98 protein-coding genes (1 of these 98 only partly in view) are annotated in these 113416 nt (G+C 67.5%); 44 read left to right on the top strand and 54 right to left on the bottom strand.

What is annotated here, in order from left to right:
• Positions 1-75 precede the first annotated feature (75 nt).
• Positions 76-933 carry an aldo/keto reductase gene (locus tag ACFRJ8_RS16850; protein ID WP_377987296.1) on the bottom strand — a complete coding sequence of 286 codons (858 nt, stop codon included), beginning with the start codon at positions 931-933 and terminating at the stop codon, positions 76-78.
• A gap of 132 nt (positions 934-1065) precedes the next feature.
• Here ACFRJ8_RS16850 and ACFRJ8_RS16845 point away from each other — a divergent pair, with 132 nt between their 5' ends.
• Positions 1066-1989, top strand: coding sequence for a helix-turn-helix transcriptional regulator (locus tag ACFRJ8_RS16845; RefSeq protein ID WP_377987295.1), 924 nt, complete (start codon positions 1066-1068; stop codon positions 1987-1989).
• Positions 1990-2042: 53 nt separating this feature from the next.
• Here the strand turns inward: ACFRJ8_RS16845 and ACFRJ8_RS16840 are convergent, their stop codons facing one another.
• Positions 2043-3293 carry an MFS transporter gene (locus ACFRJ8_RS16840; RefSeq protein WP_377987294.1) on the bottom strand — a complete coding sequence of 417 codons (1251 nt, stop codon included), beginning with the start codon at positions 3291-3293 and terminating at the stop codon, positions 2043-2045.
• 74 nt (positions 3294-3367) lie between these two features.
• Between ACFRJ8_RS16840 and ACFRJ8_RS16835 the strand changes: the two genes are divergently transcribed.
• Entirely contained in the window at positions 3368-3910 is a 543-nt protein-coding gene (locus ACFRJ8_RS16835) for an ArsR/SmtB family transcription factor (RefSeq protein ID WP_377987293.1), read from the top strand.
• Positions 3911-3940: 30 nt separating this feature from the next.
• Here the strand turns inward: ACFRJ8_RS16835 and ACFRJ8_RS16830 are convergent, their stop codons facing one another.
• From ACFRJ8_RS16830 to ACFRJ8_RS16745, 18 genes are all read right to left on the bottom strand, one after another.
• Positions 3941-5263: a nicotinate phosphoribosyltransferase gene (locus ACFRJ8_RS16830; protein ID WP_377987292.1), complete on the bottom strand. Its 1323-nt coding sequence runs from the start codon at positions 5261-5263 to the stop codon at positions 3941-3943.
• Between the two features lie 164 nt (positions 5264-5427).
• Positions 5428-6174: a DsbA family oxidoreductase gene (locus ACFRJ8_RS16825; protein WP_377987343.1), complete on the bottom strand. Its 747-nt coding sequence runs from the start codon at positions 6172-6174 to the stop codon at positions 5428-5430.
• Between the two features lie 89 nt (positions 6175-6263).
• Entirely contained in the window at positions 6264-6800 is a 537-nt protein-coding gene (locus ACFRJ8_RS16820) for a GNAT family N-acetyltransferase (protein WP_377987291.1), read from the bottom strand.
• Positions 6801-6924: 124 nt separating this feature from the next.
• Positions 6925-7728, bottom strand: coding sequence for a sugar phosphate isomerase/epimerase family protein (locus ACFRJ8_RS16815; RefSeq protein WP_377987290.1), 804 nt, complete (start codon positions 7726-7728; stop codon positions 6925-6927).
• A 141-nt stretch (positions 7729-7869) separates the two neighbouring features.
• A complete protein-coding gene (locus tag ACFRJ8_RS16810; protein ID WP_377987289.1) occupies positions 7870-9090 on the bottom strand; it encodes a substrate-binding domain-containing protein in 1221 nt (406 codons plus the stop codon).
• A complete protein-coding gene (locus tag ACFRJ8_RS16805; protein WP_377987288.1) occupies positions 9090-10211 on the bottom strand; it encodes an ABC transporter permease in 1122 nt (373 codons plus the stop codon). The genes ACFRJ8_RS16810 and ACFRJ8_RS16805 overlap by 1 nt, the downstream gene beginning before the upstream one ends.
• On the bottom strand, positions 10208-11245 hold the full coding sequence (locus ACFRJ8_RS16800; protein ID WP_377987287.1) for an ABC transporter permease: 1038 nt from the start codon (positions 11243-11245) through the stop codon (positions 10208-10210). Before ACFRJ8_RS16800 ends, ACFRJ8_RS16805 begins: the two co-directional genes overlap by 4 nt.
• Positions 11242-12822 (bottom strand): sugar ABC transporter ATP-binding protein, encoded by a 1581-nt coding sequence (locus ACFRJ8_RS16795; protein WP_377987286.1) that lies wholly within the window; start codon positions 12820-12822, stop codon positions 11242-11244. Before ACFRJ8_RS16795 ends, ACFRJ8_RS16800 begins: the two co-directional genes overlap by 4 nt.
• A 69-nt stretch (positions 12823-12891) precedes the next feature.
• Positions 12892-13788: a TolB family protein gene (locus tag ACFRJ8_RS16790; protein WP_377987285.1), complete on the bottom strand. Its 897-nt coding sequence runs from the start codon at positions 13786-13788 to the stop codon at positions 12892-12894.
• Between the two features lie 17 nt (positions 13789-13805).
• Positions 13806-14801: a sugar phosphate isomerase/epimerase family protein gene (locus ACFRJ8_RS16785; protein ID WP_377987284.1), complete on the bottom strand. Its 996-nt coding sequence runs from the start codon at positions 14799-14801 to the stop codon at positions 13806-13808.
• A gap of 1 nt (position 14802) precedes the next feature.
• Entirely contained in the window at positions 14803-15996 is a 1194-nt protein-coding gene (locus ACFRJ8_RS16780; RefSeq protein WP_377987283.1) for a Gfo/Idh/MocA family protein, read from the bottom strand.
• A 9-nt stretch (positions 15997-16005) separates the two neighbouring features.
• Positions 16006-17148 carry a Gfo/Idh/MocA family protein gene (locus ACFRJ8_RS16775; protein WP_377987282.1) on the bottom strand — a complete coding sequence of 381 codons (1143 nt, stop codon included), beginning with the start codon at positions 17146-17148 and terminating at the stop codon, positions 16006-16008.
• Entirely contained in the window at positions 17145-17900 is a 756-nt protein-coding gene (locus ACFRJ8_RS16770) for a sugar phosphate isomerase/epimerase family protein (protein WP_377987281.1), read from the bottom strand. Before ACFRJ8_RS16770 ends, ACFRJ8_RS16775 begins: the two co-directional genes overlap by 4 nt.
• Before the next feature lie 72 nt (positions 17901-17972).
• Positions 17973-18866, bottom strand: a complete 894-nt coding sequence (locus ACFRJ8_RS16765; protein WP_377987280.1) for a carbohydrate ABC transporter permease — start codon at positions 18864-18866, stop codon at positions 17973-17975.
• Positions 18866-19825, bottom strand: coding sequence for a carbohydrate ABC transporter permease (locus ACFRJ8_RS16760; RefSeq protein WP_377987279.1), 960 nt, complete (start codon positions 19823-19825; stop codon positions 18866-18868). The genes ACFRJ8_RS16765 and ACFRJ8_RS16760 overlap by 1 nt, the downstream gene beginning before the upstream one ends.
• Before the next feature lie 12 nt (positions 19826-19837).
• The gene (locus ACFRJ8_RS16755; RefSeq protein WP_377987278.1) at positions 19838-21160 is read right to left on the bottom strand and encodes an ABC transporter substrate-binding protein; all 1323 of its coding nucleotides are present in this window, start codon (positions 21158-21160) and stop codon (positions 19838-19840) included.
• 123 nt (positions 21161-21283) lie between these two features.
• Positions 21284-22087, bottom strand: coding sequence for a hypothetical protein (locus ACFRJ8_RS16750; RefSeq protein ID WP_377987277.1), 804 nt, complete (start codon positions 22085-22087; stop codon positions 21284-21286).
• Entirely contained in the window at positions 22084-23184 is a 1101-nt protein-coding gene (locus ACFRJ8_RS16745) for a Gfo/Idh/MocA family protein (RefSeq protein WP_377987276.1), read from the bottom strand. Before ACFRJ8_RS16745 ends, ACFRJ8_RS16750 begins: the two co-directional genes overlap by 4 nt.
• Positions 23185-23363: 179 nt before the next feature.
• Between ACFRJ8_RS16745 and ACFRJ8_RS16740 the strand changes: the two genes are divergently transcribed.
• From ACFRJ8_RS16740 to ACFRJ8_RS16730, 3 genes are all read left to right on the top strand, one after another.
• Positions 23364-24575: an ROK family transcriptional regulator gene (locus ACFRJ8_RS16740; protein ID WP_377987275.1), complete on the top strand. Its 1212-nt coding sequence runs from the start codon at positions 23364-23366 to the stop codon at positions 24573-24575.
• A gap of 122 nt (positions 24576-24697) precedes the next feature.
• Complete coding sequence (locus ACFRJ8_RS16735) at positions 24698-25885, top strand: CynX/NimT family MFS transporter (protein WP_377987274.1); 1188 nt, start codon at positions 24698-24700, stop codon at positions 25883-25885.
• A gap of 187 nt (positions 25886-26072) precedes the next feature.
• Entirely contained in the window at positions 26073-26696 is a 624-nt protein-coding gene (locus ACFRJ8_RS16730; RefSeq protein ID WP_377987273.1) for a dihydrofolate reductase family protein, read from the top strand.
• 189 nt (positions 26697-26885) lie between these two features.
• On the opposite strand, the gene aceB is transcribed toward ACFRJ8_RS16730, so the two are convergent.
• Both aceB and aceA read right to left on the bottom strand, forming a co-directional pair.
• Complete coding sequence (gene aceB / locus ACFRJ8_RS16725; protein ID WP_377987272.1) at positions 26886-28550, bottom strand: malate synthase A; 1665 nt, start codon at positions 28548-28550, stop codon at positions 26886-26888.
• Between the two features lie 104 nt (positions 28551-28654).
• Entirely contained in the window at positions 28655-29998 is a 1344-nt protein-coding gene (gene aceA / locus ACFRJ8_RS16720) for an isocitrate lyase (RefSeq protein WP_377987271.1), read from the bottom strand.
• Positions 29999-30154: 156 nt separating this feature from the next.
• On the opposite strand from aceA, the gene ACFRJ8_RS16715 reads away from it, so the two are divergent.
• On the top strand, positions 30155-31666 hold the full coding sequence (locus ACFRJ8_RS16715; protein WP_377987270.1) for a helix-turn-helix domain-containing protein: 1512 nt from the start codon (positions 30155-30157) through the stop codon (positions 31664-31666).
• 139 nt (positions 31667-31805) lie between these two features.
• Here the strand turns inward: ACFRJ8_RS16715 and ACFRJ8_RS16710 are convergent, their stop codons facing one another.
• Positions 31806-32258, bottom strand: a complete 453-nt coding sequence (locus tag ACFRJ8_RS16710) for a hypothetical protein (protein ID WP_377987269.1) — start codon at positions 32256-32258, stop codon at positions 31806-31808.
• A gap of 221 nt (positions 32259-32479) precedes the next feature.
• On the opposite strand from ACFRJ8_RS16710, the gene ACFRJ8_RS16705 reads away from it, so the two are divergent.
• From ACFRJ8_RS16705 to ACFRJ8_RS16695, 3 genes are all read left to right on the top strand, one after another.
• Entirely contained in the window at positions 32480-34228 is a 1749-nt protein-coding gene (locus tag ACFRJ8_RS16705; protein ID WP_377987268.1) for a pyruvate dehydrogenase, read from the top strand.
• Positions 34229-34428: 200 nt separating this feature from the next.
• The gene (locus ACFRJ8_RS16700; protein WP_377987267.1) at positions 34429-34962 is read left to right on the top strand and encodes a serpin family protein; all 534 of its coding nucleotides are present in this window, start codon (positions 34429-34431) and stop codon (positions 34960-34962) included.
• On the top strand, positions 34896-35696 hold the full coding sequence (locus ACFRJ8_RS16695; RefSeq protein ID WP_377987266.1) for a serpin family protein: 801 nt from the start codon (positions 34896-34898) through the stop codon (positions 35694-35696). Before ACFRJ8_RS16700 ends, ACFRJ8_RS16695 begins: the two co-directional genes overlap by 67 nt.
• 115 nt (positions 35697-35811) lie before the next feature.
• Here ACFRJ8_RS16695 and ACFRJ8_RS16690 read toward each other — a convergent pair whose 3' ends face one another.
• Positions 35812-36696: a hydroxymethylpyrimidine/phosphomethylpyrimidine kinase gene (locus tag ACFRJ8_RS16690; RefSeq protein WP_377987265.1), complete on the bottom strand. Its 885-nt coding sequence runs from the start codon at positions 36694-36696 to the stop codon at positions 35812-35814.
• A 157-nt stretch (positions 36697-36853) separates the two neighbouring features.
• On the opposite strand from ACFRJ8_RS16690, the gene ACFRJ8_RS16685 reads away from it, so the two are divergent.
• Together ACFRJ8_RS16685 and ACFRJ8_RS16680 are read left to right on the top strand one after the other, a co-directional pair.
• Positions 36854-38269, top strand: coding sequence for an MFS transporter (locus tag ACFRJ8_RS16685; protein WP_377987264.1), 1416 nt, complete (start codon positions 36854-36856; stop codon positions 38267-38269).
• Between the two features lie 399 nt (positions 38270-38668).
• Positions 38669-39364: a queuosine precursor transporter gene (locus ACFRJ8_RS16680; protein ID WP_377987263.1), complete on the top strand. Its 696-nt coding sequence runs from the start codon at positions 38669-38671 to the stop codon at positions 39362-39364.
• 140 nt (positions 39365-39504) lie between these two features.
• On the opposite strand, the gene ACFRJ8_RS16675 is transcribed toward ACFRJ8_RS16680, so the two are convergent.
• A complete protein-coding gene (locus ACFRJ8_RS16675) occupies positions 39505-40443 on the bottom strand; it encodes a hypothetical protein (RefSeq protein WP_377987262.1) in 939 nt (312 codons plus the stop codon).
• A 246-nt stretch (positions 40444-40689) separates the two neighbouring features.
• Complete coding sequence (locus tag ACFRJ8_RS16670; RefSeq protein WP_377987261.1) at positions 40690-41703, bottom strand: LacI family DNA-binding transcriptional regulator; 1014 nt, start codon at positions 41701-41703, stop codon at positions 40690-40692.
• A 154-nt stretch (positions 41704-41857) separates the two neighbouring features.
• On the opposite strand from ACFRJ8_RS16670, the gene ACFRJ8_RS16665 reads away from it, so the two are divergent.
• Both ACFRJ8_RS16665 and ACFRJ8_RS16660 read left to right on the top strand, forming a co-directional pair.
• Entirely contained in the window at positions 41858-43036 is a 1179-nt protein-coding gene (locus tag ACFRJ8_RS16665; RefSeq protein WP_377987260.1) for a Gfo/Idh/MocA family protein, read from the top strand.
• A complete protein-coding gene (locus ACFRJ8_RS16660) occupies positions 43033-44052 on the top strand; it encodes a sugar phosphate isomerase/epimerase family protein (RefSeq protein ID WP_377987259.1) in 1020 nt (339 codons plus the stop codon). Before ACFRJ8_RS16665 ends, ACFRJ8_RS16660 begins: the two co-directional genes overlap by 4 nt.
• A 135-nt stretch (positions 44053-44187) precedes the next feature.
• Here ACFRJ8_RS16660 and tgt read toward each other — a convergent pair whose 3' ends face one another.
• From tgt to ACFRJ8_RS16620, 8 genes are all read right to left on the bottom strand, one after another.
• The gene (gene tgt / locus ACFRJ8_RS16655; protein ID WP_377987258.1) at positions 44188-45486 is read right to left on the bottom strand and encodes a tRNA guanosine(34) transglycosylase Tgt; all 1299 of its coding nucleotides are present in this window, start codon (positions 45484-45486) and stop codon (positions 44188-44190) included.
• A gap of 33 nt (positions 45487-45519) precedes the next feature.
• Complete coding sequence (locus tag ACFRJ8_RS16650; protein WP_377987257.1) at positions 45520-46245, bottom strand: SRPBCC domain-containing protein; 726 nt, start codon at positions 46243-46245, stop codon at positions 45520-45522.
• A 47-nt stretch (positions 46246-46292) separates the two neighbouring features.
• Positions 46293-47399 carry a DUF6707 family protein gene (locus ACFRJ8_RS16645; RefSeq protein ID WP_377987256.1) on the bottom strand — a complete coding sequence of 369 codons (1107 nt, stop codon included), beginning with the start codon at positions 47397-47399 and terminating at the stop codon, positions 46293-46295.
• Between the two features lie 120 nt (positions 47400-47519).
• Positions 47520-48059: an NUDIX hydrolase family protein gene (locus ACFRJ8_RS16640; protein WP_277526612.1), complete on the bottom strand. Its 540-nt coding sequence runs from the start codon at positions 48057-48059 to the stop codon at positions 47520-47522.
• A gap of 43 nt (positions 48060-48102) precedes the next feature.
• Positions 48103-48744 (bottom strand): RraA family protein, encoded by a 642-nt coding sequence (locus tag ACFRJ8_RS16635; RefSeq protein ID WP_377987255.1) that lies wholly within the window; start codon positions 48742-48744, stop codon positions 48103-48105.
• Positions 48741-49196, bottom strand: coding sequence for a RidA family protein (locus ACFRJ8_RS16630; protein ID WP_377987254.1), 456 nt, complete (start codon positions 49194-49196; stop codon positions 48741-48743). The genes ACFRJ8_RS16635 and ACFRJ8_RS16630 overlap by 4 nt, the downstream gene beginning before the upstream one ends.
• Positions 49193-50593 (bottom strand): MFS transporter, encoded by a 1401-nt coding sequence (locus ACFRJ8_RS16625; RefSeq protein ID WP_377987253.1) that lies wholly within the window; start codon positions 50591-50593, stop codon positions 49193-49195. The genes ACFRJ8_RS16630 and ACFRJ8_RS16625 overlap by 4 nt, the downstream gene beginning before the upstream one ends.
• A 133-nt stretch (positions 50594-50726) precedes the next feature.
• Positions 50727-51908 carry a PucR family transcriptional regulator gene (locus ACFRJ8_RS16620; protein WP_377987252.1) on the bottom strand — a complete coding sequence of 394 codons (1182 nt, stop codon included), beginning with the start codon at positions 51906-51908 and terminating at the stop codon, positions 50727-50729.
• Positions 51909-52111: 203 nt separating this feature from the next.
• Here ACFRJ8_RS16620 and ACFRJ8_RS16615 point away from each other — a divergent pair, with 203 nt between their 5' ends.
• The 6 genes from ACFRJ8_RS16615 to ACFRJ8_RS16590 all read left to right on the top strand — a co-directional run bounded on the left by ACFRJ8_RS16615 (position 52112) and on the right by ACFRJ8_RS16590 (position 60656).
• Complete coding sequence (locus ACFRJ8_RS16615) at positions 52112-53443, top strand: MFS transporter (RefSeq protein ID WP_377987251.1); 1332 nt, start codon at positions 52112-52114, stop codon at positions 53441-53443.
• The gene (locus ACFRJ8_RS16610; protein WP_377987250.1) at positions 53440-55065 is read left to right on the top strand and encodes a thiamine pyrophosphate-dependent enzyme; all 1626 of its coding nucleotides are present in this window, start codon (positions 53440-53442) and stop codon (positions 55063-55065) included. The genes ACFRJ8_RS16615 and ACFRJ8_RS16610 overlap by 4 nt, the downstream gene beginning before the upstream one ends.
• Positions 55066-55077: 12 nt before the next feature.
• Positions 55078-56508, top strand: coding sequence for a gamma-aminobutyraldehyde dehydrogenase (locus ACFRJ8_RS16605; protein WP_377987249.1), 1431 nt, complete (start codon positions 55078-55080; stop codon positions 56506-56508).
• A gap of 19 nt (positions 56509-56527) precedes the next feature.
• Positions 56528-58276 carry an amidohydrolase gene (locus tag ACFRJ8_RS16600; RefSeq protein ID WP_377987248.1) on the top strand — a complete coding sequence of 583 codons (1749 nt, stop codon included), beginning with the start codon at positions 56528-56530 and terminating at the stop codon, positions 58274-58276.
• Between the two features lie 9 nt (positions 58277-58285).
• On the top strand, positions 58286-59548 hold the full coding sequence (locus ACFRJ8_RS16595) for a M20 family metallo-hydrolase (RefSeq protein ID WP_377987247.1): 1263 nt from the start codon (positions 58286-58288) through the stop codon (positions 59546-59548).
• A gap of 367 nt (positions 59549-59915) precedes the next feature.
• Positions 59916-60656, top strand: a complete 741-nt coding sequence (locus ACFRJ8_RS16590; RefSeq protein ID WP_377987246.1) for a hypothetical protein — start codon at positions 59916-59918, stop codon at positions 60654-60656.
• Between the two features lie 92 nt (positions 60657-60748).
• On the opposite strand, the gene ACFRJ8_RS16585 is transcribed toward ACFRJ8_RS16590, so the two are convergent.
• Positions 60749-61021 (bottom strand): DNA gyrase subunit A, encoded by a 273-nt coding sequence (locus tag ACFRJ8_RS16585; protein ID WP_377987245.1) that lies wholly within the window; start codon positions 61019-61021, stop codon positions 60749-60751.
• Positions 61022-61239: 218 nt separating this feature from the next.
• Between ACFRJ8_RS16585 and ACFRJ8_RS16580 the strand changes: the two genes are divergently transcribed.
• The gene (locus ACFRJ8_RS16580; protein WP_377987244.1) at positions 61240-61803 is read left to right on the top strand and encodes a dihydrofolate reductase family protein; all 564 of its coding nucleotides are present in this window, start codon (positions 61240-61242) and stop codon (positions 61801-61803) included.
• A 100-nt stretch (positions 61804-61903) separates the two neighbouring features.
• A complete protein-coding gene (locus ACFRJ8_RS16575) occupies positions 61904-62185 on the top strand; it encodes a DNA gyrase subunit A (RefSeq protein ID WP_377987243.1) in 282 nt (93 codons plus the stop codon).
• Positions 62186-62235: 50 nt separating this feature from the next.
• On the opposite strand, the gene ACFRJ8_RS16570 is transcribed toward ACFRJ8_RS16575, so the two are convergent.
• The gene (locus ACFRJ8_RS16570) at positions 62236-63003 is read right to left on the bottom strand and encodes a VOC family protein (RefSeq protein WP_377987242.1); all 768 of its coding nucleotides are present in this window, start codon (positions 63001-63003) and stop codon (positions 62236-62238) included.
• Positions 63004-63094: 91 nt separating this feature from the next.
• Here ACFRJ8_RS16570 and ACFRJ8_RS16565 point away from each other — a divergent pair, with 91 nt between their 5' ends.
• Together ACFRJ8_RS16565 and ACFRJ8_RS16560 are read left to right on the top strand one after the other, a co-directional pair.
• On the top strand, positions 63095-63694 hold the full coding sequence (locus ACFRJ8_RS16565) for a YdeI family protein (protein WP_377987241.1): 600 nt from the start codon (positions 63095-63097) through the stop codon (positions 63692-63694).
• Positions 63695-63769: 75 nt separating this feature from the next.
• Entirely contained in the window at positions 63770-64645 is an 876-nt protein-coding gene (locus ACFRJ8_RS16560) for a phosphatase PAP2 family protein (protein WP_377987240.1), read from the top strand.
• Here the strand turns inward: ACFRJ8_RS16560 and ACFRJ8_RS16555 are convergent.
• From ACFRJ8_RS16555 to ACFRJ8_RS16535, 5 genes are all read right to left on the bottom strand, one after another.
• Entirely contained in the window at positions 64598-66556 is a 1959-nt protein-coding gene (locus tag ACFRJ8_RS16555) for a glycogen debranching N-terminal domain-containing protein (protein ID WP_377987239.1), read from the bottom strand. The genes ACFRJ8_RS16560 and ACFRJ8_RS16555 overlap by 48 nt on opposite strands.
• Positions 66557-66582: 26 nt before the next feature.
• The gene (locus ACFRJ8_RS16550) at positions 66583-67773 is read right to left on the bottom strand and encodes an ABC transporter ATP-binding protein (protein WP_377987238.1); all 1191 of its coding nucleotides are present in this window, start codon (positions 67771-67773) and stop codon (positions 66583-66585) included.
• Positions 67770-69362 carry an ABC transporter permease gene (locus ACFRJ8_RS16545; RefSeq protein WP_377987237.1) on the bottom strand — a complete coding sequence of 531 codons (1593 nt, stop codon included), beginning with the start codon at positions 69360-69362 and terminating at the stop codon, positions 67770-67772. The genes ACFRJ8_RS16550 and ACFRJ8_RS16545 overlap by 4 nt, the downstream gene beginning before the upstream one ends.
• A 5-nt stretch (positions 69363-69367) precedes the next feature.
• Positions 69368-70423, bottom strand: coding sequence for an iron ABC transporter substrate-binding protein (locus ACFRJ8_RS16540; protein ID WP_377987236.1), 1056 nt, complete (start codon positions 70421-70423; stop codon positions 69368-69370).
• A 174-nt stretch (positions 70424-70597) separates the two neighbouring features.
• Positions 70598-71794, bottom strand: a complete 1197-nt coding sequence (locus tag ACFRJ8_RS16535) for a glycoside hydrolase family 76 protein (RefSeq protein ID WP_377987235.1) — start codon at positions 71792-71794, stop codon at positions 70598-70600.
• A gap of 193 nt (positions 71795-71987) precedes the next feature.
• Between ACFRJ8_RS16535 and ACFRJ8_RS16530 the strand changes: the two genes are divergently transcribed.
• Positions 71988-72833, top strand: coding sequence for an SDR family NAD(P)-dependent oxidoreductase (locus ACFRJ8_RS16530; RefSeq protein ID WP_377987234.1), 846 nt, complete (start codon positions 71988-71990; stop codon positions 72831-72833).
• 80 nt (positions 72834-72913) lie between these two features.
• A complete protein-coding gene (locus ACFRJ8_RS16525) occupies positions 72914-74125 on the top strand; it encodes an acyl-CoA dehydrogenase family protein (RefSeq protein ID WP_377987342.1) in 1212 nt (403 codons plus the stop codon).
• 24 nt (positions 74126-74149) lie between these two features.
• On the opposite strand, the gene ACFRJ8_RS16520 is transcribed toward ACFRJ8_RS16525, so the two are convergent.
• Both ACFRJ8_RS16520 and ACFRJ8_RS16515 read right to left on the bottom strand, forming a co-directional pair.
• Complete coding sequence (locus tag ACFRJ8_RS16520; protein WP_377987233.1) at positions 74150-75010, bottom strand: DUF1684 domain-containing protein; 861 nt, start codon at positions 75008-75010, stop codon at positions 74150-74152.
• A 30-nt stretch (positions 75011-75040) separates the two neighbouring features.
• On the bottom strand, positions 75041-75664 hold the full coding sequence (locus tag ACFRJ8_RS16515; RefSeq protein ID WP_377987232.1) for a TetR/AcrR family transcriptional regulator: 624 nt from the start codon (positions 75662-75664) through the stop codon (positions 75041-75043).
• 236 nt (positions 75665-75900) lie between these two features.
• Between ACFRJ8_RS16515 and ACFRJ8_RS16510 the strand changes: the two genes are divergently transcribed.
• The 3 genes from ACFRJ8_RS16510 (at position 75901) to ACFRJ8_RS16500 (ending at position 80053) form a co-directional block, all read left to right on the top strand.
• The gene (locus tag ACFRJ8_RS16510) at positions 75901-76581 is read left to right on the top strand and encodes an NADPH-dependent F420 reductase (RefSeq protein WP_377987231.1); all 681 of its coding nucleotides are present in this window, start codon (positions 75901-75903) and stop codon (positions 76579-76581) included.
• A 230-nt stretch (positions 76582-76811) separates the two neighbouring features.
• On the top strand, positions 76812-79625 hold the full coding sequence (ppc, locus tag ACFRJ8_RS16505) for a phosphoenolpyruvate carboxylase (RefSeq protein ID WP_377987230.1): 2814 nt from the start codon (positions 76812-76814) through the stop codon (positions 79623-79625).
• Between the two features lie 122 nt (positions 79626-79747).
• Positions 79748-80053: a hypothetical protein gene (locus ACFRJ8_RS16500; RefSeq protein ID WP_377987229.1), complete on the top strand. Its 306-nt coding sequence runs from the start codon at positions 79748-79750 to the stop codon at positions 80051-80053.
• 12 nt (positions 80054-80065) lie between these two features.
• On the opposite strand, the gene ACFRJ8_RS16495 is transcribed toward ACFRJ8_RS16500, so the two are convergent.
• Complete coding sequence (locus ACFRJ8_RS16495; RefSeq protein ID WP_377987228.1) at positions 80066-80701, bottom strand: DedA family protein; 636 nt, start codon at positions 80699-80701, stop codon at positions 80066-80068.
• A 27-nt stretch (positions 80702-80728) separates the two neighbouring features.
• Entirely contained in the window at positions 80729-81721 is a 993-nt protein-coding gene (locus ACFRJ8_RS16490) for an RluA family pseudouridine synthase (RefSeq protein ID WP_377987341.1), read from the bottom strand.
• Positions 81722-81991: 270 nt separating this feature from the next.
• On the opposite strand from ACFRJ8_RS16490, the gene ACFRJ8_RS16485 reads away from it, so the two are divergent.
• Both ACFRJ8_RS16485 and ACFRJ8_RS16480 read left to right on the top strand, forming a co-directional pair.
• Positions 81992-82702: a helix-turn-helix domain-containing protein gene (locus ACFRJ8_RS16485; RefSeq protein WP_377987227.1), complete on the top strand. Its 711-nt coding sequence runs from the start codon at positions 81992-81994 to the stop codon at positions 82700-82702.
• Positions 82695-83387 (top strand): SRPBCC domain-containing protein, encoded by a 693-nt coding sequence (locus ACFRJ8_RS16480; RefSeq protein WP_377987226.1) that lies wholly within the window; start codon positions 82695-82697, stop codon positions 83385-83387. The genes ACFRJ8_RS16485 and ACFRJ8_RS16480 overlap by 8 nt, the downstream gene beginning before the upstream one ends.
• Positions 83388-84408: 1021 nt before the next feature.
• On the opposite strand, the gene ACFRJ8_RS16475 is transcribed toward ACFRJ8_RS16480, so the two are convergent.
• Positions 84409-85983, bottom strand: coding sequence for a PLP-dependent aminotransferase family protein (locus ACFRJ8_RS16475; protein WP_377987225.1), 1575 nt, complete (start codon positions 85981-85983; stop codon positions 84409-84411).
• A gap of 61 nt (positions 85984-86044) precedes the next feature.
• Between ACFRJ8_RS16475 and ACFRJ8_RS16470 the strand changes: the two genes are divergently transcribed.
• Positions 86045-86707: a YitT family protein gene (locus ACFRJ8_RS16470; protein ID WP_377987224.1), complete on the top strand. Its 663-nt coding sequence runs from the start codon at positions 86045-86047 to the stop codon at positions 86705-86707.
• 15 nt (positions 86708-86722) lie between these two features.
• On the opposite strand, the gene ACFRJ8_RS16465 is transcribed toward ACFRJ8_RS16470, so the two are convergent.
• The 7 genes from ACFRJ8_RS16465 to ACFRJ8_RS16435 form a co-directional block, all read right to left on the bottom strand.
• Positions 86723-87601 (bottom strand): Fpg/Nei family DNA glycosylase, encoded by an 879-nt coding sequence (locus ACFRJ8_RS16465; protein ID WP_377987223.1) that lies wholly within the window; start codon positions 87599-87601, stop codon positions 86723-86725.
• A complete protein-coding gene (locus tag ACFRJ8_RS16460) occupies positions 87594-92795 on the bottom strand; it encodes a DEAD/DEAH box helicase (protein ID WP_377987222.1) in 5202 nt (1733 codons plus the stop codon). The genes ACFRJ8_RS16465 and ACFRJ8_RS16460 overlap by 8 nt, the downstream gene beginning before the upstream one ends.
• A gap of 129 nt (positions 92796-92924) precedes the next feature.
• Positions 92925-93557 (bottom strand): DUF4232 domain-containing protein, encoded by a 633-nt coding sequence (locus ACFRJ8_RS16455; RefSeq protein ID WP_377987221.1) that lies wholly within the window; start codon positions 93555-93557, stop codon positions 92925-92927.
• Positions 93558-93702: 145 nt separating this feature from the next.
• Complete coding sequence (locus tag ACFRJ8_RS16450; RefSeq protein WP_377987220.1) at positions 93703-93849, bottom strand: hypothetical protein; 147 nt, start codon at positions 93847-93849, stop codon at positions 93703-93705.
• The gene (locus ACFRJ8_RS16445) at positions 93836-94081 is read right to left on the bottom strand and encodes a hypothetical protein (protein WP_377987219.1); all 246 of its coding nucleotides are present in this window, start codon (positions 94079-94081) and stop codon (positions 93836-93838) included. Before ACFRJ8_RS16445 ends, ACFRJ8_RS16450 begins: the two co-directional genes overlap by 14 nt.
• 120 nt (positions 94082-94201) lie before the next feature.
• The gene (locus tag ACFRJ8_RS16440; protein ID WP_377987218.1) at positions 94202-94804 is read right to left on the bottom strand and encodes an SRPBCC family protein; all 603 of its coding nucleotides are present in this window, start codon (positions 94802-94804) and stop codon (positions 94202-94204) included.
• Positions 94805-94815: 11 nt separating this feature from the next.
• A complete protein-coding gene (locus ACFRJ8_RS16435; protein ID WP_377987217.1) occupies positions 94816-95841 on the bottom strand; it encodes a LacI family DNA-binding transcriptional regulator in 1026 nt (341 codons plus the stop codon).
• Between the two features lie 285 nt (positions 95842-96126).
• Here ACFRJ8_RS16435 and ACFRJ8_RS16430 point away from each other — a divergent pair, with 285 nt between their 5' ends.
• The 13 genes from ACFRJ8_RS16430 (at position 96127) to ACFRJ8_RS16370 (ending at position 113059) form a co-directional block, all read left to right on the top strand.
• Positions 96127-97671, top strand: a complete 1545-nt coding sequence (locus ACFRJ8_RS16430) for a sugar ABC transporter ATP-binding protein (protein WP_377987216.1) — start codon at positions 96127-96129, stop codon at positions 97669-97671.
• Positions 97668-98714 (top strand): ABC transporter permease, encoded by a 1047-nt coding sequence (locus ACFRJ8_RS16425; RefSeq protein WP_377987215.1) that lies wholly within the window; start codon positions 97668-97670, stop codon positions 98712-98714. Before ACFRJ8_RS16430 ends, ACFRJ8_RS16425 begins: the two co-directional genes overlap by 4 nt.
• Positions 98707-99789, top strand: coding sequence for an ABC transporter permease (locus ACFRJ8_RS16420; RefSeq protein ID WP_377987214.1), 1083 nt, complete (start codon positions 98707-98709; stop codon positions 99787-99789). The genes ACFRJ8_RS16425 and ACFRJ8_RS16420 overlap by 8 nt, the downstream gene beginning before the upstream one ends.
• Before the next feature lie 79 nt (positions 99790-99868).
• Positions 99869-100936: a rhamnose ABC transporter substrate-binding protein gene (gene rhaS, locus ACFRJ8_RS16415; RefSeq protein WP_377987213.1), complete on the top strand. Its 1068-nt coding sequence runs from the start codon at positions 99869-99871 to the stop codon at positions 100934-100936.
• A 190-nt stretch (positions 100937-101126) separates the two neighbouring features.
• Positions 101127-102575: an arabinose isomerase gene (locus ACFRJ8_RS16410; RefSeq protein WP_377987212.1), complete on the top strand. Its 1449-nt coding sequence runs from the start codon at positions 101127-101129 to the stop codon at positions 102573-102575.
• Positions 102572-102955, top strand: a complete 384-nt coding sequence (locus tag ACFRJ8_RS16405; RefSeq protein WP_377987211.1) for an L-rhamnose mutarotase — start codon at positions 102572-102574, stop codon at positions 102953-102955. The genes ACFRJ8_RS16410 and ACFRJ8_RS16405 overlap by 4 nt, the downstream gene beginning before the upstream one ends.
• Positions 102952-104118 carry an L-rhamnose isomerase gene (rhaI, locus tag ACFRJ8_RS16400; RefSeq protein ID WP_377987210.1) on the top strand — a complete coding sequence of 389 codons (1167 nt, stop codon included), beginning with the start codon at positions 102952-102954 and terminating at the stop codon, positions 104116-104118. Before ACFRJ8_RS16405 ends, rhaI begins: the two co-directional genes overlap by 4 nt.
• 6 nt (positions 104119-104124) lie before the next feature.
• Complete coding sequence (locus ACFRJ8_RS16395; protein ID WP_377987209.1) at positions 104125-106176, top strand: bifunctional aldolase/short-chain dehydrogenase; 2052 nt, start codon at positions 104125-104127, stop codon at positions 106174-106176.
• A gap of 2 nt (positions 106177-106178) precedes the next feature.
• Positions 106179-107684 (top strand): rhamnulokinase family protein, encoded by a 1506-nt coding sequence (locus ACFRJ8_RS16390; protein WP_377987340.1) that lies wholly within the window; start codon positions 106179-106181, stop codon positions 107682-107684.
• On the top strand, positions 107681-108484 hold the full coding sequence (locus tag ACFRJ8_RS16385; RefSeq protein ID WP_377987208.1) for a (Fe-S)-binding protein: 804 nt from the start codon (positions 107681-107683) through the stop codon (positions 108482-108484). The genes ACFRJ8_RS16390 and ACFRJ8_RS16385 overlap by 4 nt, the downstream gene beginning before the upstream one ends.
• Positions 108481-110046, top strand: coding sequence for a LutB/LldF family L-lactate oxidation iron-sulfur protein (locus tag ACFRJ8_RS16380; protein ID WP_377987207.1), 1566 nt, complete (start codon positions 108481-108483; stop codon positions 110044-110046). Before ACFRJ8_RS16385 ends, ACFRJ8_RS16380 begins: the two co-directional genes overlap by 4 nt.
• The gene (locus ACFRJ8_RS16375; protein WP_377987206.1) at positions 110043-110684 is read left to right on the top strand and encodes a lactate utilization protein C; all 642 of its coding nucleotides are present in this window, start codon (positions 110043-110045) and stop codon (positions 110682-110684) included. Before ACFRJ8_RS16380 ends, ACFRJ8_RS16375 begins: the two co-directional genes overlap by 4 nt.
• A gap of 1790 nt (positions 110685-112474) precedes the next feature.
• Positions 112475-113059: a dihydrofolate reductase family protein gene (locus ACFRJ8_RS16370; protein WP_377987205.1), complete on the top strand. Its 585-nt coding sequence runs from the start codon at positions 112475-112477 to the stop codon at positions 113057-113059.
• A 173-nt stretch (positions 113060-113232) separates the two neighbouring features.
• On the opposite strand, the gene ACFRJ8_RS16365 is transcribed toward ACFRJ8_RS16370, so the two are convergent.
• On the bottom strand, positions 113233-113416 hold the 3' portion of the coding sequence (locus ACFRJ8_RS16365; RefSeq protein ID WP_377987204.1) for a hypothetical protein. Its footprint extends 44 nt past the window's final position; 184 of the gene's 228 nt are visible here — the last part of the coding sequence; the start codon falls outside the window, past its right edge; the stop codon is at positions 113233-113235.

The raw sequence follows: 113416 nt of genomic DNA, 5'->3' as shown, positions 1-113416 counted from the left end.
CGGCCGAACGCAGGACGGAGCGCCGGCTTATGGTCTCTGGGCTCGGGATCATCTGTCGGTCACCTGGACGGCAGGCTAGCCGATCCTGCGTCCGCCCAGCCAACCCACCATGGCGGGATCACGGTGGTCGAAGAAGAGGCTGGCGCCGGTATCCAGTGTGGCGATCTTGCCCAGTTGCTCCTCGGTGAGCTCGAAGTTGAAGACGTCGAGGTTCTGGGCCATCCGCTCCGGACGCACGGACTTGGGGATGACGACGACCTCGCGCTGGATGAGCCAGCGGAGCACCACCTGGGCGACGGATTTGCCGTGTGCCTCGGCGATGGCGCTGAGGACCGGATTGGTGAAGATGTTGTTCTTTCCCTCGGCGAATGGCCCCCAGGACTCGAGCTGGACGCCGCGTTCGCGCATCAGTGCCTGGTCGGCGGCGCGCTGGTGGAAGGGGTGGGTCTCAATCTGGTTGACGGCAGGGACGATCTCGTTGTGGTCGATCAGGTCGACAAGCCGGTCCGGGTGGAAATTCGACACACCGATCGCACGGACCAGGCCTTCCTTGTGGAGGTCCTGCATGGCCCGCCATTCACTGTAGTAGTCCCCGAGCGGCTGGTGGATCAGGTACAGGTCGAGGTAGTCCAGTCCCAGCCGGCTGAGTGAGTTTTCGAAGGCGAGCCTGGTGTCGTCCTGGACGCTGCCGGCCGGGGCGTGCTGGATCCACAGCTTGGTGGTGACGAAGAGCTCCTCGCGGGCGATTCCGCTCGCCTTGATTGCAGCGCCGACGGCCGCCTCGTTGCCGTAGGAGGCCGCCGTGTCCAGGTGCCGGTAACCGGCAGCGAGGGCTGCTTCGACGGCGGCCTGGGTTTCTGCGTCGGGGATCTGGAAGACGCCGAAGCCGAGGAGCGGCATCTGGACGCCGTTGTTGAGGGTGACGGTATTCATGGGATTCCTTGCAGGATGGGGAAACTGGACTGATTCCAGAAAACCAGCCAATTCTGCCGCGCGGGAGTGCCTGCTGTGCGGTGTACTGGCAGTTCCTGTTAGGCCGGGGCGGGCCGCCGTAGCGTAGAGGCCATGGAGAACAGTCAGGACGTCCGCGAGTTCCTCATGAGCCGGCGGTCGCGCATCACACCCGCCAAGGCCGGGCTGCCCGCCTACGGCGGGACAAGGAGAGTGGCCGGCCTCAAACGCGAGGAAGTGGCCATGCTGACCGGCGTCAGCACCGAATACTATGCCCGGCTCGAACGCGGAAACCTGCGGGGAGTCTCCGAGAGTGTCCTCGAATCCCTCGCCGCGGCCCTCCAGCTCGATGAGGCTGAACGGGCCCACCTGCTCGACCTCGCCAAGGCCGCCGCGCCATCGCGGGCATTAGAAAAGCGCCGGGTGCGGGCGGAACTGCGCCCCAGCGTTCATCGGATCCTGGCCGGGATGACAGGCACGCCCGCCTACGTCCGCAATTCACGCATGGACATCGTGGCCGCCAACAGCCTCTGCTTCGCCCTCTACGGGGGCATCCTCAGCCCCGACACCCTGCCCCTGAACCTCGCCCGGTTCATGTTCCTCGACCCACGAGCCCGGGACTTCTTTCTCGAATGGAACACCCTGGCAGATGACCTCGCCGCCGCCCTCCGCACCGAAGCAGGCCGCAACCCTCGCGACCGGGCCCTGAACAGCCTCATTGGTGATCTCGCCACCGGAAGCACGGAATTCTCGACCCGCTGGGCACGGCACAACGTCCGCTTCCACCGCTCAGCTACCAAGACACTGCACAACCCGCTGGTGGGCGACATCGAACTTACGGGCGATTCACTCGAACTCCCCGGCGAGGGACTGACCCTCATCGCCTACACCGCGGAACCGGGAAGCCATGCCCAGCAACAACTCGACTTCCTCACCAGCTGGAGTGCAACCGGAAAAAGCCCGGCCGAAGCGGCTCCAGCCAGCGCGCACACCTCAACCACCCAGCCACCCGAAGGCGAGTCGCGGGGCCGGCCATGAGCGCCACATGACGCTGCGAAAACGCCGATCGTTAGATCCCACGCCGTAGCAACTTAGGATTCGACGTCGGCCGCGGCAATGGCCTTGTCCGTGAGGATGGGCATCATCCCGAGTAGCGCGAGGGTCAGCATCCCCATGATGCCGAACATGACCTGCAGTCCCAGCCATTGGGCCAGCAGGCCGCCCGCTGCTGCGCCGAGCGGCATGGTGCCCCAAGCCAGCAGCCGGTAGGCGCTGTTGATTCTGCCCAGCAAGCGGTTGGGAGTAATGCGCTGCCGCAGGGATACGGTGATGACGTTCCACAGCACGATCAGAATGCCGCCAACAAAGAGGATTGGGCCAAGAACATAGGGGTTGTCGGTCAGGGCGGGCGCACCTACGAACAGCGTGACCCCGAAGACCGTGAGCGTCAGCGACTTCGACCGCCCCAGCCTGGCCTCCACCCATTCGGAGATGAACGAGCCGACGAAGGCGCCGAGAGCCGAAGTGGTCAAGAGCAGGCCGAACCCCACTTCGGACAGTTCCATTTCCGATGCCGGACCCACGGCAAACAGCACCAAGACCGCGAAGGCCGCGCTGGATGCGAAGTTGAACACCCCGGTCATCACCGCGAGCGTGCGAAGGATCTTCTGGTTCCAGAGGAACCGCAAACCCTCACCAATGTCGAATCGCAGTGTCGTCTTCTGCTCCCGCTCTATGCGAAAAGCCCCCGGGATCAGGAGCAGGCCACCGACGGCGGCAAGCCACAGGGCCGCTGGCACTGCAAGGCCCGCAACGACGCCGATAGCCACCAGCAGCCCGCCCAGCGGTGGGCCAATGAACTGGTTGGCGGTGAGCTCGACGGCGTAGAGCCGGCCGTTGGCGCGCGAGAGCTGATCCCTGTGCACCACCTGGGGAATGATCGACTGCGCGGAGGTGTCATAGAGCGTTTCGGCCACACCCACCATCAATGCCACTACGTACAGAGCCCAAATGGAGCCGAAATCCAGCAGGATGACGGCAACCAGCGCAGCGGGCAGCAGCGCACGGCTGAGGTTGGCCCACAACATGAGCTTGCGCCGATCCAGCCGGTCGGCCAGCGCTCCGGCAGTCAGGGCGAAGAGAAGCCAGGGAAGCGTCGCGGCGACGGTCAGCCCGGCAATCAGCGTGGGTGACTGGGTGAGCTGAATGGCCAGCAGCGGCAGCGCGATCTTGAAGACGCCGTCCGCGAGGTTGGACAGCCCGGATGAGGTCCATAGCTTCCAGTAGGACGCACCCAGGGGCGCGCGGCCCCGTTCCTTCACCTGCAAAGCGGGAACAGTCATACGTGAACCATTCCCTATTGATTGAGAAAATTCAAGGTGGTTGAGTCCAGTAAATCAGTTTGTAGGATGGGAACATGACGGACGCAGAGCAGACAAGCGCGAACAAGAAAAAACCTGTCGCGAGCGCCCGGGAAATTAAGGCGCTGGCCCATCCGCTGCGCTTGAGGATCCTGCGCCTATGCGGGCTCCACGAACTGACCAACAAGCAACTCGCCGACCGTCTGGACCAGGATCCGGGGACGATGCTCTATCACGTGCGGCAATTGCTTTCCACCGGCTTCCTTGAGCCTGCGGAGGTCCGCACGGGGCCCAGTGGTGCGCTGGAGAAGCCGTACCGTTCCACGGGCCGGTCTTGGAATCTGGACACAGCTCTGCGTGAAGCTGGTCCGGACGGTCCGCTGGCACCGATCGAGGCGTTTCGGGAAGAGCTGACGGAAGCAGGGCCGGATGCGCTTGCCAGCCTCTCACGCTTCGTTCTGCACCTCTCCGAGGAAGACGCTGAGGACCTCATTACGCGCATCGAAGCTGTGCTGAACGAATACACCGACAGCGATCGGCAGCGATCGGACCAGCCCGCATACGGCGGCATCTTTGTCCTGCACCGCTCGCCAGACTAGGCCGCAGCGAGGAGCCGCTTGGCCGCAGCCCTATTCGTAGATGGTGGGGAGGGCCGGCTCGCCGGGCTGCAGCCTGTCCACCACCCGGGGCAGTTCTGCCATGGAGGCCGTGTGCCGTTCCCGTGCCCGCGCCACCGCCTCCGGTCCGGTCCAGCCGGGAAGGATCTCTCCGTCCTTCATGAACTGCTGCAGGAGGGGGCGTCCGTTGGTGCCGGCGCCCGGCGGGTGGCCGACGCCGAGGACCTCGTGCGTGGCGGTGCCGCGGTCATTGAGGCGGCGCACGGCGAACTTGCGCCCGCCCATGTTGATCTTGTCCTTCGAGGTCTTCGCCACGGCAGTCAGCTCACCGGAGCCCCCGGCCCGGCTCACCAGCTTGTAGACCATCCCGGCCGTGGGCGCCCCGGATCCGGTCACCAGCGACGTGCCGATGCCATAGGAATCGGCCGGGGCAGACCGGAGCGCTGCGACCGAGAATTCATCCAGGTCCGAGGTCACCACGATCCTGGTGTGCGTATTGCCGAGGCTGTCCAGGAGTTCGCGGACCCAGCGCGCCTGGGCCACGAGGTCTCCGGAGTCCAGCCGGATCGCCCCGAGTTTGTCTCCGGCGAGGTCGACGGCGGCGCGGACCGCCGCTTCGACGTCGTACGTGTCCACGAGCAGCGTGGTGCCGGGTCCCAGCGAGGCCAGTTGCGCCGCGAAGGCCTCGCGCTCGGAGTCGTGGAGTAGGGTGAAAGAGTGGGCCGCGGTGCCGATGGTCCGGAGGCCATAACGCCGCCCGGCAGCCAGGTTGGACGTGCCGGAAAAGCCGGCGATCACGGCCGCGCGGGCCGCAGCGGCGGCAGCTTCCTCGTGGGTGCGGCGGGAGCCCATCTCAATGCAGGGCCTGCCGCCGGCGGCACTGATCATCCGGGACGCGGCCGCGGCGATGGCGCTGTCATGGTTCAGCACTGACAGGACGTAGGTTTCCAGGACACAGGCCTCGGCGAACGTCGATTCGACGATTAGGACGGGGGAGTGCGGGAAATACGCTTCACCCTCCGGATAGCCCCAGATGTCGCCGGAGAACTGGAAGGCGGCCAGCTGGTCCAGCGTGTCCTCATGGACCACGCCGGTGCTGCCCAGAAAATCGAGGTCGTCCTGCTCGAAGCGGAAATCCGCGATCCCCTCAAGGAGCCGGCCGGTGCCGGCTACTATGCCGTACCGACGCCCGGCCGGCAGCCCCCGGGCGAAGGCCTGGAAGACGGACCGGCGCTGTGCGGCCCCGGAGTGCAGAGCCGCCTGGAACATGGTCAGCTCATAGTGGTCGGTAAACAGGGAGGTCCGGCGTCCGTCCGGGCCGGCCGAAGTATCCATGCTCCACTCTAGGCCGGGCGTGGCCGCCTGGCCCCACGGGCTGCGTGGCCGCCAGGGCGGCGAGTTCGCCGGAATGCTTCGTGGTCGCGGGAAACTTCCGGCGAATTCGGACGATTGCGGCGAACTCGACGACGGCGGGCCGAGTTCGGGCTCAGACGGTGGGCTCAGACGGCGCAGCCGTCGGGCCCGCAGGCCCCGGAATCCGCGGGACCGGAATCCGCGCCGGGGGCCCCCGCGGCGGCTCCGGCATCGGCGGCGCCCACCATGACCAGCGGGTGGCTGTCCTGCCACGCCTGCTCGAGGGCCGCGCTGAAGGTCTCCGCGGGCTGGGCGCCCGAGAGCCCGAACTTCCGGTCAATCACGAAGAACGGGACGCCGCTGAGGCCCAGCGCGCGGGCCTCGGAGATGTCGTTGCGGACGGCGTCGGCGTAGGCGTCCGTGCTGAACAGTTCCGCCAGTTCGCCGGCGTCGAGCCCGAGGTCCAGACCCAGGGCGGTCAGGTACTCCTGGCTGCCGATGTCCTGACCGTGCTCGAAGTGGTCGCTGAGCAGGCGTTCCTTCGCGGCGTCCTGCTGGCCGTGGGCGGCGGCGAGGTGGATCAGCCGGTGGGCCGTGAAGCTGTTGGCCACCACGACGGCGTCGAACCGGTAGTTCAGCCCCTCACCCTTGGCCTGCGCCGCGACGTGCTCGAACATCTGCGTTACCTGCGACGGGGCCAGGCCCTTGCGGGTGCTCAGGTAGTCCAGTTCGGTGCCGTCGTAGTGCTCCGGGAGCGTGGGGTCCAGCTGGTAGCTGCGCCACTGCACCTCTACGGAATCGCGGTGCGGGAAGGCCGCGAGGGCGGTTTCGAATCGGCGTTTGCCGATGTAGCACCAGGGGCACGCGACGTCGGACCAGATCTCAATCTTCATGCCGGCAACAACCCCGGCGGCGCCGGGTCCATTCCCTTTGCGGCCTGTCGGCTTCGTCACGGTGTTACGGACCCAGCGTGCCTGAGTGCTCACAGCGCGACCGGGCGCTCCATCACGAAGTCGTGCTCCACGGTGTTGCCCAGCTGGAAGGACTTGGTGCCGACCTTGCGGAAGCCGGACTTTTCGTAAAACCGGATGGCCCGGGCATTCTGGCTGTTCACGCCGAGCCAGAGCCCGCGGGCGCCGGCCGCCGCGGCCGCCCCGATGCTGGCGTGCATCAGTTCGGCCGAGGCGCCGAGCCCGTGGTGCTCCGGGTGGACGTAACACTTGCTGAGCTCGGTGCACGGCAGTTCGCTCAGGACCGCGGCCACCTCCGGGTCCCGGGTGGGGCGGGCCACCAGCAGGCTGTAGCCGCGGAGGTCGCCGTCGGCGTCGATCACCAGCACCGTTACCGCTGGATCGGCCAGGTATGCCCGGAAATTGGCCTCGCTCAGGGTATTGGCCACGTGCGCCGCGATGTCCTCCGGCCGGGATTCCGGCGGGCACGCCAGCGGAAAGGTGATGGCCGCGAGTGCGGCCAGCCTCCCGGCGTCGTCCGCGATTGCTGTCCGAATCTGGTGCGTCATGGTGAATCTCCTGGCAAGGGCTGAAATTCTTCGCCGGCTGAGGCCGTCAAACCACGCCTCCCGCCGGCGCTAGCTGTCCAGAAGAGATTCTAGTGAGTGGTGGTCCCTATGCCCTGCAGGGCGCTCACAGGCCGCGCAGGAAAGCCAGGCCACTCTTGGCCAACTCGTCCTGGCTCGGTGCCAGCGGGCGCCAGATCGACGCAGCGACAGCAATGGCGGCGTTGTCGACCGTGAAACTTTCAATGTTGAGGGGCCCCGTGTAACCCACTTCATTCAGCACTTGCAAGAAGCCTTTCCAGTCGGTCTGGTCCCCACCGGGGGCGCCGCGGTCGTTCCCGCAGACTTGCACGTGCACCAGGTGTTCGCCGGCGGCCCGGACCGCCGCGGCTACCGAACGCTCCTCGATGTGAAGGTGGTAACTGTCCAGCGCGAGGCCGACGCCTTTCCCGAGCAGCGGCCCGAAAGCCTCAAGCGCCTGGTCCACCGTGTTTATCAGCGACGTTTCATACCTGTTCAGGGGCTCGATCCCCAGCACCACACCCGCCTCCTGGGCCAGGGCCGCGACCGGCTGGAGGTTTAGGCGCAGCTCCGCGTAGGCGTCCCGCCGCTGCTCCGGAGACATACGCCAGACCCGGCCGGTCTGGGCGTAGAAGGGTCCGCAGACAGTGGGGGAGCCGATGCTGCTGGCCATGGTGATGCAGGCTGCCAGGTAGGCTTGCGTTCTTTCCACGGAACCCGGATCCGTTGCCACCAGGTCCCGGCCCGGTGCCATTGCCCCCACCACAAACGGTTTAAGCCCGCTTGCCGCGAGGGAATCCAGCACCGCTTCGGGCGTGAAGTCGCCGTCGTTTTCCAGCGGGAGTTCGACGGCGTCAAACCCCAAAGCGGCGATTTTCGCCAGCAGTGCGGGCAGGTTGTTGTCCGTCAAGGGCGATTCCCACACCCAGGTACTGATTCCGGTCAGGCGCCTCACGCTGCCACCGTCCATCTGTCTTGTCCTGCCGCCGGTAGACGGCGGTCCCGCGGGAAGTTTCCGCGGGACCGCCGGGCCGCGTCAGGGCGAAATGTGTCAGGGCATCTGCCGTTTCTGCCAGACCTCCGGGTAGCCGGGCAGGTCCTCGCCGCCGAACTTGGCGTAGTGCCCGCTCGGCATGCCCTGGTTTCGCTGCAGCCACGTGTCCAGCTCGTCTGCCAGGATGGGCTTCTGCGGCAGAACCCATTCGGTCGGGATCTGCTCGCCCTTGAAGATCTTTTCCAAGGCCAGCAGCGGCGTCCGCCACTGGAAGTTGGAATAGACCGGGGCCATGGCAGTAATACCGGTTTGCTTCCACTTGGTCAGGAAGCTCATCTCATCCTCGCCGGTCATTACGGGCAGGGGCTTGCCGGCATCCTCGAAGGCCTCGAGGGCAGCCACCGCACCGTCTCCGGCGTCCATCCAAACTCCCTTGACGTCACCCGTGGCCAATTCATCGGAGATGATGTTCTTGATCTTGGTGGGGTCGGCGCCCGTGAAGTAGTCCTTGGCTTGGATTCCCTTTTCCGCGAAGATCTTCTTGGCGGCGGCCCAGCGGTGCTCCAGCACGTCCACTCCCGGGAGGATGCGAAGGGCCACCACCTTGTCCCCCGACTTAAGCTTGTCGCTCAGGAAAGTGGCGGTATCGATGCCCCAAGCAAATCCGCCGATCGGGTGGATGAACGTGGTGGCGCACTTCGTCTCCACACCGCGGTCAAACACCACCACGGGCTTGCCGGTCTGGCAGGCACGTTCGACAGCCTGGGTGAGGGCCGCGGTGGAATTGGGCGAAATGACGAACGCATCGCATTTTCCCTCAGCGATGAAATAATCGATGTCAGCAATTTGGGTGTTGTCGTTGTCCTTGGCATCCCGGGTTTCCATTGCGGAGATGACCCCGGAGCTCTGGAGCGCCTTGAGCTGCTGGTTCATGGTGATCCAGCCGGTCTGCCGCCACGGGTTGGAGATGGAGGCGTTTGCGAAGCAGACCTTTTTCGGTCCCTTGGCGGCGTATTTGGACGTGTCCGACATTGGGCCCGCAATGTACTGCAGGTAGGGCTGCTCCGGGCTCCCTTCAAAGGTTGCTGAGCGCTGCTTGTTCTGTGTGTCGTAGAGCGCCTGGTCGAACCAGTCTTTGCTTGCCGGGCTGCTTGTCGTCTGGGAGCCGGTGCCGGCTCCCGTCGTTTGGGTGACGGACGGCTCGGTGGTACATGCGGTCAGGGCCACCAGCGGCAGTGCTGCTGCGAGGGCGATCGTTCGGACAGAGTTATTGCGCATCAGATTCTTCCTCCTCCTTGTTCGGATTGTTCGGTGCCCTCGGCAGGCGTGGTTGTTGCGGCCAACTGGTGTTGTTCGTCATGGGCAGAAGCAGTGGCTCCCTTGCGTTTGCGCTGCCATGACTTGGATGCTGCGGCCACAGCAATGATGATGATGGCTCCCTGCACCGTGTCCCGCCAGGTTGCCTGGACTCCCATGAAGTTCAGGAGGGTGAACAGCGACTCCAGGGCGAACGCCCCGGCGGCGGCGGACAGCACCCATCCCCGCCCGCCTCCCAGCACAACGCCCCCGAGGACGACGGCGGTGATTGCCGTGAACTCGTAACCGCGGCCCACCGACGGGTGCACGCCCGCGTAACCCACGAGCAGAATGCCGGCCAGGGTGGCCGACAGCGACGACATCATGAAGGCCCGCGTCCGCACCCACCAGACGCGTGAGCCGGCCAATGCGGCTGCCGCAGGATTGTCCCCGACCGCGATAAGCATCCGGCCGAAGGGCCGGCGCATCAGTACGACCGCCGTGATCGCCACGGCGGTCAGGATAAGGACCGGGTAGGGAATGATGCCCAGAACCGGGACGTTTTGGATGCCGCCGCGCCCGATCTGCCGGAAGCTGTCTGCAGGGTTCCCTTGGGCCGCGCCGCCGGTCCAGTAGAGCACCAGCCCGAGCAGGGCCAGCATCATGCCCAGCGTGACAATGAAACTCGGGACCTGCAGCAGGGTGGTGATCAGTCCGTTCACCAGTCCGATGACGGCGCCCAGCACCAGCATCAGGACCAGGACAGGGATCACCTTGGCATCGTCCTGCCTGATCAGGTTGCCGGCGACGATGACCTGCATGGTCACGACGGATCCCATCGACAGATCGAATTCGCCGCCGACAATCACGAAGTACTGGCCGATGGCGGCGATTGCGATCGGAGCAGTCCTGCCGATGAACCGGATGAAGGAGCCAGGCTCTCCGAAGGACGGGTTCAACACGATGATGGCCGCCAAGAGGACGATCAGAAGGATGAAAATGGCTCCGCCGGGGGTACGCAGGGCGCGCACAAGCCGCTCGGAACGGCTGGCACGGTTCTGCTTGAGAATCGCGCTGTGCCCGGAGTCCAGCGCGGTACTCATGACCCCTCCGCGGCCATTGGCTGTGCGGCGGATGTTTCAGCGGAACCCTTCGCGGCGAACCGTTCCGGTCTGCTGACAATCCGGCGCTTGGCATAGACGGCGACAGCGACCACGATGACTACGCCCCTGACCACGTCCTTCAGGAACGGGTTGACCTGCATGACGGACATGATGTTGTCCAACATGGCGAAAATCAGAACGCCGCCGAGGGTTCCGGTGATGGTCCCCTTGCCGCCGGACAGCAGCGTGCCGCCGAGCACGACTGCGGCGATGGAGAGCAGATCGTAGCCGCCCTGGGAACCGACAGTAGGGCTGCCCACGCCCAGCCTGCTGGCTAGGAGCAGCCCTGCCATCCCCGCCAGCACTGAGCAGATGATGTGCGCCGTGATGACCGGCACGTCAACGCGGATTCCGGACGTGCGGGCCACGGCAATGTCACCTCCGACGGCGTACAGATGGTGCCCCACGCGTGTGCGGTGCAGGAGCAGCATGGCGAGGCCGGCGCAGGCCAGCATGATGATCGTGGAGATCGGAACCGGGCCGAGCCCAGTGGCTCCGACGAGGCGGAAGGCCAGCGGGGTCTCGCCGAAGCTGCCCTTGAAATTGGTGGCGAGGTAGCCGCTGATGATCAGCCCCACACCAAGCGTGGCGATGAATCCGTGCACGTTCAGGCGGGCAACGATGAGCCCGATGGCGAGCCCGATGACTGCAGCCGTCCCTAGGGTAAGCAGGACCCCGGACAAGACGTTGTCTGGGTTGTTGGCCATCACGCCGGCCGCGATGAGGCTGGCCAGGCTGGTGACATACGGAACTGAGAGATCCAGGCTGCCAGCCAGGATGACCAGTGTCTGGCCGATCGCGATGAAGCCCAGCACGCTGGTTCCGGTCAGGATGCTCGAGATATTTCCCGGGCTGAAGAAACTCCGCCCGACGGAGTTCACCAGCAACGCACCCAGGATGAGTGTCACCAGCGCCACCAGGTAGACGATCTGGGTGGAGGACAGTCTCTGGAAGAAGCCAGCTCGGCGTTTCATGCCTCTCCTTCAGGTGCGGTCCTGGCGCCGGTTCCCAGTTGGAGGATGGCTTCTTCCGACGTTCCGGCCGGCAGTTCACCGACGAGCCGTCCATCGCGCATCACAAGGATCCGGTCCGACATGCCGATGACTTCCGGGAGTTCGCTGGACACCATCAAGATGGCCTTGCCCTCCGCCGCGAGCTGGCGCATCAACCGATAGACCGCCACTTTGGCACCCACATCGATGCCACGGGTGGGTTCATCCAGCAGGACGAGCCGGGGCCGGATAGCCAGCCACTTGGCGAGGACCACTTTTTGCTGGTTACCGCCCGACAGGTACTGCACCTCCTGGTCCAGGTCGCGGGCTATGACCTCAAGGGACGAAAAAACGCCCGGAATTTCCGTCCTGACAGCTCCTGTGCGGCGCGGGAAAACCGACCGGATGACACTGAGTGCGTTATCCAGGATGGACTGGTTCAGGGTCAAGCCCTCCGCCTTGCGGTCCTCTGTGATCAGGGCCATCCGGGCCCCCACGGCTTGGCGCGGCGACTTAGGCCGCAGCTGCGCGCCGGCCATCTTCATCGTCCCGCGGGTGAAGGGTGCGGCGCCAAAGATGCCATGAAGCATTTCCGTGCGGCCGGACCCTTGAAGCCCTGCAAGGCCCACAATCTCACCCGGCCGAATGCTGAGGCTTATCCCGTCTAGCTGGCCGTTTCCGGCGCCCTGCAGCTCGAGGAGGGGCTTCTCCCCAACGCCGCCAACGTCCACGTCCTCCCGGGGGAGCTTGTCCGGGAAGAACGCCGAGATGGGACGGCCCACCATCAGCCGGACCAGCTGGGCGTCGTCGAGTTCGGATGTGGGCAGTGTACTGACCACCTTGCCGTCCTTTAGGACGGTGATGACGTCGCAGAGGTCGAACACTTCGCGCAGGCGGTGGGAGACATAGAGGATGGCCGTTCCACGTTCACTGAGGCGTGCCACGATCTGGTAGAGAAGATCAACTTCCGCCCCGGCCAGGGCCGCGGTGGGCTCGTCCATGGAGATGATCCGAGCATCGTAGCTGACGGCCTTCGCGATCTCCACGATCTGCTGCTCAGCCACCGACAGACTTCGCACCTGCCTGGTGGGCCGGATGGCGGTGATCCCCAGGGAATCGAGTAGCTCCGTTGTCTGGGAATTCATCAGCGCCGTGTTCACCAGCAGTCCGCGGCGCGGCTCCCGGCCCAGATAGATGTTCTCCGCCACCGTCCGGTCCGGCAGGAGGTTGAACTCCTGGAATACGGACGACAGTCCGGCTTCGTAGGCCTTGGTGGGGTGGCTGAAGCTAACCTCCCGGCCGTCCAGAAGCACGGTTCCGGCGTCGGGCTGGTACACCCCGGCCAGCACCTTCATCAGGGTGGACTTTCCGGCGCCGTTTTCCCCCACGAGGCCGTGCACCTGGCCCCGGTGAAGGCTTAGATGGGCATCCTCCAGTACGGGTACGCCGAAAAAACTCTTGGTCAGTCCGCGAACCTCCAGGATGGGAGGTGGTACGGGGGAGCCGGCAGGGAGCGCCTCGGAAGCAGACACGGCATCAGTTTCGCTGTGGTTCTCCATCGAGGCGTCCTCCAAGAGCTAACTGTTACAGGGCCGATTCTGATCCGTCAAGGAATTGGCAAGTGCTCACTATTGCGGCTTTTCCATCGGGTAGGCGACGTAGGCAAACCGTGCCGAGTCCGGTGACCAGCTGTTGACGTTGAGCGTTCCCTGGCCGCCATACAGGGGCCAGGTGTGCAGCGGCGCGGTCCAGTCCTGTACGGTGACGGCGACGATTTCGACCGCCAGATCGGCCGGATGGCCAACAGTTCCGGGCGGAAACCTCAGGTAGGTGGCAAGGGCGCCGTCGGCGGAGATGTGCGGGAACCAGTCGACCGTTTCGCTCGCGACGAGGCGCTCAATCCCGCTTCCGTCCACCCGGACGCGGGCGATCTGCGCGTGACCCGGCCGGCTGCTGAAGCTCTCGGTGTTGAGGTAGATCCATTCGCCGTCGGGCGAATATTCGGGTCCGTCGCAATGCCCTTGCCCGACGTCGATGGTCGCCGAAGGTCCGCCGCCGGCGGGCAGCGTGAGGAGGCGGCCCGGCGTCGTGAAATCACCGGCCTCGATGCCAACGTAGGCGAGGCGCTCGCCGTCAGGGCTCACGCCATGGAGGAAGTGGAAGAACCCGTCCTCTGCCGTGATCCGGGTGGCCGGGCCGCCCGCAAGGTCGGCGCGGTAGATGTGGCCGTCGTTGGCCGAGAGGTAGATCAGGCCGCCCGGACCGAGCACGTGATCATTGTTCAGATCCGGGATGTCGGAGACGGGCACCTCGCCGAGCGAGCCCGTGCCGAGGTCCAGCCGCCACAGTACACCTGCCCCGTTGAGGACGAGCCCGGCATTGTCCGGTGTCCAGTTGGGCGCCTCGAGGAGGACCTGGTCCGTGGCGTAGACCAGGTCCCGCGCGCCGGTTGCCGCGGACGCGATCCAGACCTCGCAGCGCTGGCCAGGCTGCAGCTGGCGCGGCGCGATGGTGTTTCCCGCCATGGCTGGGGACGTCCCGGCTACTGGTTGAAGGCAGCGTCGAAGGAGGTGTTCGACGCCGGGAAGTCGAACTTCTTGAGCGCGGCGAGGGCCTCGGGGGCGCCGTGAAGCCGGTCCATGCCGGCGTCCTCCCACTCGACCGAGATGGGCCCGTCGTAGCCGATCGCGGCCAGGGCGCGGAAGGACGATTCCCACGGCACGTCCCCGCGACCGGCGGAGACGAAGTCCCAGCCGCGGCGCGGGTCGCCCCAGGGCAGGTGCGAGCCCATGACGGTGTTGCGGCCGGTGGGCCGAAGCTTGGTGTCCTTGCAGTCCACGTGGTAAATCCGGTCCTTGAAGTCCCAGATGAAGGAGACCGGGTCGATGCCCTGCCACATGAAGTGGGACGGGTCCCAGTTCAGGCCGAACGCCTCCCGGTGCCCGATCGCCTCAAGGGTCCGGACGGTGGTCCAGTAGTCATAGGCGATCTCGGAGGGATGGACCTCGTGCGCGAAGCGGACCCCGCATTCGTCGAAGACATCCAGGATGGGGTTCCAGCGGTCGGCGAAGTCCTGGTAGCCGGCCTCGATCACCTTTTCCGGGACGGGCGGGAACATTGCGACGTACTGCCAGATGGAGGAGCCGGTGAACCCGACGACGGTGTCGACGCCGAGGGCTTTGGCGAGCCGTGCGGTGTGCTGCATTTCCTCGGCGGCGCGTTGGCGGACGCCTTCGGCGTCGCCGTCGCCCCAGACCTTGGGCCCGACGATCGCCTCGTGCCGGAAGTCGATCGGGTCATCACACACGGCTTGGCCCTTGAGGTGGTTGGAGATGGCCCAGACCTTGAGGTTGTATTTCTCCAGCACGGCCAGCTTGGACTCGACGTAGCCGGGCTCGTCCCAGCGCCACGCGTCCAGGTGGTCGCCGGAAACGGCGATTTCCAGGCCGTCGTAGCCCCAGCCGGAGGCCAGGCGCGCGACTTCCTCGAACGGCAGGTCGGCCCATTGGCCGGTGAACAGGGTGAAAGAGTGGGGCACGTCAGGCTCCTTCGGTAATCGTCTGGGTGGTCCGGACGGACGGGGTGAGCGGGATGAGCGAACTTTTGGCCGCGGCGCTTTCCTCCACGGCGGCCAGGATCCGCTGGACGGCCAAACCGTCCTCGAACGACGGCGACGGCTGGGTTCCGTTGCCGACCGCCAGGAGGAAATCGCGGATCTCGTGCGTGAACGTGTGTTCCCAGCCGATGACGTGGCCCTGCGGCCACCATGCTTCAAGATACGGGTGCTCGGGTTCGTTGACGAGGATGCGGCGGAAACCCTGTTCGCGGACAGGCAGTGTCGCGTCCAGGAAGCCGAGCTCGTTCAGATCCTCCAGATCGAAGAGCAGGGCACCCTTGTCGCCGTAGATCTCCAGCTTGAGCGAATTCTTCTGGCCGGTGGCCACCCGGGAAACCTCCACCGAGGCGATAGCCCCGGAGGCGAGGGTCAGCGTGGCCCAGGCGGCGTCGTCGACCGTCACCTGTTCTGGACCGTTGGGGCCGGGCCGGCTGGGCGTGAAGGTATGCAGCCGTCCGGCGACCTCGGTGACCTGCTGGCCCAGGAGGAACAGCACCTGGTCAATGGCATGGCTGGCGATGTCGCCCAGCGCACCGGACCCGGCGGTGTCCTTGTTCAGCCGCCAGGTCATGGGCGAGTCGGGGTCCACGAGCCAGTCCTGCAGGTAGGCCGCGCGGACGTGCCGGATGCTGCCGAGGCGGCCCTCCGCGATCAGCTCCCGGGCCAGCGCCAGGGCCGGGACCCGGCGGTAGTTGAAGCCGATCATGGACTGCACCCCGTTGTCCTGGGCGCTGCGGGCCGCCGCCGCCATGGCCTCGGCCTCGGCCAGGGTGTTGGCCAGCGGCTTCTCGACGAGGACATGCTTGCCCGCGGCCAGCGAGGCGATGGCGATTTCGGCGTGCATGAACCCCGGCGCGCAGATGTCAACGATGTGGATGTCATCGCGGGCAATCACCGCGCGCCAGTCTGTGGCCGATTCGGCCCAGCCGTACTTGGCGGCCGCCTCGGCGACCCCCTCCGGGTCGCGTCCGACCAGGACGCGCCGTTCGAAGGCCGGGACGTCGAAGTAGCTGGCAACGTTCCGCCACGCATTCGAGTGGGCCTTGCCCATGAACGCGTACCCGATCATGGCCACGCCCAAAGGGGGAGGGCCGGGGCTGGTTTCCTGGGAGTTCATTGCTGGTTCCTAGAGTGTGGAAGCGGTGGGGTCCCAGTCCTCGGGGAGGGCTGCGGAGGCGGGGGCGGAGCTTTCGACGTCGATGAAGGTGCCCGAGTCGATCGATTCCGAGATCGAGACCATGGTGTCCAGGACGTGGTACGCGAGGTTGCCTGTGGCGCGGTGCGGGACGCCGGCGCGGATGGAGCGTGCCATGTCCAGCACGCCCATGCCGCGGCCCTGGCTGGGACCGGTGGCCGGGATCGTGGTCCATTCCTCGTCGCCGGCACGCCAGAGCCTGACGTCCCCGTCGAAGTAGTTCGGATCCGGCAGCGAGATGGTGGCCTCGGTCCCGGTGATCTCCACGAAACCCATCCGCAGCCGCGGGGACTCGAACGAAAAGACGCTGTGGGAGGACGCGCCGGACTCGAACTGGGCCATGGCGGAGACATGGGTGGGGACGTCGACCGTGAATTCCTCGCCGGCCTTGGGCCCGGAGCCGATGACGCGGACCTGTTTGGCCTTGGACCCGACGGCGGCCACCTTGCGGATGGAGCCGAATGTCTGCACCAAGGCGGTGAGGTAGTAGGGGCCCATGTCGAACAGGGGCCCGGCGCCGTACTGGAACAGGAACGCCGGGTTCGGGTGCCAGGATTCCGGCCCGGGGGTCTGGAACGTGGTCATGGCCGTCAGCGGCGTGCCGATGTCGCCGCGTTCGATCAGCCGCCGCGCGGTCTGCAGCCCGGCCCCCAGGATCGTGTCCGGGGCGCAGCCGAGCCGCAGCCCCGCGGCGTCCGCCGTTTTCAGCAGGCCCAGACCGGACTCGCGGTCCAGCGAGAACGGCTTTTCGGTCCAGACGTGTTTGCCGGCGTTGACGGCGGCCGTGGCGACTTCGACGTGTGCCGCCGGGATGGTCAGGTTCACGATGATCTCGACGTCGGGGTGGTTCAGTGCCGCGTCCACGCCGCCAGACTCGGCGATCCCGTATTCTTTGGCGCGCGCCGCGGCGGCGTCCTCAAAGAGGTCCGCAATGACGTGGACCTTGAGGTCGGGGAAGACCGTCAGGTTGTCCAGGTACTGCTTGCTGATGTTGCCGGCGCCGATGACCGCGACGCCCACCGGGCCGCGGCGGGTGGACTGGTTCGCTGATGCACGGTTCGGTGCGGCGCTCATGCGTTCACGCCCTGCGCGCTGGCCGAACCGCTCTGCAGGTACTCGAGGCTCTGGGCGATGCCCTCGAAGATGTCGCCGGAGTAGTCGTCGAATTCCACGACGCCGACCTCGAGGGACTGTGCCGCGTTGATGACATCCCAGACCGCGATCTTGCCCTGGCCGGCCGGCTGCTGCGCCTTGGTATCCGTGGAGACGGGGCCGTCCTTGATGTGGATGAACTTGACCCGGTCGCCGAGGCGCTGCAGCAGCTGGACCGGGTCCTGGCCGCCGACGGCGGCCCAGTAGGTGTCCACTTCCAGGACGAGTTCCGGGTCGAGGAGCCCGGCGAAGTACTCCAGGGCGGTCTGGCCCTCGATGTTGGACTCCAGCTCCCAGGCGTGGTTGTGGTAGCCGACCCGGATGCCGTACCCGGCGCCCTTCCTGGCGGCGGCGTTGAGCTTCGCTGCGGTGGCCTGGATGTCCTCGGAGGACTGCCAGTGCTCGGCCGGGAGGTAGGGATCGATCACCGTGCTGATGCCCAGTTCCTTGGCCGCGGCGAAGATCTCATCCTGGTCCTGGCTGAGCAGCGGGGCGTGGCCGGACGGGGCGGTCAGACCGTTCTCCTTCAGGGCCGCGCCGAGCTCGGCGGCCGTTGCCACGAAGTTGTAGGGCTCAACCTGGGTGAACCCGAGTTCGGCGACCTTCCTGATGGTGCCGGGCAGGTCTTCGGCGATGGCGTTGCGGAGGGTGTACAGCTGGATTGAATAAGACACGGGATTCCTTTGCGGGTATTCGGTTTCGAAGGTGTGGGGTCGGGCCTAGCGGCCGGCGAGATGGGGACAGGCCTAGCGGCCGGCGAGGGATCCGCCGATGCCGCCGACGCTGAAGTATTTGTTCAGGGTGGCGAAGACAACGATGGGCGGGAGCATCATGACCACGGCCAGGGCCATGACGGATGTCCAGTCAGTCGCGTTCTGCTGGAAAAAGGATTGGACGCCCATGGGAAGAGTGAAAATCTCGTTGGAGCGAAGGAAAACGATGGCCACCAGGTAGTCGTTCCAGGCCAGTAGGAAGGCGAAGATCGCCGTGGAGAGGATGCCAGGCAGGCTGTTGCGGAGGACCACCTTGGTGAAGGACCCGAACACCGAGCAGCCGTCGATCCAGGAGGCTTCCTCGAGGCTGATCGGGATGGAGTCGAAGTAGGCGGCCATCATCCAGGTGGCCACGGTCATTGTGGAACCGACGTAGATGATGGTGATGCCCAGGAGGTTGTCGACCAGGCCCATGCCGGCGAAGAGGATGAACAGTGGGACCACGGAAGTGATGATGGGCAGTGACTGCATGACAAACAACAGCAGGGAGTAGCCCGAGACCGCCTTGCTGCGGCCACGGGAGAGGACGTACCCGGCGGGGGCGGCGACGGCCACCGCGACAGCGACAGTGGCGAGGGTTGTGATGAGGCTGTTCTGCAGCCAGGTGGCAGCGAGGGTTCCGGAGAACACGTTGGCGAGGTTCTCGAAGGTCGGGCCCGTGGCGGTGCTGGTGGGTCCCGGGGTGAAGGCCAGGACCACGGTGACCATGATCGGGACCAGGACGATCGCGGTGATCGCCAGGATCGCAACGAACCTCCACCATTGGCCGCGGTGGCCGGCTTCGGAAAGGACGCGGCCGTTCTTGGCGGGACCGGCGGGGCGGAGGGCAGGGCCGGGCTCGGGACGGGCGTGGACTGCTGCGCTCATTATTCGACGCTCGACTTTCGGATCTGGCGGTACAGGAGGACGGAGATGACCACCAAAGTCATGGTCATGATGAAGGCGATCGCCACGCCGGGACCGGTGGCGAAGTCCTGGAAGACCGTGCGGTAGGCCAGGACCACCAGGGAGGTAGTGGCACTGACCGGCCCGCCGCCGGTCAGCAGGTAGATGGTGGGGAAATCGTTGACACAGAAGATGGTCATAAGTATCCAGCTGATGTACGTGGAGCGGGCGATCAGCGGGAGGGTGATCTGGCTGAACTGCTGCCAGCGGGTGGCGCCGTCCATGCTCGCCGCCTCGTAAACCGTGGTGTCCACCGAGGCCAGGGCGGCCGAAATCATCATCATCATGAAAGGGAAACTGACCCAGACCTTGAACACCATCACGGTGATGGCCGCCAGGTTGGGATCCGCGAGGAACAGCGGCGTTCCCAGGCCCAGGTTCCGGAACATGCTCGGGATGAGGCTATCCGGGGTGGCGACCAACCAGTTCCACGCTGTGGAGGAGACCACGATCGGGACGACCCAAGGCAGGAGCAGCAGGACCTTGAAGGTGCCGCCCGCCGGGATCTTCGTCCGGAGCAGGAGGGCCAGGCCCAGGCCTACCAGCCAGGAGCCGAAGACGCCCACGATGGTGAACCACAGAGTGAACTGTGCCGCTTTCCAGAACGCCGGTGAAGACAGGACGGTGGCGAAGTTCTCCCCACCAACGAAGTTGCCGGTCTCGATCAGGGAACCGTCGTGCGTGGCCTGCACACCGGCGTGGATGAGGGGGTAGCCGTGGATGAGGACGAGAAGGACGACTGAGGGCAGTAGGAGCCAGAAGAACGTCCGGCTGGTCTGCGCGCTGAGCTTGCTCTTGCGGTTGACGTGGCCGCCGGACCCGCCGGGCGCAACACCCTGGCGTGCCCGGCTCAGACCGGTCTGGGCTGTGGTCAATGCCATGGAAAGGTCCGCTTACTTCTTGATGACTGATTCGAGGCCGGACTGGAAGGCCTGCAGGGCGGACTTGGCGTCAGACTGGCCGGTCAGGATGGTCTGGGTGAACTGGTTGAGGGCCTGGCCACCATCGAGGGCTGCGAGGTTGGCGTTAAGGGTGTTGCCCTGGGACGCGAAGGTCTTGGCGATGGGCTGCCAGTCCTTGACGATCTTGACGTTGTTGGGGTCATCTGCAAACTCCGGGATTTCCGTGATCGACTTGAAGACCGGCAGGGCAGACATCAGCTTCTGGCGCCACAGTTCCTTGATCTGGCCGAGGTAGTGGACCAGGAACGCCTCGGATGCTTCCTGCGACGGGGTGTTTGTGTACATCATGATGTTGTTCGGGAAGACGATGGTGGCCTTGTCCCCGTGCGGGCCCGTGATGGGGTCCGCGACCAGCAAGTCTCCGGAGGTGTCGCCGACTCGCTTCGGAACATTGACCTGGAACAGTCCAAACCCTGCTTTCTTGTCCTTCCATTGCGCCGACATGTTGTCGGTGGTGTAGCTGACGGCCGCGGGATCGACGATTCCGTTGGACACCAATTCGAGGATGAATTCGATGGCTTCCACGTTGCGGTCGTTCATCAGGTCCAGCTCGCCGTCTTTGGTGAAGACGCCGCCGCCGTTATTGACCATCATCATGATCATGGAGTGGTTGCCATAGTTGTTGCCAGCGCCCGCCCCGGTAGTAAAGCCGAAGGCGCCGATCTTCTTGAGTGCCTTGCCGGCTTCCAGGAGGGAAGGCCAGTCTGTGGGGAGGCCGACGCCGGCCTTCTCGAACAGCGACTTGCGGTACCAGAACACACGCATGTCCAGCTGCCACGGGACGGCCACGTAGCCCTTGTCGGACTTGAACGGCTCCAGGACGCCGGGCAGGAAGTCGTCGTACATGCCGTTCTTCTTCAGTTCCTCCACTGCCTTGTCCGCGTAAGCGATCTGGCCTTGTTGCGCGAACTGGAAGGCCTGGAAGCCGCCGCCGGTGGACACCGCAGGGCCGGTCTTGGAGGCGATGGCCGAGGAGTACGTCTGATAGAAGTTGTTCCACTGGATGATCTGGTAGCTGGCCTTGCTGCCGGATCCGGAGAAACTTTCTGCGAGCTTCTTGGCGGCGTCGTTGTAGGCAGGGGTTGCCCATGGCATGTCCCAGAATTTGATGGTCCCGCCCGCACTGCCACCGCCCTGGGACGCCGAGCCGCCGCCGCACGCGGCGAGGAGCGGTGCGCTGGCCGCGGCTGCGGCGAAGCCCAGGAATCCCCGGCGGGAGAAAGCGGTGGAGGTAACAGAGGACTTGATCGTCACGATAATTTCCTTTCGTGACCGGTCCGCGGCGTCGCGGGCGGTCTTCTCGACAGTGAGTTAATGCGGAAGGTGTTGCAGGCGGTGCAGTTAGTGCCGTTAGTGCAGTGGTTGAAGTAGTGCGGGTTAGTCGCGGAGCTGCCTGACGAGTGCGGTCAGGGTGGCGAACCGTTCCAGATCGACCTCGGGGACGCCGGAGTCGAGGGCGGCGCGGAGCCGCCTCCAGCTGTGCCGGTGGGCCGATTCGTAGATGGTGGGGAATGTGGTGGCTCCGGCGGAGGTGACGGACCGGACCTCTGCCGGCCAGCCTGCCGAGGCATCCGGCAGGGTGATGTCCGCCCGCCCGGACGACGTCAGGACGGAAACGGTGGCCGTGGCAGGGACCGCGGATGTGGTGATCCCCTGCAGGGCCGCCGGTGCGCCGCCCGGGAGGATGCCGATCACCGTATAGCCGTTGGCGCTGCGCTGGATGACCCGCAGGCCGACCAGTTCGACGCCGCAGGCCAGGACCGCCGCAAGATGCCGCGTGAGCAGCACCTCTGTGTCTGTCCCGGGGGCGCCCCACGCCACGGAGTCCAGCAACACGGCGTCGGCCAGTGCGCCCGCGATGGCGTTCCAGGCCGCGGACTCCGCGAGGGCGGGGTTTCCGGCCCAGCCGTGGTCAAGGACCACCGCAGTGCCCGCCTCGGCTGCCGCCGCGGCCAGTGCCGCGGGGTCTTCGGCCACGGGATCAACGACGACGACGCCCCGGGCACCCGCTCGGACGGCTTTGGTTGCCCGGGCAGTCCAGCCGGCAGCGCCGGCGAGTGCGACGACGTCGGGCTGGCTGCCTGCGGGGGCGAAGGAAACTGGGAGGGAAGCGACGACGGCGCCGACGGCGCCGGCCCGTTCAGCGTCCGGGCCGGCCTGGACCAAAAGCGGGGTTGTCATGCGCGGGCCTCCTCGAAAGCGGCGGCGCCGGCATCGACGCGGGCGGCGGCGGCGTCGGCGATCGCGAGGGCGAATTCCAGATCGTGGATGAGTGTCTCGGGGTGCGGGGCTTCTCCGATGCCGCGGGCGAGCTCGGCGAGTTTGCGCCATTCCCCCTCGTAACCGTTGTGGCCGAAGGGCCCGAGCACCGTGGTGCCCGCAGCGGTCCGGATCCGGGCCGTCGCCGATCCCGCGTGGACGTAAGACGGGGTGAAGTCGATGAACAGCGAGGCGTCGTGGCCGATGGCCTCGAAGGTCCAAGACGGCTCCCAGGTTCCGTTCATGGCGGCGCGGAGTTCGATTGCCACGTTTCCCGCCCGCAGGGAGATGACATAGCCGAACGGCAGGACGGTCTGGGCGTGCAGGACCTCGACAGACCGGAAGTCCGGGGCAAATCTGCGGACCAGGGGAAGGTCGTGGATGGCCAGGCCCATGATGCCGCCGGTCAGTTTGGCTTTCACGGCGCTCGCGCCGTTGGTATCGGCGCTCGCGCCGTTCGCGGCGGCCGGCGGGGGAGTGCGGCCCACGATCTCGGTCGCAAAGTCCTCGAACCGGGGGTTGGGCGGCAGCACGATCGAGGACCGGATGGTGTGGACCTGGGCCGGCAGGCCGCCCCAGGCCGATTCCGCGGCCAGCCAGCCGGGGTCGAACGTGTGCATGGCGCCGACCACGATCGGCACGCCGGTTTCGGCGGACACGGCGGCGATGGCCGCGGCCTCCTCGCCGTTCATCGCGAAGGGCTTTTCGCACAGGATGGCCTTCTTGCCGGCGCGGCAGGCGGCGATCACCTGGACGGCGTGGAACTGATGCGGGCTGCAGATGGCGACGATCTCGACCGCCGGATCGGCCAGCAGCTCTTCCATGCTGGTACTGAAGCGTGCCCCGACCCGTGCGGCCACGGATTCCGCTACCGCCGGGTCGACGTCCATGATGTGGCGGACTTCCAGGATGTCCCGCAGCCTTGCGAGCGACGGCAGGTGGATCGCCTGCGTGACGGGGCCCGCCCCCAGGATTCCCACCCCTAGCGGCGCCGGTGCCGCATGTTCTTGGCTCGACAAGTTCCATACCCCTTCGTAGTACCTGCACTGGCCGTCGGCAGCGAGGCTGCTTGGGCTGGTGATCTGGCTCACAGCCAAAGCTAGAGATACTTTTGTCGAACGTCAAGCAAAAGTTGAAAACTACGTGACAGTCTTTTCTCGGCGTGACATGCAGAAGATCTTCGTGCTATCACTTACTCATGAGCACGCCCTCCGGTACCGAGCCCGCAGCCTCCGAGGCCGGCGGCAGCCTGTCCCGCGCCGGCGACCTCTTCCAGCTCCTGCGCGACGGCAAGGCCCGTACCCGCGCGGAACTGGCCCTGACCACCGGGCTGGCCCGTTCCACTGTCGCTTCCCGCATCGACGCGCTGATGGTCTCGGGGCTTGTCGGCCCCGCCGGGGAGGCGACTTCCAGCGGCGGCAGACCGCCGTCGCGCTTTGCCTTCAACCCGGCCGCCCGCGTAGTGCTGGCGGTGGATGTCGGGGCCACGCACGTGATCATCGCCGTCACGGACCTCAGCGGGACGGTGCTTGCCGAGCGCCGGCTGGCGCAGGACGTCGCCGACGGCCCGGTGCCTGTCTTGGACCGTGTGATCGAGGAAGGGCTGCGGCTGCTCGGCGAGGCCGGCCGGGGCGCCGCGGATCTGGCCGGCGCCGGGATCGGGCTCCCGGGGCCGGTGGAACACGCCACCGGCATGCCGGTGAAGCCGCCGATCATGCCCGGCTGGGACGGGTTCGACGTCGTCCGCCACGTCCAGAGGTCCCTCCCGGTTCCGGTCCTGGTGGATAACGATGTGAACATCATGGCTCTCGGCGAGCGGACGGCGCACTGGCCCGAGGACGAAAACTTCCTGTTCATCAAGGTGGCCACCGGCATCGGGGCGGGCATCATCAGCAGCGGCCAGCTCCAGCGCGGGGCGAACGGAACCGCCGGCGACCTTGGACACGTAAGGGTTCCGCGCGGCGACGACGTGCTGTGCCGGTGCGGCAACTACGGGTGCCTCGAGGCCCTGGCCTCCGGGCCCGCCGTCGCCAAGGCGCTGACGCAGCAGGGGCTGCCGGCGCACGACGGCGGCGATGTGCTGCGCCTCGTCGCGGTGGGAAACCTGCAGGCCATCCAGGCCCTGCGCCAGGCCGGCAGGGACCTCGGCGACGTCCTGTCCACGGTCGTGAACCTGCTGAACCCCTCGGTGATTGTGATCGGCGGAAGCCTCGGCCAGGCCGGGGAACACCTCATGGCCGGGGTCCGCGAGGTGGTCTATCGGCGCTCGCTGCCCCTGGCCACGACGCATCTGCGGATCGGACTGTCCCGGGCCGGGGACCAGGCCGCGATCCTCGGCGCCAGCCAGATGGTCACGCAACACGTGCTCTCACCCGCCGTCATTGAGGCGACCCTGCAGGCCACGGGCTAGGGGTGTCCGGGGAAGCGGCACCTCCGGAAACGTCACAGACCGCGGGTGCGGCAGGGGCACGTGATAGCAATGGGACTGATGAAATCACATTTCTGCCCGTCCGCCGGGCAACGGCCCACCCCATGAGCGACCTGGCCCGGGCGCCGCGCGGCTGGCTCCTCATGCTCGCGATCGGGCTCATCGCGCTGAATATGCGCGGCCCGTTGGTGGCCGTGGCCCCGGTGATCGCGCAGCTGGAGGACGATCTCGGCTTCACCCCGGTGGAATTGGGATTCCTGACCGGAATCCCGGTGCTGTGCTTTGCCCTGGCCGCGCCGCTGGCCTCGCTGGCCGGGCGCAAGTTGGGTCCTGAGTTCGCCATCACCCTGACCCTGCTCGGGGTGCTCTTCGGCGTCGTGGTTCGCTCGGCCGGCGGCGGCGCCCTGGTCATGCTGGGGACCGTGATCCTCGGAGTCGCCATCACCATCGGCAACATCGTGGTCCCGCTGATCATCCGGCGTGACTTCACCCCCGCCCGGCAGGGCGCGGCGATGGGCACGTATACCGCGGCCCTGAATATCGGCTCGTTCCTGACCTCCATGGTGTCGGCCCCGCTGGCTGAGCTGCTGGGCTGGCGGCCCGCGATTGCCGCGAGCGGCCTCTTCGCGGTGGCGGCCGCCGCCGTCTGGGTGATCGCCGTCGGCCGGCGGGCCTTCATTCCTGCCGCCGTCCCTGCCTCGGACCCGGGGCGGCCGGCCGGAAAGCTCTCGTCCCGGTGGATCACGGCAGCCCTGACCTTCGGGTTCGCCGGGCAGGCGTTCTCCTACTACGGGGTGACCGCCTGGCTGCCGAGCCTGCTGGCGGACGAGCTCGGCATGGCACCCGCGGCCGCCGGGGCAGGGTCCTCGCTCTTCCAGATCCTGGCCATTGTGGGCGGACTGGGCGTGCCGCTGGCGGCCCGTTTCGCCAGCACGACAGCGGTGGGCCTCACCCTGGGACTGCTGTGGCTCACGGTGCCCTTGGGTCTGCTGCTCGCGCCGGAACTGTGGTGGCTGTGGTCTTCCTTCGGCGGTATTGCCCAGGGCGGCGGAATCACGCTGATCTTCCTGGCCATTATCCGGCTGGCACGGGACCAGGCCTCGGCAGCCCGGATGTCCGCCGTCGTCCAGGGTACGGGGTACTCCTTCGGTGCCGTGGCGCCAACCCTCCTGGGCTACGTCCACGGGGTTACCGGTGCCTGGACGGGACCGCTGCTGATGATCTTGTGCTCCGTGACCGCGTTCATCCTGGGTACTGCGCTGTCCCTGCGCAAGGTGCCGAAGCCGCACTAGGGCTCGTCTCCCAACCTTCGCCCAGTGTCCGGGGCGGGCCGATGTTGTGGCTCGGCCGAGGGGCCGTCGGTTGCGCGGTAAGCCCGTGTCGGCCGCTGAAAACGGTTGCGTCGCAGAGGGCTCCTGTGTCAGCGTCGAAGTGATCCCGTCGCCGGGGCGACGACGGGCGACAGAGAAGGAGCACGGCATGGGACTGATCCATATCGACCTGTTCACCACGCTCGACGGCGTCGCGCAGGCGCCCGGCGGGCCGGACGAGGATGCCGACAGCGGTTTCGCGTTTGGCGGCTGGCAGGCGCCTCTCTTCGACGAGGTCGTCGGCGAGCAGATCGACTCCGGGATGGCGGGGATGGACGCGCTGCTGCTTGGGCGCCGGACCTACGACATTTTCGCCGCGTACTGGCCGAACGCGGAAGGGGAGATCGCGCGGCTGTTCAACCGCCTCCCGAAGTACGTGGCCTCGCGCCAGACGCCGACTCTCGAGTGGGCCGACTCCACCCTGCTCGGTCCTGATGTCGTCGCCGCCGTGCGTGAACTGCGCGACCGGCACGCGAACATCCACGTCATCGGCAGTCTCGACTTCGTGCAGACTCTGTTCGCCGAGCGGCTCTTCGACCGGCTCACGCTCTGGGTGTATCCGATCCTTCTCGGCGGTGGAAAGAAGGTCTTCGCCGACGGGGTGGTTCCGACGAACCTCAGACTCATCGAGCCGGTGGTCGCCTCACCGAAGGGTGCGGTGATGCAGCGCTACGCGCTCGCCGATGGCACGCCTGGCGTCGGCGATATGTCTGCCGTCGATCAGGAGGGCTGAAGCTGTGTCAGCTAGGGCCCATGTCCGCGAGGAACATGGGCCCTAGCTGTCAACTCGACGCCGTTGTCGAGCTGCAGATGTGTTCCGTTGCTGGGCTGCCACCCGGATTTCGGGCTGCCTGTTGCGAGGGGCGGGCACCCCAGCAAACGGAATTCTTTGCGGACCCGGTCCGCCCGGGCCGTGGAGCTCCTACGCCGAAATCAGCGCGGCCTTCCCGCGGCTGGGGTCGGCGCCGTCGCGCGCTTCATGCAGGAAGCGGTCGTAGGCCGGCAGCGTCAGGAACGCCGGGAACTCGCTGGACAGGGTGACTTCCTCGAAGATGTCCCGCGCGTCGGCGAATCGGTCCCCCTCGAAGCGCTCCAGCTTGGCGAATTCTTCGTCCAGCATGTCCTCCACCCACTCCCGGGTGATCACGTCGCCGTGGTCCGTGATGGCCCGGGAGAAGATCCACTGCCACAGCTGCGAGCGGGAGATCTCCGCGGTGGCGGCGTCCTCCATCAGGTTGTGGATGGCCACAGCGCCGTTGCCGCGCAGCCAGGACTCGATGTAGCGGATGCCCACTTCGATGTTGTTCCGGATGCCCTGTTCGGTGATGGTTCCGGTGGTCGCGGAGATGTCCAGGAGGGCCCGGTCGTCCGCGGCGACGTCTTCGCGGAGGCGCTCGAGCTGGTTCGGATTCTCGCCCAGGACGCCGTCGAACACCTCGCGGCACACCGGCACGAGGTCCGGGTGCGCCACCCACGAGCCGTCGAAGCCGTCGCCGGCCTCACGGGTCTTGTCCGCGCGGACCTTCTCAAAGGCGATCGCGTTGGCAGCCTGGTCCTTGCGGTTGGGGACGGCCGCGGCCATGCCGCCGATCGCCATGGCACCGCGTTTGTGGCAGGCTCGGACCAGCTGTTCGGTGTAGGCCCGCATGAAGGGCTGGGTCATGGTGACCTGGCCGCGGTCCGGCAGCACGAAGCGGGGGCCGCGGGTGCGGAAGTTCTTGATCAGGGAGAAGATGTAGTCCCAGCGGCCGGCGTTCAGGCCCGCGGCGTGGTCCCGCAGTTCGTAGAGGATCTCCTCCATCTCGAACGCCGCGGTGATGGTCTCGATCAGCACGGTGGCGCGGATGGTGCCCTGCGGAATGCCCAGGAGGTCCTGCGCCAGGATGAAGATGTCGTTCCAGAGCCGGGCCTCGAGGTGGCTCTCGATCTTGGGCAGGTAGAAGTAGGGCCCCTTGCCCTGCGCGATCAGGCGGCGGGCGTTCTGGAAGAAGTACAGCCCGAAGTCCACGATCCCGCCGGCGACCGGTTCGCCGTCGATGAGCATGTGCTTTTCCGGCAGGTGCCAGCCGCGGGGGCGGACCACGACTGTGGGCAGCTCCCCGGCCGGGCGCAGCCTGTACTCCTTGCCCTCGGGCGACGTGAAATCGATACGGCGTTCCAGCGCGTCCGTGAGGTTCAGTTGGCCCTGGATCACGTTGCGCCAGGACGGGGTGGAGGAGTCCTCCATGTCCGCGAGCCATACCTTGGCGCCGGAGTTCAGCGCGTTGATGGTCATCTTCTTATCCACCGGCCCGGTGATCTCCACGCGGCGGTCCTCCAGGCCCGGAGCCGGGGGAGCCACGCGCCAGTTCGGGTCGTTGCGGACGTCTTCGGTTTCGCGCAGGAACCGCGGGTCCTGGCCCTTGGCGATCTGGTGGCGGCGTTCCTGCCGGGCCTGCAGCAGCTCCCGCCGGCGCCCGGCCGTGGCCCGGTGCAGCTTGGCCACAAAGGCCAGGGCGTCCGGGGTAAGAAGCTCGCTCTGCCGGCAAATCGGCTGCGCGGTCAGCGTGATCCCGTTGATGGTGAAGTTGTCAGTGAAGCTGTTCATGGGAGTTGCTCCTTGAAAGTCCGCAGTTGCCCTATCACTTTTGGTTCCTAAAAGCGGTCAATGAAGACCAAAAGTGATAGAGCAACCGGCGGGAAGGCTGGGGATTAGTGGAACTGGCCTTCTTCGGTGGATCCCACCAGGGCCAGGGTGGATGCGTTCGGGTTGAGCGCGGTGGCGATGTCGTCGAAGTAGCCGGTGCCGACTTCGCGCTGGTGCTTGGTTGCGGTGTAGCCGCGGGACTCGGAGGCGAATTCCTTCTCCTGCAGCTCGACGTAGGCGCTCATGCCTTCCCGGGCGTAGCCGTGGGCGAGGTCGAACATCGAGTAGTTCAGGGCGTGGAAGCCGGCCAGGGTGATGAACTGGAAGGTGAAGCCCATGGCGCCGAGTTCGCGCTGGAACTTCGCGATCGTGGCGTCGTCGAGGTGCTTGCGCCAGTTGAACGACGGCGAGCAGTTGTAGGAGAGCATCTGGTCCGGGAAGTCGGCCTTGACGGACTCGGCGAACTTGCGGGCAAGCTCCAGGTCCGGGGTGCCCGTCTCCATCCAGATGAGGTCGGAGTACGGGGCGTAGGCCTTGGCGCGGGCGATGCAGGGTTCGATCCCGTTACGGACCTTGTAGAACCCTTCCGGGGTGCGGACCGGCTGTCCGCCTTCGCGGAGGATGAATTCCTGGTCACGCTCGTCGACGTCGGAGGTGATCAGTGTTGCCGCCTCGGCGTCCGTGCGGGCAATGATGACCGACGGCGTGCCGGCGACGTCGGCGGCCAGGCGGGCCGCGTTCAGCGTCCGGACGTGCTGCTGGGTGGGGATCAGGACCTTGCCGCCGAGGTGTCCGCACTTCTTTTCCGAGGCGAGCTGGTCTTCCCAGTGCACGCCCGCGGCGCCGGCCTGGATCATCGACTTCATGAGCTCGTAGGCGTTCAGCGGGCCGCCGAAGCCGGCCTCGGCGTCGGCCACGATCGGGACCAGCCAGTCCTCGACCGTCTGGATGCCCTCGGAGAACTCGATCTGGTCTGCGCGGAGCAGGGCGTTGTTGATGCGCCGGACCACCGTAGGAACCGAGTTGGCGGGGTAGAGCGACTGGTCCGGGTAGGTGTGGCCGGAGTTGTTGGCGTCAGCGGCGACCTGCCAGCCGGAGAGGTAGATGGCGCGGAGCCCGGCCTTGACCTGCTGTACGGCCTGGTTGCCGGTCAGCGCGCCAAGGGCGTTGGTGTACTTGCCTTCCTTGTGCTCCTCGGTGAGCTGCTTCCACAGCTTTTCGGAGCCGCGGCGGGCCAGCGTGTGTTCTTCGGAGACGCGGCCCCGGAGGCGGACGACGTCGGACGCTGAGTAATCCCGAGTGACACCTTCCCAGCGCGGGTTGGCGGCCCACTCGAGCTCCAGTGCGGCGGCCTGCTGTGTTTTGTCCTGGCCGGACGGCTGCTGGGTGGGCTCAAATGCTGCAGTCATCTTTGTCTCCTTGGTGGGGCCCGGGACTGGTGGTTCCGCGAGCGGTGTCTGCGTCGCTGCAGATCCTGGCCGGTGGTTCCCGGGGTGGTGATCTTTCCGTGAGACCTACTTTTCTGCACTTTCCAAGGGCTTTCTAGGTCAAAGCTCTGGAAAGAAATGCACTTCTTCGCATATTCTCAAGAAATGCATCCCGCCAGCTGGAACCGCCAAGCTTCGTCCCTGCCGTCCCCCGCCGCGCCGGAGGTGGACGTCATCAGCATGGGCCGCCGCGTCCGCCATTTGCGCAAGGCCGCCCGGCTCACCCTCGATGACCTGAGCGCCGCCGTCGGGACCGCGCCCAGCCAGCTGAGCCTGATCGAAAACGGCAAGCGCGAACCCAAGCTGGGCCTGCTCCAGCAGCTCGCCGCGGCCCTCGGGGTCAGCATTGATGAGCTCCTCGGCGCCGAGCCGCCCAACCGCCGCGCGGCGCTGGAAATCGAACTGGAGCGCTACCAGCGCAGCCCCATCTACGAGTCCCTCAACCTGCCAAAAATCCGCATCAGCTCGCGGCTTCCCATGGATGTGCTGGAGTCCATGGTGGGCCTGCAGCACGAGCTCGAACGCCGGCTCAACGAGCAGGTGGCGACGCCGGAAGAGGCCCGCCGCGCCAACGGCGAGCTGCGGGCCATGATGCGGGAGCGGAACAACTACTTCCCGGAGTATGAGGCGGAGGCGCAGAAGGTCCTGGCTTCAGTGGGCCACACCAGCGGCCCGCTGTCCCACCACGTCATTGCGGACATCGCCGGGCACCTCGGTTTCAGCCTCCACCACGTGGGTGATCTGCCGCACTCCACCCGGTCCGTGACGGATCTTAAGAACCGCAGAATTTACCTGACGCAGAACGCCCGCACCGATCACGACCCCCGTTCGGTGCTCTTGCAGGCGCTGGGCCACTACGTCCTGGGCCACCAGACGCCGTCGAACTACGGCGACTTCCTCATGCAGCGCGTGGCCACGAACTACTTCGCCGCCGCGCTCCTGTTGCCCGAGCAGGCGACCGTGGAATTCCTGCAGCGGGCCAAGCAGGCGAAGGAAATCGCCGTGGAGGACATCCGCGATGCCTTCGCCGTGTCCTACGAGACGGCCGCCCACCGGTTCACCAACCTCGCCACCCAGCACCTGGATATCCGCACCCACTTCCAGAAGACGCACAAGAGCGGCATCATCTACAAGGCCTACGAAAACGACGGCGTGACGTTCCCGCAGGACCACACCGGCGCCATCGAGGGCCAGCCGTCATGCAAGAACTGGACCTCCCGCGTGGTCTTTGACGTTCCGGACAAGTTCAGCGCCTACAACCAGTACACCGACACCCCGGCCGGGACCTACTGGTGCACGGCCCGGACGGAACGCTCCGCCAACGGGGAGTTCTCGCTCTCCGTGGGTGTCCCGTATGCGCAGGTGAAGTGGTTCCGCGGCCGCGACACCACGGAACGGTCCAAGTCCACCTGCCCGGACGAAAGCTGCTGCCGCCGCCCGCCGGCGTCGCTGACCGCCGAATGGGCCGGCAACGCCTGGCCCTCGGCCCGGGCCCACTCCCACCTGCTCGCCGCCATGCCGCCGGGCGCTTTCCCGGGCGTGGACGAGACCGAGGTCTACACCTTCCTGCAGGCGCACTCGGGGAACTGACCTCCGGAACCCTGCAGGCTCCCTCGATGTCCTGCGCGTACTCCCACGACGCGCCGGCAGTTTTCGTCGGGGTCCCGTTGCGCTCATGCATTGTTGCGTGAGGCCTGACGGCTGTTGCTGGCTCGCTTGCGCGGCTGCTCTACGGCAAAACGTTTTCATTGAGTACTCCGCGGTACAGGACCCGGTGCAAAATCAGGTGGTTCTCGTCATCGCCGGACCAGCGGCCCGTGTGCCTCAGAAAATGCAGGTATTCAAAAAGGGAGGCACAGAAAAAGGATGCAAAGTCGGCATCGCGCTCATTGAGCACCTCGACCAAATCAGCTATAAGTCCGGGGTCCATTGCGGTCACTGGGGCGCCGCCAGAGATTTCGGTGTAGATCGGGAAGAACGCGGTCAGTTGCTCCAGGACGGGAAGTTCCGGCAAGATCCCGTGCTCACGATGCCAACGCACGAATGCGGGGACCAGCGAATCCAGTTCCTGGGCGCTTTGATGCGACGCGAGGGAGTCCTTTGCACTGTGGGCCGCGTTTCCGGAACGGTGCCCACTGCTGGAGTTACGTGTTGCCGGCTGGCGGCGGGATTTCTTGGCCAAGATCGATCCTTGCTGTAGAAGCGGCAAGAGGCGGACTGCCTGCCAAAACGCTATGAGTGGGGAGCCCAGGGCATCAACGGTGGCTGGCCGTATGTTGAAAACTGGCCCCACCGGACCACGCGCAGAACGCCGCCACCAGTTAACCTGGAACCCGCGTCAAGGCGGGCGGACTATATTGGCCAGTGTCAGCTCATCGATCCACCTCCCGGGAGCGTGCACCCATGGCCAAGGAACTTGCCACCCAGCTCATCGAACAACTCCAGGCTGCCGGCGTGCAGCGGATCTACGGGATCGTGGGGGACAGCCTCAACCCGATCGTCGACGCCGTCCGCCAGACCGGCGGCTCGCAGCAGGGCGGCATTGACTGGATCCATGTCCGGCATGAGGAGGCGGCCGCGTTCGCCGCGGCGGCGGAAGCCCAGCTGACCGGCCGTCTGGCGGTGTGCGCCGGCTCCTGCGGGCCAGGAAATCTGCACCTGATCAACGGACTGTACGATGCCAACCGCTCCGGGGCTCCGGTGTTGGCCATCGCCTCGCACATCCCGAGCAAGCAGATCGGCAGCAGCTTCTTCCAGGAGACCCATCCGGACCGGCTCTTCAACGAATGCTCGGTCTACTCCGAGCTGGTCAGCACCGCCGAGCAGGCGCCCCGGGTCATGCACAGCGCCATCCAGCACGCCGTCGGGCTCCGGGGCGTCGCCGTCGTGACCCTGCCCGGTGACATCGCCGGTCTGGAGGCGACAGCTCCGACGCCGGCCCCTGCGGCGTTCCGACCGGCGACGCTGACGCCGGACCCCGCCAGCGTGCGGGAACTGGCGGACGCCATTAACGCCGCCGAGAAGGTCGCGATCTTTGCCGGGGCGGGCGTGCAGGGCGCGCACGACGAGGTGATTGCCCTCGCCGAGCTGCTCGCGGCGCCGATCGGCCACAGCCTCCGTGGCAAGGACTTCATGCAGTACGACAATCCCTACGACATCGGCATGACCGGCCTGCTGGGCTACGGCGCCGCGGCCGAGGGCATCGAGGATGCCGACCTGCTGATCCTGCTGGGCACCGACTTCCCGTACGACCAGTTCCTCCCCGGAACCCGGACGGCGCAGGTGGACCGGGCCGCGCACAAACTGGGGAGGCGGACCGACGTCGACGTCGCCGTGCACGGGGACGTGCTGCCCACCCTGGCCGCGCTGATGCCACGGCTGCAGCCGAAGAAGAGCCGCCGCTTCCTTAACCAGATGCTCAAGAAGCACGACCGGCTCATGAACAAGGCCGTGGGGGCGTACACCCGGAACGTCGGGAAGAAACAGCCGATCCACCCGGAATACGCGGCCTCGTTGCTGGACCAGGTGGCGGCCGAGGACGCGATCTTCACGGCTGACACCGGGATGTGCAACGTCTGGACCGCCCGGTACATCAACCCGCTGGGCACCCGCCGTCTCATAGGGTCCTACCTGCACGGGTCCATGGCCAACGCGCTGCCGCACGCGATCGGCGCCCAGTTGGCCTACCCCGGCCGGCAGGTGGTCTCGGTATCCGGCGACGGCGGCCTGTCCATGCTGCTGGGCGAGCTCATCACGGTCGCCGCGCACCGGCTGCCCGTGAACGTGGTGGTCTTCAACAACTCCACCCTGGGCATGGTGAAACTCGAAATGCTGGTGGACGGGCTCCCCGACTTCGGCGTCGACGTCCCGGACGCCAACTACGCCGAGGTTGCCCGGGCCCTGGGCTTCCACGCCGTCCGCGTCACGGACCCATCCCGGATCGAGGCCGCCTACCGGGAAGCCTTCGCCCACCCCGGCCCGTCACTCGTGGAGCTCATCACGGACCCCAAGGCACTGTCCCTCCCGCCGAAGATCAAGGGCTCGCAGATCCTGGGCTTCGCCACGGCCATGTCCAAGGTGGTCCTCAACCGGGGCGCCGGCGAGGCCGTCAGCATGGCACGGAGCAACCTGCGGAACATCCCGCGGCGCTGAGGCGGCCTCTCAGTTCGCCGGGTTCCGGCGAACTGGCCCCCGGGGACGGGGGTGGACGGACTCAGGCCGCGCACGGCACGGACAAACGGCGTCAAATCGTGACCTCGATGCGGTATTCCTTTCCGCGGCCCGCTGGTTGACTGGCCCTAGGCGGATCTCCGCCGTTCCACTAACGCGGTTGTGCGGGCCTTGGGGGCGCGATGAAACACAAGTTTCCGGCACGGCTTCTGGCGGCCGCCGCCAGCGTTGCGCTGCTTTTGTCAGCCTGTTCGGCCTCGCCGCCGGCGCTGTTGAAGGCCGACGGCGTCGGCCGAGTTTCGGTGGACCGGTCCGCCTACCCGGCCGAGCTGGCTCAGCTCCGGACATCTGCGCGGAAATTGGGCGCCGCGCTCCTCACAGACGGCGGGGAGGCCGGAAACGGAAACGTGGTTGCGTCCCCCGGCAGCCTGCTGATTGCCCTGGCCATGCTGCGGGCGGGGGCCTCGGGGAAGTCCGCCGCCGAGATGGACGGTGCTCTGGGCCTCCCCGCGCAACATCGCGACGAGGCCATGAATGTGTTGCTCGCGTCCCTGGAGGCCTTCGACGGCGACCCCGGCTTGGTTGACGAAAAGGACCCTCCACGCCGGCGGTCCTGCACTCCGCAAACGGCCTGTTCGTGGACCAGGGCGTGCCCACCGGGGAAGGCTATCTGCGCTCCCTGGCCCGGCATTACGGGACCGGCGTGTACCCGGTGAACTTCCAGGATGAGGCTGCCACCAAGCCCGCGATGGATGCCTGGGCGAACAAGAACACCGGCGGGCGGATCAAAAAGGCACCCGCCCGTTATGACCGTAGAGACACTTTCAGCGTGCTCAACGCCGTGTACTTCGCCTCAGCCTGGAACGTCCCCTTCGACCCGGCCGACACCTCCGAGATGCCCTTCACGACGGCGGACGGCACACAGGTTTCCGTCCCCACCATGTCCGGCATTCAGGAACTCGCGTCCGCCCGAGGCACGGGCTCGCAGGCCGTGGATCTTCCCTATGCCGAGGGGTTCGTGATGCGGCTTGTGCTGCCGGATTCCGGGGATGCCGGGACCGGCGCGCAGGACTTTGCCGACGCTGCCCGGGCCCTTGACGCCGCCGCCCCGTCACCCACGCAGCTCTATTTGCCGCAGTGGGACCAGAAGAGCAGTTTCGACCTGCGCAGGGTCTTCGCCGGCCTGGGCCTGCAGGAAATGCTCGAAACCGAAACCGACTTCAATTCGATCCAGCACGGCCTCAAAATCACGCAAGCCGGGCAGGCCGCCAACATCACCGTGGCGGAGAAGGGGACAGTTGCCGCGGCCGTGACCCAGATCAACGCGCGGGCTGTGAGCGGCGCAGCACCCAGGGACGAGATTCGTTTCGACCGGCCGTTCCTCTACGAAATCGTCCACGTCGAGACCGGGCTGCCCTTGTTCATGGGCAAGGTGTCGGATCCGCGCTGACGCGTGGCCAGCCGGGGTTCAGGTCGCCGGTAGCTCTCCAGGTCGCCGGTAGCTCCCCAGTTCGCCGGAAACTTCCGGCGAACTGGAGAGGCTCCGGCGAATTCGGCGGCTTGGGTTAGCGCGGGCCGCCCTGCCACAAGGCATCGAACGGGGCACCCGAGGCCACCCGGTTACGGATTCCTGCAGTCACAAACGCCTTGGCCGTCCGGGCGGCCGCCAGCGGCGTCGCACCTTTGGCGAGCTCGGCCGTCACCGCAGCGGCCAGCGAGCACCCGGCACCGGACACGGCCACTTCGCCCACCTTCGGGGCGGACAGGACTTCCAGCGTTTCGCCGTCGTAATAGACGTCGACGGCGTCGGGGCCCTCCAGCCGCACGCCGCCCTTGGCGAGCACCGCGGCGCCGCTGAGCTCGTGGATGCGGACCGCGGCGGCCTTGAGGGACTCGACGTCGGTGATTTCCAGCCCGGACAGCGACTCGGCCTCGAAGTGGTTCGGCGTGACGAAAGTGGCCAGGGGCAGGATGTGGGACTTGAGCGCCTGGTCGGTGTCCAAGGCGTGGCCCGGCTCCTGGCCCTTGCAGATCAGCACCGGATCCAGCACCACGTTGGCGAACTGCCCGGCTGCGAGCGCCGCGGCCACGGTCGAAATTGTCGCGGGGCTGCCCAGCATGCCGATCTTGACGGTGTCCAGCACGGCCGGTGCGCCGGACGTGGCGCCGTACGCCGCCGTCGTCGCCTCCAGCTGGTCCGCGATGACTTGCTGGTCCACCGGGACGAAGCGGTGGTTCCAGTTGTCCTTCGGGTCGAAGGACACGATGCAGGTCAGGTTCGCGATCCCGAAGACGCCGAGTTCCTGGAACGTCTTCAGGTCAGCCTGCGCGCCGGCGCCGCCGGTCGCCTCGGAGCCTGCGATGGTGAGCGCGACGGCGGGGGAGGAGACGGCGTCGGAGGCGGTATCGCCAACTGCCAGGGCGGCGGAATCGAATGCGGTAGAAGTCATGGTCCCATCCTGCCATCCCGCCAAAAGCACCCGCATTGTGCTCATGAACAGGAACTCCATGAACAGTATGAACAAAACCTTAGTGTTCCGGATCACTCGGACTAAGGTGGCGGACGGTGTTGCTTACAGGCGGCGCCGGATCCAGGAAGGTTCATTGATGAGCACCCAACTGTCCGAAGCGGCCCAGACCCGGAAAGCCGTCGGCAACATCCTCAAAGGCTCGGCCGGCAACCTTGTCGAGTGGTACGACCTCTACGTCTACACCGTATTCGCGGCCTACTTCCAGGCGCACTTCTTCAACTCCACCGACGAGCTCCAGGCCGGACTCGAGGCGATGGCCGTCTTCTCGACGTCGTTCCTGATGCGCCCGATCGGTGCCTGGTTCTTCGGCCGGTACGCCGACCGCAAGGGCCGCAAGGCGGCGCTGACGCTGAGCGTGACCATGATGTCCGCGGGCTCCTTCGCCATCGCCGTGCTGCCCACCCAGGACGTGATCGGCCTGTGGGCCCTGATCCTGCTGGTCCTTATCCGCGTGATCCAGGGCTTCTCCGTGGGCGGTGAGTACGGCACCAGCGCCACGTACATGTCCGAGGCCGCGACCTCCAAGCGCCGTGGCTTCTTCTCCAGCTTCCAGTACGTCACGCTGATCGGCGGCCAGATGCTGGCCCTGCTGGTCCTCGTGGTCCTGCAGAACGCCATGCCCAAGGCCGAGCTGACCGAGTGGGGCTGGCGCATCCCGTTCGCGATCGGCGGCGTGGCCGCCCTGGTAGTCCTGTGGCTGCGACGCTCCATGGAGGAAACCGTCTCGGCCGAACAGATCGAGGCCGCAAAGGCCCCTGCTGCGGCGGGCCAGGCACAGCCGGGAACCATGAAGCTGCTGTTCACCAGCTACTGGAAGCCGCTTATGATCTGCATCGGGATCACCCTTGGCGGCACGGTGGCGTTCTACACGTACACCAACTTCATCCTGAAGTTCATGAACGATACCTCCGGCATCGCCAAGACCGACACCTCGGTCATCAACTTCTGGGCACTGTTCATCTTCATGCTGCTCCAGCCGGTGTACGGCATCATCTCGGACAAGGTGGGCCGCAAGCCCCTCCTGCTGTGGTTCGGCATCACCGGCGTCCTGTTCACCTGGCCGCTCCTGTCCGCCCTGGCCGGAACCAAGGATCCGATGACCGCGTTCCTGCTGATGATGGGCGGCCTCCTGATCGTGGGCGGCTACACCTCCATCAACGCCCTGGTGAAGGCCGAGCTGTTCCCCGCGTCCATCCGCGCCCTCGGCGTCGGCCTGGGCTACGCGATCGCCAACTCGCTCTTCGGCGGCACCGTCCCGCTCATCGGCGCGGCACTGCAGAAGGCGGGCCAGGAGGAACTGTTCTTCACCTACGTCACCGTGGCCATCGGCATCTCCCTCCTGGTCTACATTTTCGCCCTGAAGAACAAGAAGTCCACGCACCTGGACCACGAGCAGGGTCACGCCTGGGCGCCGGCTGCTGTCGACGCGGGGGCGGGCACTAGCGGCCCCAAGGACGACGACAAGGACCTCATCGACGCCTCGCGCCGCTAGATCCACATTCCGCCTCGGCGGAATGTACGACGGCGGGTCGCCGGCTACTGGACTTCGGTCGCGGGGGTCGGCGGCCCGCCGCCGTCGTAGGTTCGCCTGCCATCCGCCGGCGAATTCGCCGAATTCGCCGGAAGCGCCCCGGATCGCCGCATATTTCCGGCGACTACGAGCGATTCCGGCGAACTCGCGGCTACTGGCCGTGTCCACACAGTCGTGCCCCGGAACCGGCGCCCCCACACCAATGCGCCGGAGCCGCCGTGCCTGCGCCGCCGGGTGCGAGAATGGAGGCGGTTCCGGCGTCGTGTGTCACCGGGCCGTCCAGTGCTAATACAGCCGGCCGTCCAGCGTCTTCCCTTGGGAGCGCGGGCCGCCGAGCGAACCACTACGAATGGAATGCCCATGACTTCCGCCAAGACTTTCCCGGCGTCAGCTCCGCCGAGATTCGCCTCGATCGGTTCCCCGTATTTCGGCATCATGCTCGCCGTCATGGCCGTGGTGCTGATCCTGTCCAACATCGGGGCGTCCAAGGGCGTGGCGATCGGCCCCGTCATCACGGACGGCGGTTTCTTCCTCTTCCCGCTGGCCTACATTCTGGGCGACGTCATCAGCGAGGTCTATGGCTTCAAAGTGGCGCGCAAGGCCATCATCACTAGCTTTGCGCTGTCCGTCTTCGCGTCCCTCTGCTACTGGGTCATCATCGCCCTTCCGGGGTTCGACGACGAGTACGGTGCCTCCAAGCAGACGGCCCTGGTAGGCGCCCTGGGGCCGGTCCCGCAGATCGTGCTGGCATCGCTGCTGGCCTTCCTCGCTGGCCAGACCATCAACTCTTGGATTCTCGTCAAGATGAAGGCGCGGACCGGAGAAAAGTCCCTTTGGGCGCGCATCATGGGCTCCTCCGTGGCCGGAGAATTCGTGGACACGCTGATCTTCTGCAGCATCGCCGCGTCTGTGATTGGCATTACCGACGCCGGGATGTTCGTGAACTACGTCCTCGTGGGCTTCCTCTACAAGACCCTCGTGGAGTTCGCCTTCGTGCCCCTGACAGCGCTCGCCATCGGCTGGGTCAAGAAGCGCGAACCGAGCTACGGGGCCTAGGGCTCCGTCCACGGCCGCCGCTAGACTCCGCCTTCGGCCGCCGCCCACTCCGCCGGTGGTCGCCGCCCCCAATTCGCCGGAAACCTGCGGGATCGCCGTAAGTTTCGGGCGACGTCGCGGGCTTCCGGCGAATTCGACGCTCACGGATGCGGGCGGCCGGCCAGCGCACGAAGCAGACGGCTCTTGAATTCCTGTTCCAGGAACAGGTCCTTCCACTCAACGCGGACGAACCGCCAGCCCTCTTCGGTCAGGGCCTTCTCGCGGCGCCGTTCCTCGAAGACCACGTCGGCTGTGGGGCTGTAATCGAAGTACTTGATCTTGCCGTCGAACTCGAGGGCGACCTTCTCTTCCTTCCACGCAAAGTCCAGACGGTGGCGCCCAGCGCGGCTCCATACTTCAAGCTGCGGCTCAGGGGGCTTGATCCGGCACCGCAGGATCAGGTCGCGGGTCAAGGTCTCGCCCGGAGATTCGGACCGCGGATCGGCCGAGGCGAGGACGCGGCGGAACGTCCGGATCCCTCGCCGTCCGTCCAAATCATCTGCCATGGACTGCAGGACGGTCAGGTCCGCGCCGAGGCGAAGCGCGTGGTCAGTGAGGATCAATGCCTGCCTATAGGGCAGCAGCATGGCGCAATCGGCCGTTGTGCGCTCCAAAGAAGTCGTCCGGAGACCGTCCACAACTGCGACGTCGTGATCGGCGAAGGGACGCGTGTGGCAGCGGACGTCCCTGCCGTGGCGCTCATTCGAAGGGCGCACTTTCTGGAGGATGTGGATCGCATCATCCACGTCCCACAAGTGGAGGCGGCGGAGGCGCGCTGCGGAAATGTGGCTGTAGAGGAAGGTGCCTGTCGACGTCGTGCACGTTCCGTGGGCGTGGGCGTAGATGAGCTGCCGGCCGCGGACGATGGGGGACTGGGCGCGCCACAGGCTGGCTCGGATGTAGCAGCCGTACCTGAGCCGGACGATGACGCCTGAGTCCAGAAGCGAGTGGATCGCGCGCGAGCCGTAGCCGAGCTCCAGCAGTTGCTCGGTCCGCCAGAGGTTGCCCGTCGGCGGCAGCTCCAAAGGGTTCTGCGTCATGCCACCAGCCTGAGCTGCCGGGGGAACGGGCGGCAGTCCCCGCCGTCGTTATGTGGAAAACGCGGGGCCGCACCGGGACTTGTTGCGACCGCTCTTTTTGGGAAGGTGTGCCGCCCAGTTCGCCGGAACGCGGCGGAAGCGCCGGAAATTTACGGCGAGTTCGGTGGCTTCCCGCGATTTCGACGGCGGGCGGGCCGGGGGGCGGGTGGGCGGGCCGGTTGGCGGGACGTGCCCGGCGAGGCCGTGTCAGCCGGAAACGCGGGCCGTGGTGCCGCGGACGATGAGGGCTGGCTCGATCAGCTTGCGCCGGGGTTCGAGCGTGGGGTCCTGGATCCGTGCCAGCAGGGTGTTGGCGACATCGGACCCTACAACGTCGCTGCGGTTGTCCACCGAGGTCAGGTCCAGGTACCGCGACTTGGCCAGCTGGGAGTTGTCGTAGCCCATCACGGAGAGGTCTGCCGGTACGGACAAGCCGCGGGCCTTGGCTGCGGCGAGCGAGCCCAGGGCCATGGTGTCGTTGGCTGCGAACAGGGCGGTTGTGTCGGGGTGGTGGTCGAGCAGCCAGCAGGCGGCGGCGTAGCCATCCTCCTCCGAGGTCCCCTGGGATTCACCGGCAATCAGGACCTCGACGCCGGCCTCCACGATGCCGCCGCGGAAACCGTCCCGCCGGTGGGCAGCGGCGCCGCCGGAGCCCGAAAGGTGTCCGATCCGCGTGTGGCCGAGCCCCAGCAGGTGCTCCGCCGCGATGCGGCCGCCGCCGTCGTCGTCGTTCGTAATGAGGTCGGCGCCTGAGGGTACGCCGTTTCGCCAGCCGGCGACGACGGCGGGAACCCAGGTCCCGGCCATCATGGACTCGCTTGGCTCGGCGGCGATGACGAGGCCCTCCACGTGCATGGACAGCAGCCCGTCGGTGGCTTCGGTGATGCGGTTCTCGCCCGGCCGGGAGTCCGCGAGGGTGACCTGGTAACCGTGCGGGGACAGCGCGGATTCGATGCCGCGAAGGAGGTCTACGAACCAGAGATTCCGGAAGTCCTCAATGACCAGCCCGATGCTTTTCGTCTGACTGCTGGCGAGCGTGGTCGCGGCCCGGCTGGGCCGGTAACCGAGCTCCGCCATGGCCGTCCGGACTGCCTCCCGGCGCTTCTCACTGACCTTCGACGGGTTTTGAAGCACTAGGGACACCAGCGACGGGGAGACGCCGGCGCTCTTGGCGACGTCGTAGATCGTCGGGCGGCGGGTTCGAGGGGTGTTCAACGACATCTGCAGAGCCTTTCACGTCTCATCCGAGGATAACCAGTCGACCATTGACAGGACATATGGACATAGCTATGCTTTTGTTCGGCGCTGATTTTTGTAGCGCTCCAATTTTCTAGCGTCGGGCCGTCGGCCTGGCCGAATTTCAAAGGAGAAATCGATGGCTGACAGTTTGGGAGTCGCCGTAATCGGCGCCGGAATGGCAGGAAAAGCGCATGCGGCCGCGTACCGTACGGCGTCCGCGCTCTACAGCCCGGTTCTCCCTCCTATCCGGCTGGTCTCGATCGGCGACGTCAACGCCGAGTTCGGTTCCCTGGCCGCAAAGCGTTTTGGCTACGAACGCAATGACACCTCGTGGCAGGCAATCGCCAAGGCCGATGACATCGACGTCGTGAGCGTCGTGATCGCGAACTCCCTCCACCGCGAAGTCGTGGAGGGCCTGCTGGCCGCCGGCAAGCACGTGCTGTGCGAGAAGCCGCTGAGTGACTCGATCGAGGACGCCCGCGCCATGGCCGAGGCCGCCCGCAACGCCAGTTCGATCGCCCGGATCGGGTTCACCTTCCGCCGCACGCCGGGTATCGCCTACATCCGCGACCTCATCCGTACCGGCGTCCTGGGCAACGTCCTGCACTTCAGCGGCCGCTACTGGACCGACTACGGGTTCAGCCCGTCGGCGCCCATGAGCTGGCGTTACAAGGGCGGCCCGGGTTCCGGCGCACTGGCCGACGTCGGCAGCCACCTGACGTACGTCGCCGAGTTCCTCTGCGGCGACATCAAGTCCATCAGTGGCGGGCGCCTCAGCACCGTGATCGACAAGCGCCCCTTGCCGCTCGGCGCCGTCATGGGCCACGACCACGCCGCGGTCAGCGACACGTTCGAGCCGGTCGAAAACGACGACTACGCGGTGTTCTCCGCCGAATTCGAGAACGGCGCCGGCGGCTTCGAGGTCTCCCGAGTCGCCGCCGGGCACGCCAACAGCCTCATCTTCGAGGTCTTCTGCGAGAACGGCGCCGCCCGGTTCGACCAGCGGCGCCCCGCGGAGATCGAGCTGTTCCTCAACGACGGCCCGGCCAACGAGAACGGCTACCGCCAGGTCATCCTCGGACCCGGACACCCCTATATCGCCGGCGGCCTGGCCATGGACGCGCCCAGCGTCGGATTCGGCCAGAACGACGCCTTCGCCTACCAGTCCCGGGCATTCCTCGAGGAAGTCGCCGGCCTCAGTGAGGCGGAGTCCCTGCCCCGCTGCGCCACGTTCGACGAGGGCGTGCGCAACATGGAACTGCTCGGCGCGGTCACCGAATCCGCCCTCAACAACGGAAAGAAAATCACGCTATGAAACTCGGTGTCTACAACGCCATCCTGCACGACCGGCCCCTTCCTGAGGCGCTCAAGGTCATCGCCGATCTGGGACTGACTGGCATCGAAATCAACACTGGTGGATTCCTGCCGGCCGTCCACGTCCCCACCATGGACCAGATCCTGGAAAGCGACGCTGCCCGCGACGACTACCTGGCGATCTTCGAGGGGACCGGCGTCTCAATCGCCGGCCTGAACTGCAACGGCAACCCGCTGCACCCCAAGCGTGAAATCGGCGAGAAGCACGCCGAGGACATCCGCCGGTCCATCCGGCTGGCGCAACGGCTGGGACAGGACCGCGTGGTCACCATGTCCGGCCTGCCCGGCGGCGAGCCCGGGGCCACCACGGTCAACTGGGTGGTCAACGCCTGGAACTCGGCCGCACTGGACGTACTGGACTACCAGTGGGGCATCGCGGCCGACTTCTGGAAGGAAACCGACCGCCTCGCGGCCGATCACGGCGTGAAGGTTGCCCTCGAGCTGCACCCGCAGAACATCGTGTTCAATACAGCCGATGTCCGCAAGCTCATCGAGCTCACCGGCGCGACCCACGTGGGCGTCGAACTGGACGCCTCGCACCTGTTCTGGCAGCAGATGGATCCGGTGGCGGTGGTCCGCGAACTCGGTCCGCTGGTCTTCCAGGCCGCGGCGAAGGACGTCCGCGTGAACACCGGCAACGCCGCGCTCTATGGCGTCCTCGACAACAGCTTCCGCCGGCTCTCCCCGGAGGAGAACCGGACCAACCTCGGCGGCGACGAGTGGGCCAACGAGTGGCCCAAGGACTCCGCCTGGGACTTCGTGGCTCTGGGCCGCGGGCACGACACCGCCTACTGGACCGAGTTCCTGCGCGCGCTGTACGAGGTGGACCCCAACATGCTGGTCAACATCGAACACGAGGACGTCTCCCTGGGCCGGATCGAGGGCCTCCAGGTGGCGGCCAAGGTGCTGCGGGACGCTGACGCGGCACTCTCGGCGTCGCTGCACCTGACGGCCTGATGGCCCAACGGCCCAGCAAGCGACTTCCACGCCGAGGCCGCCGGAATGCTGCGGGGTCGCCGGAAACTTCCGGCGATCTGGGACGGTTCCGGCGACCTCGACGCTTCGACGCCGGGCCGGGGACGGCGGGGCGCCCTAGGAGTAGTAGTTCCGCAGGGTCTCGGCCTTGAACTCGAAGAAGTTGCCGGCCTCGATGGCGAGACGGGCGTCGTCGACCATCTTCACCACGAAGCGTTCGTTGTGGATTGAGATCAGAGTGGCCGAGACCATCTCCTTGGCCTTGAACAGGTGGTGGATGTAGGCCCGCGAATAGTTCAGGCAGGCGTAGCAGTCGCAGCCTTCCTGCAGCGGGCCGAAGTCGCGCTTGTACTTGGCGCCGGAGAGGTTGTACCGGCCGGTGGGGTGATAGAACGCAGAGTTGCGGGCCACCCGGGTGGGGGAGACACAGTCGAAGGTGTCCGCGCCGTTTTCAATGGCGGTGAAGATGTCGTCCGGTTCGGAGATGCCCAGCAGGTGCCGCGGCTTGTTCTCGGGCAGTTCCTCGTTGCACCAGCGCACGATCGTGCCGAGGTTCTCCTTTTCCAGGGCCCCGCCGATGCCGAAGCCGTCGAAGTTCATCGCGCCGAGGTCGCGGCAGGCCTTGCGGCGCAGGTCCTCGTACTGGGCACCCTGGATCACCCCGAACAGGGCCTGGTACGGCTTGCCGGCGCGCTCGTTCGTGAGCCGGAAGTGCTCGGTGATGCACCGTTCGGCCCAGCGCCGGGTCCGTTCAAGGGACTCCTCCTGGTAGCCGCGGGAGTTCTGCAGCGTGGTGAGCTCGTCGAACGCGAACATGATGTCCGCGCCAATCTGGTGCTGGACATTCATCGAGATCTCGGGGCTGAAGCGGTGCCGGTCGCCGTTGAGGTGGCTCTTGAACCACACGCCTTCCTCATCCACGTGGGCCAGGCGTTCCTTGCCGGGAGCCACGGCGTCGTCGGGACCGGAATTGTCCACCGACTTCATGTCGATGACCTTTTTGAACCCCGAGCCCAGGCTCATCACCTGGAACCCGCCGGAATCGGTGAACGTGGGCCCGCGCCAGTTCATGAACGCCCCGAGGCCCCCGGCCTCGTCCAGGATGTCCGCGCCCGGCTGCAGGTACAGGTGGTACGCGTTGGCCAGCACGGCCTGCGCGCCGAGATCGGCAATGGATTCCGGCAGCACGGATTTGACCGTGGCCTTGGTGCCGACGGCGATGAACGCCGGGGTCTGGATCTCCCCGTGCGGGGTGGCGATGGTGCCGGTCCGGCCCAGGAACTCACCGCCGTTGGCGGCGACCTGCTCGGCCGACGGCGGGCACGCCTCGCTCAGGCGCTTGCCGACGCGGAAGGAAAACTCGGACTGCCGGGCAGGCGCAGGGGGCAAAGAGGCGAAGTCAGGATTGGCTGGCACGGTTCAAGTGTGCCAGCTAACGCGGCCCTTGCCTTAGTGGACGGGATCCGATGTGGGGTAGTTCTCAGCCCGCCACTTGTCCCAGTAATTGCGGATCGCGTCCAGCTGGTGGGCCCCGAGGTCGTAAGTGGAGACGATCGCGAGGGATCCGCCGTCGGGCCGGACCTCAGAGATGGCGGGCTGGTCCGCCACGATCAGCAGGCCGTCCCCGTGCTCGGCGTAGTGGTGGACCGTCAGGCCAACTTGATGGTTGCTGCGGAACCACACCTTGCCGGAGATTTCCTCGCCTGTGGGCAGGGTAAGCGAATACGGGTCCCCGGGTGCCGGGACGTCGCTGAGCCCGAGTTTTTCTATCGCGGACCCGCCTGTGCCGGGCACGGAGAAGAAAAAGGTCCGGCGCTTCCCGTGCGGGTGCCGTTCCAGGGCAAAGCGCAACTGGTGGAGGAAGGTCAGCCAGCCCTGGGTGATGTCCTCGTCCCAGGCCGCCCACTCGGAATTGTGGTCGATCGCTGCCCGGGTGACGCTGACTTCCGTGCCCGTGGGGACAGGTTTCAAGGTGAAGACGTCGCCGCCGTCCACCACCAGGGAGGTGTGGTCTGCGCCTTCCACCACGTTGGGGCCGAAGTAGATTTCGGTGATTTCGGCCTCTTGGTCATCGGCCACCCAGCCGTGCCATTGGGCGATCTTGCCGGGTTCGCGCAGCATGGTCCAAACTTGCTGCGCGTCAGAATTAATCACAACGCTCAGATTGTTCGTCATGGGCCGAATCTACAACGCCCGGCCGCGGCGGGGTAGGGGCAAATGCTTCAGGCGCGGACTGATTCGAGCTCGTTGCCGATCCGGCGTTCCAGCTCGGCGGTGCCAACCGTTTCGGAGCCGCCGTGGGCGCGCAGGAACAGGAGCGCCTCGAGCCGCAGCAGGCGCCATTCGCGTTCCGCGTCCGGGTTCGCGTTGTCGATCGAGCGGAAGATTTCCTTGTCGTACAGATTGGGCTCGTTGAGCGAGCGCTGGCGCACCTTGGCGTTGATCCTGGCCTTGAACGGGTCCGTTTCCATGGCCTCCGGCGCGCGGAGGAATTTCTCGTAGATTCCGGCGCGCTGGTCCTGCCCCAGCTGGCGGCAAATGTAGCTCGAGAGCGCCAGGGTTGACTCCACGGAAGCCCAGCGGTCGGGGTTGCCGTCGAACGGCAGGACGTTGAGCAGGTCCGCGACCGCCAGGGCGTTGTCGGCATCCTTGAGGGTGATGAAGAGCTCGTGCGCAAGGTCGCTGAGGTCCTTCAGGCAGCTGCCGGACTTGGTGTTGATGCCCTTGGCGAGCCGCTCACTGAGCAGGAGCACACCGACGGCGCCCTGATGGGCCTCGGCCGCGGCCGCCACGACAGACTCCGGCGTGCCGTCGGGGACCGGGATGAGCGCCAGGTCCGCGTCGCTGGGCCCGCCCACCGCAGGCGGCGCAACGGGCTGGGGAGGGACGACGACGGCGGCCGCCGTATTGTCGGACTCAGCTGCGTCGGTCACCTCCCCTTCCGGTTCGGGGGAGGGGCCGGACGCCGGAAGTTCGGGTGCGGCGTCGCCGGATGGAGCCGGAAGTTCGGGGGCGCCGTCGTCGGGCGCGTCGTCGGAAGGGGATGGGGCGCCGGCGGCGCCCGCACCTGGTGCGTCGTCGGACGCAGCTGCGGTGCCGGACTCGGCGTCGTCGGTGACCCGGATCGTTGATCCCGCCGCGATCCGCAGCACACCGCCGCCGCTGAGGGTGGCCAAAACCATGGCGGGAGTCCCAAAATCGTCGGCTTCGACGTCGACTCTATGGATCTCGGCGGAGCGGTTTCCGTCGGGCAGGATCAGGTGGTCGCCGGCCCGAAGGGATCCAGCCTGCTGTTCGCTGTAATTCCGGGAGGCTGGGGGGTGGGTCATCGGGAGTCCTTAAAGTTCTCTTGCGGTCCGCCCACCAGTCTACAAAATCAGGTGCGTGAAGTCGGGGACGCCCGGGACGCCCCGAGCGTCCCCGGACCGCGCTGGACCCGAGGGTGTCGGCTAGTTGCCGACTCCCGCGAAGGCCAGCGCCTGCCGGATCAGTGCCCCCCGGCCGCCGCTGAATTCCAGTTGTACGTCCGTGCTCATGACCTCTTGCGGGGTCATCCAGGTCAGCTCGAGGGCGTCCTGGCGCGGGGAGCATTCGCCGGTGACGGGAATGATGTACGCCAGGGCAACGGCGTGCTGGCGGTCGTCCGTGAAGCCGGTGTGGGAAGGCGACGGGAAGTACTCGGCCACCGTGAACGGCACCGGGCTGACCGGCAGTTGCGGGAAGGCAAGCGGGCCCAGGTCCTTCTCCATGTGGCGGAGCAGGGCGGCGCGGATGGTCTCGCGGTAGAGAACGCGGCCGGACACCAGCGAACGGACCATGGCGCCGTCCTCGTCGGCCTGCAGCAGGGTGCCGACCTCGTTCACGAACCCGAGGGGGTCCAGTCGGACCGGAACGGCCTCGACATAGACCATCGGCAGCTTGCCCCGCGCTTCGAACAGGTCGTCGTCGGAGAGCCAGCCGGGATTCGGGTCAGGGGTGCGCACATTCATGGTTAAGTTCTACCCCATCCCTGCCCCGAACCCCGCGCCGTCCTCAGAACGCCAGCACCGATTCCAACGGCTCGCCGGATGCGATCCGTGCCAGCAACGCCGGCTCGGCGGCGTCGGAGGCGAGCGCCTGGCCCAGGACCTCGGCTGCCACCTCCGGGGACAGAACGATCACGCCGTTGTCGTCCCCGAGCACCCAGTCGCCCGGACTGACCTGGACGCCACCGCACTGCACCGGGACATTCACCGCGGAGCCGCCGCTGCGGACCCGCTTGGTGGTCAGGCACGAAGTCCCGCGGGCGAAGACCGGCAGACCGGTGGCGCGGAGCTCCAGGATGTCGGTGGCCACGCCGTCGACGACGACGCCGGCGGCGCCTTGCGCGGTGGCCGCTGCCGCGGTGACGGCGCCCACCGGCGCGTGCCGGTGGTCTCCGGACATGTCCACCACGAGCACCGCGCCGGGGTACAGCGCCAGCAGTGCCCGATTCATGGCGTAGGCGTCATGGTCCGCAATGCGCACCGTGACCGCCGGGCCCGCCACCTTGACGCCGTCGAGCAGCGACCGGATGGCCGGATCCACGAATCCGTCCTCCAGGAAGTGCCCAATCGTGGGGTAGCTGACGGCGGCGAGCCCCTCGGCAAGTCCGCCGGCGAGCTCGCCGCTAAGCACGGCGCTTCCGGTGCTCACTGAGCCTCCGGCGCCGTCGTGCCGGCAACCACGGCCACGCAGTCGATTTCCAGCGCGACGCCCCACAGGCTCACGCAGACCGTGGTCCGCGCAGGCCGGGCCGCCGCAAAGAACTCCGCGTAGACCCGGTTGTAGGCTTCGAGCCGGTCCGGATCAGTGAGGTACGCGTTGACCTTGACCACGTGCTCCAGGCCGGACCCTGCCGCCTCCAGCACGGACCGGAGGTTGATGATGGTCTGGCGCACCTGGTCCTCGAACGTGTCCGGCTGGTGGTCCAGCCCGCTGATAGCGGGGATTTGGCCGGCGGTGAAGACAAACCCGTTGGCGACGACCGCCTGGGAGAAGGGCCCGACGGCGGCCGCGCCGCCCGGGATCTGCGCGATCCGGCGGACCGCCCCGTTTACGGGAGGAACAGCGGGAAGGGCATTGGGGACAACGTCCTGAACTGTCATTTGGCAGCCACCGCTTCGGCGGACGGGTCCGTGTTTGCGCCGGCGGTCGTGTCGGTGACTGCGTCCAAGGGGGCGGAGTCGACGGCGTCGATGTTGCCATGCCGGGTTTCGGTCAGGACGAACAAGGCACAGAGCGAGACGAGGGCGGCGGCCATGATGTACCACGCGATGGAGGAGCTCTGGTGGGTCATGCCCAGCAGCCACGTGGTGATGAACGGCGTCGCGGCGCTGCCGAGGAGCCCGGAGAGCATGTACGCGACGGACAGCCCCGAGTAGCGGACCTTGGAGCCAAACAGTTCGGCGAGGAAGGTGGCGATCGGTCCGTAGTTGGCGGCGAAGGCCGTCATCATGGCCAGGTAGGCGACGAAGAGCAGCGGCACGGACTTGGTGTCCATCAGCCAGAACATCGGGAAGGCGAAGAGGGCCTCGGCGGCCACACCGGCGTAGATGATCGGCTTGCGGCCGAACTTGTCAGAAAGCTGACCGAAGAACGGGATCAGGACAAAGCACAGGGCGCAGGCGGCCAGAACGACCCACAGCATGAGGGCCTCCGAGTGGCCCAGTTCCTTCTTGCCGTAGGACACGCCGGACGCGACCAACAGCGTGAACGTGCTGCCGGTGGACAGGGTGGCGACACCGCCGAGGATAACCTGCTTCCAGTACTTGGCCATGAGGGCCGCGAAGGGGAGCTTGGCCTTGGCGCCGGCTTCCTTGACGGCCTGGAACGACGGGGTTTCCTCGATGTGCAGCCGGATGTAGATACCCACGGCCACGAGCAGCGCGGAGGCCAGGAACGGGATACGCCAGCCCCAGGCGAGGAGGGCTTCGGTGCTGACGGTCGAGGCGACAATGAGGAACGCGACGTTGGCGATCAGGGTCCCGGCGGGTACACCCACCTGGACCAGTGAACCGTAGAACCCGCGCCTGGAGGCTGGAGCGTGTTCCACCGTCATCAGGACGGCGCCGCCCCATTCGCCGCCCAGGGCCAGGCCCTGGATGACGCGTAGGAAGAGCAGCAGCAGAGGCGCCATGATGCCGATGCTGTTGTAGTCCGGCAGCAGGCCGATGGCGAAGGTGGCGGCGCCCATGGTCAGCAGTGAAATCAGGAGCATGGACTTCCGGCCCAGGCGGTCCCCGAAGTGGCCGAAGATGATGGCGCCCACCATGCGTGCAATGTAGGCGGAGGCGAAGGTGCCGAAGGCGAGCATGGTGCCCACGATGGGGTCGAAGCTGGGGAAGAAGATCTTGTTGAACACGAGCGCGGATGCTGTGCCGAATACAAAGAGGTCGTACCACTCGACGGTGGTGCCGATGACGCTGGCGAGGGCGATTTTACGCATCTTGGCCAGGTCCAGGCGGGCAGCCGCGTGGGAGGTGGTTTCTACCGATTGAGCCATCAATTTCTCCAGATGGGGGTGCGGGGACGAATGTCCGGTGCAAGGTAGTAGCCAACTATTCTGTGTTGGTGATCACACCTCAATGGCGAAAACCCCACCAAAAATGGGCCCGAAGTGTGTGTTCACACAACTGTTAGGCCCAGGCGACCACCAGCCGGGCCGCCTGGGTCGGAACGGTCAAATCGATTCCGGTCAATTCCTCAAAGCGGTTGAGCCGGTTCAGGATGGTGTTCCGGTGGCAGAAGAGCTGCTCCGCCGTGGCCGTGATGTTCCCGGTGGACAGGTAGTGCTGCACGGTTTCAGTAAGGCGCTCGCGTTCCCCGCCACGGCATTCCGCCATGTCCTCCTCCAGCTGGGCGGCGAGGTCGAGGCCGGCGTCCTGAAGGTTCTGCTGGGCCAGCCGGGTCCATGCCGCATCGGCGGACAGAGGGCCGTCATCTCCCGGGCGCAGCAGGGCGGCGAGGCTCTCCGCCGTGCGGGCAGCCGCGGGCAGGCCGCGCAGCCCGTGCACTTCCGGGACATAGCCGCAGGGGATGTCGGCCAAGAGCGGCGGCAGCGGAGGCACACTCCGGGTTTCCCTGGGCCGGGCAGGGAGCAGAGGCCAGAACAGGTAGGTATTCCCGCCTGATTCGTGCAGGAACAGCTTGTAGCGTCGCTGGCCCGAGCCGAATTGGGTGGCGGACGTACGCAGCCGTGCGCCGGCTTCCCCGCTGGCAGCTACAAGACCGCATCGCGAATCCGGCCCGATGCCCAGGGCGGAGCCCACCTGCGAGGACGTTTCGGCCGAGGGTGTGCTTTGGTTGAAGAGCCGCGCGATGAATTCGCGCTGGATGCTGGATTCTTCCTGAGCCATCCGCACGCGCTCGGTCAGGTAGCTCATGTGGGTCCGGGTGGCGAACTCGTCGACGACCCGCCAGACCAGATCCACGCGCGAGGCGAGCAGGCCGGCGTCCTCCGGTGCGGCGATCTCCAGGAGGTCGGCCCACAGGATGCTGAAATCCAACCGCACGGCTGACGTTAGAGACTCCGGCGGGATTCCGGCCCGTGCCCGCTTGGAGCCGAGATCCGAAGCGAAGGCGAGCAGCCCGTCCCGTGCCGTGTCTTCCGGGCCGCCCCGCAGCCCGTGGATGAGCCGGCGAAACGTTTCCCGCGCCGTGTCCCGGATTTCCAGGACAGTCACCTGGCTTTCGCCGTATTCCGGGATTTGCCGTACCCGGGCGGTGAAGGCCTGAGCCAGGATGTCCAGCCGCCCTTCCAGCTGGTCCACCAGCTCACTCCAACGGAACTCGGCCCCCGGCGATTGAAAATTGTGCATTCTCACATTCTAGGGTCACGGATGCGTGGCGCACTGCTAGTTATTTTGGAAAAAGCTACTGGCAGAATGGATGGAAGCACTTAGGGGTGAGCCTAATCACACCCCGCGGAACCATCCGCCTGGAGCGCCACCGACGGCTTTTTCCCGAATGGGGTGGTCGCACGGGCACCGGCAAAGACCAGTCATATTTCTTTGGAGTAAACATGGCAAGCAGCGCAAGCAACGCCACCACCATCCCCAGCCCGCTTGGGGTTGTCGATGAGAGCGTGGCCAAGAAAGTCGCCCTCGCGGCCCTCGTCGGAACGGCGCTGGAGTGGTACGACTTCTTCCTCTTCACCACCGCCGCGGCCCTGGTGTTCAACGCCCAGTACTTCGTGTCCCAGGACCCCTTCGTCTCGGCCATGAGCTCCTTCGCCACGCTGGCGGTCGGGTTCGTAGCCCGCCCGATCGGCGGCTTCATCTTCGGATCCCTGGGCGACAAGATCGGCCGCAAGAAGATCCTGATGGTCACCATCGTGGGCATCGGCGTCGTGACCGGCCTGATCGGCCTCCTGCCCAACTACGCGACTATCGGCGTCGCGGCACCCGTCCTGCTGGTCGCGCTGCGGATCCTGCAGGGACTCGCCGTCGGCGGTGAATGGAGCGGCGCGGTGATCATTGCCGTCGAAAACGCCCCCGTTGCTAAGCGTGCCCGCTATGCGGCCCTGCCGCAGATCGGGTCCCCCATCGGCACCATCCTGTCCTCCGGCGGGTTCTTCGGAATGCTGTACTTGGTGGGCCAGACCAACTTTGACGCGTGGGGCTGGCGCATCCCGTTCATCGCGGCGCTCCCGCTGCTGGCGATCTCCATGTGGATCCGCAGCAAGCTCAGCGAGTCCCCGGAATTCGAAGCGCTCATGGAGTCCGGCGAGACCGAGCACGCCCCCATCCGCGGAGTGCTGACAAAGAGCTGGCGCCAGATCCTGGTCGGCATGTGCTCTGCGCTGCTGGGCATCGGCGGCTTCTACCTCATCACCAGCTTCGTGGTCTTCTACGGCACCAAAGTGCTCAAGATGCCCTACGAAACCCTGCTGATGGGCTCGCTTCTCGCCGCGGTCTTCGAGATCTTCTTCCTGATCTGGGCCGGACGCATGGGCGAGAAGTTCGGCGCCAGCAAGGTCATCCTCTGGGGTGGCGTGGCCTCCGCGCTCGTCGCCGTCCCGGTCTTCCTGGCCATCGACACCGCCATCCCGGCCCTGGTCATCCTGGCCATGATCATCGGCGTGTGCACCCTGTCCATCCCATATGCCGTGTCCGGTACGGCCCTCACCGCGCTCTTCGCCACGAAGGTCCGCTACACCGGCGTCGCCATCACGTCCAACAGCGCCGGCGTCATCTCCGGTTTTGTGCCGCTGATCGCGACGGCCCTCGTGGCCGCCAACGGCAACTCGTTCTGGCCGGGTGCCATCATCCTGCTGGTCGTGTCCGTGCTGACCGCACTGTCCGGGATTCTCCTGCCGGCCCTCAGCATCGAAGAAGAAGGTATGAAGCATTGAGCACTACAACCACCGCCGGGCACCTGATTGTTGCCCAGCTGGAACGAGCCGGTATCCAGCGCGTCTACGGCGTCCCCGGGGAAAGCTTCCTGGATGTCCTGGACGGCCTGCACGGATCCTCCATTGAAACCGTGGTGACCCGCCACGAAGGCGGGGCCGGGTTCATGGCCCTCGCCGAAGGCCGGCTCACGGAGCTTCCGGGCGTGGCCATGGTGACCCGCGGCCCCGGCGCCGCCAACGTCTTCATCGCCATCCACACCGCGCACCAGGACGCCACCCCGATGATCCTGTTCGTGGGCCTCATCCCGGTCGCGGACCGCGGCCGGGAGTCGTTCCAGGAATTCGACATCAACGCCTGGTTCGGCAGCACCGCCAAGAAGGTCGTGACGCTTGACGACGCCGCCTCCGCCGCCCGCGTTGTGGACGACGCCATCTTCACGGCCCTCAGCGGCCGGCCGGGTCCCGTCGTCATCGGCCTCCCCGAAGACGTGCTGGTCCACGCCATTGAATCGGGCACAGTGGAACCCCGCACCATTGCCCGGCCCGAACCGTCAGCGGCGGACCTCGCCGGCCTGGAAGCGAAACTGACCGCGGCCAAGAAGCCCCTGATCGTGGTGGGCGGCGAAGGCTGGAACCAGGAATCCTCCGACGCGCTGGCCGGCTGGTCCTCCCGCCACGGCATCCCCGTGCTCGCGGATTTCCGCGCCTATGACGCCGTCCCGCACAGCGGCGACTCCTACGCCGGCTACCTCGGCTACGCCCGCAGCGATGCCAACGCACGCCGCCTCGATGAGGCCGATCTGCTGGTGTTCGTCGGCTGCGTCCGCGCCGACGTGCTCTCCGACGGCTACAAGCGCGGGCTGGATGCCGTCACCGTCGTCGTCCACCCCGGCGCCGATCTGCTGGGCCACTTCGGCCGGCTGGACCAGCACATCCCGGCCCACGTCGCGTCCTTCGCCACCGCGCTCGCCGCCACGGATTCCGCGGTGGAACCCGCGGCCGGCTGGCTGGCCGGGGCCCGCGCGGACTACGAAAAGTTCTCCACCGCACAGCCTGATGGTGGAACGGGAGTGGATCTCGCCGTCGTGATGGAAATCCTCAAGCAGGAAATGGATGACGACGCCGTCATCACCTACGGGGCCGGGAACCACTCGCTGTGGCCGGCCCGCTACCTCAAGCACAACACGGCGAACTCCCTCGCCGCGCCCCGCAACGGTGCCATGGGTATGGGGATCCCCGCCGCGGTGGCCGCCTCCCTGGCCTACCCCGGCCGCCAGGTGATCTCCGTTGCCGGCGACGGCTGCTTCATGATGAACGGCCAGGAAATGGCCACCGCCATGGGCCACGGCGGGAAGTTCATCGCCCTCGTGGTGGACAACGGCATCTTTGCCACGATCCGTGAGCACCAGGAAGGCCACTACCCGGGCCGCCCCTCGGGCACGCACATGACCAACCCGGACTTCGCCGCGCTGGCCCGGTCTTACGGTGGCTACGGCGAACGCGTGGAGAAGGCCGAGGACTTCGGCGCCGCGTTCCGCCGCGCCGTCGAATCCGGGCTGCCGGCGGTCCTGCACCTCCCGCAGGACCCCACCACCCGCTCACCCAAGACCGCCAGCAACTGACCGGAGCCCGCCATGATCACCCTGCACAACATCATCAACGGTGAGGTCGTCCAAGGCAGCGCCGCCGCAGACGGAACAGCAGTGGCCACCCTGCCGTTCTTCGACCCCGCCACCGGAGTCCAGCTCGGCACCGCCCCGGACAGCGACGCCGCCACCGTGGACCGCGCGTTCCAGGCCGCCCACTCCGCCTTCCAGAGCTACAAGCGGACCACCCCGGCCGAACGCCAGGCCATGATGCTCAAACTCGCCGACCTCATCGAAGCCAACGTCGACAGGCTCCTGGACGCCGAGGTGGCCTGCACCGGCAAGCCCCGCCAGGTGACCCGCGAGATCGAGATCCTCCGCGGCGCCGACCAGCTGCGCTTCTTTGCCGGCGCCTGCCGCGTGGTGTCCGGAACCGCCCAGACCGAATACGTCCGCGGCTTTTCCTCCACTGTCCGGCGCGAACCACTCGGCGTGGTCGCCCAGATCACCCCGTGGAACTACCCGTTCATGATGGCCATCTGGAAGATCGGACCGGCCCTGGCCGCCGGGAACACGCTGGTCCTGAAGCCGGCGGACACCACCCCCTGGTCCACCCTGGTCCTGGGCGAGCTGGCGCAGGAGGCCTACCCGGCCGGCGTCGTCAACGTCATCTGCGGCGGCCGGGGGACCGGTGCCGCCATGGTGGATCACGAGATCCCGGAAATGGTCTCCATCACCGGCTCCACCCGGGCCGGGGCGCAGGTGATGTCCGCGGCGTCGAAGACCCTCAAGGACGTCCACCTGGAACTCGGCGGCAAGGCACCCGCGATCGTCTTCGCGGACACCGACATTGACCTGGCGGCCAAGGAGATCGCGCTCGGCGCATTCTTCAACGCCGGCCAGGACTGCACCGCCGTGACCCGCGTGCTCGTGGAGAAATCCATCCACCAGGAGTTCGGTGCCGCGCTCGCCGCGGCCGCCGCGGCGCTGCAGGTCGGCGGCGACGCCGCGGACCTCGGGCCGCTGAACAGCGCTGCCCAGCTGGACCGGGTGGAGGGCTTCATGTCCCGGCTGCCCGCCAACGCGAAGGTCCTCTCCGGCGGCAAGCGCACCGGCACCGGCTACCACTTCGAGCCCACCGTGATCGACGGCGTCTTCCAGGCCGACGAGGTCGTGTGCGAGGAGATCTTCGGACCGGTGGTCACCGTCCAGCCGTTCGCCACGGAGGAGGAAGCCATCGAGCTCGCCAACGGGACGAAGTACGCGCTGGCGTCCAGCGTCTGGTCCAACAACCACGGCGTCGTCACCCGGGTATCCAACGAACTGGACTTCGGCGCCGTCTGGATCAACTGCCACCAGGTGATCCCGGCCGAGGCCCCGCACGGCGGTTTCAAGCACTCCGGCACCGGCAAGGACCTGTCCGTCTTTGGCCTGGAGGATTACACCCGCATCAAGTCCGTCACCACCTCCCACCGCTGAGAACCACGCTAGGTAACCCATGAAACTCGATCTGCTGCTGCGCAACGCGGACATCATCACCATGGATGAGCGCCGCCCGCATGCCACCTCAATGGGGGTCTGGCAGGGCCGGATTGTGGGCCTCGACGAGGACCTGGACGGACTGGAGGCCACTGAGGTCCTGGACCTCGGCGGCGCCACCGTGACGCCCGGCTTCATCGACGCCCACTGCCACACCACCTGGTTCGGGCTGGGCCTCGGCGAACTGGACGTCTCCGCCGCCCGCGGCCTGAACCAGCTCTACGCCCTGCTGGAGGCCGGCATGGCGGCAGGCAGCGCCGCCGCCGGGTCCGGTCCGGTGTCCGGGGACCGCCTGGCCTGGCTGCTGGCCACCGGTTTCAGCCAGCAGCAGCACGGCGGCGAGTTTCCGGACATCACCGTCCTGGACCGGATCACGGGGAACCGGCCGCTGTTCATGCGGCACAACTCCGGCCACATGGCCGTGGTCAACACCGCCGCGCTCCGGCTGGCCGGTGCCGAACCGGCGTCGTTCCCGGACCCCGACGGCGGCGTGATTGTCCGCGACGCCGCCGGCCGCCCCACCGGGCTGGTCCAGGAAACCGCGCAGCAGCTGATCCAGCAGCTGATCCTGCCGTACTCGTCCGAGGCGATCGAAGCCGCACTGGACCGGGCCACCCGCCACTACGCCGCGGAGGGCATCACCAGCTTCACCGAGGCCGGGATCGGCGGCGGCTGGATCGGCCACAGCCCCGTGGAACTGGCCGCCTACCAGCGTGCGGCGTCCGCGGGCAGTCTCCACGCCCGGGCGCAGCTGATGCCGGTCCTGGATGTGCTCCACCCGCTCGGCGGACAGCACCCGCCGGGCGCGGCACCTGCCGGACTGGACCTGGGCATCGCCAGCGGATTCGGCGACGACTTGCTGTCGCTAGGCCCGGCGAAGGTGTTTCTGGACGGGTCACTGCTCGGTGAAACGGCCGCGGTCAGCCAGGACTTCTGCAGCCACGGCGGGACGGACAACACCGGCAACGCCGGTTACTTCCAGGCCGAGCCGGAGGCGCTCCGGGCCAAGATCGAGGCCGCCTACGCGGCCGGCTGGTCGATCGCGGCGCACGCCATCGGGGACCGCGCCGTGGACCTCGCGATCGACATCATCACCGGCTGTGCCGCGAAATACGGCCCCCGCGCCCTGCCTAACAGGATCGAACATGCATCGATGACCCGGCCCGAGCAGCTCCCGCGGCTGGCCGCCGCCGGCATCGCCGTCACCCCGCAGGCCAGCTTCTTCTCCGACGGCGGGGACGGCATGACGCTGTCCCTCGGCCCGGAACGGCTCGGCTGGGCCTACCGGGCGGCGTCGTTCCTGGCCGCGGGGGTGACGCTCGCCGGCAGTTCCGACCGCCCCGTGGCGGACGGAAACGTGCTCCGCGGGATGCAGGCCTTCGTGGACCGGCGCACCGTCTCCGGTGCCGTTTTCGGGAACCCGGACGAGCGGCTGAGCCCGCTCCAGGCCCTGGCGGCGTACACCACCGGAGCCGCCGCAGCCACCGGAACGTCCGGCATCAAAGGCTCTCTGACCACCGGGAAGCTGGCCGACTTCACCGTTCTGTCCGGGTCCCCGCTCACCGCGGCCAGCATCGCCGAACTCGAGGTGCTGGCCACCGCCGTCGGAGGGAACTTCACGTTCCGGACCCCCGGCCTCACGTCCCCGGTAACGGCCGATTCGGCCGCAGCCGGTCCATTCTTCAGCACAGCTACCAACCGTTCATAGGGGAACACCGTGACTACTCAGACCACTTTCAGCACCCGCGACGCCGCGTTCGTGCGGGACTTCCACTTCATGAGCGAATTCGGCGCGACCGAGAACGGCGGCGTGGAACGGCAGGCCGCCAGCGTGCCGGACGGCCAGCAGCGGCAATGGCTCACGGGCCTGCTGGAGGCCAAGGGCTTCACCGTACGGTTCGACCGGGTCGGCAACCAGTGGGGCCTGTACGAGGCCGTGCCGGGTGCCCCCTTCGTGGTGGTGGGATCGCACATGGATTCCCAGCCGACGGCGGGACGTTACGACGGCGCGTACGGCGTGCTGGCCGCAGCCCACGCGGCCTTCCGGCTCGTGGAGCAGTGGGCCGCGGCCGGAGCCGCAGGACAGCCCCGGTTCAACATCGCGGTGGTCAACTGGTTCAACGAGGAGGGCTCGCGGTTCAAGCCGTCCATGATGGGCTCCTCCGTCTACACGGGAAAGCTCGAGCTCGAGAGCGCGCTGGCCACCACGGACGCGGCCGGAATCTCGGTCCGCGAGGCCCTGGACGAGATCGGCTGCCGCGGCAGCTACGAGGGCCCCGAAGCCGCGTACTGCGCCGAGATCCACATTGAGCAGGGCCGGAGCATGGAACGCGAAGGCATCACCATCGGCCTGGTGAACTCCAACTGGGCGGCCAACAAATACGAGTTCGTGGTCCACGGCGAGCAGGCCCACACCGGGTCCACCGTGATCACCGACCGGAAGGACGCGCTGCTGGGCGCGTCCATGATGGTGGTCGCCGCCCGGGAACTCGCCGACACCTTCCCCGGCGTGCTGCACACCTCCGTGGGGCAACTGAATGTCTACCCCAACTCGCCCGTCGTGGTGCCGTCCCGGGTGAGCCTGCTGCTGGACCTGCGCAGCGCCGACGAAGCTGTCCTTGCCGAGGCGGACGCCCTGCTGGACCAGCGGATCGCCGGGATCGAGAAGCTGGCGAACGTCACAATTGAGCGCAACCACTCCCACACCTGGCCCGTGACCCCCTACCAGCCAGAGGGCGTTGAACTCGCGGCCAAGGTGGCGGCGGACCTGGGCCTGGCGAACAAGCCGGTCATGACCCTGGCCGGGCACGATTCGACCAACATGAAGGACCTTGTCCCGACGGTGATGCTGTTCGTGCCCAGCGTGGATGGGATCTCCCACAACGAGCACGAATACACCACGGACGAGGACATCGTGGCCGGGCTGACCATGCTCACCGAAGTTGTGAATCGGCTCTGCAACGGGGCGCTGGAGGACTGACCGGGGGCCGGTCTGCGTTCGATGGTGCAAGGATGACCTGATGACGCCAAGTGTGGATCTACTTCTGCAGGGACCTCGAGGGCGCCGCCTGTGTCTTGAGCTGGCGATGCAGCTGGATCCGGAGGTCAAAACTGCGGCCTTCTGGTTGGCATACGAACTTGAAAGTGGGAGGGGAACTTCGTCCGTCCTGCTGACTGCTTCCTCTCCTAGTGACATTGCGGCTCCGCCCTCCCCGCCGTCACCAGAGGAGTTCGCGGCCAGGCTCGCTTCTCTGAACTTCGCCGGCCTCGACAGTGAACTGATGCAGCCGGCCCTCGCGCGATCGGTCGACACTGCAAGATACTGGCAGGAGCCCGATGGAGGGGACATGCTCGCAGCGTTCCCGGTTATCACCGCTGCTTTGTCCACGGTCGCCGGACAGCTCCTGGCAGCACCGGGCATCCAGTGGTACTGGCAGCCCCGCCGGGTTGAGCAGTGGGCCATTGACTGGCGATCGGCAGATGACCGGGCACCGCTACCGAAGAATCCGCGCCAAACACTGACCGAGTGGGGCCGCGAGGAACGTGCCGGGGAAGAACGGGCTGCCCGCGAACTCCCACACGGCCCGCGCGGCAACGTCTCCGGAACATGGTGGTCGATCCCGCACGGGCTGGTCCACACCGTTGGGCAAATTCCGGTCGCCCTGAGCCTGGTGGAAGACTCCCTGGGGTGGGAGCACGCGACGACGGTTCCGGTTCGGGGAGCGGGCCGGACTCTTGAGATTGGCGCAGCTGATGACTGGATATCGCTGTGCCGCAATTATCCGCTGGACGTCACCGCATCCCGGCGACACGACTGGTTCCGCGTGACCGGGCGCCATGGCAGATGGGTCATCCCGGATTGGGAAAAGGTGGCAAGCGAGTGGGACGCCGTACACCTGACGGTCCTTGGTTACCTCAACGGCGCAACGCGAGCACTCCAGGTCGATCCCCAAACGGCAACAGTCATCGCAGGATGGGACCCAGACAGTACGATCTGGCTCACGGACGTCGCACGTGAATGGGAAGGCCCCCGGCAGACGTGGCACCGCGCCTCCCACGGCGACCGATGGACCCCGGTGCCGCATTAGCAGTGACGCCTTGCGACCCATGGGTTTTGAGACACAGAGGTTTCGAGACGAGGCCAGGACGATCAACTGTAAGCGGATCGCACGCGACCAGTTCAGCGCCCATCGGGCAACTTTGATCTCAGTTCTTTTGCATAGGAAGCGAAGGCCTGACGCTGGTCTCGGGTGAATCTTCTGGCCTGCAGGTCGAGGACTGCCCGGCTGCCCAGCTCTCCGACGCCCAACAGTTGACCCACGCGACGGATTGCTTCGGCCATGTCCTCTGAATCCTCAATCACCTGGAAGACCTCGTCCCGTCGATCCATCGCCTGCACCAGAGCCTCGTGGACCATCAATTGTTGCCTCGTCTGCCGCTCAACCTCATCCATGCCGCGATTCTTGCACGACCGGCTGTCTTTGGGGCATTTCCGTCCAGTTTGGGATTCCTTCACCGGGCAGCTCAATCGAAACGGGGACCGAAGGCTATGGCATCCCCCGATCATGGGCAGTTACGGTGGCTCCATGAGGGGCAGGATGCTGCCGATCATATGCGGGACGGCAGAGTTCATTGACGCCCTCGACCACTACGAGACGGAAGGCTGGCGCCGTGCGGAAACTGATCTACGGCATGAATCTGACCCTGGACGGCTACATCGCCGCGGCCGGCGACGACATCGGCTGGAGCACGCCGAGCGACGAACTGTTCCACTGGTGGCTGGACCAGGAGCTGGCTAGCAGCCTGACCCTCTACGGCCGCAAGCTCTGGGAGACCATGAGCTCCTACTGGCCGACCGGCGACCAGCAACCCAACGCCACCCCGGCAGAGGTCGAGTTCGCGCGGAACTGGCGGGACACGCCGAAGGTGGTGTTCTCCTCGACGATCAACAAGGTCGACTGGAACACCCGGCTGGTCACCGGCGACGCGATCGCCGAGATCACCCGGCTCAAGGCTGAGGACGGTGGCCCGATGAGTATCGGCGGCGCAACGCTCGCCGGGGCTGCCATGCGAGCCGGGCTGATCGACGAATACGTGCTGGCCACCCATCCGGTCCTCGTGAGCGGCGGCACTCCGTTCTTCATCTCGCTGGACAGTTGGATGAACCTGAACCTGGTGGAGACGCGGACGTTTCCTGACGGAGTGGTCCTGACCCGGTACGAGACGAGGCGCTGAGGGCGATTGCTCCGCGCGGTCGGGCTGCGGTGATTTCATGTTCGCGGTGTCGCCGCGGCGGTCCGTCTCCGGCAATAGTCGTGCATGGAAGAATCGCAGAATGGATGCGGAGCAGCGGAGGCAGGAAGAGTACCTCCTGAGATTGTTGGACGGCCTCGTGAAGGCGCTGGATCGGCGGGAAGAAGTCTTCCAAGTGGTCGAGGATTCAGAGGACCAAGACGAAGCGATCCGTCGTCTCGTGGAACTGTTGGAGCTGGACGAATTTTCCTGCCGGGCAATCCTGGACATGCAAGTCAGCAGGTTCACTCGAGAAAAGCGCCGGACTACTGCTGCTCAAGCGGAAGAAGTCAGATCGAGGCTGTCGTCTGGCGGGGAGCCATAGAGAGCTGACTATTCGATAGGCTCAGGGCAGCTCTGGCCGGAACCGGAGCCTCAGACGCCTTCCGGTTTATGCGAGATCCAGAGCATAGCCCCGTTGGGGTTCTCCGGCAGATCGGCTGCGTCTGGGTTGGCCACGTGCAGGGTCCGCCCGAAGGCCTCTTCCGTCAGGCTGACCTGGTGACCAGCGCCCGCCAGGCGGTCCCGCAGGGCGGCGAGGTCGCCGGTGTATTCAAAGCCCAGACCGGACCGGGCCGCGCCGCTGGCCGGGCGCACCATCAGCACGCCGCCGTTCTTCGCCGTGAAATCCGCGGTTTCGTCAGCGTCCGGGGCCGGGCGCAGCCGGGCGCCCATGTTCCGCAGGGTTTGCGCGGCCGCGGCAGCGTCCGGAGTGAACCAGACTTCGACGACGGCGAGGGCCGGATCGGCGTCCGCGCACTGCGCGCCGTGGGCAGCCTTGTCCGCGAAAAAGCCGAACCCGTCCTCGCCCGTGATGCGGCAGGTGTCGCCGTGGCGGGCGCTGACCAGCTCGGCCGGGGTGGTCCCGTCCCCCGCGCCGGCCAGGTTGGTGCGGCGCGCGAACTCTGCCAAGTCTCCGACCTCGACGCCGAAGTCCGTCCTGCCGTCCTGCGCGTTTCCTTGTTCGCCAACGCCGTCTGTCCCGGCAGCCCCCGCTACACGGTGCAGCGCGAGGCGGCCAGAGCCGGCGTCGAACTCCTGCCAGTCGCCGTCGTCGACCGTCCGCACCATGCCGAGGGCGGACAGCAACTGCCCCCACTGGTCCATGCGGGAGGTGTAGTGGATCGGGCGGACGCGCAGCATGGGATCTCCTTGCGAGAAACGGGGAGTGGTTCCACATGACATGGTGCCACCAAAGCACCCATCCGGTCAGCCCCGCGAGCACAATGGTGCCATGGCTGCTGAACTTGAGGAACTGCTGGTGAATGACGCCGCCGAGTGGCGCGCCTGGCTGGAGCAGCACCACGCGCAGAGTCCCGGCGTGTGGCTGGTGCTGCACAAGAAGGGCGGATCGGTGACCGGGCTGGACTACGAGGCCGCGCTGCAGGAGGCGCTGTGTTTCGGCTGGATCGACGGGCAGGGCCGGCGGCGGGACGAGGAGAGCTCCTTCCAGCGGATGACCCGGCGGGGACCCAAGAGCGTGTGGTCCGCGCGGAACGTGGAGCGGATTGAGCGGCTGGAATCGGCGGGGCGGATGGCCCCGGCCGGACGGGCCGCCGTCGCCGCAGCCAAAGCGGACGGACGCTGGGAGGCGGCCTATTCGGGCGCGGCGACGGCGGAAGTCCCGGAGGATCTGGCCGCGGCCATCGCGGCCGAGCCCCGGGCGCAGGCGATGTTCGAGGTCCTGACGTCCGTGAACCGGTTTGCCCTGATTTACCGCACCAACTCGGTCAAGCAGGCCTCCACCCGGGAGAAGAAGATTGCCGGGTTCGTGGAGATGCTGGCCCGGTTCGAAACGCCATACCCGCAGACGAAACGGCCCCCGAACGCGTAACGGCCGGGCTGCATCCCAGAGAACTCCCAGCGGCTGTCCGGGCTGCGGATAGTTGCCGCTGGCAGAATTGGGCGGATGCTCCTTGCCCAGCGTGCCCCGAGACCCCCTGCCCGCCTGCCGCTGCCGTCCCAGCTGCGGCTCTTCTTCGCGGCAGTGGGCCTGCTGATCGCGGGGGAGACGGTCTTTTGGACCGTGCTCGCCGCCGTGCAGTCGAACAGCGGCGTGGCCGCCCTGGACGCGCCCGTGCACGACGGACTCGTCGCGTCCCGGGACCCGCTCGCCACCGCCATCCTGACGGCCGTGACCACGGTGACGTCGCCGCTGTGGATGACTGTGATCGGCTGCGCGGTGGCCCTGGCCTGGGCAGTCTGGAGACGGGAAGTCTGGCGTCCGGCCCTGCTAATGGGCGCCATGGCGGCCACCTTCGCGGTGTCCACGCTGATCAAACACGACGTCGGCCGCGGCCGGCCCGCCGCCAGCGACTTCATGCTGGGACCGGACGACGCCCTGTCGTTTCCCTCCGGCCACACCTTCGGTGCCGGCGTCTTCCTCTGCGTCCTCAGCTACCTGCTGGTGTCGGGCCGCGGGACCCGGACGAGCAGACGGACGACGTCGGTGCTCGCCTTCGCGGCCGCAGGCGCGGGGACTCTGGTGGTCGCCTTCAGCCGCCTGTACCTGGGCTATCACTGGCTGACGGACGTGCTGGCCGCCATGGGCCTGGCGCTCGCCATTACCGGGATCGTCATCCTGGCCGACGGGCTGCGCGCCACCCTGGCTCCGCGGCCCGCGCCGCTGGCGCCCGCCGCGCGCGGGCCGCTGACGCCGGCCGCGCTCCGGCCGCCGCCCGAGCCGGCGGACGTCCGCCCGGCCGAGGTTAACCCGGCAGGGCCAGAGCCATTCCTGTCAGAGCCCGACGCCCATCGCCTGCGCGACCACGACCGCCGAGGCTGAGGACCACGCCTGCGGGTGGCAGGAGGCCGGGTAGGGCACCGCGACGCCCGAGTCCTCGGCCCGCACCCCTGCGAACACCTCCGGCAGCCGGTGCCCGAAGGAGGCTGCCGCCGCGAGCAGACCATCGGCGAGGATCCGGGCCTCGGCGATGAATCCCTCGGCGAGGAGGCCGCGGATCGCGATGCCGGTGTCGTGGCTCCAGACCGAGCCGCAGTGGTAACTGAAGGGCCAAAACCCTGCGGCCCGCCGCGAGATCGTGTGCACGCCGTAGCCGGAGAACAGCTCGGGGCTCACCAGCCGGTCCGCCACGATCCGAGCTTCGGCCGCGTCCAGGATGCCCGTGCCCAGCAGATGTCCCATGTTTGAACCCGGGATGTCCAGGGGAACCCCGTGCCCGTCCAGGGCCATGGCCGGGAACGGCCCGCCGTCGTCCTCCACCCAGAAGCGCTCCCGGAACCTGAGCCGGAGGGCAGCGGCGAAGTCCCGCAGCGCCTGCCCGCCGGGTTCGCCGTAGGCATCGAACAGCTCCGCCGTTTCCATCGCCGCCTGGTACGCGTAGCCCTGCACCTCGGACAGGGCGATCGGCCCCTCGGCCTGGCGGCCGTCGCGGAACTGCATGGCGTCCCGGGAATCTTTCCAGCCCTGGTTGCTCAGTCCGTGCCCAGACGCGTCCCGGTAGCTGAGGAACCCGGCGTTGCCCGCCGCGGCGTTGCCCGCTTCGTCGTTAGCCGTTGCGCCGTCCGGCCCGGTTGCGCCGGCGGCGAGCAGCCACTCCGCGGCGCGTGCCGCGTTCGGCAGCAGTGACCGGACTGCGTCGTCGTCCCGGCCGGTGCGCCAGAGTTCACCAAGCAGGCAAAGCCACAGCGGGGTGGAATCCACGGCCCCGAAGTACACCGGCGGCAGGCGCAGGCCCTGGCTCTCCAGCACCAGCTCCTTGGACCGCAGCTCGTGCAGGATCTTGCCGGGTTCCTCGGCGGCCGCGGCGTCGGTCCGGGTACCCTGGAAGGCGGCCAGCGCGCGCAGCGTGCCTGCCGCCAGTCCGGTGTCGAGCCCGTTGTCCAGCGGCAGCAGCAGGCGCGCGGCCCACAGCGAATCCCGCCCGAACAGCGTGAAGTACCAGGGCGCCCCGGCGGCGATGAACGGCGCGTCCGGCAGCTGGCGGGTGGCCAGCCGGAGCCCGGCCACCTCATCGAGGGAGTTGTCCAGGAGCAGGCCCAGGGCCCCGGCCGGTCCGGTCCGCGGGCGGCGGGCCGCGGGAGGCCGGGCCGCAACCACGGCGTCGTCATCGTCGGTCAGGACGGCCTGCCATTCGGCCTCGAACGGCCGGCCCCGGCCCAGGGTTCCGTGCCAGGTGAGGTGCCCGTCCGGGGTGACGGCGCCGGCGGCCGCAACTGTCAGGGCCTTGCCGCCCTCCTTCCAGCGCAGCGCGGACTGGTCGGCCGAGATCGGCCCGGACGGGTCGCGGAAGCGGCTGAGGCGGATCTGGGCCATGTCGGTGAAGTCGGCGGCGAGTTCAATGCCGAGTTCGACGTCGAGGGAATCCAGTGACGTGCGCAGCTGCAGGGTGTGCCGCACCACGCCCGGCGTCACGGTCCAGGTCTGGAGGAGTTCGACGGCGGGATCCTCCGTGAGTCCCGGGATGCCGCGGACCAGGCCCCGGACGCGCAGGACGCCGCCGGGCTCGGCCTCGACGGCGGCCGGTTCGGGTTCCAGGCCGTTGACGCGCACCAACGCCCGGCAGAGCATCCGGGTGTCGCCGTGGAGCAGCCCGGTGAACCCGGCCGGATCAGCGGAGCCGCCGGCTCCGGGCGGTTTGATCTCGCCGGCCAGGCGGCCGTCCGGGTCGAGCCACAGCTGTGTGGGGGCGGCAACGGAGCAGTATTGGCGGTGCAGGCCTGGCTGAACAGTCATCCGCCCACCCTATCTCCAGAGCAGTCTTAGGGAGACTGTTGCTCATCCACCGGGAATGCCACGGCCTCGCCCACCACGCGGAGCCGCAGCTCCGTGCCGGGGCGGGCGATCGAGGCGTTCCAGTGCCGGATGGTGATGATTTCCCCGCCGCCTGGGTAGCGGTGGTCCGGGACGGCGCCTGCGGCAAGGACCGGCGGGACCGGAAGCTGGAGCCGGACCGTGGTTTCCGGGCCGAAGTAGTCGGTGTCCACCACTGTGCCGCGGATGGGACCGTCCTCGGAAATGCGGATCTGCTCGGGCCGCAGCATCAGCTGGACCCGGCCCTGGGCGGGCGGGCGACGCACGGGGATCCCGCCGAGCGAGCACGTGGCCAGGGAACCTTCCATCCAGGCATCCAGGATCACGGCGTCGCCCAGGAATTCGGCGGTGGCACGGTCCGCCGGGCGCGTGTAGACGACGAACGGGTTGCCGATCTGGGCCAGCCTGCCGCCGCGCATCACAGCCACCTGGTCGGCGAAGGACAACGCCTCGGCCTGGTCATGCGTGACCAGGATGGTGGTCACGCCGGCGTCCTTCAGGACCTGGGCCACGGCACGGCGGGTCGCCACCCGCAGGCCCGCGTCCAGGGCCGAGAACGGCTCGTCCAGCAGCATGAGCGCGGGCTTGCGGGCAAGCGCCCGGGCCAGGGCGACCCGCTGCTGCTGGCCGCCGGAGAGCTGGTGCGGGCGGCGCTTGGCCATGGCCGGGTCCAGAGAGACCATTTCCAGCAGCTCGCCCACCCGCGCCTTGACGCCGCGGTGCCCGCCGGGGAGCTGCGCGCTGTCCAGGCCAAAGGAGATGTTCTGCCCGACCGTGAGGTGCGGGAACAAGGCGCCGTCCTGGGCCACGTAGCCGACGTGGCGCTTGTGGGCGGGCACCCAGGCGTTCTCGCCCGCCACCTTGCTTCCATTGAGCGAGATGCTGCCGGTGTCGGGGTGTTCGAAGCCGGCGATCAGGCGCAGCAGCGTGGTTTTGCCGGAACCGGACGGTCCCACGATCGCCGTCGTTCCGCCCCTGGCGACGGAGAGGTTGACGCCCTTGAGGACGGCCTGGGGGCCAAAGTTCTTGGTGACCGCGTCGATTTCCAGGTGGCTGTTGGTGCTGGTGGCCACGGAAGCCGCGACCCGCGGCTCGGGGAGACGTGAGGGCGCCTCACGCGACGGGTAAACATCGGTCACTGTCCGGCTACTTTCTTGGACTGCTGGAAGAGCAGATAGGTCATGGGCGCCGAGATCAGGATCATCAGCAGCGCATACGGGGCGGCGCCAGCGTAGTCGATCTCGCTGCTCTTGCTCCAAAACTCGGTGGCGAGGGTGCGCGTCCCGTTGGGCGAGAGCAGGAGGGTGGCCGTGAGTTCGTTGACAATCCCCAGGAATACCAGGGCCGCGCCGCCGGCCGCGGCGGGGGCCGTGAGGCGCAGCGTCACGCGCAGGAAGGCCAGCAGCGGCGGCTTGCCGAGCACCTGGGCGGCCTCGTCGAGTTCCTTCGGCGCCTGGGCCAGCCCCGAGCGGATGTTCACGAGGGCCCGGGGGAGGAACAGCAGCACATAGGCCGCGATGAGGAGCGCCGAGGTCTGGTACATGCTGGGCACCATCCGGATGCTCACGGTCACGAAGGCCAGGCCCACCACAATCCCGGGCATGGAGCTGGTGATGTAGTTGGACAGCTCCAGGGACTTGCTGAACCAGCCGGGGCGCCGCACGGCCAGGTAGGCCATGGGGAACGCGACCACGGTGGTGACGACGGCGCCCGCAAGGCCATAGGCCAGGGTCTGCAGGAGGGCCGGCATGAATTCCTCGGCCGCCCAGATGTCCGGGCCGCCGGTGACGATCCAGCGCAGCACAAACGTCAGCGGCAGGCCGAACGCCAGCGCCGTGAGGGCGATCAGGGAAAGCTGGGCCGGGACCTGGTAGCCGCGCAGGGGCAGGCGCAAGGCGCGCGCCTGGGCGCCCGAGCCGATCCTGGCGTACCGGGCGCTGCCGCGGCTGCGGACCTCGACGAGCAGCAGGATCAGGCACAGGAACACCAGGACGCTGGCCAGCATGTTCCCCGCGGTCCCGTTGAACGTGGACTGGTACTGCACCATGATCGCGGTGGTGAAGGTGTCGAAGCGGATCATCGCGAACGCCCCGTATTCGGCCAGCAGGTGCAGCGCGACCAGCAGCCCGCCGCCGGTCATGGCGATGCGCAGCTGCGGCAGCACCACGCGGAAGAACGCGCGCCAGGCGCCGAGGCCCAGGGAGGCGGCGGACTGTTCGATCGCCGGGTCCAGGCGGCTGAGCGTCGCCGCGGCCGGGATGTACACGAGCGGGAAATAGGACAGGGTGGCGATCAGGACCCCGGACCAGAGCCCGCCGAGGGAGGGCACTGCGGATACCCAGGCGTAGCTGTTGACGAAGGCGGGGATGGCCAGCGGGGCGGCGAGCAGCACGGCCCACCACTTCCGGCCCACGAGGGACGTGCGTTCAACCAGCCACGCGCCGCCGACGCCCAGGACCAGGCACAGCGGCACCGTGACCACGGTCAGCAGCACGGTGTTCAGCAGGAGTTCGCCCACGCGCGGCCGGATGATCAGTGCGGCGGCGGTGTCCCAGCCGGTGGAGGCCGTCATGAAGACCACGTAGGCCAGGGGAATTAGGGAAAACAGGGCGATCAGGACCGCAATGATGGAAACAACAGAAACGCCGAAAGGCGGGCGGGGGCGCTTGCCCCTGCCCGCCGTCGTCGTGTCCCCGGATAATTTGGGGACAGCCAGCTTGGAAGTCACTGCTGCTACAGCAGCCCTGCCTGGGTCATCAGCTCGGTGACCTTGGCGGAATTGAGCTTGGCGGGATCCACTGTGGGTGCCTGCAACTCCTTGAGCGGAACCAGCTTGTCGTTGGACGGGACGTCCGAGGCGACGGCGTACTCGAAGGAGGTGCCCTTCTGCAGTACTTCCTGGCCCTTCTTGCCGGTGATGAACTTCAGGAAGGACTGCGCCGCCGCTGCGTTCTTCGAGGACTTCAGCACGCCGCCGCCGGAGATGGAGACGAAGGCGCCCGGGTCTTGGTTCTTGAAGTAGTACGGCGTGACGTTCTTGGAGTTCTCGCCGGTCTTGGCCTGGTCGCCGTAGTAGTAGTAGTGGTAGATCAAGGCGGCGTCCACTTCGCCGGCGTTGACGGCCTTCATGGCCGTGCTGTTGCCCTTGTACGCCTTGGAGTTCTCTTTCATGCCCTTGAGCCATGCCTGCGTGGCGGCTTCGCCCTTGAGTTCCAGCAGGGCCGAGACGATCGCCTGGAAGTCGGCGCCGGACGGCGAGGCTGCCCACTTGCCCTTCCACTCGGGGTTGGCCAGGTCCAGCATGGACTTGGGCAGCTTGTCGGCGCTGATCTTGTTCTTGTCATAGACCAGGACGGTGGAGCGGGCTGCGATGCCGGTCCACTTGTTGGTGGAGGGACGGAACTCAGCGGGGACCTGGTCCACGGTGGCCTTGTCCACGTCCGCGAAGAGCCCGGCGTTTTCCACCTGGGCCATGGCGGGCGAGTTCTCGGTCAGGAAGACGTCCGCCGGTGAGGCCTGGCCTTCCTGGATGATCTGGTTGGACATTTCGGTGTCGTCGCCCTGGCGCAGGGTGACCTTGATGCCGGTTTCGGCCGTGAAGGCGTCCACCCACTCTTTGGTCAGGGACTCGTGCTGGGCGTTATAGACCGTGATCTCGCCGGCGGCCGAGCCGCCAGCCGCTGCACTGCTGCCAGCCGGGGCAGCGGAACCGGAGCCGCAGGCGGCCAGGCCCAGGGCGGCAGTGGCTGCCAGGGCGATGCCCGCCAGTGCGTTGTTGCGGATCTTCATGGGGCTACTTTCTGCAAGGAATTCGTCGTCGGTGCCCGGACCCCCGTGAGCGGGGAAGTTAGGGCATGCTCACTACGAAAGACTGTAGGTTAGCCAAACCTAAGCGACCAACCTGAAGTCGCATTAAGTGATGAGGATCACATGAATTACGAAACTGTTGCGTGACGTAATTGGTCAGGCTCGCGGTGCGGGCGCCGCAGCAATCGACGCGGCCGCCTCCAGCACCATCCAGGCCTGGAGCTGTGTGGACAGCTCGACGGCGGCACCCTCTGGATAGCTGCGGCGTGCCGGCAGTTCGGTGCGGTCGGAAAAGACCAGGTGGCTGCCGGGGCGGGCGAGCCGGTCCTGCGCCGGGAGGATCCGTCGGCCTTCCCAGAGGGCCTCGGCTGTTTCGTTCACGAGTGCCACCGCCGTGGCCCGGGTTTCGGCGGGCAGCCGTTCGTCGACGGCGGCAAGGGCCAGGTAGCGGACCAGGATCCCGGTGAAGAGTCCGCCGTCGCCGGTTCCCTCGCAGCGCAGCACCGCGGCGTTGCGCCCCAGCAGCGGGGCCGGGTGGGTGAGGTTGCGTGCCACGGCGTCCACCAGGGCGGCCGCTCGCTCGAGGTTCGCTTCGCCCCCCAGTTCCAGCAGGGCGCCGAGGACGGGCCCCTGGTTATAGGTGTAGATGGTCTCTTCCAGCACCACGTCCCCCGTCCCGGAAATCCGCAGGCCGTCCCGGTAGAGCCCCTGTCCGGGCTCGTAGAGCTTGGCGTCGAGCCAGTCGAGCAGAGCCTGCGCCTTGTCCCGGTTGCCCGTCCGCGCGTAGTACAGGGCCACCGGTGCGGTGGCGGGCGTGTTCTTGAAATCGCGCTTCGTGCTCCAGAAAGTGCCGCCGCCCAGGTCGTCCGTGGACGCGGAGTCGAACTGCAGGGTCAGGCTTTGCAGGACCTTGGCGTTGCGTCCCCGGCCGGTGCGTTTGCGGGTGTCCTCGGCGAGCTTGTCCAGCCGGAGCGTGGCCAGCGCCAGCCAGGCCATGTCGTCATAGTAGTTGTTGACCACCGTGAGGAAATTCCGCAGCCGGATGCCCGTGACGAGCCGGGAGGCGAGGCGGCCGGCGCTGGGCCGGTTCTCGCCGTCGAATTTGGCCCCCGGACGCCCGGGCGAGCCCAGTTCCCGGCGTCCGGCATCGACGAGGCAGTCCAGGTAGTGCGCCTGCCACCAGTAGTGCCAGGGCCGGGACAAATTCTTCAGCCGGCCGGACGGCCGCAAGATCGCGGCGATGTGGGTGCCCGGCAGGAAGAAGAGCCGCTGCCCGAAAAGCCTGGTCACCGAGCGGGCGGCCTCGTCCGCGCGGAAGGACCAGTTGGGGGCGGAGGTGTCGGGTCGGGTCATGAGCCAAGCCTAATCGCGGGAGCCCATCCGGACCGCGATCGTCACCGCGCCGTCGGCAGGCGCGCCCAAAGGTGCGCAGCGGCCGCATTCCAGTTAACATTCACTAACTAATGTTCCCCGCGGACCGGTGCTTCAGGCGCCGCCCGCGTTGCGGCTTCGCGGCCGGGGTTCGGTTCCACATCAAGGAGGATGCATGGACATCAAGGGTACTGTCGCGCTGATCACGGGCGGGGCCTCGGGTCTTGGAGCGGCCACGGCCAGGCGCCTGTTCGACGCCGGCGCGTCGGTGGTGCTCGTGGACCTGCCGGGTTCCGCAGGGGACGCCTTTGCCGCCGAGCTGACCGCCTCCGCCTCCGCCTCCGGTGATCCAGGTGCCGCCGGCGCCGCTGGTTCCGCTGCCGCCGCTGGCGGCCGCACGGCCGTCTTTGTCCCCGCAGACGTCACGGACGAGGCGCAGGTGCAGGCCGCTGTGGATGCCGCCGCTGCCCTGGGCCCGCTGCGCATCGTGGTCAACTGCGCCGGGATCGCGACCCCCGGCAAGGTCCTGGGCCGCGACGGCGTGCTGCCGCTGGAGGCCTTCAACCGCGTCATCCAGATCAACCTCGTGGGCACCTTCAACGTGGTCCGCCTCGCCGCGGCCGCCATGGCAGCCACCGAGCCCGCCGCCACCGAACTCGGTGGCCCGGAACGCGGCGTCATCATCAACACCGCCTCCGTTGCCGCGTTCGACGGCCAGATCGGCCAGCCCGCTTACGCCGCCTCCAAGGGTGCTGTCGCCGCCATGACGTTGCCGATCGCCCGCGAACTCGCGCGCTCGCTGATCCGGGTGGTCACCATTGCGCCGGGCATCTTCGAGACCCCTATGATGGCCGGGCTGCCGCAGGAGGCGCAGGACTCCCTGGGTCAACAGGTGCCGCACCCCTCGCGGCTGGGCCGACCCGCCGAATACGCGAACCTCGCCGCGCACATTGTGGAGAACGCCATGCTCAACGGCGAGACGATCCGCCTCGACGGCGCCATCCGGATGGGCCCGAAATGACTGGGTCTGGAATGACAGGCTCCGAAATGACAGGTTCCGAAATGACCGGGGCAGGGCTGGCAGCCATGGCCGCGCCGGCTATGGCTGCGCCATCCTCGGCCGCACCCTCTGTGGCAGGGCTTCCCACGGCGGACTTCTTCGACTACGAATCTCTGCTCAATGCGGCGGAGCGGGCCAAGCTGGCGCAGCTGCGGGAGTTCCTGGCCGCCGAGGTCGCACCCTTCGCCACGGACTGGTGGAACAAGGCCGAATTCCCGGCCCACATCCTGCCCAAGCTGGCCGCCTTGGAGCTGAGCGCCCCCGCCCAGCGCGGCTACAGCAACCTGTTCGCCGGAATCATCATCGCCGAGATGACCCGGGTGGACACCTCGCTCGCCACCTTCTTCCTGGTGCACCACGATCTCTTCGTGGAGTCGCTCTACGGCTTCGGCTCCGAGGAGCAGAAGGCGCGCTTGCTCGAGGACGCGGCGAACCTGCGCACCACCGGCGCCTTTGCCCTCACCGAACCGGACCACGGCTCGGACGTTGCCGGCGGCATGGAAACCCGGGCCCGGCGGGTCTTTGGCGGCGCTGCCGACGGCGGCGACGCCTGGGTGCTCAACGGTGCCAAGCGCTGGATCGGCAACGGGACGTTTTGCGACTACATGCTGGTCTGGGCCCGGGACGAGGCCGACGGCGGCATCCGCGGCTTTATCGTCGACGCCACCTTGCCGGGGGTGAGCCGGAGCCGGATCGAGAACAAGATTGCCCTGCGCACGGTGCAGAACGCGGACATCGTCTTCACCGACGTCCGCGTGGCCGAAACGGACCGTTTCGCCGGCATCAGCAGTTTCGAGGACACCAACGAGCTCCTGCGCGGTTCCCGGATCATGGTGGCCTGGCAGGGCGTGGGGCAACAGCTCGCCGCGTTCGACGTCGCGCGCCAGTACGCCGTCGAACGCCAGCAGTTCGGCCGCCCGCTGGCGAAGTTCCAGCTGGTCCAGCAGCAGCTGGTGACCATGCTCGGCAACGCCGTGGCCAGCATGGGCATGATGGTCCGGATCGCGCAGCTGCAGGACCAGGGCGCGGCGGACATGCCGCAGGTGGCGCTGGCAAAGTCGTATGTCAGCGCCCGGATGCGCGAAACCGTGGCGATGGGCCGGTCCCTGCTGGGCGGCAACGGGATCGTCACCGACTACCGGATGGCCAAGATCTTCTCTGACGCCGAGGCGATCTACACCTACGAGGGCTCGTTCGAGATCAACACGCTGATCACGGGGCGGGCCGTCACCGGGGTGTCCGCGATCGTCTAGAAGAGGCTGTCTAGAAGCGGCCGTCTAGAAAACCCCGGGCTCCTTCTCGCCGGCCGCGATCTGGTAGTCCAGGCTGTTGTTCTTCACCGGCATGGGGCAGGTGCCGTACGGGGTGAAGGCGCTGGGGTAGTTAATGGCCCGGTTGAAGTCCAGGACCACCGTTCCGTCCGGCCGGGGTTTTGCGGTGGAGACCTTCCGCCATTCGTCGGTCGATTCCCCATTGGTCTCGTCGTGGAACGTCACCGTCAAGGCGCCGAGTTTCTCCTCCTCGGCCTGCAGGTGGAATTCGTGCTCCGTCCTGGGTAACCGGAAGACGAGTTCGCCCACCGAGCGGTGGACCCCGTCCACCAGCGGGTTGGCGGTGGCGATCGGCACGTCCACGGGCTCGGGATAGGGCGCGAACCGGGCCTCGACCACCAGGTCGGGGCGGAAGTCAAAGGTGGGCACGCCGTCGAACTCCGTGAAGGCTGGGGACTGGGAGTCGCGCGTGCGGATGGCGTACTTGTCCGCCCGCATCGCGAGCTCCACCACCACCTGGCGGCCGTCGTCGCCGCCGTACTGGACCCACATGAGGGATTCCTCGTCCGAGAGCACGGCGCTGATGGTACCGTCCACGGGTTCGCCGGTTTCCACAAGGGTCAGGCCGTCGGACGCGGCGGCGGTCAGGAACGCCGTTGTGCCGTCGGTGGACCAGAGTCCGGGGGCGAGCTCGACGGCGGCCGGCCGGTCCTCGAGCCACTGGAACGAGGTCAGTGTCAGCCAGCCGTGGTCGCTGGCGAGGGCCGCGTTTCGGCTGTTCCGGAAGCGCTGCCAGCGGGCCAGCTGCGGGTCGGCCGCGAGCTCAGTGGTGGGCTTCGGACCTGTCCCGGGTTCAGGAGCGGTCATGGGTACCTCCAAGGGGTGTCAACCAACTAGCTAGCAGCAGGGGGTGGGTGGAATTCTGAGGCTGGCGGCCACCAGCTGGGCCGCGGTGGTCCGGGCGGCGGTGGCCGCGTCCGGGGCGCCGTCGAGCACCCCGCTGGCCAGGCCGCCGTCGAGCAGCAGCGTCAGGCTGCGGGCGAGCTGGTCCGGGTCCCGGGCGCCGGCGCGGGCGGCCAGGTCCCGGATCCAGGCGCGGATCTGCTGTTTGTGGGCCACGGTCCGGTCGTGGACCCGGGTGCCGGCGGCCGACTCGGCGGCGGCGTTGATGAAGGCGCAGCCGCGGTAGCCGTCGCGCCGGCAGGCGGTTGTCAGGGCATCGAACAGGCCCACGAGCTGCGCGGCCGGGTCTTGGCCGGCGGCCTCGGCGGCGGCGTGGAGCTGCCCGGTCCAGATGCCGTCGACCTTTTCCAGATAGGCCAAGATGAGGTCGTCCTTGGCCGGAAAGTACTTGTAGAACGTGGCTTTCGCGACGCCGGACTCGGCGATGATGGTGTCGATGCCGGCGGCCCGGAGGCCGTGGGCGTAGAACAGCCGGAAGGCCGTGGCCAGGATTTTCTCCCTGGCATGCCCTGCTGGAGTGCGGGCAGCCGGCGGGGCAGTGGCTGCTGGCAGCGTCATGACACCATCGTACACAGACAAGTCTGTCTATGCCCGGGGACGGCTTCAGGGCGGTCCCCGGCAGGCTGCCGCCTGCTGCGCCAGTTGCGCCGCCCCGCTGGGCTGCGGCCTGCGCCGGCCGGATGCCCGGAGCCTTGTTGCGGACAGGCAGGTCTGCTAGCGTCGTGTTCAGGGGTAGACGGACCTGTCTACCTACGGATTGGGGTGAGCTCCTGGTGAGCGGAATCGAGGACGCCATGAAGATTGCAGTACTGGGAACCGGCACGGTGGGGCGCACGGTTGCCGGCGCACTCGCGGGCCTGGGGCACGACGTCGTGATCGGTACCCGCGACCCGCAGGCGACGCTCGACCGGACCGAGCCGGACAGGATGGGCACCGCGCCGTTCGCCCAGTGGCAAGCCGCGCATACCGGCATCAACCTTGCCGCCTTTGCCGACGCCGCGGCCGGCGCCGAACTGATCGTCAACGCCACGCAGGGCGGCGGGTCCCTGGCGGCTCTCGCCGCCGCAGGCACCGGGAACCTCGCCGGCAAAGTCATCATGGACATCTCCAACCCGCTGGACTTCTCGCAGGGCATGCCGCCGTCGCTGAACCCGGTGAACACGGACAGTCTCGCAGAGCAGATCCAGCGGGCCTTCCCCCATGCCCGGGTGGTCAAAACCCTCAACACCATGACGGCGTCGGTGATGGTGGATCCGGCCCGCGTGGCCAGCGGCGACCACTCGGTGTTCGTCTCCGGGGACGACGCCGACGCCAAGGCTGCCGTCACGGAACTCCTCAAGGGCTTCGGCCACCGCGACGTGATCGACCTCGGGGACATCACGAGTGCCCGCGGCGCGGAAATGCTCCTGCCGATCTGGCTGCGGCTCTGGGGCGCGCTGGGCACCGGCGAGTTTAATTTCAAGATCGCGCGTTGACCCCAACTAGCTAGCAGCGGGTGCCGTTGTGAGCGCCCAAAACGGCCCACAACTGCGAGTCAGTTGGGACCACGAGGCCGTGGCGGGGGCGTGAAGTGCTGCGCGACACTATCTGAGACGGAATTCCAGCCGGGAGTGCCTGCGGGTAACATCCCATGGGAAGAAGTAATCGGGCTCACAGTATCCAGCGCAGTGTACGAGCCAAGTCGAACCCTCGAAAGATAGTTTCCATGGCTGACACTGCAATGCATTCCGACACCGATCTTGCCGCCGAGCTCCGGGCTGATGTCCGCCGGGTCTCCACCCTCCTCGGCGAATCCCTGGTCCGCCAGCACGGGCCCGAGCTCCTGGACCTCGTCGAGCAGGTGCGCCTGCTGACCAAGGAATCCAAGGAGGCGGCCCGCGGCGGGGCCGACGCCACCGGGCCGTGGAGCTCGTACGACGTCGTCGCCCAGGTCCGCGAACTGCTTGGCTCCCTGCCGCTGGACCAGGCCACCGACCTGGTCCGCGCCTTCGCGTTCTACTTCCACCTAGCGAACGCCGCCGAGCAGGTCCACCGGGTCCGCGGGCTGCGCACCCGGCAGGAAAAGGACGGCTGGCTCGCCAAGGCCGTCGAGGAGATCGCGGACCAGGCCGGCAACTCCGTGCTGCAGGAAGTCGTCAGCGAACTCGACGTCCGGCCCATCTTCACCGCACACCCCACCGAGGCCTCCCGCCGCTCCGTGCTGGACAAGATCCGCCGGCTCTCGGACATCCTGTCCGAATCCACGGCGGAGGGCACGTCCGCCCGCCGCCGCCAGGACCGCCACCTGTCCGAGGTGATCGACCAGATGTGGCAGACGGACGAGCTCCGCCAGGTCCGGCCCACCCCCGTGGACGAGGCCCGGAATGCCATTTACTACCTCACCGGTATCCTCAGCGACGCCATGCCGGAGATGCTCTCGGACCTCTCCGAGTTGCTGGCCGAGCACGGCGTCACGCTGCCGCCGCAGAAGGCCCCGATCCGCTTCGGCTCCTGGATCGGCGGGGACCGGGACGGAAACCCCAACGTCACCGCCGCCGTCACCCGCGAAATCCTCCAGATCCAGAACCAGCACGCCGTGCGGATCAGCATCGGCCTGATCGACGGACTCATCTCCATCCTGTCCAACTCGACCGCATTGGCCGGGGCGGACCAGGAGCTCCTGGACTCGATCGACGTCGACCTGGGGAACCTGCCGGGCCTGGACCGCCGCGTCCTTGAGCTGAATGCGCAGGAGCCGTACCGGCTCAAACTCACCTGCATCAAGGCCAAGCTGATCAACACCGGCCGGCGGGTAGCGGCCGGGTCCGCGCACGAGCCCGGCCGTGACTACACCGCCACCGCGGAGCTTCTCGCCGAGCTTGGCCTGCTGGAACGCTCGCTGCGGAACCACCACGCCGGCCTCGCGGCTGACGGCGCCCTGTCCCGGGTCCGCCGCGCCATCGCCTCGTTCGGTCTGCACTTGGCCACCTTGGACATCCGTGAGCACGCCGACCACCACCATGACGCCGTCGGGCAGCTCATGGACCGCCTTGGCGGCCCCGGTGTCCGGTACGCCGAACTCAGCCGCGCCGAGCGGCTCGAGGTGCTGGGCTCCGAGCTCGCGTCCCGGCGCCCGCTCTCCGGCCACCCGATCAAGCTCGACGGGGTCGCTGACGGCACCTACGACGTCTTCCGGGAGATCCGGCGTGCCCTGCGCACCTACGGTCCCGACGTGATCGAGACCTACATCATCTCGATGACCCGCGGCGCGGACGACGTCTTGGCCGCGGCAGTGCTGGCCCGCGAGGCCGGCCTGGTCAGCATCTTCGGCGAGGCGCCCTATGCCAAGATCGGCTTCGCACCGCTGCTGGAGACCGTCGACGAGCTTCGCGCCTCGGCCGAGATCGTGGACCAGCTGCTCTCCGATGCGTCCTACCGCGAACTGGTCCGCCTCCGCGGCGACGTGCAGGAGATCATGCTCGGCTACTCGGACTCCAACAAGGAATCCGGTGTCATGACCAGCCAGTGGGAGATCTACAAGACCCAGCGCAAGCTCCGGGACGTGGCCGCGAAGCACGGCGTCCGCGTGCGCCTCTTCCATGGCCGCGGCGGCTCGGTGGGCCGCGGCGGCGGGCCGACTTACGATGCGATCATGGCCCAGCCCAACGGCGTGCTCGAGGGCGAGATCAAGTTCACCGAGCAGGGCGAGGTCATCTCGGACAAGTACTCCCTGCCGGAGCTGGCGCGCGAAAACCTCGAGCTCTCCCTCGCCGCGGTGATGCAGGGCTCGGCCCTGCACCGGGCGCCTCGCACCTCGGAGGACCAGCGCGTGCGCTACGGCGACGTCATGGAAACCGTCTCCGACGCCGCGTTTGCGCGCTACCGCACCCTGATTGAGGACCCCGACCTGCCGGCCTACTTCATGGCCTCCACCCCGGTGGAGCAGCTGGGATCCCTGAACATCGGATCCCGTCCGTCCAAGCGGCCCGATTCCGGCGCCGGGCTGGAGGGGCTGCGGGCCATCCCGTGGGTGTTCGGCTGGACGCAGTCACGTCAGATCGTCCCGGGCTGGTTCGGCGTGGGCTCCGGCCTCAAGGCCGCGCGCGAGGCCGGAAACTCGGCCCAGCTCAAGGAGATGATCGAGGGCTGGCACTTCTTCCGTTCGGTGCTCTCCAACGTGGAGATGACCCTGGCGAAGACGGACATGGACATTGCCGGCTACTACGTCTCCACCCTGGTACCGGAGGAGCTGCACCACCTGTTCCGTGCCATTCGGGACGAATATGAGCTCACGGTCGCGGAAATCCAGAACCTCACGGGCGAGCACGTGATCCTGGATGCCCAGCCCACCCTGAAGCGCTCCCTGGAGATCCGGGACCAGTACCTCGACCCCATCAGCTACCTGCAGGTGGAACTGCTGCGCCGCGTTAGGGCGGAGGCCGCCGCGGGCATGTCCGGTGCCGAGATCGACGAGCGCCTCCAGCGGGCCATGCTGATCACGGTCAACGGAGTCGCCGCCGGGCTACGCAACACCGGGTAGCCCGCACCCTTCCGGCGCTCCCTCAGGTCCGGTCCCTCAGGTCCGGCGCTCAGGGCGTGAGGGAGCGTCCCCGACAATCCGGCCGTTCCCTCAGCGGCTGAGGGGGCGGCTAGGGTTGTTCCATGCCGTCGTTCCAGACCAGACTGAAGATCACCGGGCTCAAGCCGGGCACCGCTCCGGAAGCGGTCATGGCCGCGGCCATCGAGGCGCTCGGGACGCGGCACCACGTCGAATCGCACCAGCTTGAGCTCGCCGGCGGTGTGCCTCAGCTGAACCTGCGCTTCCTGGTCGATGCCACCGCGTACAGCGCCGAAAACCGCCAGGCGCTGGATTCGGCAGCCATGATGCGCGACGCCGTCGAACGCGTTGCGCTCACCGGAACGCTGACCGTGCTGCGCCGCAACCGCGGCCGCTGGGCACCTGTCTGAAAAGTCGGGCGTCTAAAAGTCCAGTTCCTCGTCCGGGTCGGCCGCGGCGGATTCGACGGGGGAGGGGCTGCCCCGGCGCCGCGTCACGATCACGCCCACGACGGCGCCGATCGCCAGCCCGACGCCGACACCGATCAGGGAGCTCGCCCAGAACGGGAGCCCGGTGGCGGAGCCCGTGAAATAGCCCAGCGCCACGGACCAGCTTGCCCAGAGCAGGCCGCCGATGGCCGCGCAGAGGCTGAACCCGCGGGTCGAGACGTTGGCAATGCCCGCCGCGGCCGTCGTCGCCAGCCGCCCGCCGGGGATGAAGCGGATGCCGATGATCGCTCCGTACGTGGAGGAGCGGCCTGCCTTCGCTATCGCCGCGTGCACGGCCGCGTGGAACCGCAGGCCCCATTTCCAGCGGTCGAGCACGTGGCTCAGCCGGCGCTTGAAGAGCTGGAAGACGAGAAGGTCACCGAGCCATGAGGATAGCGTGGCCAAAAGGATCACGAGGAACGCATTGATGTGGCCCTCTGCGGAGAGCGCGCCGCCGGTGATGACGACCATTTCAGAGGGCAGAGGCGGGAAAATCGCATCGCCGATCACGAGGGGGAAGATCCAGAAATAGATCGCGGCGCCCCAGCTGTCCGCATTTCCGAAGTCCATGGGCACAAGGTACCGCACTTCCAGCCGCTAGCGTGCCTCGCTGAGTTCCAAGCTGCTGCGGTACTCTACCGGGGTCCCCGAGATGGGGTCGACGAAGCGGATCCCGCGGGCCAGGAGCTGCAGCGGCTGGGTGTAGTCGTCCGGGGCCTTGTCCAGTAGCTCCGGGTAGAACGCATCGTTGACGATCCCCAGACCCAGTGAGGCCATGTGCACGCGGAGCTGGTGCGTCTTCCCCGAATGCGGCTCCAGCCGGTACAGTGCGCGGCGTTGCGGGCCGCCGTCGAGCCCGCAGTGGAGTGCGCTGTGCGGTCCGCCGTCGGGTGCGCTGGCGGGTGCGCTGGCCGCGTCAAACGTGTGCAGCCGCTCGATCCGGGTTTCCGCGTTGGGTTCGCCGTCCACCACCTCGGCCAGCAGGTAGCTGCGGGACTTGGTCATCCGGTTCCGCACCACCACCGGGAAGTCCACCGCGGGATGTCCCGGCGCCGGCTCCGCGGCCGATACGCACTCGTATTCCTTCTGGACCTGGCGCTTTTCAAAGAGCACCTGGTACTTGCCGCGGGTCTCGGGGTTCGTGGAGAGCAACAGGATGCCGGCCGTCATGCGGTCGAGGCGGTGCATCGGGATCAGGTCCGGGAGGCCGAGCTGGTTCCGGAGCCGGACCAGGGCCGATTCCTGGATGTACGTCCCGCCGGGGGTGGTGGGAAGAAAGTGCGGCTTGTCCACCACCAGCAGGTGATCGTCCTGGTGCAAGATGTTCAGCTCCACCGGGATCCGGGTCTCCGGCGGCAGGCTTCGGTAGTACCAGATGAATGTGTGGTCCTGCATCGGCGTGCTCCGGTCCAGGGCAATCCCGGCCTCGCCGACGATCTCGCCGGCGTCGAACCGGTCCTCGATTCCCTGGGGATCGATGTGCCCCCAGCGGTGCATCATGTAGTCCAGTGCGGTCTCCCAGGGCCCCTCGTCCGGCAGGCGCAGGCGCGTTGCGTTGACGCCGTCGCGCACGGGGAGGGGGGATGGCATCACCGGACCATTCTACGTGCCCGGCCTCCGCCCCCGCCCGGCCCCTGCGCTCAGGGCCGAGCCACCCTGCCTCGGCCGCCACTGCGCAGCCCGGCCAAACCTCCCGCACGCCCGCCCCTGAGCTCCAGTTCGCCGGACACGTGCCAGTTCGCCGGAAAGTTCCGGCGACCTCGGAAGCTTGCGGCGAACTCGCGAGGCCGCACGGGTCGATCCAAGCCGACGAGAAAAAAGTTCTTGACAAATAAAATTGTCGGCGGGCAGACTGGAAGCATGTTGGACATCGAAGTGATCGAGGATCCGGCCGCGGCGGAGGCTTCGCTGGACCCAATCCGGACGCGGATCCTGCGCGAGCTAGTCGAGCCCGGATCTGCGACGCAGCTCGCCGCGAAGGTGGGCCTGCCCCGGCAGAAGGTGAACTACCACCTCAAGGCCCTTGAGAGGCATGGGCTGGTCGGGCTCGTCGAGGAGCGGCGGCGCGGCAACGTTACCGAACGCATCCTGCAGGCGACGGCGGCGTCGTACCTGATTTCGCCGGCGGCCCTGGCCTCCGTGGCGCCGGACCCGCACCGGTTCTCGGACCGCTTTTCCGCGTTCTGGCTGCTGGCGCTCGCCGCCCGCATGGTCCAGGAGATGGGCCAGCTGATCGCCGGGGCGGCGGCGGCAAGGCAGAAACTCGCCACCTTTGCCATCGACGGCGAGATCACCTTCCGGTCGGCGGCGGACCGGGCGGCCTTCGCCGAGGAACTCGGCGTCGCCGTGACCCGACTCGTGGACAAGTACCACGACGGCGGACGCGACGTCCCGCCAGGTGCGTCGGCAGCTGCCCCGCCGATGGGGCGCAAACACCGGCTGCTCATCGCGCTCCACCCGGCGCTGAAGGCCTCGTCGCCCAAAGCGGGCGCACGCAGAACCGCACGCACCCCGCAAACTACGGCCCTAGCGGCTGAGAATCCACAAGCTAAGGAGCAGGACAATGACTGACAAGCGGAAATTCGAAATCGTCTACGACACCGAACTGCCCGGCACGCCCGAGCGGGTGTGGGAGGCCGTCACCAAGAACACCCCGGCGTGGATGTTCCCCACGGACCAATGGCCGGCGGTCCGGACCGTGGACGAGTACCCGTCCCATCTGGTGTCCCGAATGGACGGCCCAGACGGCTGGTTCAACCAGCTGGAGCACGTCCTGGAACCGCTCGACGGCGGCCGCGCCCGGCTCCACTATGTGCACAGCGGCATCTTCGCGGACAACTGGGATGAGCAGTACGACGGCGCGAGCAAGCACACGGCGTTCTATCTGCACACCCTGGGCCAGTACCTGAAGTACTTTGACGGCAAGCCCGTGATCTTCACGGACATCCAGGCACCCGCAGCGTCGCAGACCCTGGACGGCTTCGACCGGCTCAAGAGGGCCCTTGGCGTCGCAAGCTCGGCTCAGGGGGAGACGGTGGAGCTGGAGCTCGACGGCGTCGGCCCGCTCACCGGCGAAGTCGACTTCTCGAACGAGTTCTTCCTCGGCCTGCGGACCGCGGACACGATGTACCGCTTCTTCGGGCGCAACGCCTTCGGCGCACCGGTGGGCATGACCGTGCACGACTTCAGCGGCAGTGGGGATGCGACGGCGACGGCGCAGGCCTGGGCCGGGTTCCTAGCGAAGATCTACGCCTAGGCCAGCGACACGCATCCTGTCTGGCGACTCGCAGATGCCCTGCCGATACCCGGATTCGGGCGTCGCAGGGGCACACGCCCAGCGCAGGAATGTACCTGCCTCGCCAGGGCACACGCGCAGCGCAGGCCCGGATCGGTTCCTAGCGAAGGTCGATGCCTCAGCCCGCGACGCGCATCCTACCTGGTGACTCGCAAGTGCCCTGTCGATACCCGGATTCGGGCGTCGACAGGGCATTTGCGCAGCGTACAGAAGAATGGGCGTCGCACGGGCACACGCGCAGCGTAGGGAAGAATGGGCGTCGGTAAGGCATATGCGCAGCGCAGGCCCGGGCGAGTTCTTGGCGAAGGTCTACGCCCAGGCCCGCGACGCGCATCCTGCCTGGTGACGCACGTATGCCCTACCGATACCCGGATTCGGGCATCGGTAGGGCATATGCGCAGCGTAGGAATGAACCTGCGTCACCAAGGCACACGCGCAGCGAAGGTCTGGGCTGGGTCCCTAGCGAAGGTCTACGCCTAGGTCCGCGACGCGCATCCTGCCTGGTGACGCGCATATGCCCTGCCGATACCCGGATTCGGGCGTCGACAGGGCATTTGCGCAGCGCAGGAATGAACCAGTGTCGCTAGGGCACACGCGCAGCGCAGGCCCGGGCCTGTTCCTAGCGAAGGTCGATGCCTAGGCCTGCGACGCGCATCCAGCCTGACGACCCGCAGATGCCCTGTCGATACCGGGATTCGGGCGTCGAAAGGGCATATGCGCAGCGTAGGAATGAACCTGCGTCACCAGGGCACACGCGCAAAGAAGGTCTGGGGCCGGGTCCCTGGCGACGGTCGCCGCCTAGGCCCGCGACGCGCATCCTGCCCGGTGACGCACGTATGCCCTCCCGATACCCGGATTCGGGCGTCGACAGGGCATTTGCGCAGCGCAAGGAAGAATGGGCATCGCAGCGGCACGCGGGCAGCGCAGGAAACGCAGCGCAGCAAGGAACGGACGTCGGCAGGACGGGCCTGCGGGCTTCGGCTCACGCGATGGCCGCGGCCGGCGGGGCTGACAGGTTGCGTCGAAGCTGCGGCGCGGCCTCCAGCCGGTCCTGGGCCGAACGCAATGCCAACACGGCCGTCTCCAGTTGCTCCGGCGGCAGGGTGAACGGCACCCGCAGGTACTGCTCGAATGCGCCGCCGACGCCGAACCGGGGCCCCGCGGCGAGCCGGATTCCGAAGTCGGGGGCCACCACTGCCAGAGCCGTGCTGATCGGCATCGGAAGGCGGCACCAGATGGACAGTCCGCCGTCGGGCCATTCCGGATCCCAGCCCGAAAGATGCGCTCGGATCAATTCCAGCAGCGTGTTCCGGTTCTCGCGCAGCTCGGCGAGCCGGGCAGGGAGCGGCTCCGTCATGGCGTTGACCAGATGTGCCGCCGCGAGCTGTTCCACCACGGGCCCGCCCAGGTCCAGGGTGGTGCGGGCGGCGGCGAAGCGCTGGATGAGCGGCTCGCTGGCGCGGATCCAGCCGGTACGCAGCCCCGCCCAGTGCGACTTGCTGAGGGAGCCGAGGGAGACCACGGCCGGGCTAAATGCGGCCATGGGGGTTGATACGGCGCCGTCGAGGTTCAACTCCCGCAGCGTCTCGTCCGCCACGAGCACCGTGCCCGACGCCGCGGCCGCCTTCACGAGGCGGCGCCGCTGGGAATCGGGCATCAGCCGGCCGGTGGGGTTGTGGAAGTCCGGCACCACGTAGGCCATCGCGGGGCGCTGCTGCAGCAGCGCCGATTCCATGGCCTCGAGGTCCCAGTCGGCCGGAATAGTGCCGCGGGAAACAGTGCCGACAGGACTTGCTCCGGTGTGGCCAAGGCCGTTTCGACCTGCGCCGTTAGGGCCCGTGCCATGGGGACCCGCGGCGGGCATGGCCACCGGGATCGGACGGCAGCCCGCAGCCCGGATCGCATCGAGGGCATTCGGGTAGCTGGGATGTTCCACAAGCACCTTGGTGCCGGAACGGGCGGCCAACGTGCGGAGCACAATGTTCAGCGCATGCTGGGCGCCCGAGGTGACCAGGATCTGTGCGGCAGTTGTCGGCACCCCGGCCGCGGTGTACCGGGCCGCAATGGCTTCGCGGAGCGGGCCTACTCCCAGAGCGTCGTAGCCGAACCCCGGCAGCAGCGCCGGCAGCTCGGTCAACGCGGTGGCAAAGGCCCGGTGCACCACTTCGCCGCTGGCGGGCAGCGAGGCATAGGCCAGGTCCAGGATCCCGTCCGGCACGGCCAGGCCGGGCGCGCCGCTCAGCCGCAGGGCGGCCTCATGACCACCGGCGTGCGCGGGCCCCTGGCCGGGGATGCAGCTCCGGCTCCGGCTGCCCTGGCCGCCGCTGAGGAAGCCCTGCTCGCGCAGCAGGGCGTACGCCGCGGTCACCGTGGTGCGGCTGATGCCGAGGGTCGCCGCCAGTGAGCGCTCGCTCGGCAGGGCGACGTCGAGCCCGACGCGGCCGTCAAGGATAAGCAGGCGGACGACGTCGGCCAGCTCGCGGTAGGCGGGGGCGGCACCGACATTCCACTCGCCCAGCAGGCGGGCCAGCGACCCCGGAGTCAAAGAGACAGGCATAGAGCCAGTATTTCAAACTGGCTATGGATTGCAAGGCCAGTTTTCGAAGAGGATGGACACCATGTTGACCCGCAGACTCTTCCAGCTCCATATTGGCCTCGCCATGTACGGCGTTTCGCTCGCGATGTTCATCCGGGCCGGACTGGGACTGGATCCCTGGGATGTCTTCCACCAGGGACTCGCGGTCAAGACCGGGCTGAGCATCGGCACGGTGGTGGTGATCGTCAGCTTCCTCGTCCTGCTCCTCTGGATTCCGCTCCGGCAGTGGCCCGGCGTCGGCACGCTGTGCAACGCCGTGCTGGTGGGTGTGTTCGCCGACGTCGGACTGGCCCTCATTCCGGAGTTCTCGCACCTCGGCGGCCAGATCGGAATGCTCGCGGCGGCCATCCTGCTCAACGGCATCGCCTCGGCCTGCTACATCGGCGCCCGACTCGGCCCCGGAGCCCGGGACGGACTCATGACGGGACTCGCCCGGCGCACGGGCTGGTCCGTACGGGCCTCCCGGAGCGGCATTGAAGTGGTGGTTCTCGGCGCCGGCTGGCTGCTGGGCGGTTCGGTGGGTGTGGGCACGGTGCTCTACGCACTGGCGATTGGCCCGCTGGTGCAGCTGTTGCTGCCGCGGTTCACCGTTCCGGAAGTGCGTCCCGTCTCCGTGGCCGCTGACGAAGCTGACATAGCCGGGACTGCCGTCCCGGCAACCGCATCCAGCGCCCGGACTGACTGATCCGCCTGGATCCCGTCAGCTGACGCTCCCTGTCCCGGCGGCTGTCCCGGCGGCCGGCAGGGGCTGGCACGTGGGGCAGTAGTAGATGTCCCGTTCCTCCGTGAAGGTGCCCGTGCCGTTGTCCCGGCCAAGGATTCCGCGGCGGATCGGCGTGCCGCATTTGAGGCACGGCTGGTGCTCGCGCCGGTAGACCCAGTAGCCGGGGCGCCCTGCGGTGCGGCCCACGGGCACGCCGCGCGCGTTCAGCACGGTGGTCCGCCGGCCCGGCCCGAGGTTGGCGGAGAGCAGGACCTGGGCATCGGTGATGATGGCGGCAAGATCCTGCACCGCGGAGACGGGCGACGCCGGATGGACTCCTGCGAGGAAGCAGGCCTCGCACCGGTAGATGTTCCCGATCCCCGCCAGCTTGCTCTGGTCCAGGAGGGCGACGCCGATGGGCATGTCCGGTGCCGCGAGCAGCCGGCGTTCGGCCTCGGCGGCGTCCCAGTCCGGGCCCAGCAGATCCGGGCCGAGGTGCCCCACGATGGAGTCCTCCTGGTCGGTGCGGACCACCTCAAGAATGCCCAGGGAGAAACCGACGGCGTCGGCCGTGGCGGTGCGCAGCACGCAGCGGGCGGTGAAGCCAGGCTTCCGCCAGCGGCCCCCGGACGGGTATACCTGCCAGCTGCCCTCCATTTTCAGGTGCGAGTGGATGGTGAGCCGGTCCTTCGGCGTCGGGCCCTGTACGCGCATCAGCAGGTGCTTGCCGCGGGGCACCACCTCGGTCACGGTCCAGCCGCCGAGCTTGAGGGTGGCGAAACGCGGGACCCGGAAATCGGAGGAGACCAGTTCCTTCCCGGCCAGCACGGCGTGCAGCTGTGCCGCGGCGCGGAATACGGAATCACCCTCAGGCACGGATCCTCAGTCCCTTCGGGGTGGAGTAGGCCCCGGCCTGGGCGAGCGCGGCCGCCACCGGGGTGTCCAGGATGCCGTGGCCGTTGACCTTTTCCATGATCAGCTTGTCCACCGCGCCGCGGGTCACCACGCCCACCAGGGCCGAACCGGCCGCGGCCAGGACCTCGGTGTCGTCGCTGAAGGCGAGCAGGGTCTTGCCGCCGCGCTCCACATACAGCACCAGGGCGCCGTCGACCAGGACCACGAGGGCGCCAGCCTTCCGGCCGGGGCGGTGGCCCGTGCCGGCGTCGACGTTCAGGGCGGGCCACGGGAGCGCGGCGCCGTAGGGGTTGGCGGGGTCTGTCGCGGCGAGGGCCAGGGCCACCGGCTCGGCCTTGTGCAGCTGGGCGTCCTCGACGTAGGACCGCAGCCGGTCCACCGTGGCCGGAACGGCGAACTGCGCCGCGCCGAGGTGTTCGATGAAGTAGCCGCGGCGGCAGCGTCCGGCTTCCTCGAGCCGGGCCAGGATCTTGTACATGAGGCCGAAGCCGCCGAGGATGTTTTCCGCCATGACCGAGCCGCGGGTGAGAACGCCGTAGCGGTCCAAGAGCAGTTCGGCGGTGGCACGGGCGTGGATGGTGGGATCAAGTTCGGGGGAGGGCAGCGCGGACCAGCGTCCCGCGGCGAGCGGGGGTGCGGGTGCGGTGCCGGTCACCGAGCCGTACCGGCCGCCGGTGAGTCCCGGCGATCCCAGCAGGCCGGTGCCATGCGCCCGTCCGAGCCGGCTGAGCCGCGGCGCGCGGGCCCGCGGGGCGCGCCCCACCTGCCGGTGCGCGGTGTGGCCGCCGGCGATCAGGGCCCTGACGGGGGCGAACGTGTCGCCGGTAATCCGGCCGGCCCAGGCGAGATCCCAGAGGGCGGTTACCACGTCCTGGTCGCTCAGCACGGAATCCATGCCGCCGGCCACTTCGGTGAGCTGCCGGAAGAAATAGCCGCCGCCGTTGTTCTGCAGGTGTTCGAGGAGCCGCCGCTGCGCATCGCCGGGTTCGAAGTCGATGGCAGGATTCAGGGTCAGCTCGGCAGAATCGGCGAGGTGCAGGCTGACCCAGCCGTCGTTGCCGGGCAACGAGCCGGCACCGGACCAAAGGACTTCGCCCGCGGCCATGAGCTCGTCCAGCATGGCCGGCTGGTAATTGGAGACGCGGCTGGCCAGGACCAGCGGTTCCCACGCGGAGGCCGGAATGGGCACGCCGGAGAGCTGGTCGATGGCCGTGATGATGCCGTCCAGGCCGCGGAGCGCGGACTGCCCGCGCCCGCCGGGGGTCCGCACGTTCTGCCACGCGGGCAGGAACCGGCCATACGCCGCGGCGTCCACGGGCTCGACTTCGGCCCGGAGCGCCGCGAGCGAGCGGCGGCGCAGCTTGCGGAGGACCTCGGCGTCGCACCATTCGCTCACGCTGGCCGCAGGCAGAAGAACAGGCAGAACAACAGGCAGAACGGCGGCGGGGGCCTCCTCGTCGGCGGGTCCCGCATCACCGGATGCCTCGCCGCCGGATCCCTCAACGCCGGCGGCCGTGGCGTCCGAGGCAACTGCCGGCGGCGTTGCGTGCGGGCGGAACTCGCCTTCCACCACACGGCCGTCCGCGGCGAGCCGCTTCAAGGCCGTGCCGACGACGGCGACGCCGAGTCCCAGCCGCGCCGCCGCCTCCGCGGCGGTGAAGGGCCCGTGTGTGCGGGCGTAGCGCGAGACGAGGTCGCCGAGGGGGTCAGCCACCGGTTCGATGAATGCCAGGGGCACGCCCATGGGCAGCGGTACGCCGAGGGCATCCCGGAGCCGGGCGGCATCCTCCACCGCCGCAAAGCGTTCGACTCCGCCGATGTTGACCTTGATGGCACGGTTGGCGCGCTGCAGGGCCGCGAGGTGGGCGGCGGCGTCGGCCTCCGTCGCCGGGGTTTCGACGGGCAGCACTGCCGGCGTTTCGGCCGGCTCAGCCGTTGGGCTTGCGACAGGCTCGGCCGCCGGGGCGGACCCGGCGGTCTCACCCGCTTGGACTGGGCCCGCCACGGGCTCCAGGCGGGCGGCGACTTCTTCCGGCGCGAGCGGACCCAGGAGGCGCAGGAGGTCCGCCACGCCCTCCAGCCCGCGCACCTGGCGGTCCCGGGCCAGGCGCTGGAGTTCGCGCTCGGTGGCCTCGATGACCTTCGCATCCAGCAGTTCGCGCAGCTCCACCCGGCCCATGAGCTCATTGAGCAGGGTGGAATCAAGGGCCAGGGCGGCGGCACGGCGCTCCGCGAGCGGGGAGTCGCCCTCGTAAAGGAACTGTGCCACGTAGCCGAAGAGCAAAGACTTCGCGAACGGGGAGGGCTGCTGAGTGGTGGTCTGGACGATCCTGAGCTCACGGCGCTCCACCGAGGCGGCGATGTCCTTCAGCGCCGGAAGGTCGTAGACATCCTGCAGGCACTCCCGGACCGTCTCGAGGACAATCGGGAACGTCGGGTACTTCCGGGCAACATCCAGCAGCTGCGCCGAACGCTGCCGCTGCTGCCACAAGGGCTGCCGCTTGCCGGGATTCTGCCGGGGCAGGAGCAAAGCACGGGCGGCGCACTCGCGGAACCGGGAGGCGAACAGGGCGCTGCCACCGACCTCCGCCGTCACAATCTGCTCGATTTCCTCCGGGTCGAACAGGAACAGCTCGGCGCCCGGCGGCTCGTCCTCCATCATGGGCACGCGCAGCACGATGCCGTCGTCGGCGGCCATGGCCGAGCCGTCCATCCCATAGCGCTGCTGCAGGCGCTGGCCCACGGCCAGAGCCCACGGTGCGTGCACAGGCATGCCGAAGGGGCTGTGCAGCACCACGCGCCAGTCGCCGAGCTCGTCGTGGAAGCGTTCCACCACGAGGGTCGTGTCGCTGGGGACCACCTCGGTGGCGAGCCGCTGTTCGGCGAGGTACTGGATCAGGTTGTTCGCGGCATAGTCGTCCAGTCCGCTGGCTTTGCACCGCTCTGTTGCCGGCCCGACGTCGGACGCCGCCAGTTCGCGCATGAACGCGCCGAGGGCGCGGCCCAGATCCACAGGCCGGCCGAGGGAGTCGCCCTTCCAGAAGGGGAGCTTGCCGGGCTGGCCGAACGCCGGCGAGACGAGGACACGGTCGTGGGTGATGTCCTCGATCTTCCAGCTGGTGGCGCCGAGGGCGAAGATGTCGCCCACCCGGGATTCGTAGACCATTTCCTCGTCGAGTTCGCCCACCCGGCGGCCGCCCTTGGCCGCGGCGGCGGCCGGGCTGGCCGCCCTGCCGTCCGCACTGGCACCGCCGGAAGCCCTGCCGCCAGATCCTGAGCCGCCGGTGCCCTCGACCTCGGTGCCGATGATGTAGACGCCGAACAGCCCGCGGTCCGGGATGGTCCCGCCGGAGGTGACGGCGAGTCGCTGCGCGCCGGGACGGCCCTCGATGGTCCCGGCGTTCCGGTCCCAGATGACCCGGGGACGGAGTTCCGCGAATTCGTCCGACGGGTACCGCCCGGCCAGAAGGTCCAGGGTGGCCTCGAATGCGGAGCGGGGGAGCGAGGCGAAGGGCGCGGACCGCCGGACCGTGGTGAACCACTCCTCCACGTCGATGGCGCCCAGGGCGGTGGCGGCGACCGTCTGCTGGGCCAGGATGTCCAGCGGGTTGGCAGGCACGCTGAGCCGCTCGATCTTGCCTTCGAGCATCCGCTCCACGGTGATGGCCGTGTGGACGAGGTCTGCCCGGTGCTTCGGGAACAGGACGCCCTGGGAGATTTCGCCGACCTGGTGGCCGGCGCGGCCCACCCGCTGCAGGCCGCTGGCCACCGAGGGCGGCGATTCGACCTGCACCACTAGGTCCACGGCACCCATGTCGATGCCAAGCTCGAGTGAAGACGTGGCCACCACGCAGCGCAGCCGCCCGGATTTCAGGTCATCTTCGATCAGGGCTCGCTGGTCCTTGGACACCGACCCGTGGTGCGCGCGGGCCAGCACGGGATCGGCGCCGGCGGTGCTGCCGGCCTGGGCCATCATGTGTGCCGGGGTGGCGGTGGACGTGGGCCGTGCGGCGGCACCCCCGGGCGGCACCGTATTTGGCACCGCATTTGGCACTGCGGCCGGTACGGCGTCAAAGTCCGGCGAACGGGCGCCGAAGTCGGTCCAGTCGCCGCCGGCCGCCATGAGCTGGCGTTCGGCGTAGATCTCGTTGAGCCGGGCGGTCAGCCGTTCGGCGAGGCGGCGGGAGTTCGCGAACACGATGGTGGACTGGTTGGCCAGCACCAGGTCCACGATCTTCTCCTCCACATGGGGCCAGATGGACGCCTGCGGCTGGAGCCCGGAGGCCGGACCGGAGTCGAACGCTCCGGCGGCGCCCTGGAGATCGGACATGTCCTCCACCGGGACAGAGACGGTCAGGTCCCAGTTCTTCCGCGACGGAGGGGCCACAATTTCCACCGGTGCCGAGCCGGCGAGGAACTGCGCCACCAGCTCCTTGGGTTCCACGGTGGCCGACAGCCCGATGCGCTGGGCGGGCTTGGGCAGCAGCGCGTCAAGCCGTTCCAGCGATACTGCCACATGCGCGCCGCGCTTGGTGCCGGCGACGGCGTGGACCTCGTCGACAATGATCGTGTCGACCTCGGTGAGGGTCTCGCGCGCCTTGGACGTCAGCATCAGGAAAAGGGATTCCGGGGTGGTGATGAGGATGTCGGGCGGGTGGCTGAGCAGCGAGCGGCGGTCGGACGCCGTCGTGTCCCCGGAGCGGACGCCCACGGTGATGAGCGGGGCGGGCAGGTCCAGGCGTTTGGCGGTCTGCGTGATGCCGATCAGCGGCGCGCGGAGGTTGCGTTCGACGTCGACGCCGAGCGCCTTGAGCGGGGAAATGTACAGCACGCGGGTCTTCCGCTGGGCTGCCTTCCGCGCGGCCGTCCGGCGCCCGCCCTTGGCCGCCGCCTCCAGACCGGGCAGGGCCTCGGGCTCGGCGGGGGCGGAAACGAGCAGCCGGTCCAGCGCCCAGAGGAACGCGGCGAGCGTCTTGCCGGAACCGGTGGGGGCGACGACCAGGGCGTGCGCACCGGAAGAGATCGCATTCCAGGCGCCGTTCTGGGCCGGCGTGGGCGCGGAAAAAGCGCCCAGGAACCAGTCCCGGGTCGGCCGGCTGAACCGGTCCATGGCGTCGGCCTCGAGTGTGCCTCCGGAGAGCTCCTGCCCCTTCATTCCTCCATCATGCCCTACCCCGCCGACAGTATTAGCCGGCCCCGATCACGCCTGCCCCTGCGGGCCTTGGCGGCTCCAGGCAGGCGAAAGGACCGTGGCGGGCCGTTGCAGAGTTGCGGTGCCCTGGCGTTACTTGGCCTGGAAAGCTGCGATGGTCAACAGATTGATGTCCGTGTTGGCGCAGGCGTCCAGCGGCTGCGCGAGGAACAGCGAGTCTGTGTCGTTCGGCGGGTAGACCCGGAATCCTGCCGCCGGCGTCTTGGTGCAGTTCGGGTAGTTGGCGGCCTGGGTATACCGCAGTGTGGCGGTGCCGGCCTGGCCCGGGGCGAGCAGGACATCGGTGACTGGGGCCGACTCGTCGCGGGTGGCGGGGGCTCCGATCGGCTTGCCGTCGGCACCGGCTGTGAGGGAGACGCCCGCATAGCCCTTCAGCAGGCAGGGTTCTTTGCCGGAGTTGGTCAGGATCAGCTGCATGTAAACGCTGCCCGCCGCGCCGCCGCCGGAGGAGTCGGTGGTGCCAGTCAGGCTTGCGGCTTTGCACAGTGCCGGGCCTGCTTGGGCTGCCTGCGAGGATGCAGGTGCCGCCGAGGATTCAGTTGGGGCGTCGGAAGTCGCCGGCTGGCTGGTTTCGCTGGCCGACGTTGTGGGTGGGGAAGTGGCCGACTGAGTCTGCGTCGAGCTGCCCCCGCAGCCGCTGAGCAGGAGGGCCGCCGCGGCAGCCGTTGTCACAACCAGTGCGTGCGTCAATCGTTGAGACGTCATGGCTCAACCATTATGCCCGCCGTTGCCTTAGTCAACGATGCCACGGCGGCGGAGCCCGATTGATGCCCGGATTGTGATTTCCGGGCATCGACCGAGGTCAAGCTCCTACGTGCCCGTGGGACCGCGGCGCAGGGGGCCGTTGCCGCTAATCGGTCTCGGGGCCGGAGCAGTAGTGGCAATCATCAGGGCAGGAGGAAGCGGGGCCGGCTGCCCAGGTGCCCGTCCCGGTTGCGATGCCGGTCGCGGAGTTCGGCGGTTGCATCACGACGGACTGGCGGTCAGTTGTCAGCATGGCCGGCTCCTTCGGGGTCTGCCACGATCAGTTCGAAGCCGTCGGTAACATGGAACAGCTTTCGGAACCCACCCTCGGAAACCACCCACACGACGGCGCCGTCGGCGGTGCGGTTGTCCACGCGGCCCGCGTGCTCGAGGCGGCCGCCCCGGCGGAGGTGGACGGCGTCGCCGATCTCGACGACGTCCCAGTCGGTGGCGCGGCCCGAGGGCCGGTTATTCTGCAATGTCATGAGGATTCCTGAACGGTTACGGACAAACGAGGATGTGATCCAGCTAACCGTGGAATGGCCTGCCACCTCAATGGTCAAGTGAATGACACACTCCAGTCATGTTGTGCAGGCGTCCAGACGCTACGGGCCCGGGCGTGAGTCCTTGCGGGCTGCCCGCGCGCGGGCGGCGAGCCGGGTCAGTCGAGTAAAGGTGGGCGGTGGTGGCGGTGGAACACTGGATGCCCCATGAGGAGGGGTCCGCGCTGTGGCCCTGCGCCGGCGGAGCTCCAGGGCGAGGCTCTCTTGGCCGCGGGCCATCGCCCAGCGGTGATTGGCGGCGAAGCCGGGCTTGAGCAGCCAGCTCAGCCGGCGCAGCAGGGGCTTGGCGGCGTTGACGCGCCAGTCGTAGGTGATGACCGTTTCGGGCCCGTCCGGCTCGAAGGTCCAGCGGCCGGTGCCGTTGAGGTCGCCTGCCGCGGTGAGGGCGAAGCCGCGGGGCGTGACTGGCTCCGTGACCGTGAGGGTCCAGCGGAGCGTGTAGGGCAGCCAGCCTTTGGTGTGCAGGCGTGCGGGACGGGGAATCCCGGGCCCGGGCTCGGGGCCGCCGGCCACCGGCTCGGCGCTGAGGTAGACGGACGGCCACCAGCGGGGCATGGAAGTCGCCTCGCCCAGGACGGCCGCGACCTCTTCCGGCGTTCCCGCCACGCGCCAGGCGGTCCGGAACTCATAGTCTGTGCTGCCCATCGGGGCCTCCTTTAGCCCTGCGTTGATTGGCCCTGCGTTGATGCCCTCACTATCAGTTCGGGCGGGAATACCACCTGGGTGGGTTCAAAACCGTCCTCGGAGGCCGCTTCCCGGAGCAACAATTCCAGGGCAGTGGAGCCGATGAGGGCGCTGGGCTGCCGGATGGAGGACAGCGGCACGACGGCGGCGGCGGCGAACTCGATGTCGTCATAGCCGATCAGGGCGATCTCTTGCGGCACCTTGACGCCGCCCATGAGCATCAGGCCCTGGAGGACACCGATGGCCAAAAGGTCGTTGGCTGCAAAGATCGCCTCCGGGCGTTCGGCTTCGGGCCGGGACCGGATGGACTCGCCCGCCGCCCTTCCCGAAAGCACGGTCAGGGATTCCGTCGCAATGACCTCGAGGGTGGCACCCGCAACGGCGTCGATGGCCTTCCGCGCCCCTGCCAATCGGTCCGCCACCTGCCGGATGCTTGCCGGGCCGCCAACAAACGCGATCCGCCGCCGGCCCAGCGACAACAGGTGGGCCGCAGCCATCTCACCGCCCGCCAGGTCATCCACGGCCACCGAGGAGAAACTCAAGTTCTCGGTCTGTCGGTCCACAAGCACCGTCGGGATGCCACGGCGCCGCAGTTGCTCCAGGCGGGGGATCACATTCCCCACAGGGGACAGCAGCACGCCCCGCACGCGCTGCTGCTCGAAGAGATCCAGGTAGGCCGATTCCCGGCCGTCGTCCTCGTTGCTATTTCCGACGAGGACCGTCAAGTTCTCCGCGCTGGCGCGGTCCTCCGCGCCCCTGGCCAGATCCGAGAAGAAGGGGTTCGCGGCGTCCAGCACCACCAGGCCGATGCTGTGGCTCATGCCCGCGCGCAACTGCCGCGCGGCGTCGTTCCGGACGAATCCCAGCTTGTCGATGGCGGAGTGGACCCTGAGGGTGACTTCGGCAGAGACCTTCTCCGGCCGGTTCAGCACATTGGAGACCGTCCCCACCGAGACGCCGGCCAAGGCCGCGACGTCCTTGACGCTGGCTGAAACCATTTCCTGTGCTCCTGAAAGGTGGACGGCGCAGCCTTTGGGCAGGCGCACCGTCGGCCAACTACTCACTTCAGGATACCCGCCGGGACCCACTTTGAACCCTTTCATTGAAACGAATCAAAAGGCGCGTCACGAATGATCGACCACGGTTGACGTGTCCATTTGAAGACCCTATGATTCAAATCACAGCTGGCTATGAAACGATTCATTACAGCGTTCACAAGGTGTTCACTGAGGAAGTGTCCACTAAGGCAGCGTTCACTAAGCCCCAAAGGTGCGGTTAATTTTATGCAGCAGACATACAGTTCCCGGTCTGGCCCCTCTGAGGGGGAGCCGGTTCCGGTCCTCTCGCTCTCTCACGCAGCCAAGACCTTCGGCCCGGTCGTCGCCCTGGCCGATGGAACCATCAACATCGAGGCTGGCGAAATCCACGCGCTGGTCGGGGAGAACGGCGCCGGCAAGTCCACGCTGGTGAAAATCCTGGCAGGTTTGCACCACCCCGATTCCGGCGACTTCCGGGTGGCGGGCCAGAGCGTGCAGTTCCGCAACGTTGCCGAGAGCAAGGATGCTGGCATATCGGTCATCTACCAGGAACCCACACTCTTTCCGGACCTGAGTGTTGCAGAGAACATCTTCATTGGCCGCCAGCCCAAAGGCCGCCTCGGGCTCATCAGCAAGGCGACGATGGTCAGGGAGGCGCACAAGCTGTTCGAACGGCTTGGCGTTCCGATTGAGCCGACCCGCATCGCCGAGGGCCTGTCCATCGCGGACCAGCAGATCATTGAAATCGCCAAGGCCATTTCGCTGGACGCCAAAGTCCTGGTGATGGACGAGCCCACCGCCGCCCTCAGTGGCGTCGAGGTGGAACGGCTGTTCGCCGTCGCCCGGAGCCTCCGGGACCGCGGGACCGGGATCCTCTTCATTTCGCACCGTTTCGATGAGGTCTTTGACCTGTGCGACCGCATCACCGTCATGCGGGATGGCCGCTACATCTCCACCCACCGGACCGCCGACGTCACGGTCGAACAGATCGTTCGCGAGATGGTGGGCCGCGACATTGGCGCACTGTTCCCCAAGACGCCTGCCGAGATCGGCGACGTGGTCCTGAAAGTGGACGGCCTCAGCCGCGCCGGGGTGTTCCGCGATATCAGCTTCGAGGTCCGCGCCGGGGAAATCGTTGCCCTGGCCGGCCTCGTGGGCGCCGGCCGCACCGAGGTGGCCCGTGCCGTGTTCGGTATTGATCCCTACGACGCCGGCGCCATCACCTTCGACGGGCGCACGCTCAAGCCCCGGGATCCCCAGGTGGCCATCACCGCCGGGATGGGCTTCGTCCCGGAGGACCGCCGCAAGCAGGGCCTGGTGATGGACCTGTCCGTGGCCCGGAATGTCACGCTCACGCTGCGCAACAAGTTCACGACGGCGGGCCTGATCAACGGTGCCGCCGAGCGGCGCGCCGCCCAGGAGTGGAGCCAGCGGCTCCAGGTGAAGACCGGGTCGCAGGAGCACGCCGTCTCCACGCTCTCCGGCGGCAACCAGCAAAAGGTGGTGCTCGCCAAGTGGCTGGCCACGGACCCGCGGCTGCTGATCATCGACGAACCCACCCGCGGCATCGACGTCGGCACCAAGAGCGAGGTCCACCGGCTCATTTCGGTCCTCGCCGGGCGCGGAATAGCGATTCTGATGATCTCCTCCGAACTGCCCGAGGTCCTCGGCATGGCAGACCGCGTCCTGGTCATGCGCGAAGGCCGGATCACCGCCGAACTCGACCGTGCCGATGCGAATCCCGAATCGGTCATGCACGCCGCCACGTCTTCCGCAGGAGGAACCCTGTGAGCTCAGCTCTGGACCACAAGAACGCAACGACGACGGCGCCCGCCGCCGGCGCCCGCGGCGCAGCCGCTGCGGTGCTGCGGATGCGCGAACTCCCCGTGCTGATCGCGCTGGCGCTGCTGGTATTCGTCACTTACCTGATCAACCCGCTGTTCCTCACCGCCCAGGGCGTGAAGGACCTGCTGCTCAACGCCACCATCATCATGATTCTGGCCGTAGGGCAGACCCTGCTGATTATCACCCGGAACATCGACCTCTCCGTCGGTTCCATGCTGGGACTGGTCGCCTTCGGCACCGGCTCCATCTTCGCGGCCGTGCCGGACGTGCCGATCATCGCCGTCTTTGCGATCGGCATGGCCTTCGGGGCAGTGCTCGGCGCCATCAACGGCGCCCTGGTCACCCTGGCCAAGGTTCCTGCCCTGGTCATCACGCTCGGGACGCTCTACGTGTACCGCGGCCTGAACAACGCCTGGGCCGGCGGCAAACAGTTCTTCGCCGGCGACCGTCCGGAGGAGTTCGGCGCCCTCTCGGTGAACACCTTCCTGGGGTTCCCCGTCATCACACTGCTGGCCATCGTCGTCGTGATCGCCGTGGCCGTCTACATGTCCGGCACCCGCCCGGGACGTGACCTGTACGCCATCGGCTCGGACCCGGACGCGGCCACTGCCTTCGGCATCAAGGTCTCCAAGCGCGTGTTCCTGGCCTTCCTGGCCAACGGGGCGCTCGCCGGCCTGGCGGGCGTGCTCTACGCCAGCCGCTTCAACTCGGTCGGCGCCACCACCGGCACCGGCATGGAACTGACCGTGGTGGCGGCCGCCGTCGTCGGCGGCGTGGCCATTTTCGGCGGCAGCGGATCGGTGACCGGCGCCGCCCTCGGCGCGGTGCTCCTGACCACCATCACCAGTTCCCTGACCGCCCTGCGGGTGGACAAATTCTGGCAGCAGGCGATCGTCGGCGTGCTGATCCTCACCGCCATCATCATCGACCGCGTGGCCAGCCTGCGCACAGCCAAGAAACTGCGGATTAGCGAGGCTCGCAATGTCTGAAACCACGTCCACCACCAGCACGGCACCGGCGCCCGTGGCTGACAACACCAAGCCGCTGGCCAGCGAACCGAAGGGCCGGACCGGCGCCGCACGGATCCTGACCGGCCGTGACGCCATCACCATCTACGCCCTGGTTGCTTTCCTGATCTACGCCGCCATCGCGATCCCGCGCTTCGCCTCCCCGGTCACCACCGGCTTCCTGCTCCTGGACGTGATCCCGGTCCTGCTGATCGCCATGCCGATGACGCTGATCATCATCACGGGCGAGATCGACCTGTCCGTGGCCAGCACGGCCGGGCTGACCAGCGCCTTGATGGGCGTCCTCTGGGCCGGCGGGATGGACATCTGGCTGGTCCTGGCCATCAGCCTGCTGGCAGGCGTTGCCGCCGGCATGTTCAACGGCTTCCTGATCGCGGTCCTCGGGCTGCCCTCCCTGGCGGTCACCATCGGCACCCTGGCGTTGTTCCGCGGCCTGGCCCTGGTCATCATCGGCGACAACGCGGTGGCCAACTTCCCGAAGGCGCTGACCGCCTTCTTCACCTCCAAAATCGGCGGGACCGGCATCCCCACGGTGATGATCGGCGTCGTGCTGGTGATGGTCTTCTTCGGCGTGCTGCTGCACTTCACGCCGTTCGGACGGGGGCTCTATGCGATGGGCTACAGCAAGGAAGCCGCCAGCTTCGTCGGCATCAACGTGGCGCGCAGCAAGTTCTGGCTGTACGTCGGATCCGGCGCCGTCTCTGCGCTCGCAGGCATCTACTGGACCCTGCGCTACACGAGCGCCCGCAGCGACAACGCCTCCGGCTTGGAACTGGCCGTCATCGCCGCTGTCCTGCTGGGCGGCGTGTCGATCTTCGGCGGCAAGGGCTCCATTCCCGGCGTCATCGCCGGCGTCCTGCTGATCGGGACGCTCAACTACGCCCTCCGCCTGGCCCGGGTGTCCGACGTCGTCCTCATCACGGTGACCGGGCTGCTGCTGATCGTCTCGGTGGTGGCACCGAGTATCGGCTCCGCGATCAGGCAATGGCGCCACACCCGGCGCGTACGCCGAAGTTTCACCAGCAAGGCCACCTGAAATCTGCACACCAGCACCACAGAAACCGTGCCCGCCTGGGGCCGGCCGCACCTACCGCACGAAGGAAAAGGGAAGAACGATGATGTTGAACCGCAAGAACACGGGCCGGACCGGCCGACTGGGAAGCATGGTGGCCATCACCGCCGTGGCCGCACTGGCACTGACAGCCTGCAACAGCGGCTCTGCATCCTCCAGTGATACCAACAGCCCCTCAGCAGCGGGAGGGGACCAAAAGATCACCTTCATCCCCAAGCAGCTGAACAACCCGTACACGGACGTCGTCCTGGGCGGCGGCAAGAAGGGCGCCACCGAGGCAGGCTTCGCCTCCTCCCAGGTCGTCGGACCGCTGGAAGCCTCCGCCTCCAGCCAGGTTTCCTTCATCAACGCCGAGACCCAGGCCGGCACGAACGTCATCACGATTGCCGCCAACGACCCCGACGCCGTCTGCACGGCCCTCGGCGAAGCCCGCTCCGCCGGCGCCAAGATTGTCGCGTTCGACTCTGACACCAACCCCGACTGCCGCGACGTCTTCATCAGCCAGGTGGTAGCCAAGGACGTTGCCCTGATCCAGACCAAGCTGATCTCCGAGCAGATCGGCGGCAGTGGCGAGATCGCCATCCTGTCCGCCACGGCCAACGCCACGAACCAGAACGAGTGGATCAAGTACATGGAGGAGGAGCTTGCCTCCAACCCCGCGTACAAGGACATCAAGCTGGTTGCCAAGGTCTACGGCGATGACAACGACACCAAGTCCTTTCAGGAGGCCCAAGGCCTCATGCAGGCCCACCCGAACCTGAAGGGCATCATCTCGCCCACCACGGTGGGCATCGCCGCCACCGCCCGGTACCTCTCAACGTCTGCCTACAAGGGCAAGGTTGCCCTCACCGGGCTGGGGCTGCCGAATGAAATGCGGCCCTTCGTGAAGGACGGAACCGTCAAGGAGTTCGCCCTCTGGGACCCGGCGCAGCTTGGCTATGTTGCCGCGTTCGCCGGCAAGGCCCTTACGGACGGCAAGATCACCGGCGCCGAAGGCGACACCTTCACCGCCGGCGAGCTTGGCGAACGCAAGGTCGAAAAGGGTGGCCTGGTGATTGTCGGCCCGCCGACCGTCTTCAACGCCGAGAACATCGACAAGTACAACTTCTGATCCGTAGCTGAACCATCCCGAGCGGCCGGGCGGGCCGCCGACAGCCCGCCCGGCACCTCATCCCCTCCTCTCACCATTTCCACTTCACCGGTGCCACAGCACCGGGTCCACGGCGCCTTCCCCACAGCCGTGCCCGGAAACCAGGCACCAGAGCCCCAGGTTCTCTTTTCCACGCCGGAAGGCCCCCTAAATGAACCAGAAACAACCGGCCGACCGGCTGCTGCACCCGCACCGGCGCCGCCCCACCCGCATCGGGCTGGTCTCCGGCGGGCTGGGCGCCTACTGGCCCCAGTTCCCGGAACTGCTGCCGCAGCTGCGGGAGTCCGTCCGCTACGTCACTGGCCGCTTCCAGGGGCTCGACGCCGACGTCGTCGACACCGGCTTCATCTCCGACGCCCAGGAAGCCGCGACGGCCGGCGAAAAGCTGCGAGTCGCCGACTGCGACCTCATCGTCATCTTCCTCACCACGTACCTGACCTCTTCCATGGTTCTGCCCATCGCCCAACGGGCGAAGACCCCCGTCCTGGTGATCGACCTGCAGCCCACCGAAGCGATGGATCACGCCAACTTCGACACCGGCAAGTGGCTGGCCTACTGCGGCCAGTGCCCCGTGCCGGAGGTCGCCAACGTCTTCCGCCGGGCCGGCATCGACTTCCGCTCAGTCTCCGGGCACCTCAAGCAGGAGTCCGCCTGGGAGCGGATCACGCAGTGGGTCCACGCCGCCGGCGTCCGCGCCCGGCTCCGCAATGCCCGGCACGGGCTCATGGGCCACCTCTATCCGGGCATGCTCGATGTCGCCACGGACCTCACCACCGTCTCGACCACGTTCGGCTCCCATGTCGAGGTCCTCGAATTCGATGACCTCCGCGAACGGGTCAACGAAGTGACGGACGCGGAGGTCTCCGAACGGCTCGAGCTCGCCCGCGAACTTTTCGTTGTCGATGATTCCGTGAACGACGACGACTTTGCCTGGGGCGCGCAGGTGTCGGTGGGCCTGGACCGCCTCGTGGAGGACTTCGACCTCGACTCTGTGGCCTACTACCACCGCGGACTGGCCGGGGAACAGCACGAACGGCTGGGCGCCGGGATGATCCTGGGCTCCTCCATCCTGACCGCCAGGGGCATCCCGATGGCCGGCGAATTCGAGCTGCGGACCTCCATTGCGATGCTGGCCGCCCAGGCGATCGGCGCCGGAGGATCCTTCACCGAGATCCAGGCCCTGAACTTCCTCGACAACGTGGTCGAAATGGGACACGACGGTCCGGCCCACCTTGCCGTGTCCGCCCAGGACCCGCTCCTGCGCGGACTCGGCATCTACCACGGCAAGCGCGGCTGGGGCGTCTCGGTCGAATTCGATGTGCGCCACGGCCCCGTCACCACCTTCGGCCTCGGCCAGGACCCGGACGGAAGCTACGTCTTCGTCACCTCAGAAGGCGAAGTGGTCCCCGGCCCGCTCCTGCAGATCGGCAACACGACCTCCCGGGTGGACTTCGGCGGGGACCCCGGGCTCTGGGTGGACCAGTGGAGCCAGACCGGAATCGGCCACCATTGGGCGCTCTGCGTCGGCCACCGGGCCGCCGACATCAAGGCCGCCGCGTCCCTGCTGGGCATCGAACACCGCCACGTGGTGCTCTCATGAGCACGCAACGCGTCTGCTTCCAACTCCAGGTCAAGCCCGGGCTGATCGAGGAATACACCCGCCGGCACGCCGCCGTGTGGCCGGAGATGCTCCGGGCCCTCAAGGCCTCCGGCTGGAACAACTACTCACTCTTCCTCCGGCCCGACGGGCTCTTGATCGGCTACTTCGAAACGGAGAGCCTGACCGGAGCCCAGGCCCGGATGGCAGCCACGGACGTCAACGCCCGCTGGCAGGCAGAGATGGCCGGCTTCTTCGACGATCTCGCGGGAGCACCGGACCAGGGCTTCCTCCAGCTCACCGAAATTTTCAATCTCGAGGACCAGTTGTCCGCGGCCAACGCCGCCGGGGACAACCACCAACCGCAGAAGGAACAATCATGAACACCACAGAAACGGCCCTGGGCCGCCTCGCGGAACTCGCCATCGAGGTCCCGTCCTGGGCCTACGGCAACTCCGGCACCCGCTTCAAGGTGTTCGGCACCCCCGGCACCCCGCGCACCATCCAGGAGAAGCTGGCCGACGCCGCCAAGGTCCACGAACTCACCGGCCTGGCGCCCACGGTTGCGCTTCACATTCCCTGGGACAAGGTGGATGACTACGCGGCCCTGAAGGAGTACGCGGCGGGACTGGGCGTGGGCCTGGGCACGGTGAATTCCAATACCTTCCAGGATGACGAGTACAAGTTTGGTTCGCTGACCGCCCTGGACCCCGCGGTCCGCCGCCGCGCCATCGATCACCACCTGGAGTGCCTGGAGATCATGCACGCCACGGGCTCGCAGGACCTGAAGATCTGGCTCGCGGACGGCACCAACTACCCGGGCCAGGACGACATGCGCGGCCGGCAGGACCGGCTGGCCGAATCCCTGCAGGAAATCTACGCCGCCCTGGGCGACGAGCAGCGCCTGGTGCTCGAATACAAGTTCTTCGAGCCGGCTTTTTACCACACCGACGTCCCGGACTGGGGCACCTCCTACGCCCAGACCCTGGCCCTGGGCGAGAAGGCCTTCGTCTGCCTCGACACCGGCCACCACGCCCCGGGCACCAACATCGAATTCATCGTCATGCAGCTGCTGCGCCTAGGCAAGCTGGGCTCCTTTGACTTCAATTCCCGCTTCTACGCGGACGATGACCTGATCGTCGGCGCCGCCGATCCGTTCCAGCTCTTCCGCATCATGCATGAGGTCATCCGCGGCGGCGGCTTCGGTAAAGAGTCCGGCGTCGCCCTGATGCTGGACCAGTGCCACAACCTGGAGGAAAAGATCCCGGGCCAGATCCGCTCCGTGCTCAACGTCCAGGAAATGACGGCCCGCGCCCTGCTTATCGACACCGACGCGCTGGCCGAGGCCCAGCGCAGTGGCGACGTCCTGGCCGCCAACGGCATCTTCAACGATGCCTTCTATACCGATGTCCGCCCGGCGCTGGCGCAGTGGCGTGAATCCCGCGGCCTGCCCGCGGACCCGCTGGCCGCCTTCAAGGACAGCGGCTACCAGAAGAAGATCAACGAGGACCGCATCGGCGGCCAGCAAGCCGGATGGGGAGCATAAGAAGGCATGAACATGCAGAACACAGCCAACAAGACTGTTGAAGAACTGATTGCCCGTTCCAACCGCCTCGGCGCGGACAAGCGGAACACCAACTTCGCTGGCGGAAACACCTCCGCCAAGGGCACGGAAAAGGACCCCGTGACCGGCGAGGACGTCGAACTCCTGTGGGTCAAGGGCTCCGGCGGGGACCTGGGCACGCTGAAGGCCGAGGGTCTTGCCGTGCTGCGGCTGGACCGGCTGCAGGCCCTGAAAAACGTGTACCCCGGCGTCGAGCGTGAAGACGAAATGGTGGCCGCATTCGACTACTGCCTGCACGGCAAAGGCGGCGCCGCCCCCTCGATCGACACCGCGATGCACGGGCTGGTCGACGCCGCGCACGTGGACCACCTGCACCCGGACTCCGGCATCGCCATTGCCACGGCCGCCGACGGCGAGGCCCTCACCAAGGAGATCTTCGGCGAGAAGGTGGCGTGGGTGCCGTGGCGTCGCCCCGGTTTCCAGCTGGGCCTGGACATCGCCGCGATTAAGGACGCAAACCCGCACGCCGTCGGCACCATCCTCGGCGGCCACGGCATCACCGCCTGGGGCGCCACCAGCGAGGAAGCCCAGGCCAACTCGCTGTGGATCATCGAGCAGGCCGAACAGTACATCAAGGACCACGGCCGCACCGAACCGTTCGGGCCGAAGCTGCCCGGCTACGCCGCCCTCCCCGAGACCGAGCGCCGCACGAAGGCCGCCGCCCTGGCGCCCGTGATCCGCGGACTCGCCTCGACGGACAAGCCTCAGCTGGGCCACTTCAGCGATGACCCCGCCGTCCTGGAGTTCCTCGAAGCCGCCGAGCACCCGCGGCTCGGGGCCCTGGGAACGTCCTGCCCGGACCACTTCCTGCGCACCAAGGTCAAGCCGCTGGTCCTGGACCTGCCCTCCGACGCCTCGATCGAGGACTCTGTGGCCCGGCTCAAGGAACTCCACGCCGCCTACCGCGAGGACTACCAGGGGTATTACAGCCGGCACGCGACCCCGGACAGTCCCGCTCTGCGCGGCGCAGATCCCGCGATCGTGCTGGTTCCCGGGGTGGGCATGTTCTCCTTCGGGGCGAACAAGCAGACCGCCCGGGTGGCGGGGGAGTTCTACCTCAACGCCATCAACGTCATGCGCGGCGCCGAGGCAGTCTCCACCTACGCCCCGATCGAGGAATCCGAAAAGTTCCGGATCGAATACTGGGCCCTCGAAGAGGCCAAGCTGGCCCGGATGCCCCAGCCTAAATCTCACGTCGGCCGGATCGCCCTGGTGACCGGGGCGGCGTCGGGCATCGGCAAGGCGATCGCCACCCGCTTCGCTGCCGACGGCGCGTGCGTGGTCATCGCCGACCTGAACCTGGACAACGCCCAGGCCGTGGCCGCGGAACTCGGCGGCCGCGACGTCGCGATCGGTGTGCAGGCCGACGTCACCGACGAAGCCCAGATCGCCGCCGCCATCCAGGAAGCAGTCCTGGCCTTCGGCGGCCTGGACCTGGTGGTCAACAACGCCGGGCTCTCTATCTCCAAGCCGCTCCTGGAAACCACGGAAAAGGACTGGGACCTGCAGCACAACGTCATGGCCAAGGGCTCCTTCCTGGTGGCCAAAGCCGCGGCGCAGGTGATGATCAGCCAGGAAATGGGCGGGGACATCATCTACATCTCCTCCAAGAACTCCGTGTTCGCCGGCCCGAACAACATCGCCTACTCCGCCACCAAGGCAGACCAGGCGCACCAGGTCCGGCTCCTCGCCGCGGAACTGGGCGAGTACGGGATCCGGGTCAACGGCATCAACCCCGACGGCGTGGTCCGCGGCTCCGGGATCTTCGCCGGCGGCTGGGGCGCCAAGCGCGCCGCGGTCTACGGCGTGCAGGAAGAGGAGCTCGGCAAGTACTACGCCCAGCGCACCCTGCTCAAGCGCGAAGTCCTGCCCGAAAACGTGGCCAACGCCGCCGCCGTGCTCACCGGCAGCGAGCTCTCCCACACCACCGGGCTGCACATCCCCGTGGACGCCGGCGTCGCCGCCGCCTTCCTGCGATGAGCATGGTGTCAACCACCGACGTCGACGGCGGCCTGTTCGCCGCCGTCGACATCGGCGCCTCCTCCGGCCGCGTCATCCTGGGCCGGGTCGCGGGCAGTCCCGGTGGGACGAGGGCCGAACTGGAGACGGTGCACCGCTTCCCCAACGGCGTCAAAGAGTTCGACGGCGGCCTCCGCTGGGACTTCGACGCGCTGTTCGCTGAGGTCCTCACCGGGCTCGCGGCTGCCGCCACGGCGGCGGCGGCCCGCGGCGAGGGCATCGCCAGCATCGGGATTGACACCTGGGCCGTGGACTACGGGCTGGTCAACAACGCCGGCGAGCTCGTAGCGGCGCCGTTCAGCTACCGCGATGACCGGTCCCGCGCCGTCGTCGCCCGGGTCCACCAGGAACTCGACCCGGCCCGGCTCTACGCCACCACGGGGCTGCAGTTCCTGCCGTTCAACTCGATCTACCAGCTCGCCACCGAGGCCGGCCTGGACGGGCTGCAGGCCCTGCTCATCCCGGACCTCATCGGATTCCTGCTGACCGGCCGGCGCCGCACCGAGGCCACCAACGCCTCCACCACGGGACTGTTCGACGCCGTCGCGGGGGAGTGGGCCACGGAGTTCCTGGCCGCCCTGGGCCTGCCCGGGGACCTGTTTCCGCCGCTGATCCAGCCCGGCGAGACCCTCGGCACCCTGCTGCCGGGGATCGCGGAACGGACCGGCCTGCCCGCTGCCACGAAGGTGGTGGCCGTGGGCTCGCACGACACTGCCTCGGCCGTCGCCGCCGTGCCCGCGGAGCGGCCCGACTTCGCCTACGTCTCCTCGGGCACCTGGTCCTTGGTCGGCGTCGAACTCTCCCACCCGGTCCTGACCGAGGCCAGCCGGGCCGCCAACTTCACCAACGAACGCGGCGTGGACGGCACCATCCGCTACCTGCGCAACGTTGGCGGACTCTGGCTGCTCAGCGAATGCCAGCGCACCTGGGCCGCCGAGGGCTACCGGCCCGGGCTCGAGGAACTCCTCGACGCGGCCGCCACTCTTCCACTCGGCGGCCCGGTCATCAACGCCGACGACCCCTACTTCATCGCCCCGGACAACATGCCCGAACGCATCCGGGCCGCCGTCGGCAACACCGGGGCGGTCCTGCCGGAGCACCCCGCGCACATCGTGCGGTGCATCCTGGACAGCCTCGCCGCCGGCTACGCCCGGACCATTGCCGACGCCGAACGGCTCGCTGATGTGCACGCCGGCGTCGTGCAAATTGTGGGCGGCGGATCCCAGAACCGGCTCCTGTGCCAGCTCACCGCCGACGCCACCGGCAAGCCCGTCCTCGCCGGACCCGTGGAAGCCACCGCCCTCGGCAACGTCCTGGTCCAGGCCCGCGCCGCCGGCGTGCTCCGCGGCGGCCTGGGTGAGCTGCGCGCCGTGGTCCGTGCCTCGCAGCAGCCGGCCGAGTACATGCCCTCACCCGTGGCCGCACACCAGAGCGCCGCCCGGTCCGTTTCCAGCAGAGGTGCCCTGTGAGAATCGCGTTGTTTGCCACCTGCATCGTGGACGCCATGTACCCGGCCACGGCGCGCGCCACCGTGTCCATCCTCGAACGGCTCGGCCACGAGGTCGTCTTCCCCGCGGGGCAGGCCTGCTGCGGGCAGATGCACGTCAACAGCGGCTACTTCAAGGAGGCGCTGCCCGTCGTCGCCAACCATGTGAAAGCATTCGAGGCGGATGAGTACGACGTCGCCGTCGCACCGTCCGGTTCCTGCGTGGCCTCCGTGAAGCACCAGCACCCCATGATCGCCCGCCGCTGCGGGGACGCCGGCCTGGAAGCCCGGGCGGCCGCCGTCGGGCACAAAACCTATGAGCTTTCCCAGCTGCTGGTCGATGTCCTGGGCGTCACGGACGCCGCGGCGCAGCTGGGCTCCTACTTCCCGCACCGGATCACCTACCACCCCAGCTGCCACGGGATGCGGCTGCTCCGGCTCGGCGACCGGCAGCTGGATCTGCTGCGCTCGGTGGCAGGCATCGAGGTGGCCGAGCTGCCCGAGGCCGAGCAGTGCTGCGGCTTCGGCGGCACGTTCTCGATGAAGAACGCGGACGTGTCCTCGGCGATGCTCGCGGACAAGACCGCCAATATCGGCGGCACCGGCGCGGAGCTTTGCGCCGGCGGCGACGCGTCCTGCCTCCTGCATATCGGCGGCGGCCTGTCGCGGCAGGGCAGTGGCGTCACCACGATGCACTTCGCCGAGATCCTGGCCAGCACCATCGAGCACCCCGCCGCCGTCACCGGCGACGTCCGCCTCACCACCGGAAGGACCGCACGATGAGCGGGACATTCCTGGGGATGCCGTCCCTGCCCGTTTTCGGCATCGGCAACCTGCACGAGCACGAGCCCTTCCCGAAAGCCGCGCACCGCGAACTCGGCAACACCCAGTTGCGGGCAAACCTCGGCCATGCCACCCGGACCATCCGGGACAAGCGGCTGGCCGTCGTGTCCGAGCTCCCCGACTGGGAGGAGCTGCGCGAGGCCGGCCGGGCGATCAAGGAATCCGTCATGGCCCGGCTGCCGGAGCTGCTGGAGCAGTTTGAAGCGAACTTCACCGCCCGCGGCGGAACCATCCACTGGGCCCGCGACGCCGGCGAAGCCAACCGGATCGTCGCTGACCTCATCCGGGACCAGGGCGCCGACGAGGTGGTCAAGGTCAAGTCCATGGCCACCCAGGAAATCGGACTCAACGAGTACCTCGAGGACCAGGGGATCGCGGCGTTCGAGACCGACCTCGCCGAACTCATCGTCCAGCTGGACCACGACAAGCCCAGCCACATCCTGGTCCCTGCGATCCACAAAAACCGCAGCCAGGTCCGGGATATCTTCCTGCGCGAGATGGAGGGCGTGGATCCGGAGCTGACCGACGAGCCGGCCCGGCTCGCCGCGGCCGCCCGGGCCCACCTGCGCCGCAAGTTCCTCAGCGCCAAGGTGGCCGTGTCCGGCGCGAACTTCGCACTCGCCGACTCCGGCACGCTCGCCGTCGTCGAATCCGAAGGCAACGGGCGCATGTGCCTGACCCTCCCGGAAACCCTTATCACTGTGATGGGCGTGGAGAAGCTGCTGCCGGCGTGGGAGGACCTCGAAGTGTTCATGCAGCTGCTCCCGCGCTCCTCCACCGGGGAGCGGATGAACCCGTACACCTCGCTGTGGACCGGGGTCACGCCCGACGACGGGCCGCAGAACGTCCACCTGGTCCTGCTGGACAACGGCCGCAGCGCCGCCCTGGCCGAGGAGATGGGCCGCTCCGCCCTGCACTGCATCCGCTGCAGCGCCTGCATGAACGTCTGCCCCGTCTACGAACGCACCGGCGGGCACGCCTACGGATCCACCTACCCGGGACCGATCGGCGCCATCCTGTCCCCGCTGCTCACAGGGATCACAGCCGAGGAGAACAACTCCCTGCCGTACGCGTCGTCGCTGTGCGGGGCCTGCTACGACGCCTGCCCGGTAAAGATTAATATCCCGGACATCCTGGTGCACTTGCGCGGCGAGGACGTGGACAGCAAACGGGGCAAGAAGAAGCTGCCGAGCCAGATGGACCTCGGCATGAAGGCGGCCTCCTGGGCGCTGTCCTCCGGCAAGAACCTCGGACTTGTCGAGAAGGCGCTGCCCCTGGGCCGGCTCGCCGCCGGACCGGACCGGAAAATCACCAAACTGCCCGGCATCGCCGCCGGCTGGACCCAAAGCCGGGACATCCCGGCACCGCCGTCGCAGTCCTTCCGGCAATGGTGGGACCAAGAGCACGAGGCCCCCGCTGCACGGGCGGCCGCAAGCGGTACCGGGGACGCCGGTACTGGATCCGCCGGCAAAAAGTCCGCCGGCACAGAGGAAAACCCGTGAACGCCCGCGCAGAAATACTCGACCGGATCCGCTCCGCCCTCCGTGATGCGCCGGCGGTACCGGAGGTGCCCCGCGACTATCGGCGCACCTCCACTCTGGGCGAAGAAGAACTCATCGAACTGCTGACGGACCGGCTCCTGGATTACAAGGCGAACGTCTTCGTCGAGGAAACGGCCGCGGTTCCGCAGCGGCTCGCCGCGCTGCTCGAAGACGCCGGCCGCTACGCCATCCCCCACGGCCTCGACCAGTCCCTGTTCGCGGAGGCGGACGCTCAGGACGGCGGTTCTAGCCGCCGGGTCATCGACGCGCCCGGGCACCGGCTCAGTGTCGAGGAACTGGACGGAGTGGACGCCGTCGTGACCGGCAGCGCCGTCGCGGTTGCCGAAACGGGCACCATCATCCTCGACGCCGGCCCGGACCGGGGCCGCCGGGTCATCAGCCTCGTCCCGGACCGGCACATCTGCATCGTCCGGGCAGGGGACATCACGGCCATCCTGCCGGAGGCGCTCCGCCGGCTCGACGCCACCCGGCCGCAGACCTGGATCAGCGGACCCAGCGCCACCAGCGACATCGAACTCGAACGCGTCGAAGGCGTCCACGGCCCCCGGACGCTGGACGTGGTGATCGTCCGCGGCTAGGTGGGAGATCGGCCGTGCTTCCCTTGTAAATCAAGGGAAGCACGGCTTTCCTGTTTGCGGTGACCGATTCGGGGAAAGGGCTGCTAGCCCCCGATCACTCAGTGGATACACATGGTCTTCTCAGCGGGGAGTTGAACCATGGACGCATGTACTTAGTCGATCCCAGAGCCTACGCATATCGCCTGATGCATCCTGGCGCTTGGTTTCGCACTGCGATCTGCCGGCACCTGGTCGCCCAAGGCCAGCAGCCCACACACTCCCGACTCGACTATCTCGAAGCCGGCCTCACTGGAACACTGAGCACGGCCTCTTCACGGCGCAGGGCTAGGGAACTCGAGCAGGCCTTCCGTAAGGGTGACGTGTCCTACGAGGCCGCGTGCCTGGAGATGGAGCAACTCGGCGGGGAGTCCTGATCGGTGCCCGCGCTGATGCCGGCTGCCGGGCAGATCAGGGCGGTTGCGGACCCTCCATTCGCCCTGATCTGCCCCATAGCCACGGACCGGCGCATAGCGTACAAAGCGAGGACAGACGCGGCGGCAGCATGCGTCACTAAAGCGCGGGCAAGTGGGGCGGCGACGGCGCCACGGTCAGTGGTTTGACCTTCGAGCCTAACGTTGCCGACTTTCGCAAACGTCTGTCAGGTTCGAGCGCGGTGGGGCTTTCTTAGAGTCAGCGGGTGTTCTACCGTTGCGGCTATGAGGCTGCACGTGACCTACCAAGGTGGAGATAACGATAGTAAGTCTGAGCTTCGCGAATTATCGGAGTTCCCGATAGAACTTCCTGGGGGCAGGTACGATTTGATCTTCAGACATGCGAGCCAAGAACCCGAGCCGACCCAAGCCATAGCTACGTGGGTGGAGGAAGTGTCGCCGACAAGTCAGTAGCCCATCATTGACCGAATTGGCGATGGCTTCAAGGGGCGGCAGCGCTCATAGGTGACGTGTCCTACGAAGACGCGTACCTGGAGATGGAGCATTTCGATAGGGAGCCGTGATCGGCCCGCGCTCCTGATGCAGGCTGCGGGCAGTTCAGGGCGAATTCAGGCCCTCCATTCGCCCTGAACTGCCCTATAGCCGCGGAACGGCGCCCGATCCGGTGCGGCCGCCAGACGCCGCGGCGGTCAGGTCCACAGCTCCCAGTAGTCGTCTGCGGCTTGCAGAAACTTCCGCCTGTGGGTCCGTTCCCCGAAAAGAGGGTAGCTGGCTGGACTTCCCAAAGGGCCGGAAGCGTTATTGCCTGGCGCGAAGGCTATGGCTAGCAGAACCGCTATCGCGGGTACTGAGGCGAATGTCAGCAGGGCGAGGATCAGTCCATACCTGCGACCAGGTGCCTGTCCGTTCCGGGTCCGAATCCGAAAGCCGCCCAGATATGTCCCGAGCGTGGCCCCGCGGGAGTAGAGCGTCCAGTTGGCTGCTACGGCGGCCAACGCGGATCCCGCCGCGAGCGGAAGTGCGTGTGCGGGAGCGAGAAAGAAAACAAAGACGGCCGGGACCCATACGAGGAGCGAATCGACAAGAAGCGCGAACAGGCATGAGGGCCACTTCACTGTCAGGGGGTCCGGGGCATCCACGCAGTGATTCTTGCACGCGAGGGCCAATATCCTCTTGAACCCGCCATGGCCGGAGCGGCGATGCTAAATGATGCCGTCTCACAGCCAATTGTACCCAAAGGTGTACCCGGGTGAGGCTATCGGCAAGGATGCCATCCCGTGCTAGGCTCCCCAGAATCACGCGACCATATGCAAGTCGCAATCACTCAGGAGGTTCGCGGTGTCGGACACCACTTGCCACATGTCGATCTCGTTGGACGGCTTCGTCGCCGGGCCGGACCAGAGCCGCGAGAACCCCCTGGGCAAACGGGGGCGGGAGCTACACGGCTGGCACATCGGCGATCCGCGAGCCAACGATGCCGACAAGGTCGCGAACGGGTGGCTCATGCGCCCGCGGGGTGCGTATGTGATGGGTCGGAACATGTTCGGCCCGATCCGCGGGGACTGGGATGAGGAATGGACCGGGTGGTGGGGAGCCGAACCGCCCTACCACGCGCCGGTGTTCGTGCTGACCCATCACGCACATGACCCGATCCAGATGGACGGCGGAACGGTCTTCCACTTCGTCACCGATGGCTTCGACGCGGCCTACTCCGCAGCCTGCCAGGCCGCCGGGGACAAAGGCGTGGACATCGCCGGCGGGGCTTCGACCGTCCGGCAGGCACTGATCGCCGGTGTGATCGACGAGCTCACCCTCGACGTCGCACCGGTCCTCCTCGGGTCGGGAGAGCGCATCTTCGACGGGGTTGAATCCTTCGGCTTCGAACCCGCCGAGGTACTTCATTCACCGCTGGCCACCCACATCCGCTATCGCCGCCTCAGCTAACTGACCAACAGCAGAATTCTTCGACCACAATGGCTCATTTCTCCAACAACCACACGATCGCTAACCCCCGCCGTTGGATCTTTCACCACCCGGATGACACAGCCTTCATGCCCGATGACCTGGCGGATCTCCGCGGACACAGCGAAGTGGAATTTGAAGTGGTTTCGGGCTGATCAGCTGCGGGTTGGCTGAGGACGCTCATCTTTGCTAGTGCGACTCGTCAGCCCGAGGATGAGGAACGTGATGCCCATCGTGAAGAACGCGATCCAGGCCGTGGTGCCCACGAAGATCATGGCGATCGCAACGGCAAGGAAGACGATCCCGATCGGCAGAAATACTGTGCTGCTGGATCTCTTG

The organism is Arthrobacter sp. NPDC056886, assembly GCF_042788715.1.
Taxonomy (GTDB): Bacteria; Actinomycetota; Actinomycetes; order Actinomycetales; family Micrococcaceae; genus Arthrobacter.
This window is presented reverse-complemented; position numbering and strand designations above follow the sequence as displayed.

What these genes read in the sequence shown, in the direction of transcription:
- ACFRJ8_RS16660 (WP_377987259.1), top strand. Translation starts at nt 43,033, where the DNA reads ATGAAACTCGGTGTCTACAACGCCATCCTGCACGACCGGCCCCTTCCT.
- ACFRJ8_RS16705 (WP_377987268.1), top strand. Translation starts at nt 32,480, where the DNA reads ATGGCCAAGGAACTTGCCACCCAGCTCATCGAACAACTCCAGGCTGCC.
- ACFRJ8_RS16460 (WP_377987222.1), bottom strand. Translation starts at nt 92,795, where the DNA reads ATGAAGGGGCAGGAGCTCTCCGGAGGCACACTCGAGGCCGACGCCATG.
- ACFRJ8_RS16795 (WP_377987286.1), bottom strand. Translation starts at nt 12,822, where the DNA reads ATGGAGAACCACAGCGAAACTGATGCCGTGTCTGCTTCCGAGGCGCTC.
- ACFRJ8_RS16680 (WP_377987263.1), top strand. Translation starts at nt 38,669, where the DNA reads ATGACTTCCGCCAAGACTTTCCCGGCGTCAGCTCCGCCGAGATTCGCC.
- ACFRJ8_RS16715 (WP_377987270.1), top strand. Translation starts at nt 30,155, where the DNA reads ATGCACTTCTTCGCATATTCTCAAGAAATGCATCCCGCCAGCTGGAAC.
- ACFRJ8_RS16675 (WP_377987262.1), bottom strand. Translation starts at nt 40,443, where the DNA reads ATGACGCAGAACCCTTTGGAGCTGCCGCCGACGGGCAACCTCTGGCGG.
- ACFRJ8_RS16390 (WP_377987340.1), top strand. Translation starts at nt 106,179, where the DNA reads ATGGTGTCAACCACCGACGTCGACGGCGGCCTGTTCGCCGCCGTCGAC.
- rhaI (WP_377987210.1), top strand. Translation starts at nt 102,952, where the DNA reads ATGAACACCACAGAAACGGCCCTGGGCCGCCTCGCGGAACTCGCCATC.
- ACFRJ8_RS16605 (WP_377987249.1), top strand. Translation starts at nt 55,078, where the DNA reads ATGATCACCCTGCACAACATCATCAACGGTGAGGTCGTCCAAGGCAGC.
- ACFRJ8_RS16500 (WP_377987229.1), top strand. Translation starts at nt 79,748, where the DNA reads ATGCCGTCGTTCCAGACCAGACTGAAGATCACCGGGCTCAAGCCGGGC.
- ACFRJ8_RS16525 (WP_377987342.1), top strand. Translation starts at nt 72,914, where the DNA reads ATGGCTGCGCCATCCTCGGCCGCACCCTCTGTGGCAGGGCTTCCCACG.
- ACFRJ8_RS16615 (WP_377987251.1), top strand. Translation starts at nt 52,112, where the DNA reads ATGGCAAGCAGCGCAAGCAACGCCACCACCATCCCCAGCCCGCTTGGG.
- aceB (WP_377987272.1), bottom strand. Translation starts at nt 28,550, where the DNA reads ATGAACAGCTTCACTGACAACTTCACCATCAACGGGATCACGCTGACC.
- ACFRJ8_RS16775 (WP_377987282.1), bottom strand. Translation starts at nt 17,148, where the DNA reads ATGAGCGCCGCACCGAACCGTGCATCAGCGAACCAGTCCACCCGCCGC.
- ACFRJ8_RS16485 (WP_377987227.1), top strand. Translation starts at nt 81,992, where the DNA reads ATGTTGGACATCGAAGTGATCGAGGATCCGGCCGCGGCGGAGGCTTCG.
- ACFRJ8_RS16370 (WP_377987205.1), top strand. Translation starts at nt 112,475, where the DNA reads ATGTCGATCTCGTTGGACGGCTTCGTCGCCGGGCCGGACCAGAGCCGC.
- ACFRJ8_RS16575 (WP_377987243.1), top strand. Translation starts at nt 61,904, where the DNA reads ATGGATGCGGAGCAGCGGAGGCAGGAAGAGTACCTCCTGAGATTGTTG.
- ACFRJ8_RS16535 (WP_377987235.1), bottom strand. Translation starts at nt 71,794, where the DNA reads ATGACCCGACCCGACACCTCCGCCCCCAACTGGTCCTTCCGCGCGGAC.
- ACFRJ8_RS16530 (WP_377987234.1), top strand. Translation starts at nt 71,988, where the DNA reads ATGGACATCAAGGGTACTGTCGCGCTGATCACGGGCGGGGCCTCGGGT.
- ACFRJ8_RS16690 (WP_377987265.1), bottom strand. Translation starts at nt 36,696, where the DNA reads ATGACTTCTACCGCATTCGATTCCGCCGCCCTGGCAGTTGGCGATACC.
- rhaS (WP_377987213.1), top strand. Translation starts at nt 99,869, where the DNA reads ATGATGTTGAACCGCAAGAACACGGGCCGGACCGGCCGACTGGGAAGC.
- ACFRJ8_RS16800 (WP_377987287.1), bottom strand. Translation starts at nt 11,245, where the DNA reads ATGAAACGCCGAGCTGGCTTCTTCCAGAGACTGTCCTCCACCCAGATC.
- ACFRJ8_RS16765 (WP_377987280.1), bottom strand. Translation starts at nt 18,866, where the DNA reads ATGAGCGCAGCAGTCCACGCCCGTCCCGAGCCCGGCCCTGCCCTCCGC.
- ACFRJ8_RS16640 (WP_277526612.1), bottom strand. Translation starts at nt 48,059, where the DNA reads ATGAATGTGCGCACCCCTGACCCGAATCCCGGCTGGCTCTCCGACGAC.
- ACFRJ8_RS16520 (WP_377987233.1), bottom strand. Translation starts at nt 75,010, where the DNA reads ATGACCGCTCCTGAACCCGGGACAGGTCCGAAGCCCACCACTGAGCTC.
- ACFRJ8_RS16650 (WP_377987257.1), bottom strand. Translation starts at nt 46,245, where the DNA reads ATGACGAACAATCTGAGCGTTGTGATTAATTCTGACGCGCAGCAAGTT.
- ACFRJ8_RS16670 (WP_377987261.1), bottom strand. Translation starts at nt 41,703, where the DNA reads ATGTCGTTGAACACCCCTCGAACCCGCCGCCCGACGATCTACGACGTC.
- ACFRJ8_RS16480 (WP_377987226.1), top strand. Translation starts at nt 82,695, where the DNA reads ATGACTGACAAGCGGAAATTCGAAATCGTCTACGACACCGAACTGCCC.
- ACFRJ8_RS16565 (WP_377987241.1), top strand. Translation starts at nt 63,095, where the DNA reads ATGGCTGCTGAACTTGAGGAACTGCTGGTGAATGACGCCGCCGAGTGG.
- ACFRJ8_RS16740 (WP_377987275.1), top strand. Translation starts at nt 23,364, where the DNA reads ATGAGCACGCCCTCCGGTACCGAGCCCGCAGCCTCCGAGGCCGGCGGC.
- ACFRJ8_RS16825 (WP_377987343.1), bottom strand. Translation starts at nt 6,174, where the DNA reads ATGAAGATTGAGATCTGGTCCGACGTCGCGTGCCCCTGGTGCTACATC.
- ACFRJ8_RS16470 (WP_377987224.1), top strand. Translation starts at nt 86,045, where the DNA reads ATGTTGACCCGCAGACTCTTCCAGCTCCATATTGGCCTCGCCATGTAC.
- ACFRJ8_RS16380 (WP_377987207.1), top strand. Translation starts at nt 108,481, where the DNA reads ATGAGCGGGACATTCCTGGGGATGCCGTCCCTGCCCGTTTTCGGCATC.
- ACFRJ8_RS16840 (WP_377987294.1), bottom strand. Translation starts at nt 3,293, where the DNA reads ATGACTGTTCCCGCTTTGCAGGTGAAGGAACGGGGCCGCGCGCCCCTG.
- ACFRJ8_RS16510 (WP_377987231.1), top strand. Translation starts at nt 75,901, where the DNA reads ATGAAGATTGCAGTACTGGGAACCGGCACGGTGGGGCGCACGGTTGCC.
- ACFRJ8_RS16430 (WP_377987216.1), top strand. Translation starts at nt 96,127, where the DNA reads ATGCAGCAGACATACAGTTCCCGGTCTGGCCCCTCTGAGGGGGAGCCG.
- ACFRJ8_RS16845 (WP_377987295.1), top strand. Translation starts at nt 1,066, where the DNA reads ATGGAGAACAGTCAGGACGTCCGCGAGTTCCTCATGAGCCGGCGGTCG.
- ACFRJ8_RS16730 (WP_377987273.1), top strand. Translation starts at nt 26,073, where the DNA reads ATGGGACTGATCCATATCGACCTGTTCACCACGCTCGACGGCGTCGCG.
- ACFRJ8_RS16830 (WP_377987292.1), bottom strand. Translation starts at nt 5,263, where the DNA reads ATGGATACTTCGGCCGGCCCGGACGGACGCCGGACCTCCCTGTTTACC.
- ACFRJ8_RS16850 (WP_377987296.1), bottom strand. Translation starts at nt 933, where the DNA reads ATGAATACCGTCACCCTCAACAACGGCGTCCAGATGCCGCTCCTCGGC.
- ACFRJ8_RS16570 (WP_377987242.1), bottom strand. Translation starts at nt 63,003, where the DNA reads ATGCTGCGCGTCCGCCCGATCCACTACACCTCCCGCATGGACCAGTGG.
- ACFRJ8_RS16440 (WP_377987218.1), bottom strand. Translation starts at nt 94,804, where the DNA reads ATGGGCAGCACAGACTATGAGTTCCGGACCGCCTGGCGCGTGGCGGGA.
- ACFRJ8_RS16780 (WP_377987283.1), bottom strand. Translation starts at nt 15,996, where the DNA reads ATGAACTCCCAGGAAACCAGCCCCGGCCCTCCCCCTTTGGGCGTGGCC.
- ACFRJ8_RS16600 (WP_377987248.1), top strand. Translation starts at nt 56,528, where the DNA reads ATGAAACTCGATCTGCTGCTGCGCAACGCGGACATCATCACCATGGAT.
- ACFRJ8_RS16620 (WP_377987252.1), bottom strand. Translation starts at nt 51,908, where the DNA reads ATGCACAATTTTCAATCGCCGGGGGCCGAGTTCCGTTGGAGTGAGCTG.
- ACFRJ8_RS16750 (WP_377987277.1), bottom strand. Translation starts at nt 22,087, where the DNA reads ATGACAACCCCGCTTTTGGTCCAGGCCGGCCCGGACGCTGAACGGGCC.
- ACFRJ8_RS16700 (WP_377987267.1), top strand. Translation starts at nt 34,429, where the DNA reads ATGAAACACAAGTTTCCGGCACGGCTTCTGGCGGCCGCCGCCAGCGTT.
- ACFRJ8_RS16410 (WP_377987212.1), top strand. Translation starts at nt 101,127, where the DNA reads ATGAACCAGAAACAACCGGCCGACCGGCTGCTGCACCCGCACCGGCGC.
- ACFRJ8_RS16665 (WP_377987260.1), top strand. Translation starts at nt 41,858, where the DNA reads ATGGCTGACAGTTTGGGAGTCGCCGTAATCGGCGCCGGAATGGCAGGA.
- ACFRJ8_RS16395 (WP_377987209.1), top strand. Translation starts at nt 104,125, where the DNA reads ATGAACATGCAGAACACAGCCAACAAGACTGTTGAAGAACTGATTGCC.
- aceA (WP_377987271.1), bottom strand. Translation starts at nt 29,998, where the DNA reads ATGACTGCAGCATTTGAGCCCACCCAGCAGCCGTCCGGCCAGGACAAA.
- ACFRJ8_RS16810 (WP_377987289.1), bottom strand. Translation starts at nt 9,090, where the DNA reads ATGCGCAATAACTCTGTCCGAACGATCGCCCTCGCAGCAGCACTGCCG.
- ACFRJ8_RS16490 (WP_377987341.1), bottom strand. Translation starts at nt 81,721, where the DNA reads ATGCCATCCCCCCTCCCCGTGCGCGACGGCGTCAACGCAACGCGCCTG.
- ACFRJ8_RS16495 (WP_377987228.1), bottom strand. Translation starts at nt 80,701, where the DNA reads ATGGACTTCGGAAATGCGGACAGCTGGGGCGCCGCGATCTATTTCTGG.
- ACFRJ8_RS16445 (WP_377987219.1), bottom strand. Translation starts at nt 94,081, where the DNA reads ATGACATTGCAGAATAACCGGCCCTCGGGCCGCGCCACCGACTGGGAC.
- ACFRJ8_RS16805 (WP_377987288.1), bottom strand. Translation starts at nt 10,211, where the DNA reads ATGAGTACCGCGCTGGACTCCGGGCACAGCGCGATTCTCAAGCAGAAC.
- ACFRJ8_RS16590 (WP_377987246.1), top strand. Translation starts at nt 59,916, where the DNA reads ATGCTCGCAGCGTTCCCGGTTATCACCGCTGCTTTGTCCACGGTCGCC.
- ACFRJ8_RS16735 (WP_377987274.1), top strand. Translation starts at nt 24,698, where the DNA reads ATGAGCGACCTGGCCCGGGCGCCGCGCGGCTGGCTCCTCATGCTCGCG.
- ACFRJ8_RS16835 (WP_377987293.1), top strand. Translation starts at nt 3,368, where the DNA reads ATGACGGACGCAGAGCAGACAAGCGCGAACAAGAAAAAACCTGTCGCG.
- ACFRJ8_RS16455 (WP_377987221.1), bottom strand. Translation starts at nt 93,557, where the DNA reads ATGACGTCTCAACGATTGACGCACGCACTGGTTGTGACAACGGCTGCC.
- ACFRJ8_RS16820 (WP_377987291.1), bottom strand. Translation starts at nt 6,800, where the DNA reads ATGACGCACCAGATTCGGACAGCAATCGCGGACGACGCCGGGAGGCTG.
- ACFRJ8_RS16475 (WP_377987225.1), bottom strand. Translation starts at nt 85,983, where the DNA reads ATGCCTGTCTCTTTGACTCCGGGGTCGCTGGCCCGCCTGCTGGGCGAG.
- ACFRJ8_RS16560 (WP_377987240.1), top strand. Translation starts at nt 63,770, where the DNA reads ATGCTCCTTGCCCAGCGTGCCCCGAGACCCCCTGCCCGCCTGCCGCTG.
- ACFRJ8_RS16450 (WP_377987220.1), bottom strand. Translation starts at nt 93,849, where the DNA reads ATGCTGACAACTGACCGCCAGTCCGTCGTGATGCAACCGCCGAACTCC.
- ACFRJ8_RS16685 (WP_377987264.1), top strand. Translation starts at nt 36,854, where the DNA reads ATGAGCACCCAACTGTCCGAAGCGGCCCAGACCCGGAAAGCCGTCGGC.
- ACFRJ8_RS16585 (WP_377987245.1), bottom strand. Translation starts at nt 61,021, where the DNA reads ATGGATGAGGTTGAGCGGCAGACGAGGCAACAATTGATGGTCCACGAG.
- ACFRJ8_RS16645 (WP_377987256.1), bottom strand. Translation starts at nt 47,399, where the DNA reads ATGACCCACCCCCCAGCCTCCCGGAATTACAGCGAACAGCAGGCTGGA.
- ppc (WP_377987230.1), top strand. Translation starts at nt 76,812, where the DNA reads ATGGCTGACACTGCAATGCATTCCGACACCGATCTTGCCGCCGAGCTC.
- ACFRJ8_RS16540 (WP_377987236.1), bottom strand. Translation starts at nt 70,423, where the DNA reads ATGAAGATCCGCAACAACGCACTGGCGGGCATCGCCCTGGCAGCCACT.
- ACFRJ8_RS16555 (WP_377987239.1), bottom strand. Translation starts at nt 66,556, where the DNA reads ATGACTGTTCAGCCAGGCCTGCACCGCCAATACTGCTCCGTTGCCGCC.
- ACFRJ8_RS16405 (WP_377987211.1), top strand. Translation starts at nt 102,572, where the DNA reads ATGAGCACGCAACGCGTCTGCTTCCAACTCCAGGTCAAGCCCGGGCTG.
- ACFRJ8_RS16625 (WP_377987253.1), bottom strand. Translation starts at nt 50,593, where the DNA reads ATGGCTCAATCGGTAGAAACCACCTCCCACGCGGCTGCCCGCCTGGAC.
- ACFRJ8_RS16630 (WP_377987254.1), bottom strand. Translation starts at nt 49,196, where the DNA reads ATGACAGTTCAGGACGTTGTCCCCAATGCCCTTCCCGCTGTTCCTCCC.
- ACFRJ8_RS16760 (WP_377987279.1), bottom strand. Translation starts at nt 19,825, where the DNA reads ATGGCATTGACCACAGCCCAGACCGGTCTGAGCCGGGCACGCCAGGGT.
- ACFRJ8_RS16435 (WP_377987217.1), bottom strand. Translation starts at nt 95,841, where the DNA reads ATGGTTTCAGCCAGCGTCAAGGACGTCGCGGCCTTGGCCGGCGTCTCG.
- ACFRJ8_RS16420 (WP_377987214.1), top strand. Translation starts at nt 98,707, where the DNA reads ATGTCTGAAACCACGTCCACCACCAGCACGGCACCGGCGCCCGTGGCT.
- ACFRJ8_RS16515 (WP_377987232.1), bottom strand. Translation starts at nt 75,664, where the DNA reads ATGACGCTGCCAGCAGCCACTGCCCCGCCGGCTGCCCGCACTCCAGCA.
- ACFRJ8_RS16790 (WP_377987285.1), bottom strand. Translation starts at nt 13,788, where the DNA reads ATGGCGGGAAACACCATCGCGCCGCGCCAGCTGCAGCCTGGCCAGCGC.